Source organism: Polyangiaceae bacterium (genome assembly GCA_020633205.1).
GTDB lineage: Bacteria > Myxococcota_A > Polyangia > Polyangiales > Polyangiaceae > JAHBVY01.
This window is the reverse complement of the sequence record JACKEB010000011.1, coordinates 1085514-1200856: the sequence shown is the minus strand read 5'-3', so window position 1 is coordinate 1200856 and position 115343 is coordinate 1085514. Positions and strand designations below refer to the sequence as shown.

Annotated in this window: 91 protein-coding genes and 1 pseudogene (2 of these 92 cut by a window edge); 64 read left to right on the top strand and 28 right to left on the bottom strand. The window is 64.4% G+C overall.

Annotation, left to right across the window (positions count from 1 at the left end; genetic code table 11):
• The 3 genes from H6718_11765 to H6718_11755 form a co-directional block, all read left to right on the top strand.
• Positions 1–78: the 3' end of an FAD-dependent thymidylate synthase gene (locus H6718_11765; protein ID MCB9586068.1), read on the top strand. It extends 927 nt beyond the left edge of the window; only the last 78 of its 1005 coding nucleotides appear in the window; the start codon falls outside the window, past its left edge; the stop codon is at positions 76–78.
• Positions 79–82: 4 nt separating this feature from the next.
• A complete protein-coding gene (locus tag H6718_11760; protein MCB9586067.1) occupies positions 83–820 on the top strand; it encodes a hypothetical protein in 738 nt (245 codons plus the stop codon).
• Between the two features lie 123 nt (positions 821–943).
• Complete coding sequence (locus tag H6718_11755; protein ID MCB9586066.1) at positions 944–1453, top strand: SDR family oxidoreductase; 510 nt, start codon at positions 944–946, stop codon at positions 1451–1453.
• Here the strand turns inward: H6718_11755 and H6718_11750 are convergent.
• Positions 1450–1941 (bottom strand): hypothetical protein, encoded by a 492-nt coding sequence (locus H6718_11750; GenBank protein MCB9586065.1) that lies wholly within the window; start codon positions 1939–1941, stop codon positions 1450–1452. The genes H6718_11755 and H6718_11750 overlap by 4 nt on opposite strands.
• A 585-nt stretch (positions 1942–2526) precedes the next feature.
• Between H6718_11750 and H6718_11745 the strand changes: the two genes are divergently transcribed.
• Positions 2527–3042, top strand: coding sequence for a hypothetical protein (locus H6718_11745; GenBank protein MCB9586064.1), 516 nt, complete (start codon positions 2527–2529; stop codon positions 3040–3042).
• 12 nt (positions 3043–3054) lie between these two features.
• Here H6718_11745 and H6718_11740 read toward each other — a convergent pair whose 3' ends face one another.
• Both H6718_11740 and H6718_11735 read right to left on the bottom strand, forming a co-directional pair.
• Positions 3055–4686 carry a serine/threonine protein kinase gene (locus H6718_11740; protein ID MCB9586063.1) on the bottom strand — a complete coding sequence of 544 codons (1632 nt, stop codon included), beginning with the start codon at positions 4684–4686 and terminating at the stop codon, positions 3055–3057.
• Between the two features lie 69 nt (positions 4687–4755).
• Entirely contained in the window at positions 4756–6819 is a 2064-nt protein-coding gene (locus H6718_11735; GenBank protein MCB9586062.1) for a hypothetical protein, read from the bottom strand.
• A 302-nt stretch (positions 6820–7121) separates the two neighbouring features.
• Between H6718_11735 and nadA the strand changes: the two genes are divergently transcribed.
• A complete protein-coding gene (gene nadA / locus H6718_11730; protein MCB9586061.1) occupies positions 7122–8075 on the top strand; it encodes a quinolinate synthase NadA in 954 nt (317 codons plus the stop codon).
• 170 nt (positions 8076–8245) lie between these two features.
• On the opposite strand, the gene H6718_11725 is transcribed toward nadA, so the two are convergent.
• The 5 genes from H6718_11725 to H6718_11705 form a co-directional block, all read right to left on the bottom strand.
• Positions 8246–8554 carry a TerB family tellurite resistance protein gene (locus H6718_11725; protein MCB9586060.1) on the bottom strand — a complete coding sequence of 103 codons (309 nt, stop codon included), beginning with the start codon at positions 8552–8554 and terminating at the stop codon, positions 8246–8248.
• 53 nt (positions 8555–8607) lie between these two features.
• Positions 8608–10527, bottom strand: a complete 1920-nt coding sequence (locus H6718_11720; protein ID MCB9586059.1) for a sulfatase-like hydrolase/transferase — start codon at positions 10525–10527, stop codon at positions 8608–8610.
• A 252-nt stretch (positions 10528–10779) separates the two neighbouring features.
• On the bottom strand, positions 10780–11577 hold the full coding sequence (locus tag H6718_11715) for an ABC transporter permease (protein ID MCB9586058.1): 798 nt from the start codon (positions 11575–11577) through the stop codon (positions 10780–10782).
• Between the two features lie 7 nt (positions 11578–11584).
• Positions 11585–12100: a tRNA (adenosine(37)-N6)-threonylcarbamoyltransferase complex ATPase subunit type 1 TsaE gene (gene tsaE / locus H6718_11710; protein ID MCB9586057.1), complete on the bottom strand. Its 516-nt coding sequence runs from the start codon at positions 12098–12100 to the stop codon at positions 11585–11587.
• Between the two features lie 74 nt (positions 12101–12174).
• Positions 12175–13941, bottom strand: coding sequence for a hypothetical protein (locus H6718_11705; GenBank protein ID MCB9586056.1), 1767 nt, complete (start codon positions 13939–13941; stop codon positions 12175–12177).
• A gap of 219 nt (positions 13942–14160) precedes the next feature.
• On the opposite strand from H6718_11705, the gene H6718_11700 reads away from it, so the two are divergent.
• The 4 genes from H6718_11700 to H6718_11685 all read left to right on the top strand — a co-directional run bounded on the left by H6718_11700 (position 14161) and on the right by H6718_11685 (position 18530).
• The gene (locus H6718_11700) at positions 14161–14811 is read left to right on the top strand and encodes a hypothetical protein (protein ID MCB9586055.1); all 651 of its coding nucleotides are present in this window, start codon (positions 14161–14163) and stop codon (positions 14809–14811) included.
• 250 nt (positions 14812–15061) lie between these two features.
• On the top strand, positions 15062–15550 hold the full coding sequence (locus H6718_11695; protein MCB9586054.1) for a hypothetical protein: 489 nt from the start codon (positions 15062–15064) through the stop codon (positions 15548–15550).
• Positions 15551–15559: 9 nt separating this feature from the next.
• Positions 15560–17026, top strand: coding sequence for a protein kinase (locus tag H6718_11690; protein ID MCB9586053.1), 1467 nt, complete (start codon positions 15560–15562; stop codon positions 17024–17026).
• Positions 17027–17204: 178 nt separating this feature from the next.
• A complete protein-coding gene (locus H6718_11685; protein ID MCB9586052.1) occupies positions 17205–18530 on the top strand; it encodes a sigma 54-interacting transcriptional regulator in 1326 nt (441 codons plus the stop codon).
• 1 nt (position 18531) lies between these two features.
• Here H6718_11685 and H6718_11680 read toward each other — a convergent pair whose 3' ends face one another.
• Entirely contained in the window at positions 18532–19251 is a 720-nt protein-coding gene (locus H6718_11680) for a hypothetical protein (GenBank protein MCB9586051.1), read from the bottom strand.
• 404 nt (positions 19252–19655) lie between these two features.
• On the opposite strand from H6718_11680, the gene H6718_11675 reads away from it, so the two are divergent.
• From H6718_11675 to pncA, 4 genes are read left to right on the top strand one after another with little or no spacing between them, the layout of a single operon-like run.
• Entirely contained in the window at positions 19656–21206 is a 1551-nt protein-coding gene (locus tag H6718_11675; protein MCB9586050.1) for a nicotinate phosphoribosyltransferase, read from the top strand.
• 21 nt (positions 21207–21227) lie between these two features.
• Positions 21228–23270, top strand: coding sequence for an NAD(+) synthase (gene nadE / locus H6718_11670; GenBank protein ID MCB9586049.1), 2043 nt, complete (start codon positions 21228–21230; stop codon positions 23268–23270).
• On the top strand, positions 23267–23956 hold the full coding sequence (locus tag H6718_11665; protein MCB9586048.1) for an NUDIX hydrolase: 690 nt from the start codon (positions 23267–23269) through the stop codon (positions 23954–23956). The genes nadE and H6718_11665 overlap by 4 nt, the downstream gene beginning before the upstream one ends.
• 56 nt (positions 23957–24012) lie before the next feature.
• Entirely contained in the window at positions 24013–24642 is a 630-nt protein-coding gene (gene pncA / locus H6718_11660) for a bifunctional nicotinamidase/pyrazinamidase (GenBank protein MCB9586047.1), read from the top strand.
• Between the two features lie 198 nt (positions 24643–24840).
• On the opposite strand, the gene H6718_11655 is transcribed toward pncA, so the two are convergent.
• Positions 24841–25563, bottom strand: a complete 723-nt coding sequence (locus H6718_11655; protein ID MCB9586046.1) for a glutathione peroxidase — start codon at positions 25561–25563, stop codon at positions 24841–24843.
• A gap of 125 nt (positions 25564–25688) precedes the next feature.
• Positions 25689–27176, bottom strand: a complete 1488-nt coding sequence (locus H6718_11650) for a dihydrolipoyl dehydrogenase (GenBank protein MCB9586045.1) — start codon at positions 27174–27176, stop codon at positions 25689–25691.
• A gap of 144 nt (positions 27177–27320) precedes the next feature.
• On the opposite strand from H6718_11650, the gene H6718_11645 reads away from it, so the two are divergent.
• The 8 genes from H6718_11645 to H6718_11610 all read left to right on the top strand — a co-directional run bounded on the left by H6718_11645 (position 27321) and on the right by H6718_11610 (position 38476).
• Positions 27321–28880 (top strand): sigma 54-interacting transcriptional regulator, encoded by a 1560-nt coding sequence (locus H6718_11645; protein ID MCB9586044.1) that lies wholly within the window; start codon positions 27321–27323, stop codon positions 28878–28880.
• A gap of 44 nt (positions 28881–28924) precedes the next feature.
• Positions 28925–29959 (top strand): hypothetical protein, encoded by a 1035-nt coding sequence (locus H6718_11640; protein ID MCB9586043.1) that lies wholly within the window; start codon positions 28925–28927, stop codon positions 29957–29959.
• 121 nt (positions 29960–30080) lie between these two features.
• Positions 30081–31916 (top strand): hypothetical protein, encoded by a 1836-nt coding sequence (locus H6718_11635; GenBank protein ID MCB9586042.1) that lies wholly within the window; start codon positions 30081–30083, stop codon positions 31914–31916.
• Between the two features lie 149 nt (positions 31917–32065).
• Positions 32066–32488 carry a hypothetical protein gene (locus tag H6718_11630; GenBank protein ID MCB9586041.1) on the top strand — a complete coding sequence of 141 codons (423 nt, stop codon included), beginning with the start codon at positions 32066–32068 and terminating at the stop codon, positions 32486–32488.
• A gap of 27 nt (positions 32489–32515) precedes the next feature.
• Positions 32516–34588 (top strand): HEAT repeat domain-containing protein, encoded by a 2073-nt coding sequence (locus H6718_11625; protein MCB9586040.1) that lies wholly within the window; start codon positions 32516–32518, stop codon positions 34586–34588.
• Between the two features lie 76 nt (positions 34589–34664).
• Positions 34665–36338, top strand: a complete 1674-nt coding sequence (locus H6718_11620; protein ID MCB9586039.1) for an O-antigen ligase family protein — start codon at positions 34665–34667, stop codon at positions 36336–36338.
• Positions 36339–36493: 155 nt separating this feature from the next.
• Positions 36494–37519, top strand: a complete 1026-nt coding sequence (locus tag H6718_11615; protein MCB9586038.1) for a DUF3829 domain-containing protein — start codon at positions 36494–36496, stop codon at positions 37517–37519.
• A gap of 60 nt (positions 37520–37579) precedes the next feature.
• A complete protein-coding gene (locus H6718_11610) occupies positions 37580–38476 on the top strand; it encodes a hypothetical protein (GenBank protein MCB9586037.1) in 897 nt (298 codons plus the stop codon).
• 3 nt (positions 38477–38479) lie between these two features.
• Here the strand turns inward: H6718_11610 and H6718_11605 are convergent, their stop codons facing one another.
• Positions 38480–39625 carry a hypothetical protein gene (locus H6718_11605; GenBank protein ID MCB9586036.1) on the bottom strand — a complete coding sequence of 382 codons (1146 nt, stop codon included), beginning with the start codon at positions 39623–39625 and terminating at the stop codon, positions 38480–38482.
• Positions 39626–39649: 24 nt separating this feature from the next.
• Positions 39650–40138, bottom strand: coding sequence for a hypothetical protein (locus H6718_11600; protein ID MCB9586035.1), 489 nt, complete (start codon positions 40136–40138; stop codon positions 39650–39652).
• Between the two features lie 424 nt (positions 40139–40562).
• Here H6718_11600 and tssI (H6718_11595) point away from each other — a divergent pair, with 424 nt between their 5' ends.
• From tssI (H6718_11595) to H6718_11580, 4 genes are read left to right on the top strand one after another with little or no spacing between them, the layout of a single operon-like run.
• Positions 40563–43217, top strand: a complete 2655-nt coding sequence (gene tssI / locus H6718_11595) for a type VI secretion system tip protein VgrG (protein ID MCB9586034.1) — start codon at positions 40563–40565, stop codon at positions 43215–43217.
• Positions 43217–44497 carry a hypothetical protein gene (locus H6718_11590; GenBank protein MCB9586033.1) on the top strand — a complete coding sequence of 427 codons (1281 nt, stop codon included), beginning with the start codon at positions 43217–43219 and terminating at the stop codon, positions 44495–44497. The genes tssI (H6718_11595) and H6718_11590 overlap by 1 nt, the downstream gene beginning before the upstream one ends.
• Positions 44487–46295: a hypothetical protein gene (locus tag H6718_11585; GenBank protein ID MCB9586032.1), complete on the top strand. Its 1809-nt coding sequence runs from the start codon at positions 44487–44489 to the stop codon at positions 46293–46295. Before H6718_11590 ends, H6718_11585 begins: the two co-directional genes overlap by 11 nt.
• Positions 46296–46304: 9 nt before the next feature.
• Positions 46305–47303, top strand: a complete 999-nt coding sequence (locus H6718_11580) for a DUF2169 domain-containing protein (GenBank protein MCB9586031.1) — start codon at positions 46305–46307, stop codon at positions 47301–47303.
• 5 nt (positions 47304–47308) lie between these two features.
• On the opposite strand, the gene H6718_11575 is transcribed toward H6718_11580, so the two are convergent.
• Complete coding sequence (locus tag H6718_11575; protein ID MCB9586030.1) at positions 47309–47887, bottom strand: hypothetical protein; 579 nt, start codon at positions 47885–47887, stop codon at positions 47309–47311.
• Positions 47888–47922: 35 nt separating this feature from the next.
• Between H6718_11575 and tssI (H6718_11570) the strand changes: the two genes are divergently transcribed.
• The 11 genes from tssI (H6718_11570) (at position 47923) to H6718_11520 (ending at position 61409) form a co-directional block, all read left to right on the top strand.
• Positions 47923–50112, top strand: a complete 2190-nt coding sequence (tssI, locus tag H6718_11570; GenBank protein MCB9586029.1) for a type VI secretion system tip protein VgrG — start codon at positions 47923–47925, stop codon at positions 50110–50112.
• Entirely contained in the window at positions 50112–52322 is a 2211-nt protein-coding gene (tssI, locus tag H6718_11565; protein ID MCB9586028.1) for a type VI secretion system tip protein VgrG, read from the top strand. Before tssI (H6718_11570) ends, tssI (H6718_11565) begins: the two co-directional genes overlap by 1 nt.
• Before the next feature lie 110 nt (positions 52323–52432).
• A complete protein-coding gene (locus H6718_11560) occupies positions 52433–52921 on the top strand; it encodes a hypothetical protein (GenBank protein MCB9586027.1) in 489 nt (162 codons plus the stop codon).
• Positions 52921–53229 carry a hypothetical protein gene (locus H6718_11555; GenBank protein ID MCB9586026.1) on the top strand — a complete coding sequence of 103 codons (309 nt, stop codon included), beginning with the start codon at positions 52921–52923 and terminating at the stop codon, positions 53227–53229. Before H6718_11560 ends, H6718_11555 begins: the two co-directional genes overlap by 1 nt.
• Positions 53230–53236: 7 nt before the next feature.
• Complete coding sequence (locus H6718_11550) at positions 53237–56986, top strand: RHS repeat protein (protein ID MCB9586025.1); 3750 nt, start codon at positions 53237–53239, stop codon at positions 56984–56986.
• A complete protein-coding gene (locus tag H6718_11545) occupies positions 56983–57408 on the top strand; it encodes a hypothetical protein (protein ID MCB9586024.1) in 426 nt (141 codons plus the stop codon). The genes H6718_11550 and H6718_11545 overlap by 4 nt, the downstream gene beginning before the upstream one ends.
• A gap of 123 nt (positions 57409–57531) precedes the next feature.
• Positions 57532–58353 carry a hypothetical protein gene (locus tag H6718_11540; protein ID MCB9586023.1) on the top strand — a complete coding sequence of 274 codons (822 nt, stop codon included), beginning with the start codon at positions 57532–57534 and terminating at the stop codon, positions 58351–58353.
• Positions 58354–58392: 39 nt separating this feature from the next.
• On the top strand, positions 58393–58824 hold the full coding sequence (locus H6718_11535) for an immunity 49 family protein (protein MCB9586022.1): 432 nt from the start codon (positions 58393–58395) through the stop codon (positions 58822–58824).
• Positions 58825–58826: 2 nt separating this feature from the next.
• A complete protein-coding gene (locus H6718_11530) occupies positions 58827–59450 on the top strand; it encodes a hypothetical protein (GenBank protein MCB9586021.1) in 624 nt (207 codons plus the stop codon).
• A gap of 163 nt (positions 59451–59613) precedes the next feature.
• A complete protein-coding gene (locus H6718_11525) occupies positions 59614–60519 on the top strand; it encodes a hypothetical protein (GenBank protein ID MCB9586020.1) in 906 nt (301 codons plus the stop codon).
• A 173-nt stretch (positions 60520–60692) separates the two neighbouring features.
• Positions 60693–61409, top strand: a complete 717-nt coding sequence (locus H6718_11520; GenBank protein ID MCB9586019.1) for an immunity 49 family protein — start codon at positions 60693–60695, stop codon at positions 61407–61409.
• A gap of 138 nt (positions 61410–61547) precedes the next feature.
• Here H6718_11520 and H6718_11515 read toward each other — a convergent pair whose 3' ends face one another.
• A complete protein-coding gene (locus H6718_11515; protein MCB9586018.1) occupies positions 61548–61736 on the bottom strand; it encodes a hypothetical protein in 189 nt (62 codons plus the stop codon).
• Here H6718_11515 and H6718_11510 point away from each other — a divergent pair.
• The 5 genes and pseudogenes from H6718_11510 (at position 61725) to H6718_11490 (ending at position 65161) form a co-directional block, all read left to right on the top strand.
• A complete protein-coding gene (locus H6718_11510; protein MCB9586017.1) occupies positions 61725–61940 on the top strand; it encodes a hypothetical protein in 216 nt (71 codons plus the stop codon). The genes H6718_11515 and H6718_11510 overlap by 12 nt on opposite strands.
• 195 nt (positions 61941–62135) lie before the next feature.
• Positions 62136–63173: pseudogene (locus H6718_11505) on the top strand (hypothetical protein).
• A gap of 173 nt (positions 63174–63346) precedes the next feature.
• On the top strand, positions 63347–64063 hold the full coding sequence (locus H6718_11500) for an immunity 49 family protein (GenBank protein MCB9586016.1): 717 nt from the start codon (positions 63347–63349) through the stop codon (positions 64061–64063).
• Positions 64064–64067: 4 nt separating this feature from the next.
• A complete protein-coding gene (locus H6718_11495; protein ID MCB9586015.1) occupies positions 64068–64598 on the top strand; it encodes a hypothetical protein in 531 nt (176 codons plus the stop codon).
• A 107-nt stretch (positions 64599–64705) separates the two neighbouring features.
• Positions 64706–65161 (top strand): hypothetical protein, encoded by a 456-nt coding sequence (locus H6718_11490; protein ID MCB9586014.1) that lies wholly within the window; start codon positions 64706–64708, stop codon positions 65159–65161.
• 50 nt (positions 65162–65211) lie between these two features.
• On the opposite strand, the gene H6718_11485 is transcribed toward H6718_11490, so the two are convergent.
• The gene (locus H6718_11485) at positions 65212–66492 is read right to left on the bottom strand and encodes an ISL3 family transposase (protein ID MCB9586013.1); all 1281 of its coding nucleotides are present in this window, start codon (positions 66490–66492) and stop codon (positions 65212–65214) included.
• 75 nt (positions 66493–66567) lie between these two features.
• Here H6718_11485 and H6718_11480 point away from each other — a divergent pair, with 75 nt between their 5' ends.
• From H6718_11480 to H6718_11455, 6 genes are all read left to right on the top strand, one after another.
• Positions 66568–67464, top strand: a complete 897-nt coding sequence (locus tag H6718_11480; protein ID MCB9586012.1) for a hypothetical protein — start codon at positions 66568–66570, stop codon at positions 67462–67464.
• 11 nt (positions 67465–67475) lie between these two features.
• Complete coding sequence (locus H6718_11475; GenBank protein ID MCB9586011.1) at positions 67476–68228, top strand: hypothetical protein; 753 nt, start codon at positions 67476–67478, stop codon at positions 68226–68228.
• Positions 68212–68877, top strand: coding sequence for a pentapeptide repeat-containing protein (locus H6718_11470; protein MCB9586010.1), 666 nt, complete (start codon positions 68212–68214; stop codon positions 68875–68877). Before H6718_11475 ends, H6718_11470 begins: the two co-directional genes overlap by 17 nt.
• A gap of 292 nt (positions 68878–69169) precedes the next feature.
• Positions 69170–70114: a hypothetical protein gene (locus H6718_11465; GenBank protein MCB9586009.1), complete on the top strand. Its 945-nt coding sequence runs from the start codon at positions 69170–69172 to the stop codon at positions 70112–70114.
• The gene (locus tag H6718_11460; GenBank protein MCB9586008.1) at positions 70111–71004 is read left to right on the top strand and encodes an immunity 49 family protein; all 894 of its coding nucleotides are present in this window, start codon (positions 70111–70113) and stop codon (positions 71002–71004) included. Before H6718_11465 ends, H6718_11460 begins: the two co-directional genes overlap by 4 nt.
• Positions 71005–71006: 2 nt before the next feature.
• Complete coding sequence (locus tag H6718_11455) at positions 71007–71537, top strand: hypothetical protein (GenBank protein MCB9586007.1); 531 nt, start codon at positions 71007–71009, stop codon at positions 71535–71537.
• Positions 71538–71560: 23 nt separating this feature from the next.
• On the opposite strand, the gene H6718_11450 is transcribed toward H6718_11455, so the two are convergent.
• Positions 71561–71953, bottom strand: a complete 393-nt coding sequence (locus H6718_11450) for a hypothetical protein (GenBank protein MCB9586006.1) — start codon at positions 71951–71953, stop codon at positions 71561–71563.
• 60 nt (positions 71954–72013) lie between these two features.
• Here H6718_11450 and H6718_11445 point away from each other — a divergent pair, with 60 nt between their 5' ends.
• The gene (locus tag H6718_11445) at positions 72014–72469 is read left to right on the top strand and encodes a hypothetical protein (GenBank protein MCB9586005.1); all 456 of its coding nucleotides are present in this window, start codon (positions 72014–72016) and stop codon (positions 72467–72469) included.
• A 7-nt stretch (positions 72470–72476) separates the two neighbouring features.
• Here the strand turns inward: H6718_11445 and H6718_11440 are convergent, their stop codons facing one another.
• Together H6718_11440 and H6718_11435 are read right to left on the bottom strand one after the other, a co-directional pair.
• The gene (locus H6718_11440) at positions 72477–73061 is read right to left on the bottom strand and encodes a hypothetical protein (protein ID MCB9586004.1); all 585 of its coding nucleotides are present in this window, start codon (positions 73059–73061) and stop codon (positions 72477–72479) included.
• 73 nt (positions 73062–73134) lie between these two features.
• Entirely contained in the window at positions 73135–74310 is a 1176-nt protein-coding gene (locus tag H6718_11435) for a hypothetical protein (protein MCB9586003.1), read from the bottom strand.
• A 119-nt stretch (positions 74311–74429) separates the two neighbouring features.
• On the opposite strand from H6718_11435, the gene H6718_11430 reads away from it, so the two are divergent.
• Positions 74430–77204 carry a tetratricopeptide repeat protein gene (locus H6718_11430; protein ID MCB9586002.1) on the top strand — a complete coding sequence of 925 codons (2775 nt, stop codon included), beginning with the start codon at positions 74430–74432 and terminating at the stop codon, positions 77202–77204.
• Positions 77205–77206: 2 nt separating this feature from the next.
• Here the strand turns inward: H6718_11430 and H6718_11425 are convergent, their stop codons facing one another.
• The gene (locus tag H6718_11425; GenBank protein ID MCB9586001.1) at positions 77207–77695 is read right to left on the bottom strand and encodes a hypothetical protein; all 489 of its coding nucleotides are present in this window, start codon (positions 77693–77695) and stop codon (positions 77207–77209) included.
• A gap of 507 nt (positions 77696–78202) precedes the next feature.
• On the opposite strand from H6718_11425, the gene H6718_11420 reads away from it, so the two are divergent.
• Positions 78203–80791 (top strand): beta-propeller fold lactonase family protein, encoded by a 2589-nt coding sequence (locus tag H6718_11420; GenBank protein MCB9586000.1) that lies wholly within the window; start codon positions 78203–78205, stop codon positions 80789–80791.
• 208 nt (positions 80792–80999) lie between these two features.
• Here H6718_11420 and H6718_11415 read toward each other — a convergent pair whose 3' ends face one another.
• Complete coding sequence (locus H6718_11415) at positions 81000–82874, bottom strand: hypothetical protein (GenBank protein ID MCB9585999.1); 1875 nt, start codon at positions 82872–82874, stop codon at positions 81000–81002.
• A 166-nt stretch (positions 82875–83040) separates the two neighbouring features.
• Here H6718_11415 and H6718_11410 point away from each other — a divergent pair, with 166 nt between their 5' ends.
• From H6718_11410 to H6718_11360, 11 genes are all read left to right on the top strand, one after another.
• Entirely contained in the window at positions 83041–84588 is a 1548-nt protein-coding gene (locus H6718_11410; GenBank protein ID MCB9585998.1) for an aldehyde dehydrogenase family protein, read from the top strand.
• A 79-nt stretch (positions 84589–84667) separates the two neighbouring features.
• Positions 84668–85726 carry a hypothetical protein gene (locus H6718_11405; protein MCB9585997.1) on the top strand — a complete coding sequence of 353 codons (1059 nt, stop codon included), beginning with the start codon at positions 84668–84670 and terminating at the stop codon, positions 85724–85726.
• A gap of 330 nt (positions 85727–86056) precedes the next feature.
• Positions 86057–87340: a hypothetical protein gene (locus tag H6718_11400; GenBank protein ID MCB9585996.1), complete on the top strand. Its 1284-nt coding sequence runs from the start codon at positions 86057–86059 to the stop codon at positions 87338–87340.
• A gap of 81 nt (positions 87341–87421) precedes the next feature.
• Entirely contained in the window at positions 87422–88807 is a 1386-nt protein-coding gene (locus H6718_11395; protein ID MCB9585995.1) for a hypothetical protein, read from the top strand.
• A 117-nt stretch (positions 88808–88924) separates the two neighbouring features.
• Positions 88925–90043 carry a hypothetical protein gene (locus H6718_11390; protein MCB9585994.1) on the top strand — a complete coding sequence of 373 codons (1119 nt, stop codon included), beginning with the start codon at positions 88925–88927 and terminating at the stop codon, positions 90041–90043.
• 44 nt (positions 90044–90087) lie between these two features.
• Complete coding sequence (locus H6718_11385) at positions 90088–91770, top strand: protein kinase (GenBank protein ID MCB9585993.1); 1683 nt, start codon at positions 90088–90090, stop codon at positions 91768–91770.
• Between the two features lie 384 nt (positions 91771–92154).
• Complete coding sequence (locus H6718_11380; GenBank protein MCB9585992.1) at positions 92155–93774, top strand: hypothetical protein; 1620 nt, start codon at positions 92155–92157, stop codon at positions 93772–93774.
• Positions 93775–93917: 143 nt separating this feature from the next.
• On the top strand, positions 93918–95306 hold the full coding sequence (locus tag H6718_11375; protein MCB9585991.1) for a hypothetical protein: 1389 nt from the start codon (positions 93918–93920) through the stop codon (positions 95304–95306).
• A 510-nt stretch (positions 95307–95816) separates the two neighbouring features.
• Positions 95817–96521, top strand: coding sequence for a TetR/AcrR family transcriptional regulator (locus H6718_11370; protein ID MCB9585990.1), 705 nt, complete (start codon positions 95817–95819; stop codon positions 96519–96521).
• An 82-nt stretch (positions 96522–96603) separates the two neighbouring features.
• A complete protein-coding gene (locus tag H6718_11365) occupies positions 96604–98190 on the top strand; it encodes a serine/threonine protein kinase (protein ID MCB9585989.1) in 1587 nt (528 codons plus the stop codon).
• Positions 98191–98283: 93 nt separating this feature from the next.
• Positions 98284–99612 carry an MFS transporter gene (locus H6718_11360; protein ID MCB9585988.1) on the top strand — a complete coding sequence of 443 codons (1329 nt, stop codon included), beginning with the start codon at positions 98284–98286 and terminating at the stop codon, positions 99610–99612.
• Here the strand turns inward: H6718_11360 and H6718_11355 are convergent.
• From H6718_11355 to H6718_11340, 4 genes are all read right to left on the bottom strand, one after another.
• The gene (locus tag H6718_11355; GenBank protein ID MCB9585987.1) at positions 99580–101004 is read right to left on the bottom strand and encodes a hypothetical protein; all 1425 of its coding nucleotides are present in this window, start codon (positions 101002–101004) and stop codon (positions 99580–99582) included. The genes H6718_11360 and H6718_11355 overlap by 33 nt on opposite strands.
• A gap of 89 nt (positions 101005–101093) precedes the next feature.
• Positions 101094–103106 (bottom strand): oligopeptide transporter, OPT family, encoded by a 2013-nt coding sequence (locus H6718_11350; protein ID MCB9585986.1) that lies wholly within the window; start codon positions 103104–103106, stop codon positions 101094–101096.
• 101 nt (positions 103107–103207) lie between these two features.
• Positions 103208–104602, bottom strand: coding sequence for a ferritin-like domain-containing protein (locus tag H6718_11345; GenBank protein ID MCB9585985.1), 1395 nt, complete (start codon positions 104600–104602; stop codon positions 103208–103210).
• Between the two features lie 189 nt (positions 104603–104791).
• Positions 104792–105406, bottom strand: a complete 615-nt coding sequence (locus tag H6718_11340) for a DUF2378 family protein (protein MCB9585984.1) — start codon at positions 105404–105406, stop codon at positions 104792–104794.
• A 198-nt stretch (positions 105407–105604) separates the two neighbouring features.
• Here H6718_11340 and H6718_11335 point away from each other — a divergent pair, with 198 nt between their 5' ends.
• Entirely contained in the window at positions 105605–108277 is a 2673-nt protein-coding gene (locus tag H6718_11335; protein ID MCB9585983.1) for a protein kinase, read from the top strand.
• A gap of 27 nt (positions 108278–108304) precedes the next feature.
• On the opposite strand, the gene H6718_11330 is transcribed toward H6718_11335, so the two are convergent.
• Positions 108305–109573 carry a VWA domain-containing protein gene (locus tag H6718_11330; protein MCB9585982.1) on the bottom strand — a complete coding sequence of 423 codons (1269 nt, stop codon included), beginning with the start codon at positions 109571–109573 and terminating at the stop codon, positions 108305–108307.
• A 140-nt stretch (positions 109574–109713) separates the two neighbouring features.
• Positions 109714–110343, bottom strand: a complete 630-nt coding sequence (locus tag H6718_11325; GenBank protein MCB9585981.1) for a hypothetical protein — start codon at positions 110341–110343, stop codon at positions 109714–109716.
• A gap of 303 nt (positions 110344–110646) precedes the next feature.
• Here H6718_11325 and H6718_11320 point away from each other — a divergent pair, with 303 nt between their 5' ends.
• Entirely contained in the window at positions 110647–113034 is a 2388-nt protein-coding gene (locus H6718_11320) for an IPT/TIG domain-containing protein (GenBank protein ID MCB9585980.1), read from the top strand.
• 640 nt (positions 113035–113674) lie between these two features.
• Positions 113675–115096, top strand: a complete 1422-nt coding sequence (locus H6718_11315) for a DUF5050 domain-containing protein (GenBank protein ID MCB9585979.1) — start codon at positions 113675–113677, stop codon at positions 115094–115096.
• 75 nt (positions 115097–115171) lie between these two features.
• Here H6718_11315 and H6718_11310 read toward each other — a convergent pair whose 3' ends face one another.
• Positions 115172–115343, bottom strand: partial view of an NAD-dependent epimerase/dehydratase family protein gene (locus H6718_11310; GenBank protein MCB9585978.1) — the final stretch only. 827 nt of this gene lie beyond the right edge of the window; the window shows 172 of its 999 coding nt (coding positions 828–999); its start codon lies beyond the right edge, outside the window — the gene reads right to left on this strand; its stop codon occupies positions 115172–115174.

Here is a 115343-nt window from a genome sequence, read left to right as displayed (position 1 = left end):
GCCAGCGCCCGCAGCGCCGAGACCTTCGCTGAGCGGTTCGCCCAGGCGGTGCCCAGCGTGGACAAGCCTAAACACTGACGCGATGGCGCGCGCTCAGAGCATGCTCAGCGCCCTGAATGCTGCGGCTTCTGCTGCCGTGCTTTCCGCTGCGCTGACAGGCTGTGGCGGCGGCTCGGGCGCGCTCAGCGCCGACGACGTGGACGCAGCCTCGTTGGTGCCGCGGCAGAGCCCCGTTCAAGCCTTTTGCGGCTCGACAGATGAAGCCCAACTTCGCATGGAGCACCCCGAGCTGCCTCCATGTGGAGATAGAGCCTATACGTACCTCAAGGCGGACATCGCTGGCCATCAGCTGCTTGCGCTGGCCCACGAAGCTGACCCTTGCTGCACCGACGTACCAACGCCGGGAATGATGCTCGGCGCTCATGTGTACGTCGACGGCGAGTCGTGGCCAACCACGGATCCGATCGTGATGCCAGCACCAGCGAGCAACGCGGATGAAGCCTCAGCCTGGCTCCACGCCGAGCTGATGCGGCGCCTCGTGGTGCAACCGACCATGGACGCGCCTGTGATTGAAGGCAGCTGGCCCGCAGCGGGGCCCGCGCTCAAACGCCACGCAGTAGGCCTCCACCAAGCAGACGCTGGCTGGCGGCTCCGCGCCTACGGCGTCAGCCACGAGACCGAGCGCGGCATCCATTGCCGCTTCCTCGCGGTATGGGACGCCACCTTGGAAGGCACTCGCGTGGACGCCAAGCGCCTGGTGCAATACGCCGAAGGCACCGCGATGGGTCAGCCCTGCAGCGGTGAACCACTGCCGCGCTGAACGTCAGCTCATTCGACGAAACTTCGCTGCCACGTCCGGATCCGGCCAGCACGGACTGGCTCGCCGTGGTTCAAACACCTCCTGAAGCCGCAACACATCCGCGCGGCAAGCACTGGAGGCAAGATGTACACGCTAAAAGACAAAGTCGCGATCGTCACCGGGGCGAGCTCCGGTATCGGCAAGGCCTTCTACGCGGCCAAGTATCAGCTGCCAGCGATGCTCGCGCGCGGCTCAGGGAGTAGCTGCTCGCTGATCTTCACGTCGACGTTCGTCGGCTACACCGTAGGCATGCCGGGCATGGCGAGTTACGCCGCGAGCAAGGCCGGCCTCATCGGCTTGACTCAGGCGCTGGCGGCGGAGTTCGGCCCCAGTGGCATACGAGTGAACGCGTTGCTTCCTGGAGGAACCGATACACCCATGGGAGCAACGGTCGCCAATACACCGGAAGCGCTCGCGATGGTGCAGTCACTGCATGCGCTGAAACGCATCGCCTCCCCCCAAGGCTCCCTCCCTGTTCGCGCCTCCCGGGCGCGAAGTGCTCAGTCGGCTCTCTATCTGGCTTTGGATGCCGCGTCGTTCACGACCGGCACCGCGCTGTTGCTCGACGGTGGAGTGAGCATCAACCGCAGCTAGGTCCCCGTCGGCCAAGACTCCACCGCGTCGAGCCAGACGTCTTTGGGATCTCGCGGGCTCACGAGCACGCGCACGCGAGAACCGACGGCGAGCGCCACGTTCTCCGGAGGCAACAGCTCGATCACACTCGCCTTGTACTTACCCGTCGCGCCCTCCACTTCGAGGGTGAGGGAGAACAACGGAATATCTCCGACCTCCGCTCCGGTGCGCTGGGCGTCGATGACCGCTGCGCTGCAGACCTCGCCGTTTGCGCGCAGCCACTTGGCGTGGTTCCCCTTGCGCAACCCGCGGCGCACCAGGAGCAGACCCACCACGACGAACGCGATCATACTCACCCACTCGAAGATGCCGGCGTGTTCGGGCTCGTTCCGCTGAACGACGAATGCCACACACACCCCGATGCCGATGACCGCGAAGAGCAGTCCGACCCAAAAGCCCGAGCCTCGAGGATGAGGCTGCTCGGTGCGTATCCAGCGGCGTCGGATCACGCCGAGACGGTATCGCGGTCGCCGAGGCGGAGTCGATGGCAACCGATGCGACACACACACGCTCAAGATTCGGGCTTGGCAACGCGAGGCTAGGCGCCCAAGAAGATCCGCTAAGGCGCGCCGCTCCCTCGCGCTCCCGACTCCGGTTTTTGATGACCCGACGCGTTTGGCCCATCGTTGCGTTGCTGTGGCTGGCTGCCAGCTCGGCTGTAGCCCAGTCCCTCGAGCCGTTGAGCTTCGTACGGGGAGAGGCCTACGCGGAGGCAACTGAGCTCGGGGCGTCGCCGGACGTGAGGTACGGCTCGCGCTCGCTGAGCACGCGCCTGCGCTTTCCGCTGTTGCTCGACGGCAAGAACACGATCTTGCTTCCGGGCTTCGCCTATCAACGCCTCAAGCTCTCTTCCGCTGGCGGCCCCGATGGTGAGCACTCCCTAGCCCTTCAAGCTCCGGTCACTGAGGTCGGCTTGGTGCATAGGGTCGGCGAGCGCTGGTTGACCGGTGGATTTCTCACCGCGGGCCTAGCCAGCGACTTCGCGGGCTCGGTGTCGCGAGACGATTGGTCGATCGTGGGGCCGCGTGCTCGCGATGTACGAGCTGGGAGATGGCGTCAACGTAGGCGCGACGTTGGGCTTCGACCGCAGCACCGGGGACTTCAGTCTGGTGCCCTTGATGCGGGCGGCTTGGACCGTTGATACCAAGTGGCGCGTCGAGGCGCTGCTCCCCAAGGCGGCGGAGGTGTCGCACCGCGCCAACAAGTGGTTCCGCGCGGGAATGAAATCAGAGCTCGACTTCAGTCGCTTTCACCTGGACCAAGCGAGCTACGGGGTAGAAGACCTGTACCTCGAGTACTTCGCGATCAAGGCCGGACCGACGCTCAACGTCTCTCCGGTGAAGTTCCTCCATATCGATCTGCACGCGGGTTACGCCTTCTTGCGGCGGATCAGCGCGACGATTGACGACGGCCAGCCGGGCATAAATCTCTACGTGAACGCGGAACCCGCCGCGCGACAAATTGATTTGGCGCCCGCTCCGTTCCTCGCGGTGCGGCTCTGGATGGGTTTGGATGGCGAACCACAGTCAGCTCAGACCAAGGTCAACTGAGCCTCTCGCCGCTCACCGCGTCCGATTGCGCCGCGCGAGCATGTCGATGTCGATGGTGTGAGTGCTGCTCGAGGGCGCTTCGGCCTCTCCGGGTAGCACCTCATCGGCGTGCTCGTCCCACCAGGTCTGGGCCATCCCGAAGGTCCAGTCGCGGCCGAGCCCTGCCTGATCCAAGCGGCGCAGTAGTACATGCGCGGAGCTCGGACGCTTTGACTGTTCCTTCTCCAGGAGCTGCATCACGACCTCATCCAGTTCCTCGGGGATACCTTTGATGAACTGGCTCGGCGGCTCCGGCTGCGTGTGCAGGTGATGCGCGCAGATCTCCACCGTCGTGTTGCCCTCGAAGACTTGGCGCCCCGTCAGCAAGAAGAACGCTACACAGCCTAGGGAATACAGGTCGCTGCGCGCGTCGACCTTCTCCGGATTGCTGATCGACTCCGGCGCCAGGAAGAGCGGCGTGCCGGCGACGATGTCGCTACGTGTCGCGCTGGGGTCGTCCTTGTCGAGCACCTTCACCAAGCCAAAGTCGACCACCTTTGCCACGTCGGGTCGCCCACCGCGCACACAGAGCAGGATGTTCGCCGGCTTGACGTCACGGTGAATCAAATTGCGGTCGTGGGCCTCTGCAAGCGAACCGGCGACCTGATTGAGCACATGCACGACGCGCGAGGGCGGCATCGGCCCGGTGCGCTTGACGATCGTCTCCAGGTTCGCGCCCTCCAGGAGCTCCATCGCGTAGTAGAGCAACCCGTCTGGCGTCCGCCCGTAGTCGAAGATCGTGATCGTGTTGGGGTGAGTGAGCTCCGCGGTCAGCTGCACCTCACGCTCGAAGCGCTTGAGGTTCGCGGCCCCGGCGCGATCTGGCAGCAAGAGCTTGATGGCGGTGGGTCGCCGCAGCATCGCGTGGCGCGCGCGATAGACAGCGCCCATGCCGCCCTCACCCAGCTTGCGCTCCAAGGTGTACTGTCCAAGTTTCCGCGCGGCTTGCACCTCGTGGCGGAGCCCGTACACGATCTTGGAGGACATCGTACACAGCGCGAGCGTGCCAATCCACCAGGCGCCAATCGCTAATACTTGTCCGATGGCGAACTTCTCGAGGCTTGGAGCAGGACCATAAGCGCCAGCGGCGGCCTGCAGCGCCTTGAGCACCGTCGGGTCCTTGATCGAGCCGTAGTAGACGACAAGCAAGAGCGGCAAGCCTGCCACGCCGCACAAGAGCGCCGTCACGCGCGCGGGGCTAGGCACGAAGATCGAGCGCGCCGCAAAACCCAGGGTCAAGGCCAGCGCCATGATCTGTCCATTCCCCGCGGCAACAGGGATGTAGTAACCCATCACCTCGTAAGCCAGCGCATTGGCGAGCAACGCCGACGCCTCCGCGGTGCGGATCGTCGACACGCTGGGCTTGCCCCGCAGCATGAAGAGACCAAGGAATAGGTAAGACAGCGCGCCGGCGAGGTGCGCGATCATCGACGGGTGGAGGATGAGCCCCATCTTCTGGCTGAGCACCAGAACGGCTCGCAGGAGCCAATAGCCAAAGCCGAGGGCGAAACCGAACCGCGCAAAGACCAAGACGCGCTGCTGCAGGAAGGCGCGGCCTTCCTCGGTCTGGTCCCAGGAGGGATCCGTCAGCGGCGTCGTCGGCATCTCGCTCCGCGTCTAGCGTCGCCGGGACGAGCACGCAATCCGCTGGCGTTCCCAGTCAGTTCGGCGACCTTAGAGCACGTCGAGGATGCGCTGTTTCACCCGTTTCGGCACCGTATTTTCCAGGTACTCAATTGCTGTCCCCCGCAGCACCGGATCGCCGGAATCCAGCCCGCGCAGCGCGAGGGAGAGCGGCTCCGGCTCGTACAAAAGCGCCAGTAACGTAAACGCCTGTAAGAGCCGAGGGGATCGCACCCGGTGCTCTTGCAGTAGGGGGTGAGGGCCCCGCTGCAAGACCGGATGCAAGGAGTCCGGGAGCCAGTCGTCGCGCTCCAGGTCCCGCTCCACCCGGCTCAGAACGAGGGCGCTCGAAGGCTGAAACGGCAGCCCGACCTCCTGCTTCCAGCGCACCAACGTCGCGCCGACCGCGAGCCGTAGGGACGGAGAACCGTCGTCCAGCGCCGCCCACAGGTGCGCCAGTGCCGCGGGGCAATGAGTCTTTGCGAGGAGCTCCACCAGCACGAGTTGGCGTCGCAAGCCCGCGCTGTGTTCAAGCAAGGCATCCCCCAACGCGCCCACGCCGTGGATGCCGAGGCGATCCAAGTAGTCGCGCGCGGCAAACTCCAGCGCAGGCTCGGACAACAGATCAACCACACACGGTGCGAGCCGCCGGTCCAGCGGTGCATGCTTCAAGCGTAGCGTGAGCGCCGGGTCACGCCGCGTACACAACGTGAGCAGCTCGCAAAGCTCAGTCGGCGGGTCATCCGCTGACGCAGGGGGCTCACTCTTGAGCGCTTGCTGGCGCTCGATCTCCGCGAGCAGCCCCTTCCGATTCAGCGAGACGGTCGTCTCGATCACTCGCCGCGTCGTGGCGTCGAGGTGTCGATGCTCTTCCACCTTGAGCAGGTTGCGCTCCAGGTTCCCAACCAGCTCGGCGACGTACGCCTGGTTGACGGAGCGCACCAACCACACGAGCAACACCCCGATGCCGAACGCGATCCAGAGCAAGGCGCGAGAAGGCGCTGTCAGCAACAAGCCGACGCCAACCACCGTCAAGCCACCGAGGGCATCGCCGAGGCGCTGCAACAGCACGTCGATGATCAGCTTGGTGCGGCGTTTGCGCTCCTTGGACAGCGGAGTGAAGAGCAGCTCGTACGCGGAGCGATGAGTGGAGTTGGTGAGGGCCGCTTCGATCCCCTTGCTCAGCGCGGCACTCCACACCTTCAAGGTCACCGACGCCATTCCTGCGCCAGCGGCGATGCCCAAAGGTAGCAACGCCAAGGTGCTGCCGAGGCCCGCTTTCTGCAGCATGCGCGAGCTGACTGACGTCTGTACGACGAACGTCCCGATACTGACCACCGTGTAGAACGCGGCGAAGAACCTCACCAAGTCTTGTTCCGCAGGGAACTGGCCTTGCGCCTCTGCCTTGAGCACGAAGTCGAGCAACGTAGAGGCGATTGCCAAGAGCGCGACCATCAGCGCGACGCGAATCAAGAGCGGCGAGCGCAGGATGTTCGTCTTCTCGAGCACCACAGCGGAGCCGGCCTGAGTCTTGAGCAGCGGACTCAACACCGCGTTCCTGCGCCTACGGGTGAAGCGCCTCACGTAAAAACCGCCAAGCAGGCCGAGCGCCACCAGCACCAGGAGCACTCCTCGTGGCCCAGTCACGGCGGAGACGCGCTCAGCGAGCAGACCCCCGATCACTCCACCCAGCGTGGCGCTAGCGCCAACCCGCGCTACCTCCACCTTGGCCGCGTGCGGGTCGAAGCTCTCGTTGAAGGCTGACCAAAAGCCGCTGACGAGCAGTGCCCCGAGCGCCGACACGGCGAAGTAGACCGCGACGGCGGTCTGGTGGCTCAGGCTCGGCAAGGTGAACCAGGCAGCGCCGAAGACTGCGGCGTCGAGCGCGAACACCCAGGGCACGACTCTGGCGGGTCCGAAGCGGGTGAGCAGCCGCGAAGCCACGAGCACCACCGCAATCGAGAGCGCCGCGCTGAGCATCACCACCTGTGGCAATTTTTCTACAGGGAAATGCGATAGGAACAGCGCGTCACGCAGCGTCTTCGCGGCGATCTGGTGAGCAATGGCTGCCGCGGCGGCGATGCGCGCCGACCAGCTACCCGCAGGGCTATTCACCGCCGGGCTCCCTCAACCATGGGACGCTCTGCTCCACTACCAGCCCTCGATGACTACCACGCGCGCGAGGGAACACGTTAGGACTGCCTAACAACGGGGCTCACCAGGCGAACGCGAGAAAAGCATTCAATGCCGCGAACTTGCACGGCGCCTCCCGAGGCTGGTTCGGGGGAGAGCGCCCTGGTCAAGCTCCCGCATTCCGCCCACTTGGCACTGGTTCCCCCGATATTTGCGGCCCTGCGAGCGACTGAAAACGCAAGTGTACAATCGACACCAAGCCCCCCCAGCATTAGAGTCCGAACATGCCCAGCGCAGCCACTCCGGAGTCCCTCGCCCACCTGGATCTCGACGCGGAGATCGCTCGCTTGAAGAAGGAGCGGAACGCCGTCTTGCTCGCGCACTACTACCAGGACAGCGAGATCCAAGACTTTGCAGATTTCATCGGGGACTCGCTCCAGCTGGCTCAAGCCGCCCGCGACACCGAGGCCGACGTGATCCTGTTCGCCGGTGTGCATTTCATGGCGGAAACAGCCAAGATCCTCAACCCCGAGCGCATTGTGCTGGTGCCCGACATGGCCGCCGGCTGCTCCTTGGCTGACGGCTGCCCGGCGGACCGCTTCCGCGCCTGGAAGGCGAAGTACCCCGGCTCCATCGTGATCAGCTACATCAACTGCTCAGCCGCAGTGAAGGCCGAGAGCGACATCATCTGCACCAGCAGCAACGCAAAGAAGATCGTGGAGTCGATCCCCAAGGATCAACAGATCCTGTTCGCGCCTGACAAGAACCTCGGCCGCTACCTGATCAAGGAGACGGGTCGCGACATGGTGCTCTGGCAGGGCAGCTGCATCGTTCACGAGACCTTCAGCCAGCGCCGCTTGATCGAGCTGAAGACGCAGCACCCGGAAGCGAAGATCATCGCCCACCCGGAGTGCCAGGAGCAGCTGCTCGACATGGCCGACTTCGTTGGCTCCACCGCCGCGCTCTTGCGCTACGTGGAGAACGACAACGCGATGCAGTTCATCGTCGTCACCGAGAGCGGCATCCTGCACCAGATGAAGAAGCGCGCTCCGACCAAGGAGCTGATCGCCGCACCACCCGACGGCAACTGCGCCTGCAACGAGTGCCCCTTCATGCGCCTCAACACCCCAGAGAAGGTGTACCTCGCGCTGCGCGACCTCGAGCCGCGCCTGGAGATGCCCGAAGAGCTACGGCTCGCCGCGAAGAAGCCCATCGACCGCATGTTGGAACTTAGCTGACGCTCAGCCGGGCCGCGCCAACTCGTGGCTGCGGCGCCTTCCTTGAGGCACTTGAATTCCACGCGGCAATTCTATTATTGCAGCGATTCGTGCAGCAACGCGCTCCGCCGGCCTTCCCCGCCTTGACCCGTTGGCGCCCTTGGCGGTTCAAACCTCAATTGCGGGAGATGCTACTCCAGGCCCAAAGCGGCGGCGATGCGCCGCACGGCGCCTAGCTCCAGCGGCGATAGGTTGCCATCAGCCAGGGCGGCGTTGCTCGCGGCGTCGAGCACTGCGTGCTTCTCTTCGTCGCTCATGGCTTTGACGATGGGCTCCGCCTCGTCCCAGCCTTCCAGGGACACCACTTGCTCGCGCTGGGCGTCGTCGAGCCCGAGCTTGTCCATGTAGTGGTTCAGGAACGCACGCTCGTTCTCGGTCATGATGCCGTCGGCAACCAGCACCTTGGAGATCAACAGGCAGCGCGCGATCTTGGAGTCCATAGCGCCGCTGATAGTAACCGCCTCGGTCCGCGAGCCGAAGGCTTTTGCACGGTTCAGTCGCTGTCGGGCGTTTTGCCCGGGAGGCGGCCGAAGGTCTGCATCGCGCGATCCTTTAGATCTCCGCAGGCTTCCACGCCGAGGTTCGTCTTCTCCTTCGGGTCCTGGTCGAGATCGTAACAGTGCCAGCCGGAGTCCCAGGCGCGGGCCTCGAGCTTCATGTTTCGTCTCATGTAACCCCAGTTCTCGAAGGCGCAGCTCCAGACGCCAGCGCAGTTCGTCATCGGCAGCGCCTGGGTGGTGAGCTCCGGGCGCAGCAGGCTGTGTCCGACCAGCTTGCTCTTGTACTTCTCCACGCCGGGCTCGTCCCACAAGCCCATGATGTCGAGGATGGTCGGCGCAATATCTACGTGGAAAAGGTATTCGTCTTGCTTCGACTTGAGGGCCTTGCGCTGATCGTCGTTCAGCGTGCCCTGGGGCGCGTCGATCCACATGGGCACGTGGGTCTCTTCATCGAAGATGCTGAAGGTGTGGCCCATCTGGTTGTGCTCGCGGAAGGCCTCTGCGTGGTCGCTGGTGTAGACGATCACCGTGCGCTTGCCCGCGTCGCTGTCTTTGATCTGCTTGACGATGCGCGACAGGTGCATGTCCTGCTGGTGCACGGAGTTCAGGTACTGATTGTAAAAGTACGGGTTGTCGTCAGGCGCCTTGCTGGTCGTCGCCGGCTGAAAGGGCTGCGGCAGGTTGGGATCCACTAGGTACGGGTAGTGGACGTTGGAGAGCTGAATCACAGCCAAGTACGGCTCTTTCAGCTTGCCGATGTTGGCGTTCACGTAGTCCGCGAGCAGCCCCTCGTGGGCTCCCATGTCGAGATCTGCCGTGGGCTCGAGCTCCGTCGCGCTCACGAACTGATCGACGCCAAGGTTCTTCACCCACAGCCGCGCGTTGCCGAACATCATGTTCTGGCTGGTGTAGAACGCGGTGTTCCAGCCGGCTGCCTTGGCGTAGTCGAAGATCAGCGGCCAGGTGTGGAGCGTCTCCCGGTCCTCTACCGGCTGCAGGCCACTCCAGGTCACCGCCAGGCTGATAGCCGTGCAGGAGGCCATCGAGCGCATCTTGTCGAAGTGGTAGCGCTCCGGCACCAGAGTGTTGGTGTGCCCCGTCTTTTCGCAACCCGGTTCGAAAGCGTTGCAGGTCGCGTCCCAGCGCACGCTCTCCAGCAGGATGAACACCACGTTGCGCGGAGTTTCCGCCTGGCTTTTCAGCGGCGCGACCGGCAGCGAGTTGCGTACCCGGGGTCGCATCTGGTGAGACTGATCCGTCATCCCCAGCTGGGTGCGCAGCAGACCACCAACCGCGTTCAGATACAGCGTATCTGGCGTCGCAGCTTGCAGGTGCCGGTGCTGAACCGGAATGAAAAATGCGCCAATCAACAAGAGCGGCGCGACCACTCCGGCGATGCGCGCCGGGCGCCGCTTGGGTCTCACCACACGCCGTGCGACCCACACCAGCAAGATGGCGAGCACCATCACCGGGAGCTTCGCCTTGAGGTAGTTGCCGATGTCCGCGAACAGCTGGTTGACGACGCTATCCATGAAGTTGGACGCGAACATCGACACGTCCTCGTTCATGTAGGCGTTGTATTGCGAATAGAAGTACGACTGCCCGCCGAAGGCGAAGGTCGTCATCACCACGAACAACACCGCAGCCACGTTGCGACCCTTGCCGCGCCTGCGCGAAGCCGCGTACAGCAGCAGCCCCCACACGATCAGGCTCTCGAACGCGGCGCCGACGTACATCCAGCGATACGTCGAATCCAGCTCGGCCAGTCGCTCCGAGCGCCGCCCCCAGTCGATCATCACCGAGAGCAACATGGGCAGCGCCAAGAGAAGCCACGCCAGCGGCTTTCGCCAACGCGCCAGGCGCTTGGCTCGTGCCTGCGTCGGCACAGCCTCATCGGTCACCATCTCAGCCACTTCAGTTCACCTAAGTACGCGCGAAAGCAGGTGAGGACTTTCCGTTAGTTCACCGCCCCGTCAAGCGGGGCCTACCTGACAACGCCGCTCGGGGCCTAGCAGTTGTCCCCTCCCCCCCAAAATAATCCTGTGATTTCCCATGATTTTCTGGGGGTGAGGCGCATTGTTCAGCGCCCGAGCTGACCGCGAAGGCGCTGAACGGTGAGCACTGCGCGCGCCTCCCCAGCGTCACCTGCGCGCCTCCCAACTGGCTCAGATGTCCGTCATCCAGCTCGTGATGAGGTAGTTCGCGATCAAGATTGCAACGGCGCTTTGCACCACGGCGCGCGTCGTCGCCTCACCCACGCCGCGTGCACCGCCGCTCGCGAAGTAGCCCTGGCGGCAGGCGATCGTGGAGATCAAGAAGCCGAACACCGAACCTTTGACGATGCCCATCCAGAAGTCGGAAGGCACCAAGCGGTTCTCGATGTTCGAGATCCAAATCCCGGGGTCGACGCTCAGTCCCTTCACACTCACTAAGTACGCACCCGCCATGCCGACGCAGGTGTAGAGCACCACCAGGAGCGGCACCATCACCGTTGCCGCGAGTAAACGCGGTGAGAGTAAGTACTGCACGGGACTGATCGCCATCGTGGTGATGGCGTCGATTTGCTCCGTGACGCGCATGTTGCCGAGGGTCGCCGCCATGCCGCTGCCGGCGCGCGCCGTGACCATCAACGCGGCGAACACCGGAGAGATCTCGCGCGTCAAGCTAACCGCGACGATGTACCCGACCGTGCCTTCAGCACCGAACTGACGCAGGCTGTGAGTCGTCTGCAGCGCGAGCACCATGCCGCTGAACACACCCGTCAGCGAGACGATGAAGATCGACTGCACACCGATGAACTCCATCGCCGCAAACAGCTGGCTGAAGCGATACGGTGGGCGAATCAACCAGACCAGCGACTGAAAGGTCAGCAACACCTGAGTGCCGATCGAGTCGAACACCCCGACGACGCCGTCGATCAGGCTGCTCAGCAAGCCTCGGGATTCAGTCTCGGCGTCGGACACGACCCGTTCATATCACTCGCTGAGCGAGTCCACGATGCGCTCGAGATCCGGCGCTCATCAAAGCCTCCTCGAGACGCTCGAGCTGCCTGGCGCTCTGCGCTCCCGTCGCCTCAATCGCCGCCCGCCGCGGCTCCGAGAGGCCCGGAGGCGTCAGCTGCACGATCAAAGCATCCCCGCCCAGCTCCTCGACATACGGACGGCCCCACTCGACGATCAGCGCCGCGCCATCGCGCCGCGCATCCTCTAGGCCCAGCTCAAAGACCTCGTCTGGGTGGCCGAGACGATACAAATCAGCGTGCAATAGGCGCAAACCGAGGTTGTACTCCTGCACCAGCGTGAACGTCGGACTCGTCACTGGGTCGCTCGCGGGCAGCCCGAGTTCGCGACACAAGGACCTCACGAGGAAGGTCTTTCCTGCACCGAGCGGCCCATCCAGGATCACCAGGCTGCCGCGCTCGAGGCTTCGCGCCAGGCGCTGCCCCAAGTGCACGGTCGAGCGCCGTGTGGGTAGGTCGAGGTCCAACTCGTTCATCAGGCGGCCAAGCATGCCGTCGCCAGAGCTGGAAGCACGCAGTTTTTTGTTGAGACCGGTGCAGATCAATGGGCGATCAACGTCAGGTCTCGGGGGACGCGACCCGAACCGTCGAATCCTCTGGCGTCGCTGGTCCAGAGGCGCACCCGCGCCTGGCTGAGCGCGGTCCTCGCCAGCTGGTGACGTTGAGTCACCTCTTCGCGCTCTCGCGTGCTCGACACCGGGAGCTGCTTGAGCGCCGCCTGAGCCAGGTGGGCCGCATCAGCGCCCAACGCGGAGAGCCAGTCGGGTCCACCTCCGCTTTGAGCGCGAAACTCGCGCATCGATTTGGGGCCGGACCACTCACCCGCCGCGTTCTCGCGCAGTGGAAACGAGCCGACCCCTACGGCGACCCGCGGCACGCCTGCGAGGGACTCGGGGAATGCATCCGCCGCAGTGAGCCCGAGCCCGAGCATCGTCTTCTGACCCTTGCCCTTGATCTCGCGGGCCAGGTCGCTGGCGCAGCTTGCAGACCCCTCTACCAGCAACGCACCGACACCATCCCGCTGCCATTTTCCGAAAGGAAATCTTGAAGCGCCTGCTTTGGCGGGCAGCGCGAGGCAAGCCTCGGAGCTCACCGCGTCCGCCTTGAGGCCGCGGCGCTGAAACTCCGAGAGCAAGAGCTGCTTCGCTTTGCCAGGCTCGAGGCCGATGGTGAATACGCCGCTCTCCGCTCCCGGTGCAGGCGTAACCAAGATCACCGGGACGCTGGAGGCGCGCGCGAACTCGAGCGCAGGCTTGCTGCCTTGAGCGTCGATACCCGCGATCAAGATGGAAGCGCCGGCTCCCGCGAGCTCCGCGAGCGCTTGCTGCATGGCCCCGGGATCGCCGTTTTCCTCCGCAGAGACCAGCTGCACCCGCTCCGGGTCACGCCCGGCCTGGGGCAAACCCAGCGCACGGGTCACCCCAGCGGCCAGCGCCGCCGAGCGCCGCTGACGCTCGACGCTCCCAGTGCTCAGCACCAAACCCACGGCGCGCCCTCGCACGCTAGGCGCGCGCCCACCCTGCGCCGCCAAGCGCGCGAGCTCCACACGCTGAGCCGCCTGTTGTTCGCTCATCGGTCGCTCCCCCAACAAGCGGCGGGCGAGCTCACCGTCTCGCTGTTCGATCGCCCAGTTGGAAAGCCGGGTGATGAGTAGCGAGCGCATCCAGTCCCGCTCACTCTCCAGTTCGGGTTGAACATCACCTTCACTGAGCGAGCGGAGCGTCTTCTCGAGTTCCTGGGCGGGGATCTCGTCCATGCGACGCTCGATCAGCGCATGCACCAGCTCACGTTCCTCCAGGGGCGTGTCCGCTGCCCAGCGCAGCATCGCGGCCGTAGCATCCTGCCAGCGCTTGTCCTTCAGGAGCGCGATCACCAGCTGCTCACGGTAGAGCGCGCGCTCGCTTGGCTCGATGAGCTTGCCTTCCAGTGGCTCGAGAAGAGCCAGCGCCGCCTTCGGCTGACCCAAGCGGATCCGGATCGCGGCCTCGACGATATCCCCCAGGTCATGCACGGAGCCGAGGGCACCGGCTCGCGTCGCGCGCGCCAGCTGTCGAGCCCTGTCCAGCTCACCCTTTTCCACATGGATCCAGGCCAGGTAGACCATGGCGCGCCGCACCTGTTCATCCTCGGGGAAACGCTGAATGAAGCGCTCGAGCGGCTGTTGCAGCACCAGTCGGGTGTCAGGGCGGTCGTACCATGCCTCCGCGATTCTGCGAAAGGCGGCTTGGGAGCCTTGAGACTCCGCGAGCACCGCCTCGGGGCGATCCGTGTTCTGCTCACCACCGCCACACGAACTCAGCAGAGCCATGCAGGCGCCCAGGCAGAGCCAGCGCCGCCAGATCCGAGGGCGGCGACGGGAACAGCTTTCGGCGTCGACCAGCATGTACGCTGCTTGCTTACCACGCGCCGCGGCCAAGACCGCGTGCCGCCAACATCGAAGTCACGGCCGGCCAGGAAAAAAGCCGGCGCCCGCTTGAGACTTCAGACCCTCGAAAAACCCGACCTACTCTAGTATGTCGCGAGTTTGGTGGGCACTTCGCAGGCGAGCATTTCGGAGCGAGTCTCTCCTGGTGGGGGAATTCGACGCGCGGCATGGGCCTTGTGCCTGCTCTGGCTGCTCGGCCACGCGTTGAGCCTTGGCTGGGTCCCGGTGGATGGCGGACTGCCCAGGTGGTCGAACCCTGAAGCGCTGTTCGGACCGCGACTCGCCGTGGTCCTCCGGCTGGCCTTCATGGCCTGCATCGGTTCATTGAGCTGGCACTGGGTGCGCACTCGGCGCGCCTTGACTGGGGACGTGGGTCGGCTCTGGCGGGTAGGCGCGGCTCTCACCCTGGCGTTTCTGGTATTCCACGTCGGGCACCTGGTCTCCGTGTTCCACGTCGCGGACCCGGTGGTGGGCCAACGCTTGCCGGAGCTCAACGACCGGTTGGCGGCTTCGTTGTCATCAACGCGGTGGGGGGTGCCTTGGTTCGCGCTGGCCTACCTGATCGGCAGCATTGCCGCCGGGATATTGTCTGGCGTCGAGTTCTGGCTGGCTGCGCTGCGACACACATCCAGCGACTCCTGGCGCGCCAAGCGAACCCGACGCTTTCTCAGCATTTGCGTGGGGATACTCATCGCCGGGTCAAGCCTGCGTGGCCTGCTCTACTTCGCCACCGGCGCGCAGTTCTGGCACTAGTCGCGCCGCTGGCCCCGCAGTCATCCGCGCTCGGATCTCAAAGCGAGGGGCCATCCAAATGATGTCGGGAATGTTGCAAGCCTGACAAACTCGAACCGCTCAGTGATCACGGCCCTGAATCATCAGCCCCCGCAAGATTAAAGTCAGGTGGGCGGAGCAATCTACTCGACACGTCCGCTCGGAGTGTCAATCTGGTAGTCTCCCTCAGGTCGTCGCTCTTCCGCCCCCGTCGAGCGCGCACTTCATCCTCATGAGCTCGTCGCAGAACCGCCTGCTCGCTCGCCGTGCGTCCCGCCGCGCCCGTGGCCCCTATTCGGGCAGCCGTGCGCCACTGACGCCTGTCGCTGATACGGATCCCGCACTCCTGCCGGTGACCCCGGAGCTGCACGCGAGCAAGCAGACACTGCTCCAGGCGCCCTTCGAGGACCGCTACGCGAAGCCGCGCCTACTCGGACGCGGTGGCATGGGCGAAGTCTACCTCTTGAGAGACGGTCGCGTCGGCCGCGACGTCGCTTTCAAGCGGATTCGACGCCAGCACACCGGGCGCACCGACCTGGAGTCTCGCTTCCTCCGGGAAGCGCGGGTGCAGGGCCAGCTGGAGCATCCAAGCGTCGTCCCCGTCTACGACGTCGGCATCACGCCCGAAGGTGAAGCCTACTTCACCATGAAGCGCATCCAGGGTCTCACCCTGGCGACCATCATCAGCGGCTTGAAGAACGGCGATCACGCGATTCGTTAGTACTACAACGTGCGACGGGTGCTCGGCGCCATTAGCCGTGCCTGCCTCGCGCTCGCCTACGCGCACACTCGCGGCGTCATTCACCGAGACCTGAAGCCGGCCAACATCATGCTCGGTGACTATGGCGAGGTGTACCTGCTCGACTGGGGCGTCGCCAAGGTCACCGGAGCCAACGTCGACTCCCTGCTCGCCGATGCGATGCTGCTCGATGATGACCACGAGGACGAAGAGCTCGCCGCAGGGGACACCGGGATTGGTTCGCTACTCGGAACGCCGGGTTACATCGCTCCGGAGCAAGCCCGCGGGATGGCCTCCATCGATTTCCGCGTGGACATATACTCCATGGGAGCAATCTTGTTCGAGGTGTTGGCGCTCGAGCCGCTGCACCGCGGGCGGGAGGCTGAGGACCTACTCCAATCCACGTTCTTGGGTACGGATCTGCGCCCGAGCGTGCGCGCCAAGACCGATGACATCAGCCAAGATCTCGACGAGATCTGTCAACGCGCGTGCGCGCTGAACCCCGCTGAACGCTTCACCTCCGCTCGCGAGATGTCAGAAGCCATCGAGCGCTATCTCCACGGCGCACGCGACGACGAACAGCGCACGCAGATGTCTCAGCGCCACACCATCAATGCCCAGCTGCACCTCGCGCACGCGACCCTGGAGGATGTCCGCACGGAAAAATTGCGGGTAGAGGCCATGCGTGAGCTGGGACGTGCGCTGGCGCTCAATCCGGACAATCAAGCCGCATTCGATACCTTGATGCGCGCCCTGACCGCGGCGCCCGGCCAGTTGCCACCCGAGGCCGAAGCCGAACTGGCTCAGGCGAGCCGCCGGGACCACGCACGCGCAGCGAAGGTGCGAGGGATGGCCTACTTGACCTGGCTGCTCGCGGTGCAAGCAGGCCTGTATCTGGGGGTCAGCAACGTCAACGCGTGGCTCGCACTGAGCGCGGTGTTGGGCGTTCTAGCCATCTACAACTTCTGGATGGCCTCGAGCCGAGTGAGCCATCGGGGTCACGCCATCGCCATGATGGTGCTGGCGTTTTGCGCCGTGGGCATGGTGTCCGGATTGTTCGGCCCCTTCGTGTTGGTCCCGACGCTGGCGGTCGCTACCTCAGCGGCTTTGATCGTCAGCCTACGCGCGGAGAGCAAGCTGCGCTGGCTCATCACCGTGCTCGCCGTCGCGTCCATCCTGGTCCCCACTTTGTTGGATCACTTCGGCGTTCACGGGATCTCCAACGTCTTCGGCCAGAGCTCGACGGTGTTGCCGAGCCTCGGTCCGCTACCGCAACGGGCGAGCTTGATGCTCGTAACGGCGCTGTCGTTGGTCGTGGTGGTGTTCGCCAACGTGCTGGTCGGACGCGCTGTCGACGCCTTGGTCAAAGCAGAACGGCGGGGCTTCGCGCGCGCTTGGCGCCTGCGCCAGCTACTTCCGAAGCGTGCTCGGGATTACACGCGGCGCCACGGTCACTGAGAGCCCTCACCGCTCGATGGTCGACGCGTGGCGCACATTTCATCGAATTTCGGGGGGGAGGTGCGCTGATCGTCCGTCTAGTGACCGCCGCGGCCGGCGCACAAAGGGGCAGCCACGCTGTGGGAACGTGTTGGCCGCATTGCCCACACCCCAAGCGCCAACGTAGAGTCCGGGGAGGGTGCAAGGAAACTCCAAACGCGAAGTCGAGGCGCACACCACGCAGCTCGACACCTGTCGCGACCTCGAGCGCGAGGTGGAGGCCGCACCTGAGCCAACGCTGTCCATCGTCTTCTGTCCCGACAACAAGGCGGCGCGGCGTGAGCTGTCCCTCAGCAGCGAGCAACTCCTGATCGGACGCGAGGCGGGTCGACAAGGACTCAACCTCGCGGATCCACGCATCTCCCGTCTCCACCTGCGCATCCTCAGTGAAGCGCGCGGGTATCGCTTGGTGGATATGAACTCCTCCAACGGGACCTACGTGAACGGCCAGCGAGTCGGCTCGTATTGGCTCCAACCAGGCGACGTCGTGCGCGCTGGAAACAGCATGTTCGTGTTCGGCCTCGACGACCCAATGATGAACGTGCGGCGTCGCGCGGCGCGCGGGGCCGCCTCGGATCTGACGGTGTTGCTCGAAGGAGAGACGGGCACAGGCAAAGAGGTATTAGCCCGCTTCATTCACGAGACGAGCGCGCGGCGTGGCCGCTTCATCGCGGTGAACTGCGCGACGTTGCCTCGAGATCTGATCGCCGCCGAGCTGTTTGGGCACACGCGCGGCGCCTTCTCCGGTGCGGGAGAGGGACGACCGGGCTTGTTCGTCAGCGCAGCTAAGGGCTCGCTGTTCCTCGATGAGATCGGCGAGCTCCCCTTGGATCTGCAGCCTGCGCTCCTTCGAGCTCTGCAGGAGCGCGCCGTGCGCCCGGTGGGCTCCGACTCCGAGGTCGCAGTAGATGCCCGCATCATCGCCGCGACGAACGTCACCCTTGAGCAAGCAGTCAACCAGGGACGTTTCCGCGCAGATTTGTTCGCGCGGCTGGCGGAGCTGCCTCTCAAGCTACCGCCGCTCAGGCAGCGGCGACGCGAAATCTTGGGTCTGGCGCTCACCTTCGCACGCAACGCCGGCCGTGAACTGGAGCTATCACCAGATGCCGCAGAGGGGCTGCTGCTCTGGGATTGGCCGTACAACGTGCGAGAACTCGAGTCGCTGGTGCGGTCCTTCGTGGCCACCGAAGAAGCGGACAAGACTCTAGACGCCGCCTACCTGCACCGGACCCGACCGGCGTTGGTGAATCATCTCGCCGATCGCAAGACCACCGACTCCAACACATCGACCTCAGGCTCTGGCGCCAGCGCCATCCGCCTGGGCGCGACCCGCGAACAACTGCGGGCCGCGCTGTCGGAACACTCAGGAAATGTCTCTCACGTGGCCAAGGCGCTGGGAAAGCCCAGGGCCCAGATCTACCGCTGGCTCAAGAGCTACGGTCTGGACCCTGAGAGCTTTCGCTAGCTCAGCCGACCGCTTCCGATGAGGAGTCGGGCGCAACCTCACCGCCGACGCTCTCGAAGATCCCACTCGGACGGCGCACCATGTTGACCACTGCCGCGCGCGGTCGGAGCTTTGCCTCGACGTTCTCGAGCTGCTGCTTCAAGCGAACGACCACGTCGTACAGGGCCTGAACTTCGACTGATTCGAGCTCCTCAACGCCCTTCGTCTCCGCAAGTTGCCCCGAAGCAACGCGATCCATCTGCCGCACGACCTTCACGAAGCCAGGCAGGCGACGGCGACCACGGCGACGGCCCGGACGCATGCGGCTGCACTCCGCCTCCATGCGACGCACGGACCAGTGCTGTGCCTGAGCCGCCTCGAGCAGGCGACGCTGCTCGTCTTGGGACATCCCCATCACCGCACGGAAATGCGCGGCGCCAAGGTCTGGCCACTGGGTGAGCTCACCGAGGCGCACCGTCAGCTCGTAGAGCCCAACCGCGCGATAGAGCGTCACCGCGCTGAGTTTCAAATCCTTGCGTCCCGTAAGCGTACGGAAACTGACGTTCGCTCCGTCGCGACGCCGCCACTCTGCGATCTCACCACCGTAAAGGCGATCCACCACGAGCTTGCCGAGACGTACGCTGTCTTCGAGAGAAGCGAGATCTTCTAGGCCCCCAATCTCCTGCACGAGTTCGTCGATGGCCTTCAGTTGAGACTGGCGTTTGCTAAGTTGGTCTGACACTGCGTACCTCCGTATTTCCGCGAGCGTGCATCCCATTAAGCAAGGCTGATGCCGGAGGTGTCCGCGATCAGAAACCAATGATTCCAAGGAGTTCTGGGACAGGTGTATCACTGTACTGATACACCTGACCTAGGCCTGAATCACCCTTGAGGGAACACCGATCGCTTTTCCGCAGGCGTTCCTAAGCGAGGAAACAGGGCGCTTCTCGCCCCCGCCGTTGGAGCTTTCGCGGTTGGAGGCGGGCGAACAACCATCTCCGCCGCTGGAGCCTTCTCCCAAGGTTTAAGCACGCGAGTCGCGGCTTCCCTCTTGTCAAGCGCCACTTAGTGTCTAGGATACACTAAGACCTAGGACGTTCTAGGCCGGAGCGCTCCGCGATGGAACTCGCGGTGAAGGGAGCAACCATGTCGGACCAGGTTGGTGAATCGAGCGCAACAGCAGGGGGCGCGACTCAACCCGCTCACGTCATCCCCTCCCCTTCAACTGGCCTGCTGACCGATCTCTATCAGCTCACAATGGCGCAGGGCTACCACCATCACGGGCTGGCTGAGCAAGAGGCCGTGTTCCACCTCTTCTTTCGCTCGCTGCCCTTTCAAGGTGGATACGCCATCTCGGCTGGCCTCGAGTCGGCCCTCGAAGAGCTCACCGCCTTCCGCTTCGATACAGAAGACATCGCCTACCTACGCTCGCTGCAGGCAGCCAGTGGCAGTCCGCTGTTTACGGAGTCCTTCCTCGCGTACCTGCGGGAGCTGCGATTCACCTGCGACGTGGACGCGATGCCCGAAGGGACCGCGTGCTTTCCTCACGAGCCGCTGGTGCGCGTGAGGGGACCATTGGCTCAGGCACAGCTAGTCGAAACGATGTTGCTCAACGCGATCAACTTCCAAACGCTGGTTGCGACCAAGGCCTCGCGCATCGCAAGCGCAGCCGGAGACTCCCAGGTGCTGGAGTTTGGCCTACGGCGGGCACAAGGCCCCGATGGAGGGCTCAGCGCGAGCCGCGCCGCGTACATTGGTGGCTGCGCTGCGACATCGAACGTGCTCGCTGGTAAGCGCTTTGGCATCCCCGTGCGGGGGACCCACGCTCACAGCTGGGTGATGTGCTTCGACACAGAACTCGCAGCTTTCGAGCACTACGCCGCTGCCTTGCCCGACAACTGCATTTTCCTCGTGGATACTTACGACACCCTACAGGGCGTCGAGCATGCCATTCAGGTCGGGCTGCGGCTCAGGGAGAACGGCCACAAGATGCTCGGCATCCGTCTCGACTCGGGCGACTTGACTGCGCTCTCCATCGAAGCGCGCAAGCGCCTGGACGCCGCTGGGCTCACCGACGCCGCCATCGTGGCGAGTGACGACTTGGACGAGTATCGCCTCGCAGAGCTCAAGGCGAAGGGCGCGCAGATCGGGGTCTGGGGAGTCGGCACCCGCCTGGTGACTGCGTTCGACCAACCAGCTCTGGGTGGGGTCTACAAACTCGCAGCGCTCAGGCCTGACCCGCGCTCTGATTGGCAGTTCAAGCTCAAGCTGTCGGAAGTCCCCATCAAGACGTCCATCGCCGGCGTGCTCGACGTCGCCCGCTTCGAGCTGGACGGCCAGGTCTGCCTCGACTTGCTGTACGACGCAGGGCTAAGCGAGGCGCCCAAGAGCTCCCGCGAGCGCGTTTCCCCGTGGAGTGGTACCCGGCTCCACAGCGAACAGAGACTCGACCCGCCCGCCACTGCTACCTGGCGTTCTCTGCTCGAACCGGCGCTACGAGGCGGTCAGCGGGTCAAGGCGCCCGAACCCCTCGCCCAGATCCGCGCCCGCGCGTCGGCGGAGGTCAAGCGCCTTCCACTATCCGCGAGGCAACATTCAAACAACGCAACGCCCGTCGCGGTTGGTATGGAAGCAGAACTCCAGAGGATGAACCAACGCCTGAAGGCCGAGGCATTGAACAACCAGCGTACCCGCTGACCGCCAGAAAGGGATGACGCCATGAGGTTCTTGGAAGTTGGTGCAGCCGCACTCAATCAGACTCCTCTCGACTGGGACGGCAATCTACGCCGCATCGAGAGCGCACTCGGGCAAGCTCGAGAACGCCAAGTCGCTGTGCTCGCGCTGCCAGAGATGTGCATCACGGGCTACGGGTGTGAGGACGCTTTTCACGCGCCCTCGGTGCAGCGCCTGGCGCTCGAAGTGCTGGAGGCAATCCTACCGGCTACCCGCGGCCTGATCGTCGCCGTTGGGCTACCGTTCTGGCACCAGGACGCGGTGTACAACACCGCCTGCCTGGTAGCCGATGGTGAACCACTCGGTCTCGTCTGCAAGCGCGCCCTCGCGGGCGACGGCATCCACTACGAGCCGCGCTGGTTCAAGCCGTGGCCCGCCGGCGCACGTAGCCGCTGCAAAGTACTGGGGAGAGAGCTACCGATCGGTGACGTTCATTTCGACTTCACTCCACTGAATCCTCCCGGCAATGACCCACCAGGTGCCAACTACAGTCAAATCGAGTCGGTGCAGATCGGCTTCGAGATCTGTGAGGACGCTTGGGTGACGCAGCGCCCTGGCCGTGAACTGTCCCTCGCCGGGGTGGACATCGTGCTCAACACCAGCGCGAGCCACTTTGCATTCGGGAAACACCAGACCCGTGAGCGCCTGGTGCTCGAAGGCTCGCGCGCGCTGGGCGTGAACTACGTCTACTCCAACCTGATGGGCAACGAATCGGGCCGCGTGATCTACGATGGCGGCGTGTTGATCGCGTCCTCGGGGCGCCTCGTGGCGCGTGGACCGCGCTTCAGCTTGCAAGAGGTTGCGCTGACTCATGCGCTGGTAGACATCGACCTGAGTCGCGTGCACCGCGCGAAGGTCGCGAGCTACGCTCCCGGCGTCGCAGCCGAAGGACGCGTTCACTGCGAGTTCCGTCCTCCTCTCAGCGCTCCTCGCCCCCAACCTACACCACAGCCAGACTGGGAGCATGACGCAGAGAACCTGAAGTCCGAAGAGTTTAGCCGTGCGGTAACGCTTGGGCTCTTTGACTACATGCGCAAGAGCCGCTCGAAGGGCTTCGTGGTGTCCCTGAGCGGCGGCGCCGATTCGACGGCCGTAGCGGCGCTCTGCAGGATGAGCCTGGACCGAGCTACACAAGAGCTGGGTGCGCCCGAACTCGAGCAGCGGCTAGACTACTGGCCGGAGCTCTTCGATCACGGCGTACCGCGGCCAGAGGCGTGGCTCACCACGGTCTACCAAGCCACGAAGAACAGCTCCGATACCACGCGCGACGCAGCAGCCAGCGTTGCCGCAGCACTCCAGGCGACTCACCACTTCCTCGACATCGAGAGCCTGGCCAGGGGCTATGTGGAGCTGATCGAGGGAGCCATGGATCAGCTGCTCGACTGGCAGCACCACGACATTCCTCTTCAGAATATCCAAGCCCGCGCGCGGGCACCTGGCGTGTGGCTGATCGCGAATCTACGCCGCGCGCTACTGCTCTCCACGAGCAACCGCTCCGAGGCAGCTGTCGGCTATGCCACCATGGACGGCGACACCGCCGGCGGGCTGTCACCCATCGCGGGCATCGACAAGGCGTACCTGCTCGCTTGGCTGCGCTGGCTGGAGACGCGCGGACCAGCGGGCTACGGACCTCAGCCCTGCGTTTCCGTGGTGAACCGGCTGAAGCCCACGGCGGAACTGCGCCCCGAGGCAGCCGCACAGACGGACGAAACCGACCTGATGCCCTACCCCGTGCTGGACTACATCGAGCGCGCTGCGATCCGCGACGCCCGCAGCCCCGCGGATATCTACGGGCTCTTGGCGGTGCACTTCCCACAGTATTCCCGACCAGAGCACCTGATCTGGCTCGAGCGCTTCTTCAGGCTGTGGAGTCAGAACCAGTGGAAGCGCGAACGCTACGCGCCGAGCTTTCATCTCGACGACGAGAACCTCGACCCGAAGACATGGTGCCGTTTCCCGATCCTGAGCGGGAGCTACGCTCGTGAGCTGCGTGAGCTACGTGCTGCAGCGGAAGCAGAGGCGACATGAGCTACACCTACGAATACCCTCGCCCAGCGCTGACCGTCGACTGCGTCGTCTTCGGCCTCGACGAGGACGACCTGAAGGTGCTCTTGGTGCAACGCGCAGGCGAGCCCTTCAGAGGCAGTTGGGCGTTGCCGGGAGGATTCGTCGACATGGAAGAGACGACGGATCAAGCCGCGCTCCGCGAGCTGGAAGAAGAGACCGGCGTTCGCGATGTGTACCTCGAGCAGCTCTATACCTTCAGCGGCGTGGACCGGGACCCACGGGAGCGCGTCGTTAGCGTGGCATACTACGCCCTCGTCAAGTTGAGCGAGCACGCGGTCCGCGCGGCGACGGACGCCAGCGACGCCGCCTGGTTCAGCGTCGAGGAGGCGACGAAGCTAGCGTTCGACCACGACGAGATCGTAGCAACGGCGCGAGAGCGCCTCCGTGGCAAGGTGCGCTACCAGCCCATCGGCTTCGAGCTCTTGCCGGAGAAGTTCACACTGACTCAGCTGCAGCGCCTCTACGAAATCGTACTCGACACGGAGCTCGACAAGCGCAACTTCCGCAAGAAGATCCTGGCAATGGACCTCTTGCGCTCCCTCGATGAAGTCGAAAAAGGCGTCGCCCACCGGGCCGCGCGGCTCTACCGCTTCGACCAGCGACGCTACAAGCAACTGGTGAAGCGCGGCTTCAACTTCGAGCTCTAGACCCTCGCACTACTTTCCCTGCGGCATTATGTGTCGCCAACCAAGAAGGAGCCACCATGCAAGCGCTTCTACTCATCGACCTCCAGAACGACTTCATGCCCACCGGTTCGCTGCCAGTAGCTGCTGGGGACAGCGTGGTGCCCGTCGCTAATCGCATCATCGACGCGCTTCGCGGCAGCGCCATCATCGTCGCTACCCAGGACTGGCACCCAGCGAATCACGGAAGCTTTGCTTCACAGCACGCTGGCAAGTCTCCGGGGGAGCTGGTGAAACTAGGCGGCGTCGATCAAGTGCTCTGGCCTGACCACTGCGTGCAGCTGAGTCACGGCGCGCAACTCCACACTCAGCTCGATAAACGCAGCATTCAGAAGCTCTTCTACAAGGGCACCGACGTCGGCATCGACTCCTACAGCGCGTTCTTCGACAACGGACACCAACGCGCGACGGGCCTCGGCGAATGGCTGCGTCAACGGGGCGTACGCGAAATCGTCACCCTAGGCTTGGCCACAGACTTCTGTGTGAAGTTCAGCGTCCTCGACGCGCTGGAGCTCGAGTTCGGCGTGACCCTGGTCAGCGATGGCTGCCGTGGCGTCAACCTGGAGGCCGGGGACAGCGAGCGCGCCATCACGGAAATGGCAGAGCGCGGCGCTCGAGTGGTCGAGTCGTCCGCGTTGCTCAAAGCGTAGCCTCAAATAAGTCCACCCCCGGACCTCGAAGCCGAATTGCTGCGAGATCCGGGGGCAGTTGCTGGGCACGATCAATCAGGACTTGTGGGCTTTGCCACCGGTCGCATCGCATAGACCAAGCGACGCCACCCACAGGACCTTTCTCCGCGCGGTAGCACCTCAGAGGCAGCACCTCAGAGGCAGCACCGCACGCAGAACCTACTTATGCTGCGCGAGCCAGGTCTCCAGCTCGGCGGCTCCACCGACGTACTCGCCGTCGATGAAGATCTGAGGAGTGGTGGTCTTTCCGCTCACCGCCTTCAGACGCCGCGGGTTCGCCGAGACCTCATCGAACTCGATGCCGCGGCTCTCCAGCATCGACTTTGCCTGATCACAGAAGCTGCAGCCCGGCCGTGAGATCATCAGCACGTCGTGGGGGAGCTCCACCTTCTCGTCGAGGTAGCGCAGCATCGTCTCGGCGTCGGACACCTCGAAGGGGTCGCCATCCCTCTCCGGCTCCACGAACTGCTTCACGATCACGCCATCCTTGACGAGCATCGAGTAGCGCCAAGAGCGCTGCCCAAAGCCTAGGTTGCGCTTGTCCACCAGCAGCCCAAGGCCCTGAGTAAACTCGCCGTTGCCGTCGGGAATGAAACGGACATTGTGCGCCTGCTGGTCTACCTGCCACGCTTGCATGACGAAGCCATCGTTCACTGACATGCAGACGATTTCATCGACGCCCTTGGCCTTGAACACCGGCGCCAGCTCGTTGTAGCGCGGCACGTGGTTGCTGGAACACGTGGGGGTGAAGGCACCCGGCAGGGAAAAGACGACCACGGTCTTTCCTGCGAAGATCTCCTGTGTGGTCACATCTTTCCACGCGGAACCTTCACGGGTACGAAAGGTGACTTCGGGTACTTTCTGTCCTTCGCTGTTCTTCATTTCGGATTGTCTTTCTAGCGCCGATGAGGGCGCCTCTTGAGTTGGCCGGCCGCCGTACCCTTCGGTCGGCGCGCCGGATTGGGGTTGGGCACCAAGTGGTGCGTTTCGGGAATGTTTGGGGGACGTCAGGCGCAGCGGCGACGAAGACCAGCACGGTCTTCGAGTTGCTTGGCTGCGTCTCTCAGTGCGGTGCGGAGCCCCTCTTCGATGACGGGGTGATAGAAGGGCATGCAAAGTAGATCGATGACCGTTTGCTGCTGTTGATGAGCCCAACTGAGCAGGTGGGCGATGTGTTCCGCGCGTGGGCCGATCATCTCGGCCCCCAGGAGGCGGCCGTCTCGCGCGTCGGCGTAGAGCCTCAAGCGCCCCTGGTTCACCAGCATCACTCGGCTTCGACCTTGGTCCTCGAAGCTCACCTCGCCGACGATCACGCGGTTCTCTTCGCGAGCCGCCTCGAGGTCTTTCCATGAGGATCCGATGATCGCGATCTGGGGGTCGCTGAACACCACGCTGAGAGCGCTGCGCCGTTGCGGAGCGAGCTCCGGGCGCACATCGGAGAGCGCTCCGTAGGTACAGTTGGGAAAGCGGGCGGCGTTGGCGCCGGCTATGCGGCCTTCGTCCGAGGCCTCGTGCAGCAAGGGGCGCACGTTGTTCACATCCCCCGCCAGGAAGATGCGGCTCTCCAGTACCTGCAGCGTGCGCGGGTCGAACAACGGCACACCGCGCGCGTCGCGGCTGACACCAGTGCGCTCCAAGCCGAGGCGGTCCAAGTTCGGTCGCCGTCCGGTGGCTGTCAAGACGTAGTCAAAACGCTCGGTGCGACGCTCGCCCGCCCAATCGAAGTCGATTTCGACCTGATCGAGGACTCGCCTCAGCGAGTGCACCTTCGAGTCCGTGTCGAGGGGGAACTCCTGAGAAAAGATCCGCGTCGCTTCCTCGCGGATTTTTGGATCGGTCACGGGCCCTATCAGCCCGCCTACGCCGAACATGCGCACCCTGACCCCGAGGCGACTCAAAGCTTGCCCGAGTTCCAAGCCGATCACGCCCGGTCCGAACACGGCGACCGACTTGGGCAGATCTTCCCACTCGAACACATCATCGTTCACGACCAGTCGATCGCCCAGGCCCTCGAACATGGGCAGCACCACCGGCGTCGAACCAGTTGCGATGACCACCGCTCGCGCCTCCACTCGAGCATGCAGCCGCGACTCCGAGTCGCTCACCTGCAGGGTGCGCTGGTTCTCGAAGCGTGCAAAGCCACGCAAGCGGTCCGCTTCCGGAATCGCCAGGGAGTCACGCACCACGAAGCTCACGAAGCGATCGCGCTCCCGGCGCACGCGCTCCATCACCCTTCGGCCATCCACCTCGACTCGCCCCACGGAAACACCGAAGGCCTCTGCGCGGCCGGCATGGTGCGCGGCCTCTGCTGCGGCAATCAGTAGCTTGCTCGGCATGCACCCGACACGCGCGCAGGTCGTCCCGTACGGACCTCCCTCGATCAGCACCACCTTGGCGCCTTCGGCCTTCGCCGCGCGGTAGGCAGCGAGTCCAGCGGTCCCTGCTCCAATCACCGCGACATCAACGCTCAGGTTCGTTTGGCTCACGAGTCGCATCTATAGCGAACGGCGTGCCAACCCATGCACCGCGTTATCCCCTAATTTCAGCGAGATACACACGAAACAACCGATATTTCGTTGCACGCCAACAACTATATATCGTTGTCACAACGAATTGTCGGTGCTACGAAAGCTGTTCACATGGTCGCTCCAGTCGAAGATCTCCGTCAGCTTGCCGCACTCGCGGTTCGCCCCGAGGCCTTTCAGGACCTGCTCGAGGGGGTGCTCGGATCGCTAGCGAGTGTCATCCCGTACGACCTCGCCGTCATGTACGCTCTGCAAGGCGACGAGCTCGTCGTACGGGCCGCCGACGGGCCGCTTGCCACCGCTGAGGTGCGACATCACTCGCTCACCCTGAAGCGTTTCCCCACGATACGTCGAGCGCTAAATACGCGCAGGGCGATCGCCCTCACGGAAGACCACCACGCTGGCGACGAAGGCGACCCCTACGACGGGGTGTTGGACTTGCCCCATGGTCACAGCTGCATGGTGATCCCGCTCTACTCCCGGGAGAAGAGCCTTGGCTTGATCACCTTGGACCGCCGCGAGTGCGTGCCCTACTCGAAAGAGAGCGCAGCGCTTGCGGACGTCTACGGGCAACTGGTGAGCCTGGCCATGATGTTCGCGGAGCAGGCCAGTCTGCTTGCCCGCTACCGCGCTCAGCTCGAGCAGCAAAATCGCTTGTTGGTCGAGGAAGCGGGCGGAGCCAGCGTGGCGTGTCGACGCATCGAGACCTCGCGCTCCGGCGCGATGCGGCACCTGTCCACTCTGGCCCAACAGGTTGCAGCGTCGGACCTCCCCGTCTTAATCCGCGGAGAAACGGGGAGCGGCAAGGAGGTGCTCGCAAACGCAGTCCACGGTTGGAGCCCCCGCGTCGACAGCCCGTTCGTAAAAGTGAACTGCGCAGCGATCCCCGAAAACCTGGTGGAGAGTGAGCTGTTCGGCCACGTAAAGGGCGCGTTCTCCGGGGCGGTCAAGGAGCGCCCTGGGCGCTTCGTGACCGCGAACGGCGGCACACTGCTGCTGGACGAAATCGGGGATATGCCCCTGGCGGCGCAAGCCAAGCTGCTGCGCGTGCTCCAGGAGGGCAGCTTCGAACCTCTCGGCTCCGACCGGACGGTTCGGGTCGACGTGCGAGTGATCGCTGCGAGCCACGTTGACCTGGAGCGCGCGATACGTGACGGACGCTTCCGCGAGGATTTATACTACCGCCTCGCGGCCTTTCCCCTGGACATCCCTCCCCTGCGCGAGCGCCGGGAGGATGTGGTGATTCTGGCGGAGGACATCCTCGAGCAGCTGAAGGGCCGACAAGGTCGAGGTCCCTGGCAGCTCAGCCGAGCCGCGAAGCAAGAGCTCGAGTCTCGACCCTGGCCAGGTAATGTGCGGGAGCTCGCCAATGCCCTCGAGCGCGCCACAATCGTTCAACCGATGGGTGTGCTCGAACCAGTCCACCTTGGCCCTGCGCTCGGCGCGAGCGCGAAAGCACTCCTGCCCGCGAATTCTGCAGTCACCCAGGGAGCTGCCGCGAAGCCTGCGCGAGTCATGACTTTCGAAGAGAACGAACGCGCCCATTTGGAGCGTGCGCTCAGCGTGACCCAGGGCAAGATCTACGGACCGGACGGAGCCGCCAAGCTGCTCGGTCTGAAGCCGACCACGCTCCAGAGCAAACTCAAGAAGCACGGGATCCAGAAGGGAGCGTAGCAGGGTCTTGAAAAACACCCTGCCAATCAACAAGGCGGCTCGTGATGAGTGAAGAGGCGACCAAAGGTCAACCGAGCATCTGGTGGTTCGCATTCGGCTACTTCGCTTGTTATGTGCCGTACAGCGCGCTGACCAAGGCCATTAGCTCCGGACTACTGCCCGGGATGACACAGGGCGTACCCGGCTTCGAGCTGTTGCCGATCACGACGCTGGCTTCGATGTTCGGCATGCTCACGTTCCTCTGGTTGAGCGGCTGGTGGCGCAGCGCTTCCCGGCGGAAATTATTCGGACTATCGCTGCCGCTCCCGGGCACCTGGACCTTCCTTAGCGGTCTGTGCACTGCAGCCATCATCGGGACCACGACGTTGGCGTATACGTTCGAGGGCGCGAGCATCGTCTTCATGATGCTCTTGATGCGCGGTGGGGTGCTGGTCATCGCGCCGATTGTCGACACCTTGAGTAAGCGCCACGTGCGTTGGTTCTCATGGATTGCCCTCGGCCTCAGCCTGGCGGCGCTGCTCACAGCGTTGCTTGGCGAGGGGCAGCTCGGCCTCACGTTGGTCGCTGCCGTCGACGTGCTGATCTACTTGGCGTCCTACTTCGTGCGGCTTCGCTTCATGAGCCGTCTCGCAAAGAGCTCCGACGCAAGCGCTACCAAGCGTTACTTTGTCGAAGAGCAGATGACCGCGGCGCCGGCCATCGTGGTGATTCTCGCAACGCTGGCGCTACTTGCCAGCTTTTTTCCTCATGCAATCCAGCTCCAGCAAATTCGTGCCGGATTCACCAGCTTCTTCGAGCGTGGGTTGCTTGGCTACGCGCTGGTGATCGGCTTCTTGAGTCAGGGCACAGGGATCTTTGGTGGGTTGATCTTGCTGGATGGGCGGGAAAATAGCTTCTGTGTGCCGGTGAACCGCGCTTCTTCTGTGCTCGCCGGGCTCCTGGCTTCGGTCGGACTCTACTTGTGGCTCGGGGAGCGGTTTCCGTCACCTCAAGAGCTGTTCGGTGCGCTGCTCGTGATTAGCGCCATTCTGTTCCTCAGCATCCCGCCGTTGCTGGAGAAGCGCCGCAAGGCCACCTGAGGGCGGTACGGCAGCTTGAAATTCCTCGGCGCTGGCGTTTGATTCCGCGCGGCATGAACGCGAGCTTTCGTCACACTTCTCCGAGGTTAACCCGAGGGCGCCTTCCCGTTAGACTGGAGGCATGAAGACTCGGCTGCGTGGCCTTTCGCTGGGGTTTGGAGTGCTGTGTTCCGTGGTGGCGGTGACTGGCTGCGGCAGCGATGACTCGGGAGGCGGAGGAGCGACTGGGGGCACCGGTGGTTCGGCTGCGAGCGGTGGCTCGGGCGGTTCTGCTGCGAGCGGCGGCTCTGCTAGCGGAGGGTCTGGGGCCAGCGGTGGTTCTGCTGCAGGAGGGTCTGGGGCCAGTGGTGGCTCAGGGGCGAACGGCGGTTCCGCGGGGCAAGGTGGTTCCAGCGGCAGCGGCGGAGCTGGCGGCAATGCCGGCTCGAGCGGGAGCGGGGGGTCCGGGGGCGCCTCACCCCCCGATCCAACTTGTGATGAGCCCCGGCCGACTGATACGGCGAACGCCAACCGCGTCGTGGGGACCGGCACCCCTGCGAGCTGCACCGAGGCAGCCCTGCGCACCGAGATTGCTGCTGGCGGCATCATCGAGTTTGACTGCGGCAGCGCTCCTCACACCATCACGCTCACGCAGACGCTGCAGGTAACGAGCAACGTGGTGCTGAACGGGGGTAACACCATCACGCTGAGCGGCGGCGGCAACGTGCGCATCATGAGCCTCGACACCGGAAACTTCGAGGCTACATCACCCACGCTGGAGGTGCAGAACCTGACCTTCCGCGACGGGCGTTCGAGCGGCACCGCGATTCCTCTCGGAACCGATACGGACGGCGGCGGCGGCGCTATCTATCACCTGGGCGGCAACGTCCACGTGTTCAACTGCCAGTTCTACGACAACCAGTGCCCGGTGGACGGCCCGGATGTGGCGGGCGGCGCCATCTACGGCATCGGCGCTGGGGAGACGCTGGTCGTCGGCTCGGTATTTCAAGGCAATCGCTGCAGCAACGGCGGCGCCATCGGCGGCCTCGGCACTTCAATCGAAGTCTTGAACAGCAGGATTCAGGACAACGTCGCCACCGGGCAAGGCGCCAACTCCGTCGAGAATGGCCAGCAAGTGGGGCGCGGCGGCAACGGCGGTGGGATCTGCATGGACGGTCGAGGTCGCACGCTGCATGTGTGCGGCACCGTCATCAAAGGCAACGAAGGTGGGGCGTTCGGAGGTGCGGTGTTCCGCACCAGCTACCAATCGGAGCGGAGCGACTTCGAGTTCGTCACTGTTGATGGCAACTCCATCCGCGATATCCCCAATGAGCCGAACGGCGCGGGCGGGCTCTACCTCCAGGGGACGTTCGTCACCATCGACTCGTCGACCATCAGCCGCAACGTCGCGAACTACGCCGTCGGCGTCTGGGTAAACGAGCACGGCGCGCAGGCACCCGGCCGCCTGACAATGACCAACAGCACCGTCTTCGGCAACCGAGTCTACGAGCGCAGCGACTTCACCATGATGGGCCTTGCCGCAGGGATCAATATTGGCAGCGGCGCCGATGGAACGCTGACCAACTGCACCATCGTGGGCAACATCGCACAGTTTGCGTCGGGCATTGGGCGCGCTTCGCCGCTCACCATCCTCAACACGGTGATCCACAACGAAGCCCGCAACCAGTACACGCCCCTCAACTGTACGGGGTCGAGCTACGCCTCACCCCCGGGCTCGGGCAGCCACAATATTCAGTGGCCAAACGGACCGAAGGACGACATGGACTGCGTCAGTGGGATAACTCGAGCTGACCCGATGATTGGCATGCTCGGTGACAACGGAGGCCCCACGGAAACGGCACTGCCTCAAGCTGGGAGCCCGCTGCTCACCAAGTCAGGAACCGGCTGCCCAACGGTAGACCAGCGGGGTGAGCCGCGGAGCGAGCCGTGCACATTGGGCGCCGTGGAAATGCCTTGACCTAGGCTCTGAGAAATCGCGCAGCGTGCGAATCGACACTGAGGAATTCGGAGCATACCGGGAATGCCTCGCGTGAAAGCGGCGTAGTACGCCGAGCGCGGCTTTTGTCGCGCCGGTTGGCATTGCAAAACTCTGCGAAAGCGTCCGGCTTGAAGTCGATCAATTCCCGTGCGAAGACCCCGCGCGTGACGGTTCAGCAATCCGCGCGAATTACGGCGTTGCTCCAAAGGCTCGCGACAACCGCCGCGCTCCTGGGAGCGTGTGCTGCGATTCAGGCGTGCGGCGGCGCGGCGCTGCACAGCGCACCACCAAGCCATGATGAGCCCGTACCCGCGAGCGAACAGCGCGCCGAGCTGAAGCTCGAGCTCGAGCTCGAGCAACGCGCGGGATGTGAAGAGGACTTCGACCTCGCGCTCTACCAGGACCCTGGCGTCGAGCTGATCGAGTGGAAGGAACCGTTTGGCGTGTGCAAAGCGCGCCAGGTAACGATTCGTTATCTGCCGAAGCGCACCAGTAGGGACGCCCTGCTCGGTCGTATCAAAGAGCTCGCGCAGGAAGTGAAGCAGCGCTAGTCGGGCGCTCACCAGAAGAAATTCCGTATGGCAAACGACTCCAATCGCAAGTGGACCACCCAGCGCCGCGCCGTGTTCGCCGCGGGCGCGCTGTCTCTAGCCTTGCTGCCGAGCCTGCTGCTGGGCGTCGACGCGGGCGCCCAGGAGGGCACGCAGCGGCTCTCCCCTCGAGAGCGCGTGCTAGCGCAGATGGCGAAGGACCCCGCAGCGCTGATCAACGTGAGCTACGGGGAGATGCCCTCGAGCCCAGACGTGTTGAACCTAGGGAGGCGGGGCACGGCAGCTCTGGCGCGCTGCCTGCAGGACAACGCCAACACCGACGTCCGCAGCGAGTGTGCACGCTTGCTGCGAGCGCTGGGCGATCGCTCCGCACTGCCCAATCTCCGCGCGGCACTGGCCGACTGGGAACCGAGCGTCCGCTACGAGGTGATTCAAGCCCTCGAGTCGATGCCTGATGAGGAGTCGTTCGAGCCGCTCTACAAGCTCTATCAGCGCGACGATGAGTCTCCCAGCAATCGCATGGCGATCGTCGACGCCCTCGGCGCCCTAGGAAGTCAGCGTGCGGTTCGCGTGTTGCGCTCGGAACTGCGCAAAGCGCCCAAGAAGGACGAGACGGATAACCGCGGGCGCGTCTACTCCGCGCTGTGGCGTAGTCGTCACCTGATGGCGCGGCAGACCCTGATCGGCGACGTCGCGTACGTGCTCGGCTTGAAGGACAACGACTGGCTCGTGCTTCAGGGCACGGAGTCCGCGGCGGAGCTCCAGGCCAAGCAGCTGGTGAACAAGCTGACGCCGCTGATGGGCCACCGCAACGAAGAGGTGCGCAACAAGGCCGTCTATGCCCTAGGTAAGATCGGCGACCCCACGGCGACCCGCGCGTTGATTGGGCACCTCCCCAAGGTGCGCGAAGCGCGCATGTTGAACAACATCGCCTTCGCCCTCGAGCGCCTCGACCCGAAGGCGTTTTTCCCTGCCATTGAGAAGCTCGCGGCTCACAAGCAAGCGGTGATTCGCCTGAACGCCGCGTTCGTGCTCGGCGATGTGAAGCGCCCCGAAGGCCTGCCGATGCTCCAGAAGTCCCTCGGCGACCCCAGCGACTTCGTGCGCACGAGCGCCATCGTGGCGCTGGGCAAGCTGGCAGAGCCGAAGGCGATCCCAAGTCTCGAGAAGTTCACCGACGACGCCAACCCGACTATCCGCGAGGAAGCGATCTACGCCGTCAACAAGCTGTCCGGGGATAAGAAGCAGGACCTGATCTACAAGCAGCTCTACGCCTCGAAGGACGCCGAGCGCCGCCCCCAGATGCGTGAACGCGCCGCGGTGACCTTGGGCAAGCTCGGCGACACCCGAGTGCGGAACTACCTGCTCGGTTGCTTCGAACGCTACCAGTGCGATCTGCGAGACATTCGCGAGTTCGCGAGTCAGGACAAGGACCCGCGCACCGCTGGGCGCCTGCTCCTTAGCTGGGCGCGCGGCAGGAGCGTGCTGACTGGCTTGCTCGGCGACTTGAAGCCCGCTGGCGGTGTCGCCGTCGCCAACTCCGCCTTCGACGAGGCCATGGCGCATCGCGCCTATGGCAACGCTCAGCGGAGCACACTCTTGATCGCCGACTTGGGCGACAAGAGCAGCAAACAACGCCTGGACACGGTGAAGGGCCACAAGCAGACGTGGATCCGCTTGTACACCGGTGTCGCGCGGCTGCGCCTGGGGGAGAGCGTAGCGGTGTCCGAGCTGATGCGGGACTACGACAACCTACCGGTGGACTGGCTGGACAGCGCGCTCAACCTGTTTGCCACCATCAAGGAAGATTCCGCCCGGAAAGCGCTCCAGCCCGAACTCGAGAAGCGCTCCAAGGCGCCGGATCTCGAGCCTGCGATGGCCGCCGCTGCCATCTTGCTGAGCTGGGACCCGGAGCAGGGCTTCTTCCGCATGCTGGACGGCCTGTCTTCCAAGAGCACCGAGGAGCGGGAGCTCGCCTACTTCTACCTCGCCACCGACGACTCGAAGAAGCTCACCTTCGTCATGCGGCGCGCGCTGAGCCGCGAACAGCGGCCTTTCACCCGTGACCAGCTCCGGGTCATCCTCGACAACCGCGGCTGAACCTGATTCAGGCGCAGGTAGCTCTGGTCGTTCCATACGGAACTGGCTCTGGCTCCCGCTCGGCGTTTGCCTGCTGGTGTGGGACCCTGCCGCCACGGCGCTCGCGCCCAAGGCCCTAGCGGTCTGCGTGCTCGCGCTCTGTGGCGCGGCTTGGTGCGCCTTCCGCGGGGCGCCCCTCGTGCTCCCCTCGCCACTCGGCGCTGCAGGCCTTTGGGTAGCCTGGAGTTGTTTCTCGCTGCTCTGGGGCAGCCCCGGCGCGCTCGTCGGGCTGAGCTTCAACATCGCAGCGCTTGTGCTCGCGCTGGTCGCGCGCGCGACCTGGTCCAACAAGGAGCTGCGTCAGCAGCTGCGGAAGCTGGCAGTTTTCTTGGGGGTGAGCACCGCCGCATGGGCTCTCTACCAATACGCGGGCGGCGCTCGGGGTAGCTACATCCACGGTGGCCTCGGTAACCCCAACTGGCTCGGGCTGAGCTTGGCCCTGACACTGCTGCTCAGTATTCCACAACGCAGCGCGCTTCACAGCCTGCGCGGTCGCTTGGCGGTAGCGCTGAGCCTCACTCCGCAGCTGGCCGCGTTGTACCTCGCCCAGAGCCGCGTTGCCTGGGTCGCCCTGGTAGTCGCGCTGGTTGTTGGACTGCTGCGTGTGTCGCTGCAGCGTCTCGACCCAACCCGTATCCGCGCGGCGAAGCTCGGGCGCCTTGCGCCTCATCTGGCCTGGCTCTGCGCCATGACCGCGCCCCTTGGAGCCTGGGGCGCCGCGCCCAGCGCCTCGGGTAGCTGGCAAGCGGCCCTCGCTGGCCGCCGCTTCATCTGGCGCTCGGCGCTCGAGGCGATGGCGCAGAACCCGCTGAAAGCGCTCACCGGCTTCGGCAGCGGTCGCTTCTCCGAAGCGTTCCTTGAAGGCCAGGGCGCATTGCTGGGTGAACTGAGCGAGCGTTCCGCGGCGCGTGCCTTCCAAGCGCTGCAGAGCGCTCACTCCGACTGGCTGCAGACGTTCCTCGAACACGGGCTCATTGGCTGGGCGCTGATGGTCGCTTGGTTGTGGCTGTCGCTACGCGCAGTCGGCACGGGCAAGATTTGGATCCATGGGGAAATGTTCCTCGCAGCGCTGGCGGTGTGTGCCATCGCGGACGCTCCGCTCTTGCAGCCGGGGATCCTGGTGCTTGCACTGCTCGTCACGGCGGCGATTGGGACGGACGCCTTCGGTCGCATCCCGCGGCTCCGGCGCCTGCCGATTTGGTGGCTCGCGCTGGGGCTCTTGGCGGTGGGGACACGCCTCACGGCAGGCCACTGGCTGGGCGAGCGCGCGGCAACGGCGGCGAAGGCAGTACCCGAGGAGCGCCTCTCCGCGCTTGCCCGTGCCGTGAAGCTCGACCCCTACTCCGCCGACACGCATTTCGATTTCGCCGTTGCGTTGCTCGCCTCAGACCAACCCGAGCGTTCCCTCGAACACGCGGAACGGAGCCTGCAGCTGAGTCGCTCCTTGGGCGCGGAGTTGATTCGCGCCAAAGCGCTGAGCCGCCTGGGGAGGTTGAAGCAGGCGCACGTTGCGCTCCTCTCCGCGCGCACAATCAGCCCCGGTTCCTTTCGAGTCAACCTAGGCCTGGCGGCCATCGAGCTGGAACAGGGGGAACCAGGAACCGCGGAAACATCTTTGAACCGCGCGGCCGCGGTGTTGCCTGGGGACTCACGCATTGCGCCCCTGAGAGAGCGCATCAAGCAGGCCAAGCGAGACCAAGAACTCCGCTGATCGCTTTTCTAGCAACTGGTCAGCTCAGCTACCGATACGGCCGCCATACGCGGAGTTCCGCGCGGCTGGGTCGCCCTGTGGTCGTCCCTTACATGTCGTTGTTTGCGCAGCCGCAAACGCTGGCCATAGGGCCGTTGCTCCAAGGAGAGTACTCCATGAAAGGTTTCACAATTCTCACCTTCGTCGCCCCGACGGTGCTCGGCCTGGGCATTGCCGCCGCCGTGGCGATCCCCCAGCTGCGCGACAGCCTGCTGCACAAGGCGAGCGGTCCCGCCCCCGAGGTCGCGGAGCAAGCCGCCGACCCCGACAAGCAGAAGAACGACGCCTTGGACCACCTGCTCAAGTGCAGCAACTTCGTCGACAACGCGCTCAACACCTCGGAGCAGCGCTACCACTCGTGGGTCAAAGACAAGAAGAAGGGGCCTACGGGTCGTGAGCACACCATCGTCGGCATGGCCACGTGGGACGACAGCGTGCTGAAGATGTGCAACCAGCAGTTCGACGCCAACAAGAACCTCCAGCAGTTCGGAGACTTGGCGAAGCTCAGCGAGGACTACCGGGTGGCGATCAACGACCTGATACCCAAGGTCGATGAAGCCGCCAAGTACTACAACAAGGAAATGTACAAGGCCGACAAGTTCGAGAAGGGCAAGAAGATGCACCCCGATCTCGAGAAGGCCTTTCAGGTGTTCGTGAAAGCATCGGACGCACTATCACCTGAGATCGAGAAGTACGTCACCGAGCGCTCCGTGAAGAACCTCGCAGCAATCGAAAAGGACGAGGGCCATTCACTGCACTACTGGCACCGCAAGTCGATGCTCGAGGCCAAGTCCGTGCAGCGCCTCGTGAACGCTGAGAAGGTCGACTACGACAAGCTCGAAGCCGCTCTCAAGAGCTACGGCGCCAGCGTCGACGAGCTGGAAAAGGCGCAAAAAACCGCCAAGGAAGTCCCCCTCATGTGGGCGGGTTACAAGAACCACCCGCGCGCCTACTACGACGCGGTGGCGTTCTTCGTGAAGCGCCACAAGAACAACATCAAGTTCACCCGCGACGAGCAGATGCGCCTCAACCATGGCATCGGCGATGATGTCCCGGGCTCCTCGGACAACGTGGTCAAGGAGTACAACGGGATGATCGACGGCTCCAACGCGGTCAACTACGACGGCAGCACTCCCACCTGAGGAGCCCAAGGATCTGCAAGAGCGGCGTGTCTTCCCACGATGGGGTACTACACTTTCGGAGTGTCGTTTCGTGGGGAGTCCGGCTTCCGTCGCATCCAGTGGCGAGGACGCATGCGCCACATGTATCCTCGTGGATGCGCGTTTTCCATCGGCGCCCTCGCGCTCATGTGGTGCGTGGGTTGCTCGACCAGCAGCCTGGAGCAACCCGCCCCACGCCATGAGTCAGCCTCCGCCGTCGCCCAGGTCCCGACGGTGGAGGTCCCAGCCACCCCAAGTGCCTCCCCACCAGTCAACAGCGCGCCTCGGCAGGCCACGCTCCCGCCGGACGCACAAATCGCCTGGCAAGCCAATCAAGTCATGCGAGCGCTGGGCCACATCGCCGAGACTCTGCAAGACAGCGAATACACCCATGGTTTCCGTGTGGATTCAAAGCAAGGCGTGTATCACTTCGACTGTTCGGGCCTGGTGCATTACATCCTAGGGAAAGTCAGCCCCGTGGCCCGCAGCGCGAGCTTTCAAGGGGTTCGCGGAAGGCCCCTGGCACGCGACTACTACCGCACGATCTCCAGGAGCCCAGTCGATGCTCCTCGCGCAGGTTGGCAAAAGATCGAACGGGTCGCCGACGTTGAGCCTGGTGACTTGATCGCTTGGATCAAGCCGAAGGTGCTCACGAAGTCGACCAACACCGGGCACGTCGCGTTCGTTGTGCTGCCCCCTGTCACGGTGCCGGACTCCCCAGGTGCCTACTTGTTGCGGGTCGCCGATGCGAGCAGCTTGCACCACGACGACGACACTCGCGTTGGTCGCGATGGTTTCGGAATGGGCACGATCTTGCTCCTCACCGACGAGCAGGGCCGCCCGGTGGAGTACGGCTGGGTCGGCTTGAAGTGGCGCACGTTCGAAACACGCATCGCCATCGGCCGTATTTCGCGCCCCGGCGACGAGGACGATGGCTGAGGGCTAGTCCTGGAGCAACCCTTTACGCTTGAGCGCGGTCAGCTGAGCCTCCGTAACAACGCGCCTCACCCCCTGCTCGCCATCCCCCGACGTAATATCCACGGGGAATATAATACACTCGGGCGTCGACTGCAGCAGACTCCCTAGTCCTTCTGCGTTGAGTTCGCGACAGACGACGTCGACGAGGTCCCTTGCTTGTTGATAGAGCCCCTGCTGCCAGATCAGTTGATTCGCGTCACTTGCGGCACGGTGGAGCGCCTCGTCTTCGAACTCGAGCTCCTGGGTGTCGTAGTGCTCCCACTCCACGGGACTCCAAACGTACTCACGCTTCGCCGGCTCGGACGCGAACGCAGTCTGCTCTTCGAGTGTGAGCAACCCCACCCGCGGGGGCAAGAGGTGCTCGAAGGCCTCCATGTCGAGCCACATGGCAATCGCAGCGATGGGGGTACCAACGTCGCATGCGCCAAGTAGATCTCGCGCGGCGACTTGCAAGGCGCCCTTGACACGCTCGAGCACGACTTCGGGCGCCTCGTGAATCCTGCGAAACATTTCCGCGCGGCTTCCGTTTGGGTATACCCACTCGACGAGTTCGAGTTCCCCCGATGCGTCATGGGTAAACTCCAAGAGGCGTTCATAGCCTGGTTGCGAGGCTCGCGCGCGCACTGGCAGCTCACCCGCCCACTCGAAGTATTCCACACGCTCCGCGCCAATGCGGTAGCGTGTCTGGACTTCCACCAGCTGGTGTCCCTGGTAGCGATAGCGCGCCACGTTCACTACCGACTTGCCAGCGTCACTGTCGAAGCAAAGCGCGTCCACTTCATCCGCATGGTAAACGAAGTACACTTCGCTCGCCGGCCGCTCCTCACCTCTACCCGGCAGCCACTGACGCTTCGGTAGCTCGTTGTAGGTACGCACCACCACGAGCCGTCCCTCGGCGTCGAAGCCGTGTTCGACCAGGCCGCGGGCATCCACGACCGGCATCTCCACCAGTTTGCCCCGTCCGAAGCAATTCGATTCGCCGTAGTATGGCTCGAGCCAGTACCGCGGTGAGTCGGCCCACTCGCGCCGCACAATGGAGGCCTCTGTGGTGTCCCGCACCTCCTCGTAGCGTCCACCTGCGGTGTCGAACAGCTTTTTCAGGGTCGGCATGCGCGCCAGCAGGGCGTCGCACAGTCAGCGGGCGATGCCAATCGGATCTGCGGGAGTCTGATAAACCTGCAGTCCCAGTCGCAACTTGGGCACACCTGGCGAAACCTCTGCCGCGCGTATCCGCAGCTCGGGCGCGAGGCATGGCAGGGCTCCAACCCAGTACGCCCCTAGGTTGGCGAGATCGATCTCCGTGAGCCCCAGCTCCCGAGCGAGACGGCTCGGGTTCGAACTCTCACCAAAACACTTGAGAAACGCAAACCATGCCAGGGGATCTCGGTCCAGCGGGGCGAGGCGGCGCTTGAAGTGTGTCAGCGCCCGCTGGCTCGCCGCGACATATTCCTCAAGGAAATCATCGTCGAGAGCGGCACCCTCGAGTCGAGCTTCGAGGGGCGCCTTGAGCTCTTGCCACTGGCCTGCCGAGATGCACTCGGCCGCCAGTACATCCGCCTGGGGCAGCCCCAGCAACTCCAGCGCAGTCACGACCCGGGCGTATTGATCCAACGACAACGTCACGGGCGGATAGTACGACCGTCACGTCACCTGACTAGAGCCCGTGCTCGCTTTTTGGGGGTGAGGGGCGACGTTTTCCCGCCACACCTGCCCGTTGCCGCGCGGTCTAGCTAGCATTGCGTCGCGAAGTGCAACAGTCCGCGCGGTCGCGGGGAACTTCGGAGGAACCGGCATACGGAAAGGTAGCCCTCCTCGGTTCGGCTCGACCACGACCGCGGGGCCGACATCGCGCACTGCATCTAGCCGGTGTCCATCGACCCACCGGCGGTCGATTTGCCGACTCCCGATCAGTCACCAATGCTCAGAATCAGTGAATAGCTGATTGATTCTGAACACTTGCAGCCGTTCACTTTTCACGCAACTGGGACGGTGAGCGGCCGACACCTCTCCAGCGCTTGGGACCCCGCGGGCGCTCTTCGGCTTGGCTATGGATACTGCTGTCACCCTCACGCTGAACGCTGGCGACTTCGAACTGCGCTGCACCGCGGTTCGCGGAACCGAAGCGGTGGGACATGCCGCGCGCCTCGAGTTGGAGTTCAGCGGCGACCGGTTCCTGGACATTCGCGCGCTGCTTGGCACCTGGGGCTCACTGAACTTCGCCACGGACCACGCGACGCGGAGCGTGGTTGGTCTGCTCACGCGGGTGAGCCACGTCGCGAGCACCGCGCGCGAGGGGGACGAAAGCCGGCGCTATCGCTATCGTGCATTGCTCGAGTCCGGCACCGCTCGGCTCAGACTCACTCGCCGTAGCCGCACCTTCCAGAACCTGAGCCTGCCGGACATCGCGCGGCAGGTGCTGTTGAGCGCGGGCTGGGATGGCGCTCTGGTGCAGCTCGACCTGAACGAGGCACATCCGATTCAGCGCTACGTCGTGCAATACGACGAAACCGACGAGGCCTTCTTCCGCCGCATTTGCGAGCGCGCCGGTGTCTACTTCTACTTCCTACCAACGGAGGGGGAAGAGCTTCGCGAAGTATGTATCCTCACGGATACATCCACCACCCTGGAGCCCGTCGACGCCCCGCTACAGGTCATCGAAGATTCGGGCGAGGCCCACGCCGGAAACTACGCTCGCAAGCTGCGCTTCGAGAGCACGCTACTTCCGGGACGCGTGACCCTCAGGGACTATGACCCGGAGCGCCCAGGCCTGGATTTGCGCGCGACGAACCTGACGACCTCCGAGCTGCCACGAGGTGCCGAGGAGCGCGAGCTAGAGCATTACCAGACGCGCATCCCGTTCAGCGATCTCGTGGTGGGCGAAGCTGAGGCGCGTCGGCTACTTGAGTCACTGCAAGCAGGCGCCGAAATGCTGAGCCTCGAGACGAACGCCGTCGGGCTGTACGCCGGTGCTTGCTGCGAGGTGCTGCCCTGTGAGGAAGACGGCGTGGTCTCTGCAGAGGGGCGCTACGTGATCCTTCGCGTGGAGCACGACTGGGAGAGTGGCCACGCCTACGACGTGCGGCTCCACTGCCAGCCACTGAGCCAGCCGCTACGTCTACCTCGGGAGACACCCGAGCCACGACTGGCGGGCGTGCACTCGGCATGGGTCACGGTACCAGAGGGCGAGGAGATCCACGTCGACGCGCTCGGGCGAGCCAATGCGCGTTTCCGGTGGGATCTCGAAGGAGCAACCGACCACGAGAGCAGTCTGCCCATCCGCGTCATGCAGCAGAACATGGTGGATTCCATGGCGCTCCCCCGCGGCGGGTGGGAGGCGCTGGTAGCCTTCGACCAGGGCAACCCGGAGCGGCCACTGATCCTGGGCAAGTTGTTCAACACGGCGCAGCCACCCACCTTGAGCCTGCCGGAGAACAAGACATCGAGCGCCATCCGCAGCTTTGCCTCTCCCGGCAGTGCCAAGATGAACTCCATCCACACCAACGACAAAGCTGGTGCGCAGACCTTCATCATCAACGCCGGCGACGGGAAGTTCACTACCGTCGGCGGAAACCTCAAGACGAACACGGGGGCGGTGGAGGACCGAACGATCGGCGCTCATCAGGCGACATCCGTCGGGGGGACAGAGAACCTGAGTGTTGGCCAGAAGTATCGCGTTTCCTCGGGGAGCCAAACGGGCACGGTCGGTGGCGCGCAGAACATCGGCGTGACCGGTAAGCTGAGCCACGAGGTCGCCTCGGAGACGGTCTTGATCGGAGGCGCACTCCTCGAACAGATCGGCAGCCCGGCAGCCATCGCGACTTCCCTCGGCAGCACGGCGCTCGGCGCGATGGCGGGGAGCAACTTCCTTAGCGCCCGTCTCGGCAAGGTCGGAGCCATGGCTGCCCAGTTCGTCGCCCCCATGGCGACGGCTGCCTACGAAGGCTACAAGTCCGGAGGCGTCTCGGGTGCCCTGAAGGGAGCGGCGACTGCGGGAGTCAACACCGGCGCCGGGATGATCGCCGGCATGGTTCCCGGAGGAGACGCGGCACTCTCGGCCGGTATGGAGTTCGCTGGCAACAAGCTGCTCGAGAAGGGCATGGACTGGAGCGAGAAGCAGATCAAAGGCGAAGGCTCCGGTGGCAGCAACAAGAAGGCGGAGGGCCCGAGCGCGGAAGGTGGTGGCGCCGGCGCAGCCCAGAGCGACGCGAGCGGCGCCGAGGGCGGTGGCTCGGGTAACAAGGAGATCAAGATCGCCGGCGCCGCCGTGGAATGCGTTGGAGCCGCGAATATCGTCACGACGCCGGCGTCCGTCGAGTGGGAGACCTACGGCGTGGCTCAGCTTCTGGTGGGCGGTGCGCACCTCACCAAGGCGCGCTCGAACGTGTCCCTCGAGGTGGGGGGCGCATCGATCGAAGCTTCCGCGAGCCATGTGGTCAAAGCAGGTGCAACCGTCGCGCGCGAAGTCAAAGCCGCGCTGAACAGCACGAGCGCCGCACTCACCATGCAATCCAGCGCGGGCGTCGGCTTCAAAGCGCCCGCCATCGTGTTCAAGAGCGCAGGCGCGCTGTCGTGCTCAGGGGGCAAGGTGAGCTTCGTCGTCGGCGGAACGACGGTGAGTTTCGATGGCGGTGCGGTGCTCGTCGAAGGCGGCGCAGTCACCTTCGCGAAGAAGACCAAACAGAGCGGGTCAACGGATCACTGATGTCCAACGCAGCCACAAGCATCGTCTCACTCAACATCAGCGGTCTCGGGCTGGTGACGGCGTCGGGCTCGAACCTACTCGAGTCGCTGTTCTTCTCCGATGCCAGCGTCGAACCGGGCGTGCCAACCCCGTTCTTCAAACCCGCCGAGATCGAGGGCGATGATCCAGAACCGATTCAGATCAACCGCTGCCCTTGGCTCGAGGCAGAACTGCCGCTCAGCGAGCGCTGCCTGCGCATGGCCGAACGCGCAGCCCGCGAGGCGCTGGAGCCGTTGCTCGCGAATCAAACCGGAGACGAGCCGGTGTGCCCCGAACTCTGGCTGATTCTGCCTTGCCCTCGTGACGACTTCAGCGAGCTGACTGCAGCCAGCATCAGCCAAGAACTGTGGAAGCGCCTCTCGCCTTCCAACGTGCGGACCCTGTTCGGCGAGGCCGCCACGATGGACGCACTCAAGGAAATCCACACGACAATGAAAGGCGGAGCAGCGGCCGCGTTGTTGCTCGCCGTGGATAGCTTCTTCAGCGTGGAGTCCGCAGAGCGCGAGGTCACCCAACCGGTGACCCCGTGGGAACCGCTGCCTCCACTGAAGGCGGAGGCGGCCGCCGCGGTGCTGTTCACTGCGAAATCGCCAAGTGCCGCCGCGGACTCGCTGAGCCGCAGTCGTCTCGGGAGCTCACGCCTCGGCACCAAAGCGCCTGAGAGCAACCTGCGTCAGAGCTACTTCACGTCGCAGGGTCTCGCCTCTGGCGGCACGCTCTCGGAGCCGCCCACTTCGATGCGTAGCTCACGCCTGTCGGGCACCGCGCTCGGCGCGCTCAGCTCCTCCCACATCGCTCGCCTCGTGGCGACTGGCTCAGCCAAGGCCCCGGCGAACGAGCACAACGACGTCCTGCAGGACGGCCTCGTCATGACGTACTTGCTCGAGACGCTGAGCGCAGCGATACGCCCAGACTGGCTGATTGGGCCAACCCGCAGCTCGCTGTTTCGCTCTCGAGAGTGGGAGATGGCGCTCTGTCGCTGTCGCGCCAAGGTCGCGGACGAGTTCGACTCCCTCGACGTGGAGACCGTCTTCGGCCGCGTCGGAGCCGCGGCCGTGGTGGTGTCGATCGTGTACAGCGTGGCCGCCACCCGCCTCGGACTCAAGGAGCCAAAGGACGGAAACCTGCTCACCTCGTGCGTGTGGAACGTCTCGCCCGACGGGAACCGCGGGCTGCTCGCCCTGATGACTCAGATCCAAACGGAAACGCAACACACCAGCGGAGCGACGCGTGCTCGCTGATCCGACCGCGGCATCCTGGGAGCGAGCGACAGCGAACCTCGAGGCGCTGCATGACGCGCTGAGCATGGTCGCGACCGCGCCCCACAACGCGACCGGTATCGTGCAGGAGCTGCAGCAGTGCCTGGTTACCCTGGCTCGCGCGAACGCGCCGACGCGGGAGCTCGCGCACAGTGCGGCCCGGGCACAGCAGCTGGTCATGACGCTGGTCGTGGCCGGCTTGCTCGCCCCCTCGCACACCGCCGCGCTTCGGGAGGCCTACAACGCCTGTGTCGGCGCGGTGTACGCCACCGACTGGTGCGAAGTGGGCAATGTCATTGGCAACCAGAGCTGGCTGGCGAGTGGCTTTCGCGCCTCACGCCGGCGCCCGCGCATCCAGCAGCTGCTGCCTCCCCCTGCGGATGACGATGGCGCGTTCGTCAGAGCTGAAGCCCGTACGAGCCGTCTCGTGCAGGTCGACTTCAGCGTCGCCCGAACGCTGGAGCACCACGAAGTCGCGGAGCGCGCTGTCCACAGCTGCCTCGATGACATCAGCATGCTTTCGCGCCACCGCCTCGATCGACGCATGGATGAATCAGGCAATGAGGAGCAGCGCATCCTGCGGCTCGGTGACGCCTTCACGGTCGCTGGCGCGGACGCCCCTTCCCATCTTCGGGCCTGGTGGTGGGACGACACAGCGAGTTCCGATCCGTACCGAGGCTTCGCCGTGGGCTACGCTTTGTCCGTGTGCTCTGGCGCAGGCATCTTTCGTATCCTCGGGGCATTGATTCAAGACCTACCGGCAGACGCCCACGCGGAAGTGGAGGCGGTCGCTGATGCGCTCGAGCTCGTCTCGCGACCAGAGCACCAGGCTCTCATCCAGCATTGGCAACGCGCGCCTTCACCGGTCCTGCGCGCTGTCGCAATCGAGCTTGGCGGGAGACGCCTTGGAAAGCCACCAGAGCTCGAGCCGTTGGCGCTCTGCCAGTGGCTCGTGGACCCCAATCCGTGCGTCGTCGTGTCCGCGCTGCGGGGTTTGGCCAGAGCCCAGCACATCCCACCGGAGCTGGCGCCGGCGGTGGAGCAGCTGCTGCTGGGCGGCGTGAGCGGCCGCGTCAGCTTCGAGGCTGCGCGTTGCCTGGCGCTCTGCGGTTCAGCCGCGCCCTACCTCGTCTTGCGCAGCGACGGGCGATTGCTCGACGCCATCGGCGAGCGCGCTCTGGAACTGCTGTTGTGGTTTGGCGATCTGAACGACGCCGGACTGTTCTCGCACATTCTGCAGAGCCGACCCCCGACCGCGTACACCCTGGAGTGCGCGGCGCTGTTCGGAATCCCCGAGTCGTACGCCTACTTGCTGCACGCCCTCGAGCAGGAGGACCTGGAGGACGACGCCGCAAACGCACTTCAAGTGCTGCTCGGCCCCATCCATGAAGACCTGGCGAAGATTCCATCCGCATGGAAACGTCACTTGCGACAGCTCAACTTGCAGAGCGGTGTGCGCTATCGCTGGGGGCGACCGTGGCAGCCCAGTTGCTTGACCAGTGAAGTGCAGCGGGCGGAGCTCTCTCGGCGCGGCCTCGGCATGCGCCTGGACGAGCTCTGCGTGCGCCTCGGTGGCATCGCCGTGCCCAGCTTGAGCGATTGGGATGATGTGCTCAAGCCGGCCCTCGGCGACTTGCTCAGCGGCCTCGGCAACGTGGGGTCCAAGCTGCGCCCCGGTGACTACTACTGTCACACGCGACAGCGCCATGGGACGCCGAGCAGCGCATCGCCAACTGGCCTCACCCCCAAACCCGCTGGCGTTAGCTCCGCGAGGATCTGAGAGCTAGAGATGATCTACAACAACACTCGCTTTCAGGTTGCAGAGATGTGGCACCAGTGGAGCGAGCCCGAGGGCGGCTCCGAGGCTCTCACCCTGGTGGTCAAGGCGACCTACGACATCCAGCAGGATGGCCGTTGCACGCCCGCGGACGAACAGATTGCGATGCGCTACACAGAGGAGCTCACGGGTGAGCGTGACGACGCGCCCAGTGCGCGTCTCCCCGCGGATGTGATTCCAGAGAAGCAAGGCAGCGACGTGATCATCGCGGGCCACGCCTACTTCGCGCCAGGCGAGACCCAAGTCACCACCAATGTGCAGGTGGGTGAAGTGTCCGCGCCTTTGCTCGTCCATGGTCCGCGGCACTACGAGAGCGTGCTCGGCAGCGTGCGCATCGGTAACGCCGTCACCACGGATCGCGTCGCGCTGATCTACGAGAAAGCCTACGGCGGGATGTCGGAAGATCTGCAGCGAGTCGAAGAGCGCAACCCCGCTGGCGTTGGGGTGACGTCCAACCCAAAGTCCCTCGACGGCACGCTCGCGCCTCAAATCGAGCATCCAAGCAAGCCATTTCAAAGCGCGAAGGATGCTCATACTCCCATGGGCTATGCCCCGGTCATGGCGTACTGGGAGCCTCGGAAGAGCTCCTTTGGCACCCTCGACGAGGTGTACTTCAAGCAGCGCATGCCGCTGACTCCGAAGGACTTCAGCCTGCGCTACAACAATCAGGCGCACCCAAGCTTGATGCTGAGTCGAAGACTGAGCGCGCGAGACTCGGTGGCGTTGCTCGGGCTCACGCCGGAGCGCCTGTTGCGTTTTCAGCTGCCGGACCTGGCCCTTGCGATCCGCGGCTACCGCGACCAGGGCAAGCCGGAGCTACGGCGGCCCGAGATCGACACCTTGGTGATTTCACCCGACGAGCGTCGCATCGAAGTCGTGGCGAGGGAGCGCTTTCGCTTGCTTCGCACGAATCCGCTGCGAGACCTGCAGATTGATCCGGAGGCAGCGTGAAGAGCTCAGTCTTCGTCTTCTCCGCTAGGCAGTGGAGCAAACACGGGCACCACCGCAGCGGCTTCCGGTTCTTCGGGCGGCGCGACTTGCAGCTGACGCAGCGGGCCGATTGGATCGCCCACCGGTGGATACCCCATCGTTTCCACATGAATATTCGGCAGCGCGGCTGGCGCGCCCAACGCCTGACTGCGCTGGGCGGGCTCCAGCGCCGGGAGCTGCCTCGCCCACAAGGCGTTGAGGTTCATCAGATCGACTTCGAGCAGCCCGAGCTGACGCAGCACCAAGGGGGGATCACTCGACTCTCCGTAAGCCTTCAGGAAAGCGAACCAAGCATGAGCGTCACTGTCCAGCGGCGGCAATGCCCTGGAGAAGTGGCCCAGCGCCGACTCGCTCGCCGCGCTGTACTCGTCCTGGAAGGGATCGTCGACGTCAGCCTCCATCAACCGCTGTTCGATGGGCGCCTTGAGCGCCTCCCACTCGTCAGCGGTGATCTGCTCTGCAGCGAACACACTATCCGGCGGCAACCGCACCAGGGTCAAAGCGAGATTCACCCGCGCGTACTGGTCCAGTGTGAGCCGTGCCACGGCAGCATCTTGTTACAAATTCCGGAGAGTGACCAGTGAGCGACCACGCATCGATTCAAGTCGACCTGGTGGTCGAGGGAGTGGACGCAACTTTTCAAGTCCTGCGCCTCGGAGGCCGAGAGGCGATGAATGAGCTCTCGACGCTGGAAGTGGAGTTCACGACCACGGAGGACGTGCTGGGCCTGGATCCCCGCGGACTCGATCAGTTGTTTGGTAAGGCGGCGACGGTCGCCCTCGTGGACCGTCGTGAGTCACACACCCGCACCCTGCCGTTGATGATCCTGGCGGTCGAGTTGGTGGAAGAAACCATCAACGGTGAGCTACGCATCGAACTCAGTCTGGTCCCCCGGATCCAGCTACTGGCGGAGCGCACCGGCCACGCGATCTGGGTTGACAAGAGCACCCAGCAGATTGTCGAGAGCTTGCTCGAGAATCAGGGGTTGGGGGGAGGCGAGCTAGATGTGCGCCTCAGCCAAGCTTACGAGCCTCGTCCCCAGTGCGTGCAGTATGCCGAGACGGAGTGGGACCACGCACTGCGTCTGCTCGCGGACGAGGGAATTTCCGCATGGTTTGATACGGAGCAAGAGGCACCCATTTGGGTCTTGGCGGACACTCTCGAGGCCTGCGTGGACATCGAAGGCGATGCCGTGTTGCCGTTCGAGGATGGAGCGGCGCACACCCAGCTTCGGCAGTTCACTGAGTTCGAACTGGAAGCCAACTGGTGCACCGGAAATGTCCACTTGCGAGACGACGACGTGCGCCAGCCCGAGGTCCCTATCGAAGGCAAGCTCGAGGACGGCGAGGGTCTCTACTTCGCCTACCCCGCCAGGCTCGTCAACGGAGACCAAGCAGCGCAGCGGGCGCGGGCGCGCCTGGATCAGCTGAGGCGCTTCGAGCTCGTTGCCAGGGGCTCCTCGGACTGCGTCAGGTTGCAGCCGGGGCGCATCTTCGAGCTGTACTCGGAGCAAACGGAGCTAAATCAGCGCTACTTGATCGTTTCCGTGGAGCATCGCTTCGTCGAGTCCACGCCTGGCAAGGAGCAAGCGGCGGGCTACACGAACCGGGTCTTGATGGTGCCCGCAGGGCGCTTCTTCCGACCAGCCATTCCGGAGTGGCCAACGCTACCGGGGCTTGAGCCGGCGACGGTAACGGGGCCAGCCGGGGAAGAAATCCATGTCGACGACCTGGGCGCGGTCAAGTTGAAGTTCCCCTGGGACCGTAGCGACACCATGGATGACACCACCTCGACCTGGGCGCGGACCATGCAACAGAACCTTGGCGGCAGCATGCTGCTTCCGCGCATGAATTGGGAAGTGCTGGTCGCGTACGCCCATGGCAACCCGGACCAGCCACGGGTCCTGGGTCGGCTTTACAACGCGGAGGCTGCGCTGCCCTACTCGCCAAAGGGTCAAAGCGCCTCGACTTCGTTCCAGACGGCGAGCTCTCCCGGCGGTGGCGCCGTGAATGAACTAAAAATGGGCGACTCCGCGGGGAAAGAGTCGATGAGCATCAACGCCGCGAAGGACCAGAGCGTGGTCGTCGGTGGCGACGCCCTCACGACGGTTGCGGGAAACGAGGATCACACGGTGGCGTCTTCATCGACCCTCACGTCAAAAACGCACTCGCACTCGGTCGGCGGCGCCCACAACATCGATGTAGGCACGGACTACACCATCCAGGTCGGCGCACGCTCGGAGACCATTGGTGGTGTCGAGATCAACAAGGTCACCGGCTCTCGCATCGTCAAGGCAGGCGGGGCGTACCAAGAAGTGGTTGGGGCGCTCCAGGCGACTCAGTGCATCAACGCAAACCTCGAGTGTGCCGCGCTGGCGAACCTCGTCGGCGGGGCCATGATTCACGCCGCAGGTGCCGGCGCCAACGAAACGGTGCTTGGAGCTCGCTCACACGTGGTCGGCGCCGTACGCGGGATCAACTGCGTGAACTACGAGGAGAAGGTCCTCGGCGTCAAAGCCATCACGTCCGGCGCTAGTCTCCTACAAGCAGGCGCGGGCAACGCCACGCAGGCGCCGGTGATCAACCTGAGCATGACCGCGCTGACCGCGAGCGCCGCGGCGGACGTCGTGTTTGACGGCGCGACGATCAGTATCGAAGCAGCCAGCCTCACGGCACCTGGAGGCTCCATCTCCGGCGGCACCCTGAAGGTGGTCGGTTCCGAGGTCAAAGGCTCGATCACCCGCAAGGGAGTCAGTGAGTTGGACGCGTGATGGACTATGAACTCAGTCTGGACGGCTGCCCAACCCTCGGCGTCGAAGTCGAAGTCACGGAACGCCTCCACAGCCCGTGGGTCGCGCTCGTGCGAGTCGCTCCGCTGGCCGCCAGCACCGCCGCTGAGCTGCCACCCGAGCAGCTGGTCCGCGAGTGGCTAGGCCGCCGAGGCACGCTCGGGCTGCGCCCTGAAATTGCCCAAGATTGCGAACTGCCTGCGCCGGTCAAGCAGGGCATCGTGCGCGCCGTACACCTGACCCGAGCGGCCCTCGAACTGGAGTTCGTGGCACCGCTGGCGTTGCTCGGGCTCGGTCAGGATCAGCGGATCTTCCTCGAACTCGACGCGCTCGAGATCGCCAGTCAAATCTTTCAGGAAGCGACGATCCGCGTTGAGAATCGCTGTGGGAGGGCACTCGCCAAGCGTCGACAATGCGTGCAGCACTGGGAGTCCAGGCTGACGTTCGTTTCACGCATCCTCGCGGAAGAGGGCATCGTCTACCACTGCGCTGCGGACGGCTCGAACGCCGTGGTGCTGCTCGATTCGCCTGACGCCTTCGACGGCGACCCTGCACCCCTGCTGGTGCGCCGCGAAGCCGGGCTCACGACGAGCAGCCGCGCTGTCAACGACGCCCGGTTGCGCTACCGACGCCGCACGGAGAGCGTGCTCCTGAACGAGTGGAACTACGAAGCGCCGTCGGCGGACCTCGCGTCTCCCGCTGGAGACAAATCAGCGCTTGAGTACTACCAGTTTCACGCCGACTACAAGGACACTGAGCAGGGCAAACAGCTCGCCCAGCTGACACTTGAATCCCTGCGGCAAGACACCCGGGTCCTGCAGGGGAGCACGCCCTGCAGGGAGCTCGTGCCAGGCAGGAGCGTCGAGGTGGAAGCCGATGAGAGCGGACTGCGCGGGCGCTGGCTCGTCACTTCCGTGAGCTACGTCAGTCAAATCACGAGCGACGCATCCCCTGCTACCGGCGGCGAGCAGCGCTTCGTGTGCGAGTTTCAAGCCGTCCCTGGCGAAGCGGGCTTCCGCCCCAAGCAGCAGACCGTACCCAGCGAGTTCATCACCAGTTCACTGGTGGCGGGAGCGGATGGAGACGAGATCCATCCCGACGACCAGCTCCGAGTGAAGCTGCGTCAGCACGCAGATCGTCGCGGCGCGGACGGGGACCGGGATGCGGCATCTCCTCCCAAGGACACGGACTCCACCTGGTGCCGCGTGGTTCAACCCAACATGAGCGGCAGCATGCTGATCCCCCGCGTTGGTTGGGAAGTGATCTGTGGTCACTGGGGTAAAGGCTCCGACGAGCCGCTGGTACTTGGCCGCATGGTGAACGCGTTGTTCCCTCCCCCAAACCCCCTGCCTGCGCAAAAGACCTTCACCGCGTTTGGAACTCGCAGCACACCCGCGGGCGGCGGAAAAGGCAATCGCGTGGCCTTCGACGACACGAAGGGCAAAGAGGGCATGCACTTCAATGCCGGCAGCGACCTGACGGACAAGACGGCCAACGACAAGACCACCACCGTCACTGCCAGCGAGAGCCACAACGTGAGTGGGAGCCGCAACGTTGCGACCGCGCAGGTGTACACGAAGAGCACCTTGGGCGCCGAAACCTATTCCGTGGGGACACGCAACGTGAAGGTGGCCTCCAACAAGACCATCAACGCAGGCGCAGAGACGATCGTCATCGGCGGCGCGCGCATCTTCTGCGTGGGCGGTGAGCAGGGCATCGAAGCTGCCACGCTCGTGCGCTGTGTCGCAGGACTCAAGACGGAGCTGCCGGTCGGCGGTGAAGCGCGCAAGGTCAAAGGCTCGAACGTCACCGTGATTGGCGGCGCGCTACTCCAGGCAGCATCGACCTCGGGCGTCAGTGTCGCTGGTGTGAACAACGAGGCGGTCGCGGGGCCCAAGGTCGTGAGCTGCACCAACTACGCGCTGAACGTCACCGGCGTGCTGACGGAGAGCTATGGCGCACGCTTGATTCGCGGCGCCGGGGTGGATCACATCGGCAAGGGGGCGATCAACATCAACAACAGCGGCGCCGCGACGCTGAGCGGCGCCAACGTCGTGTTTCAGGCCAGCGGGAAGATCACGATCAAGGCCGGGGGCTGCACCATTTCCATCACCCCTGGGAGCGTGGAGGTCGACGGAAACTTCGAGTCCTCTGGCGAAGCGAGCAACTCCGCCAGCCAAAAATACGGTTAAATCCCGAACACTTACAGCTCTCCCGCAGCACCCTGGTTGGACCGGGACACGCGAAACGCGCTTTCTGAGAAAAGCGCGCAACCAGCTCGAGCGCTGGCCGATGAGGATGCATGGCCAAGCCCCGAGCCCTGCGCGCCGTCCCCTCGCTCAAGACCACCCGGAAACGGGGAGCTGCGACCCAGCTGACCCCGGGCGCGCTCTACGGGGGCTTCGTCGAGCTGGCTGCGGCCTCGACCTACTCCGTCCGCTTGCTAGACGGCGAGCTGGTTCAAGCAGAGCTGGCACCGGGCGTCGAGGCGAGCTTGATCCAGGACGTACTCCAGCGCCGCGCAATGGTGCTGGTGAGCCCCACGCAGGACAGCTTGCTCATCCTGGGCGCGCTGCAGACGCGCATGACCCCCGGCGTGAACGCCGAAGGCGACCTCGAGGTGCGCGCGCGCCGGGTGAATGTCCAGGCGGACGAGGAAGTTCGGTTGCGCAGCGGTCAGAGCGAGCTCCAGCTCGAACAACGAGGGCGCATGCGCCTGAACGGCGAACGCCTCTACATGCGCGTCCACGCCAACGTGCGGGTGTACTCCGCCAAGGTGGAGCTTCCCTGATGGGCACCACCTATTCCAAGCGGAAAGCCCTCACGACGAAGGTCTCCATCCCCTTCATCGCGCCCCCGACGCCCAGCAACATTCCCCCGATGCCGCCTCCAAAGCCTGACGGAGTGCCGGCGCCCTTTCCCCACACGGCCAAGCCTAGCTCCGCCAGCAAGCCCTCCACCAAGCTAATCGTTGGTAAAGGTAAGCAGATCGTTCCTGGCAACAAGTTCGATGTAGATCCTCCCGGCAACAACCCATCGAACCCTTGCCCCGTTCACGATCTGGTGACCGGCAAGATCAACAAGAAGTTCGACATCTGAGCGCGTCATGGGAACGACAGCAAGCGGCGATGACGTCGAGGGCTCGACGACGTCAGGCAACAACGAGGGTGTGGTCAAGGCGCCTCACACGTCGGCCGACATGGCGCCGGGGCAGTCTTCCTCGAAGACGAAGGGCGGAACTGCCAACGCCAGCACGGACTCAACGAACGCCCAAGCACCCCACGGCGCGAGCGTGGATGGCCCCCGGGGGACGGACTCAGCGAATAGCTCGCCAACAGCGGCCGGGAATCACGCACCAAAGAAGGGGTTGGCCGACCCGGTAGACGCCTGGACGGGGCACGTCTTCGAAACCGTCCAAGACCTGTGCATCGCCGCTCCCCAGCAGATCCCCACGAAAACGCTCTCCCCTGACCTCCCTGGGCAGAGCGGCAACGGCGCCTGGCCTTTCGGGTTCACGCGCCACTACGACTCCGGCGCCGCGAACGAGTCACTGCCGTTCGGCCCCGGTTGGAGCCACGGCTTCGATCAGTTCATCTTCGAGACTGCAGGCCGTTTGTCCTGTCGCCGTCCCGATGGGCGCTACCTGGACCTGGGAGACGCGCTCATCCGATCGCCAGATCGACCGCAGAGACTGCGGGGTGCCAACCTGGAGGCGACCCGCCAGGGTGACTACATCTACCTGCGAGAGCTGCGGGGTAGCCGGACGTACACCTTCACGCGTTTCCCCAACCAAAAGCTTGCGAACTGCTGGTGGTTGACAGCGATCACCGATGCCCGAGGGAACGGCATCGATCTCTACTACGACCGCACAGGGTCGGTCCCGTCGCTGAGCCGCGTCATGGATCGCAGAGGTTGGAGCTTCCTCCTCGAGTACGACCAGACGGGACGGATCAGCGCGGTGTGCCTGCTGAAGTCTGCAGCGGGAGGCGAAGCCATCGAGGTCGCCAAGACTCGTTACGAGTACCACGAGGCGGGCGAGCTCGCCCGAGTCGTCGACGCCGACTCAATCCGCACGGAATACATCTACGACGGCTTTCACAGGCTGAGCAAGGCGCGCTTCCCGCTCGGGCTCGAGGTCAACTGGCAATACGACGCAAGCGGCTTCTGCAAAAAAACCAGCGGTTCTGGCGGTTACTACCACCGAGAGCTGACCCGCACCTCCCTCGACTGCACGGTTGCGACCGGCAATAGCAGCGCTGAGGAGTTCCACTTCGGGCCGCAAGGCCAGCTCCTCATCGAACGCGCTCTTGACGACCGCCTGCGGACCGAGCGGGAGTACGACGAGGACCTGTTCGTCACCAAGCAGGCCAACGCAGCGGGTGAGACTTGGGAGTACGAGTACGACAGCCTCGGCAACAAGACCCGTGAGGTAGATCCCGCGGGAAACGTCACGCAGTGGAGCTACTGGCCCGGCTACGCAAGCATCAAGTCGGACGCTGGTCAATTCACGGAAGCCTGGTACGACGACTTCGGCGACCTGATCCGCACACGAGATCGTGGGGGGGAGGAGCGCTATTTCGCGCGCGATCAACAAGGACGGATCACAGCCGTTTACGCGGGCAGCGCTGACCCAAACGATCGCGGCGTACTACTGGAGAAGCGCTTCTACGACGAGCAAGGGCTACTCCTGTATCGAGAAGACGCTCGTGGGCTACGCACGAGCTACCAGTACGACGCGCTCGGCTACGTGGCCCAGCGCACGGACACGTTCGGCGACGGACGAGCGAGCCGCACGTGGACCTATCAGCACGACGTCTACGGCCGCCTGCTCGTCCAGACATTTCCCGACGGTAGCGCCGAGCGCTTCGAGCACACCGCTCACGGCTTGGTGACACGGTCTGTCGACGCCGCCGGTCGGACGACTCACAGCACCTACAGCACCACAGGCAAGCTCCTGAGCCGCCGGCGACCTGACGGAGCGGAGTGGCACTACCGATACGACCTCGAAGACCGCCTGGCGAGCATCACGAACCCACGCGGAGAGGAGCATAGCTATCGATACAATCTCTCGGGGCAGCTCACTGGGGAAGACACCTTCGACGGTCGCAAGCTGAGCTACAGCTACGACCTCGCCGGGCGGGTGCAACGCATCGAGCGCAGCGACGGTACGTATCGCGAGTTCACGTACGATCCGCTAGGCAACGTCCTGGAGGAGACGACCAGCAGCGGCAAGCTGACCTTCGAGCGGGACTCCCATGGTCGCGTGATGAAGGCGACCGCTGAGGACGCCCAGGCCACCATCGAGACTCACTTCGAACGCGACACGTTGGGACGCGTGATCTGCGAGCGCATCGGCCCTACTGATGAGTTCGAACTCCGCTGGGCCTACGACTCCCGCGGGAGAGTAAAGAGCCGCACCGCCCTCGGCGAGCGCACAGAATACGAGTACGACGTGGCGGGCGACCTGTGCGCAGTGGTGCACCATCCGAAGGGTGGTGTCGCGGTTCGCACCCACGTGCAGCGCAACATCGATGGCCTCGAAGCACGTCGCCTCGCGGAAACACTTCAGACGCTCCCTGAAGGCAACCATCAGATAATCCAGGCGCCCTTCGCCATCGACAGTCAGTACGACGTGCAAGGGCACCTCGCCGCGCGCCGGGTGGTCGTGCCGGACGGCTTGGCTCTGGCGCCGAACCGCGCCGCCCGCTACCAACTCCCCCCCTCGCCCAACCCCCAGTGGAAGAACGCCAGCGAGCGCCGTTTCAGCTACGACAACTGCGGCCGCCTGAGCCGCTCCGACGATGCGATCTGGGGCGGTCAGCGTTTCCGCTACGACGCCGCCGACCGTCTCGATACCGCCGAGCGCGAGCGCTTGGTGGAGCACTACGACTACGACGCCGCGGGGAGCGTCGACGCGAGCCTGCGCACCTTTGACGGGCAACCCTTGTGGGGCCACTTGCCGGCGCCTGCAGCTCATGACGCCACGCAGGCCCAGCTCCCGCTGGCAGCTGACCCAGCGCTGCCTCCTGACTGGTTCAAGGCGCTCGGCTCGCCCGCCATTGCCTACACGGATCGCGGCAACAAGCTGATTCGCCACGGCTACTACGACTACGAGAACGACGCGCTGGGCCGACTCGTTGCCCGACGGAATCGCCAGAGCGGCGAGACCACGGAGTTCGAGTGGGACGTCTGGGACCAGCTGCGTGAAGTACGCCGCCCCGACGGCTACCGCGTCCGCTTCGACTACGACGCCTGGGGCCGCCGCGTGCGCAAGCGCGTGCTGCCGCCGCCGCCGAAGCCCGAGCAGCTCATTCCGGTGCTGGCCAAGCTATTCAGCGGAGAAGAGCTCGACCCCAGCGAAGCGCCGGAGCAGCGCCCGGAATACGAGGTAGCCTACCTGTGGGACGAAGACGAGCTGTGCGGCGAGAAGCACGGCAGCGGCTGGCAACGTGTCCACGTGCACGTCGCGGGGCACGCAGTCGTCGGGCGAGAACACGAGCCGAGCTACGTCCCGTTCATCCAGAGCCAGGACGGGCAAGTCTACCAGGTCATCGTCGACCACCTGGGGACGCCCAAGGAGCTGTTGCGAACCGACGGCAGCATCGTCTGGAGCGCCGCCCACAGCGCCTGGGGCGAAACCCTTGAAGTTTGGCGAGCGAACGTCGAAGCTACGACGCCCCTGGAGTCCCCGTTCAGGCTCCAAGGACAATACTGGGATCATGAGACTGGTCTCAGTTGTACGAGGTACCGCTACTTTGACAATTCGTTAGGAAGATGGCTCTCTCCGGATCCTCTCGGAACTGCTGGAGGGTACAACCTGCTAGGGTTCAATGGGCGCGCCGACGCTGGTCAGTGACCCAGCTGGGGTTGAAGGCGGAGGGTAAGAAGGCACACTCGGGGGATCCGAGTGTTGAGAGCCCGGGGAAGCGGAAGGAATGCGAGGCGGGGAGGCAGGATCCGCCGAACACCTATCGCGACAAGAACGACAGGCTGAGGATCGCCTCGGGAGAAGGAAAAGGGCAGTTCGCAAAGGATCCGCACGCCGGCGGCGCGGACAAGCCAACCCACCACGCGAAGGAGGGCCCCTACGGTCCCGCGGAGGGCAAGAAGATCAAGCTGCCCGACGATGCCGACGTCAAGCTGAAGGACGGCTCAACCAAGAAGGCGAAGCAAGCAGCCGAGGACCGGAAGAAGCACCTGGACGAAGCGCAGAAGTCCCGGGACAAGGAGGCCAAATCCAAGAAGAAGGCTGAAGAGGCACGCGAAGGGCGACGATGAGGCCGCCGCCAAGCACGACGCCGACGCGGCGAAACACGAGAGCAAGGCCAAGAAGAACGAGCAAGCTGCTCGGGAGCACTCGAAGCGCTCGGCGACGCCGCGACCGACCACGCCGTCAAGGAGATGTTCCCGCCTCCCAAGGAGGTGACTCCAGTCAAGAAGGGGCAGGGCGCGAACACCTTCGACAACGTCTACAAGGTCAATCCGCCGCCACCGGACTACGTCATCGCCGAGAGCAAGGGCGGCGCCGGCACCAACAGCTCCTCGCGGAAAGGCGACAACCCAGGCGAGCGCTACGAGCAGGGAACGCCGGAGTACAGGAATCAGCTGTTGGAGAAACAAGGCGAGGACGTGAACGCGCCCCAGGAACAACGAGACATGGCCCTAGACGTTCGAAATGGCGAGGCGGACGCCGACTACATCAAGGTGACCCAGCCGTTCGACAAGAACGGCGACCTCAAGAGACCAAGGTCAGCGAGTATGACGACCAGTCGTACGACGCCGACGGCAACCCCATCCAAGACCATGACCAAACTCAAACTGAAACGCCACCCGCTCCACGACTTCTATGCTGAAGGCGAAGTAGCGAGAGACCGAGAGCGCTGGATGGCAAACTGGCGAGGCCGCGCGGTTGTTCAGGCGCACAAGGACCCTCGCAGGCCCGGAGACATGGCGCCGCTTCAGCGAAGGAGCGCCAACAAGATGCTCCTGATCGACGACGTCCAGTCGTTCTGGGGATTCCTGAGCGCCTCGGTCGACTACGCCGTTGCAGGCTTCAGGCTCTGGTACGCGCCCGGAGAAGTGGAGGTCGAGCTCTGCGGACAGACATTGCGTCTCCCTGGGGCAATACCCGGCCTCGGAGCAACCCCGCGACTGGTGGCACGCCGTGGCCTGCGCGAAGATCCTCAGGCGCGCAGAAGCCGTGCAATCGCTCCTTGCGTATGACCACGCGAAGTTCAAGCGGATTCCCGGCCAGCGTGATGGATATCAGCTCTCCCTGGCCGCGGCGCTCCGGGACTTCTGGCTCGACTCGCCGGACTTCGACGCTCACGCCACCGAGACCGACGAGCAGAGCGCGCCAGGGTCGCCACCATTTCGGGCCCACGACTGGCGAAGCTCGATCTGAGCAAGCTGGATGTCGCGCGCGCGATCCGCGCGGCTGATGAGGCCGCCTTCAACCAGGCTGCGCTCGACGCCCTCAAGGCGTTCAAGGCGCTCTGGGGCACCGGGAAGAACAAGTCACACCCGGACAGCTATCACGACTGGCTCGGAACCGCGCTTGCGATCGACGGCGAGTCCCGCGGACTCACCTACGCGGTCGAGTCGGACTATACGCCGCGTTGGCTGATCGACGGACCACCTGCCGGCCTGCTCGAGCATTTCAAGACGCTCTACGAAGTGACGGGAGAGAGCTAACCATGTCACGCGGGATCATGATCTACAGCGTCGATGAAGCGGCGCTGAAGGCCGCCCTGGGGAGCAACGACCCGGAGCTCCTCGACCGCCTCGAGAAGGTTTGCTCGGACAGCACCTGGCCGCAAGCCATGCAGCTCGTCAAGGCAGGCGCTTGCCGCGGGGATGCAGAACAGCAGATCTTCGCCTTCGAGGCGCTCTGTCAGCACTTTGGCGTGGAGCTCGACAACGGCGCCGTCTCACCCATCCGTCAGGCGACGATCCAGGACGCCGACCAGGCGCTACTCGCCCACCCTGCGCGCTCTCGCTGGACCAGCTGGTGTACGGCCACGGAGTCTTCCCGTTCACCCCTGGCCAGCGACTTTCTAATTCGGGCACTGGTCGGAGGACCAAGTGAGAACCGCCGCACCATTGCTGAGGACCAGCCACCCGAGCACGACGATGCGGACCTGGAGTCCATCCTGCTCCAGCGTCTCCGATTGGATCACCATCGCGCACGCCCGCAACAACGCCCTCTTCGGCTTCATCTACTAACCCCTCCGCCCGCGCGCGTAAGGCAGCGAGACGCGGCCGGCGCCGGGGAGGGGCGGACGCGCAAGATTTCAGGACATCACGTCCTAGCTCTTTGAAACCTCAAGCTGTTTCCCTCGGCACTAGCGGCCGGGGGAGGCAACCCTGCCGCTCGGAACTGCTGGAGGGTACAACCTACTAGGGTTCAATGGGTCACCGACGCTTGTCAGTGACCCACTGGGGTTGAAGGCGGAGGGACACCACGCGGATGGTGGCAATCCAGTGTCGAAAGCCCTGGGGGGGGACGCGAAAGAGCAGGCGGGGAGGCAGGATCCGCCGAACACCTATCGCGACAAGGATGGACGCCTGCGCCACGCGGATGGCCCAAAGAAGGGCAAGTTCGCCAAAGACCCGAACGCCGGCGGTAGCGACAAGCCGACACACTACGCAAAGGAAGGACCCTATGAGCCAGCGGGCGGCAAGCAAATCAAGCTGCCCGATGACCATGAAGTGAAGATGAAGGGCGGCGGCACCAAGAAGGCCAAGAAGGCTGCTGAAGATCGCAAGAAGCACCTCGACGAAGCGCAGAAGTCACGAGACAAAGAGGCCGAATCCAAGAGGAAGGCAGAAGAGGCGCGCGAGAAGGGAGATGAGAGCGCCGCAGCGAAGCACGACGCGGACGCCGCAAAACACGAGAAGAAGGCGAAGGAAGACGAGCAAGCCGCGCGAGAACACTCGGAAGCCCTTGGCGACGCGGCAACCGAACACGCGGTCAAAGAGATGTTCCCACCGCCGACGGAGGTGACGGAAGTCAAGAAAGGCTCGGGTGCCAACACCTTCGACAGCGTCTACAAGATCGATCCGCCGCCACCAGACTACGTCATCGCCGAGAGCAAGGGCGGCGCTGGCACCAACAGTTCCTCACGGAAAGGTGACAACCCTGGAGAACGCTACGAACAGGGCACACCAGAGTACAAGAATCAGCTGTTGGACAAGCAGGGGAACGACACGAGCGCCCTCCCAGAGCAGCGAGACATGGCCGCCGACGTACGAGAAGGCAAGGCTGACGCCGACTACATCAAGGTCACTCAACCCTTCGACAAGAACGGCGACCTCAAGGAAACCAAGGTCTCCCAATACGAAGACCAATCCTACGACGCGGACGGGAATCCGCACCCGAAACCATGAGCAAACTGAACCTAAAACGACACCCTCTCGACGACTTCTACGCGGAAGGCGAACTCGCAAGAGCCAGGGAGCGAACGTGTTCGAACACTCGAGGTCACACAGCCGTCCAAGCGCGCAAGGACTCCCGTAGACCTGGTGACCTCGCGCGCCTTACGCGGACAAGTGCCAACAAGATGCTCCTCATCGACGACGTCAACTCCTTCTGGGAGTTCCTGAACGCGTCCGTCGACTACGCGGTCGCCGGGTTCAAGCTTTGGTACGCTCCGGGCGACGTCGAGGTGGAGCTCTGCGGCCAGCAGCTACGTCTCCCCGGGGCAACGCCAGGGCTTGGCGCGACTCCGAGGGACTGGTATCACGCCGTGGCCTGCGCAAAGATCCTCCGACGGAAGGAGGCCGTGGACTCGCTCCTGACATACGACCACAGCAAGTTTGCGCGCATCCCCGGCCAACGAGATGCCTACCAGGTCCCCTTCGCCGCCGCGCTGCGAGACTTCTGGCTGGACTCGCAGGAGTTCGAGGCCCATGCGACTAAGACGGAGGAACTCGGAGCTCCGGGGGTGGCGACCATTTCCGGACCACGCTTGGCAAAGCTCGATGTCAGCAAGCTCGACGTCATGCGTGCGATCCGCGCGGGGGACGCTTCGACATTCAACGACGCGGCGCTTCAATCGCTGAAGGCGTTCAAGGCCTTCTGGGGCACCGGCAAGAACAAGTCGGACCCGGACAGCTATCACGACTGGTTGGGCACGGCGCTGGCGATCGACGGTGAGGCGCGTGCCATGACCTACGAGGTCGAGTCGGACTACACGCCGCGCTGGCTCATCGATGGCCCCCCTGCCGGATTACTCGATCACTTCAAGACGCTCTACGAAGCTCCACCCACGGCCTGAGCATGTCCCGCGGAATCATGATTTACAGCGTCGACGACGACGCCCTGAAACGTGCCTTGGGCAGCAACGACCCGGACCTGCTCGACGCGCTCGAGAAGATCTGCGGTGACGACACCTGGCCCCAGGTGATGCAGCTCATCAAGTCAGGTGCTTGCCGCGGGATGCGGAGCAGCAGATCTTCGCGTTCAAGGCGCTCTGCAAGTACTTCGGGGTCGAGCTGGACAATGGCGCCGGTCGCCCATCCGCCAGTCCACCATCCAGGACGCGGACCAGGCGCTGCTGGGGCACCCGTGCGGGCTCTCCTTTGATCAGCTTGTGTACGGCCACGGCGTCTTCCCGTTCAGCTTGGCCAGTGACTTCCCCCAATTTGGGCACTGGTCTGCGGCAAGCGTTCGGGCAGCCGCGCCAGTCCTCGAGCAGGATCCCCCAGAGCACGCCGACGAGACCTTGGAGGCTATTCTCCTCGCCGTCTCCGACTGGATCACCATCGCGAACGCACGGAATAACGCCCTCTTCGGGTTCATCTACTAACCCCCTCCGCCCGCGCGCGCGAGCGGTAGCGAGACGCGGCCGGCGCCGGGAGGGGGCGGACGCGCAAGCTTCTCAGGACGCTTTGTCCTAGGTCTTTGAAAGCTCAAGTCGTTTCCTCCCGGCACTAGCGGCCGGGGGGAGGCAACCCTACATGAGACTGGTCTCAGTTGTACGAGGTACCGGTACTTTGACAATTCGTTAGGGAGATGGCTCTCTCCTGATCCGCTCGGAACCGCGGGTGGCTACGACCTGCTAGGCTTTAACGGGGCACCAACACTGGTCAGTGACCCACTGGGGTTGAAGACCAAGGGCAAGAAGACACGCCAGAAGCCCCCAGCCAAGGCCTCGCCGAAGCCGCGGCAGACTCCGAAGAAAAAGGGGAAGGGCAAGGGCGATCCGCCCGGAACCCACCGCGACGGAGACGGAAAGCTCCGAAACAGTAAGGGACAGTACGCGAGCGATCCCAACACTCCCGACAAGCCCACGCACTACGCGAAGGAGAAGTCGTACAAGCGGGCGGAAGGGAAGAAGATGGAACTCCCGGCCAACAAGAAAATACAGACCAAGGACGGGAAGAAGACGGCTAAGCAGGTCGCAAGCGAGCGCCACGCGGAACTACAAAGCGCAAAGAAGGCCAAGAAGGCCGAGGAACGGGCGAAGCAGAAGGCCGCCGAGGCCAAGAAGAAGGGTGACAAGGCTGCTGCGAAGAAGCACGAGGCCGAGGCCGCGAAGCAAAAACAGAAGGCGAAGGAACACGAGCAGAAAGCCCGAGAACACTCCGAAGCCCTAGGCGACGCTGCAACGGATCACGCCGTCGGCCAAATGTTCAAACCGCGAAAGGCCGAACCGGTCGCGAAAGATCGAGGGCCGAACACCTTCGACAACACCTACGAAATCAAGCCTAGTCCGCCACCGCCGAAATACGTCATTGCGGAGAGCAAGGGTGGTGAAGGCAAAAACAAGTCTTCTCGCAAGGGTGACAATCCGGGTGAGCGCTACGAGCAGGGCACACCAGAGTACAAGAATCAACTGTTGGACAAGCAAGCGACGGATCCGAAGGCATCGGATGCGCAACGCGCTATGGCGACCGATATTCAGGATGGCGCTCCAGCAGACTACGTCAAAGTAACTCAGCCATTCGATGCGGATGGCAACCCCAAACCAATCAAGGTTACGGAGTACGAGAATCAGTCGTACGACGCTGACGGCAACAAGCATCCAAAGCGAAAATGACCGGACACAAGGTAACAAGGCACAAGCTGGACAACTTCTTCGCGAAAGGAGAACTCGAGCGGAATCGACAACAAACGGCCGATACAACACGTTGGCGCGCGGCACAGCTTGCTGTTGAGGATTCGGGCAAGCCAGGACACCTCGCGTCAATTGCGCGCACCCGTGCCAACACCATGCTCCTGATCGCCGACGTGAACTCCTTCTGGGAGATACTCAACGCGGCGGTCGACTACGCAGTTGCTGGCTTCAGACTTTGGTATACCAAGGGCAACGTCGAGGTCGAGTTGTGTGGGCGCACGCTTCATATCCCCGGGGCAACGCCCGGCCTAGGCGCAACCCCACGCGATTGGTGGCTAGCGGTTTGCTGCGCCAAGATCCTACGGCGCCCCGAGGCCGTGGCATCGCTGCTCGAATACGATCACAAGAACTTCAAACGCATCCCCGGGCAGCGGGATGACTACCAGCTGGCTCTCGCTGCGGCTGCGCTGGCCTTTTGGACCGAAGGCAAGGACTTCGAGAAACGGGCAACGAAGACCGAAGCGCTGAGTAGCCCGGAAAAAGCGACGATCTCGGGCCCACGCCTAGCCAAGGCGGATACATCAATCGTCGCTGTCATGCGAAGCATCCGTTCGGGTGAGCAAGCGGCGTACACGGAGTCTGCGGTCGCGAGTTTGAAGGCGTTCAAGGCATTCTGGGGAGCTGGCAAGAACAAGTCGGCACCAGACAGCTACCATGACTGGTTCAACATCGCGCTAGCCATCGAGGCAGAGCTCCAGGGTCTGAAGTTCGAGGTCGAGTCCGACTACACGCCACGCTGGATTATTGATGGCCCTCCCGTGGGGCTCCTCGACCACTTCAAGACCCTCTACCACTCACCGCCTAAGGCCTAGAAGCATGGGACGGGGAATCATGGTGTACAGCGTCGATCAGGCAGCCCTCGAGAAGGCGCTTGGGAGCAACACTCCAGACCTCTTGGAGCAACTCGAAGCCAAGTGCGATGACGACATCTGGCCGCAGGTCATGCAACTCCTCAAGTCGGGCACGTGTCGTGGACGCGCCGATCAGCAGATCTTCGCCTTCGAAGCGCTCTGTCAGCACTTTGGCGTCGAGCTAGACAACTCAGCCGTGTCGCCAATTCTGCTCGATACCATTTCGGAGGTCGACCGCGCGTTGCTCGCGCATCCTTGTCAGCTCTCGTTTGAAGACCTCGTGTACGGGCAGGGAGTGTTCGAGTTCTATGAAGCGAGTGACTTCCCCCAGTTTGGGCACTGGTCGACCGAACGATTGAGGGCAGCCGCTCCGCTTCTGGAGCGACAGCCCCCTAAGCACAGCAACCCCGACCTAGAGGATATCCTCCTAGCGGTCTCCGACTGGGTCACGGTCGCAAACGCGAGAAGCAACGCCCTCTTCGGTTTCATCTACTAACCCCCTCCGCCCGCGCGCGCGAGCGGTAGCGAGACGCGGCCGGCGCCGGGAGGGGGCGGACGCGCAAGATCTCAGGACGTAACGTCCTAGCTCTTTGAAAGCTCAAGCTGTTTCCTCCCGGCACTCGCGGCCGGGGGGAGGCAACCCTACATGAGACTGGTCTCAGTTGTACGAGGTACCGCTACTTTGACAATTCGTTAGGAAGATGGCTCTCTCCGGATCCTCTCGGAACTGCTGGAGGGTACAACCTACTAGGGTTCAATGGGTCACCGACGCTTGTCAGTGACCCACTGGGGTTGAAGGCGGAGGGTAAGAAGGCACACTCGGGGGATCCGAGTGTTGAGAGCCCGGGAGCACGCAGCGGCAGCCACACCAAGAGAGCCCGTGAAGACTTCCCGGACCTGCACCCGCAGAAGAAGAAGGACGATTCCGCTCCCAAGACGGGGGACAACAAGCTCAACTCCGATCATCTTACCCCAGAGCAGAAAAAAAGGCTCTTATGCCGAATCCGGGCAGACTCATCGAGTTTCCGCGCGGCGCCTGACACGGTCCTCGCAGCTTGAGATCGCGTGACCGTCTCAAGAGCCGAGGATCATGCCAGGCGCCGGTTGGTTCATGCCGCAGCGCTGGTTGGTGCCGCCAGCCCCAAAGCGAGGAAGCGATCCGCTCCTTGAGCGGTGCGGACAGGGTTTGCGGTGATGAACTGCAGCTTGCGGAATAGGTATTGGTGGTCGCGGTAGCCTCGGCCGCGGCGGACGAGCGTCTCCCAATTGTTGTTGAGCGCCTCGAGGCGACCGGTGGGCGGCCGATGCTCTGCCAGCGCGACGATGCCATCGTAGTGGCCGCGTAAGGAGTCGTGGAGCTTTCGCATCGGAACGTTCGATTTCTTTTCTGTGCGGTAAAGTATGTGCTGAAGCGCTTTCCGCATGGTTGCGCCATCCGGGGCTTTGAGTGCCTCACGCAGTTCCTCGAGCACCTGGTAGGCGCGCATCAGTTTGTTGTTCAGGGCGAACAGCTTGTTGAGCTTGATTTGGTCTTCCTCGCCAAGTCGCTCCCACGGTCTCAGTACCAGCCAGCGTGTGCCCCGACCGATGGCGCGCAGCTCCGGTCCCGCACGGAAGAAAATCTGCCGCCTCAGCTCGGTAACAGCTTCGCCGGCGCGCTTCATGATGTGGAAAGGGTCGTGAACGATCGCCGCGTGAGCCAGTTGCTCGTCGCTGCGAATCGCCGCATGAAACGGCTTGTGCATGTCGCAGGCGAACAGCTTGATCTTGGACTTCTTTTCCGCCGTCAGTGTGTCGAGGAAACGTTTGACGTCCGCCTCGCTGCGACCGTAACCAATCCAGACAGGCTCCCCGGAGCGGAGGTTGCTCGCGATGGTGACGAACTTGTGCCCGCTCTTGTGGCGTCGTCCCAGCCACTTCTCATCGAGCCCCACCTCCTCGAGCGGGCTTTCGGGTCTGGTGGAGTGCCACCGCTCGAAGGCAGCGACCTCGGACCGGCGCACGGTCCGCCATGAGAGTCTGTACTTGACCGCGACATGCGTCAGCGGCATCGACAGCGCATCCAACGCCAGGTGGTGCTGTAAGCGCCGAGTTTGCCGTTGCTTCGGGTCGGCCCAGGCAAGTAGTTCCGTGGGGCAGCTGCCACATGCCTTGCACTTGACTCGCTCCGGCGCATACTCCAGAACCACGCGGTGCCCGATGGCCGGCAGCTCCTCCCAGCGGCGCACCTTCCCACGCTCGTGGAGCTTCGAACAGATCGCCAGGCAGTGGCTGCACCGAGCGGCCCAGCGGCGCTCAAGCTCGATCACAAGCACCGCGTCGGCCGGGACGTGGTTTCGAAGCGGGACGATGGCCCTCCCGTCCGCGCTTTCCCAGCGCCAGCTCCTCACCTTCCATCCTCGGTACCCAAGAATCTGCGTGATAAGATCTCGCTGCCGACCCATCGCTGGTCACCTCCCATTCCGTTGCAAGCACGCAGCGGCAGCCACACCAAGAGAGCCCGTGAAGACTTCCCGGACCTGCACCCGCAGAAGAAGAAGGACGATTCCGCTCCCAAGACGGGGGACAACAAGCTCAACTCCGATCATCTTACCCCAGAGCAGAAAAAGCACTTCGACGCGCGCAAAGATGAGGCAAAGAAGAAGCTCGAGGCAGCGAAGACCGACGATGAGCGACGTCAGGCTTATGAAGAGCTCCTACAAGCCCGGTACGAGACGAACGCTTGCTCTCGCGAGAACCGCGGCATGGATCCTGAGGACCCTGCCGCGTGGCGCAAGCAGCACGACCAAGTCGAGGAGAACGGTGAACGTGGACGCGAGCTCGAAAACAAGGTGCTCGACGAACTCGGACTAGAGAACAACAACAACAAGAGTCCTCCTAAGGAGTACCCGACCGAGAATGATGGTGAGAAGACTCGCCCAGACGCCACATCAGACAAGCCAACCGCTTTCGAGGACGGACGCGAGAACGGCGCGGTAGTGGACGTCAAGTCTCAATCGAATAAACCTACAGAAGACGGGAAACCACGTACGCAAAACAACTCGGCACAGCTCCGAGGGCAGCAGGCAGGCGCAGAACAAGATGGGAAAACACCCGTGGTCGTGATGGCGTCCGACGACCCCAATAACTGCCGACCGAGCGGCCCGCTTGCCGGGGAGTCGAAAGTCTTACATCGAGACAAAGACGGCAACTATCGAGAATGGCAACAGGACCCAAACAACCCAGCCGACAAGGGACAATGGGGCGAACCCATGCCAGCAAAAGACGCAGTTCCTCTGGTGGGTGGAGACCCGGCGAAAGCCGAAGCCCACAGGAAGAAGCAAGAAGAAGAGAAGCGGCAGCAGCAAAGTGGAGCCGCCTGAGCAGGTAAGAGATGGCCGACAAACTATTCGCACGACTATTCACCATGTCTCGGGTGTACGAACCCACGCTACTCGACGGCTGGCTCGGCCGACTGGAAGCCGATCCGACCATCGCTCCGACCCACGCGCAGATCGGGATCCGTCGGACCCCCTATGACCCCGTAGACGTGCGAACAAGAGTGCAGCAATACAAGCCAGTTGAGCTCACCAGAACCAAAGCCCCGAAATACACGATTCATTGTAAACAAGACGCCTGGACGCTGAGCAAGCTCTACTTGGACCTCGACGGGCCTCTTCGCGAGCCACACTTCGAAGCCTGGTGGTCGGCACTGAACGACATCGCGTCACTCTTCCAAGTGGACTACGGTTTTATCCACGTCGACTGGCGAACGAGAGATACCAAGGAAACCCCAGAGTTCTCGCAGGGCCTGGGGATGGACATCTCGGATCTTCGTGGCTACGGTCCCGGCACCATCTTTGCCCGAACCTGGTACTCACCGTTCTTGGTCGACCTAATTGGGCCGCAGGCAATCTCCAGATTAGGGCACGTCAGTAAGACTGACACCGGAGTAACAATCGTTGACTTGGTCGAAGGCCCACCATGGAAAGCAACCTTCGAAGACCTCGACGCGGCGCGCGCCAAAGCTTGCCGGGTACTCGCGGAGGTCGGTCTTCGAGGCGACTTCTCCAAGTACCCCCGCCCAAAGCCCCCTGCCTGGCAACTAGATCCGAGCTGGAATCTCAAGCATGACAAAACTACCTAATGCATGGATCGCTGTTCGTGGCACCGATACGGTCACTGAAAGCGGTGGCGGCGCGGGCCAGGACTTTACGGCCGAAGATCTGAGCGACGTTCGTTTGCGCGACCTTCAGCTCGAGAGCTGCAAATTCGACCAAGCAGTATTCGACGATTTCCGCGCGATTGAGGTCAACTTTTTTCAATCATCCTTTCGCTGTGCGGATCTAACCAATGCCCGCCTCTTCCAGTGCAACCTGTCGAGTTGCGACTGCGATAGCGCGATCTTCGTCGGCTCAATGCTCGGCTCCAGCATCGTCCGTGAAGCGGTGTTGGCCGGGTGCGACTTCACTCACGCTGACGTGTCCAGCGTGGACTTCTTCAAGTGCGATCTGACGGCCGCCACTTTCGACGGTGCAACCGGTGAAGGGACGTACTTCTGGCAGGCGGACATTACCGATTCCACTTTCGAGAAGGCGAACCTGGCGCGTAGCAATTTCAAAGGCGCGAACCTAACTCGTGTCATCTTCGTCAACGCGGACGTCTCCCATTGTGCGTTCGATGGCGCCACACTGGTCGATGCGGACTTCCGCGGAGCAAAGCTCGATGGCGCTACCTTTGCAGGCGCCGACATCACTGGGGCTAAGTTCGATTCAAACGTCAGCATCACGCCGTAGGCGAGGCTGCATCCAGCCCCACTAGCGAACACGCAGAATAGCGCGCTGTTCGCGTTCATCTACTAACCCCCCTCCGCCCGCGCGCGCGAGCGGTAGCGAGACGCGGCCGGCGCCGGGAGGGGGCGGACGCGCAAGCTTCTCAGGACGCTTTGTCCTAGCTCTTTGAACGCTCAAGGCGTTTCCTCCCGGCACTAGCGGCCGGGGGGAGGCAACCCTACCGCTCGGAACCGCTGGAGGGTACAACCTACTGGGGTTCAATGGGTCGCCGACGCTTGTCAGCGATCCGTTGGGGTTGAAGGCGGAGGGGCACCATGCGGACTGCAACAATCCGTGTGCCACGTCCCCGGGGAAGCGGAAGGAATGCGAGGCGGGGAGGCAGGATCCGCCGAACACCTATCGCGACAAGGATGGACGCCTGCGCCACGCGGATGGCCCAAAGAAGGGCAAGTTCGCCAAAGACCCGAACGCGGGCGGTAGCGACAAGCCAACACACTACGCAAAGGAAGGACCCTATGGTCCAGCAGAGGGCAAGCAGATCAAGCTGCCCGATGACGCCGAGGTCAACCTGAAGGACGGAAGCAAGAAGTCCGCGAAGGACGCCGCCAAGGACCGCAAGGATCACCTGAACGAGGCGCAGAAGTCACGAGACAAAGAGGAGAAGTCCAAAAAGAAGGCGGAGGAGGCGCGCAAGCAGGGTGACGACGATGCCGCCGCCAAGCACGATGCCGACGCGGCCAAGCATGAGAAGAAGGCGAAGGAACACGAACAAGCCGCACGCGACCATTCGGAAGCGCTCGGGGATGCCGCGACCGACCACGCGGTCAAACAGATGTTCGAACCTGACAAGACGGTAGAGCCGGTCAAGAAGGGTTCTGGAGCCAACACCTTCGACAACGTCTACAAGGTTAATCCACCGCCACCAGACTACGTCATCGCCGAGAGCAAGGGCGGCGCCGGCACCAATAGCTCCTCAAGGAAAGGCGACAAGCCTGGTGAACGCTACGAACAGGGCACGCCTGAGTACAAGGACCAGTTACTAGGCAAGCAGGCCAAGGACGCGAATGCGCCCCAAGATCAACGAGACATGGCGAAGGACGTTCGAAGCGGCGAGGCCGACGCCGACTACATCAAGGTAACTCAACCCTTCGACAAGAACGGCGACCTGAAAGAAACCAAGGTCTCCAAGTACGACGACCAATCCTACGACGCGGACGGCAATCCGCACCCAAAGCCATGAGCAAACTCAACCTAAAGCGTCACCCACTTCACGACTTTTATGGCGACGGCGAAGTAGCCCGCGACCGAGAGCGCTGGGTCAAGAATTCAAGATGGCGCGCCGCGGTTCAGGCGCGAAAAGACTCCCGAAGACCCGGTGACCTGGCTCCTCTCCAGCTCACGACCGCCAACACGATGCTCCTCATCGACGACGTCAACTCTTTCTGGGAGTTCCTGAACGCTTCTGTCGACTATGCCGTGGCTGGCTTCAAGCTTTGGTATGCACCGGGCGACGTCGAAGTCGAGCTTTGCGGCCAGCAGCTGCGTCTCCCCGGGGCAACGCCTGGGCTTGGCGCGACGCCCCGAGACTGGTGGCATGCAGTCGCATGCGCCAAGATCCTGCGGCGAAGTGAGGCCGTCCAGTCTTTGCTTGGGTACGACCAAGGGCAGTTCCTGCGCATCCCGGGCCAGCGGGATGCGTACCAGCTGGAGCTCGCCGCCGCGCTGCGAGACTTCTGGCTCGACTCGCAGGAGTTCGAGGCCCATGCGGCTAAGACGGAGGAACTCGGAGCTCCGGGTGTGGCCACCATTTCCGGACCACGCTTGGCAAAGCTCGATGTCAGCAAGCTCGACGTCATGCGTGCCATCCGCGCGGGGGACGCTTCGACATTCAACGACGCGGCGCTTCAATCGCTGAAGGCGTTCAAGGCCTTCTGGGGCACCGGCAAGAACAAGTCGGACCCGGACAGCTATCACGACTGGTTGGGCACGGCGCTGGCGATCGACGGTGAGGCGCGTGCCATGACCTACGAGGTCGAGTCGGACTACACGCCGCGGTGGCTCATCGATGGCCCCCCTGCCGGATTACTCGATCACTTCAAGACGCTCTACGAAGCTCCACCCACGGCCTGAGCATGTCCCGCGGAATCATGATTTACAGCGTCGACCACGACGCCCTGAAACGTGCCTTGGGCAGCAACGACCCGGACCTGCTCGACGCGCTCGAGAAGATCTGTGGTGACGACACCTGGCCCCAGGTGATGCAGCTCATCAAGTCAGGAGCTTGCCGCGGGGATGCGGAGCAGCAGATCTTCGCGTTCGAAGCGCTCTGCAAGTACTTCGGGGTCGAGCTGGACAATGGCGCCGTCTCGCCCATCCGCCAGTCCACCATCCAGGACGCGGACCAGGCGCTGCTGGGGCACCCGTGCGGGCTCTCCTTTGATCAGCTTGTGTACGGCCACGGCGTCTTCCCGTTCAGCTTGGCCAGTGACTTCCCCCAATTTGGGCACTGGTCTGCGGCAAGCGTTCGGGCAGCCGCGCCAGTCCTCGAGCAGGATCCCCCAGAGCACGCCGACGAGACCCTGGACGCTATTCTCCTCGCCGTCTCCGACTGGATCACCATCGCGAACGCACGGAATAACGCCCTCTTCGGGTTCATCTACTAACCCCCTCCAGCCCCCACGGCGCCCTACTTCACACACACGCCAGAGCACGAATAGCCCGCCTGGGACTCGCAGCGGCAGGTCTCACCGGCATCGCAACCACTGGCCGTAATGTTTCCGCCCGGCAACGGTCCGTTGTCGTCTTTAACCGAGCAGCGCTTGCCGCTGCCGGAACCGACTTCACCGACGCCGGTCAGCTGCCCCTCAGGCTCAGGCTCTGGCTCTGGATCTGAACTTGGTGGCGGCGTCTCGGTTGGGCTGCTGGTTGGAGGCGCCTCAACCACTTCGGGTTGGGTTGCCGCCGGGTCCCCGCTGGGCTCGCTGGGCGGTGGCGTGCTTTGAGCACATGCGCTGAGCAGCAATGCTGACAGCGCGAACCAGTTGGATCGCCCACTGGGTGTGTCCCCTACTCTCCCCATGTTCCCTCCTTTGCGGCTCTGCCCCTGGCCAAGAACTCGCAATCGCGCTAGGAGCCCCCGGTGCCTCGTTGCTACTTCCTCGGCATTTGTAGCGGTTCATCCCTCGACCAGGGGTCGAATAATGTATCGCTGTTCAATTTGATCGAGCAGCTGAACGTGCCACCAGCGTCGGGGCCTGGCGCGGTCAAGCCACCGGCAAACGGAATGATCCCGGTGGAGCTCCACGCTTACTGGGTGTTGCAGCCTGAGGAGATCGGGCTCAGCTTCCAGACGCGCTTCGTGCTGCAGTCACTGGACAGCGGGCTCGAAATCCCTACGGATATTACCCAGCACGTCTCACAGACACCGCGCTTTCGCACGCGGTCGCTGGGGTTGCCTCACCCACCGGTGGTGGGCAGCTACGCGCTCAAGGTGGACTGGCGTAGCGACGACAGCGAAGGCTGGATCCGCGACTTGCTGACCTGGCCGCTCAACGTGGCGGAGGTCCAACCGCGCCCCGCCGTCACGATGCACTAACCCCGCACTAACCGTAGCGGTACTGATACACGCACTGGGCGTCGCCTCGGGACACACAGCTGACTCGCTTGTACTCGACCAGCGCTGGCTCTTTGAAGCGGCTCGAGAGCTCGACCATCGAACCGAAGGGGTTGTAGCAGCGCAGAGCGCTGTGTCCCTTCCAGTCGCGGATCATCAGGGTGAGCAGCTTCGTCGACTCGTCATACCCCGCGGTAACACGCCCGCTGTCGTACAACGTGGACCAATACTCCGGCACGTAGCGCGCGAGCCGCTGAGGGCTCCCAAACAAGCCAACCAGAGTGCGCCCGAGCCGCCCCGCGCTCTCGTAGGCGCTGTTTCGACCGAGCTGGAGCGCGTACTCCTCGGCGCCCATGCCCAGCTGCGCCGCCACCAGCCGGATCACATCGTCAGTCGTGTCCTGAGCGTACCAATCGGTCGCGAGGAAGCGCCGAGTCAGCGTGTGCCGAACCTCGGGGGACGCTTTTTCTAGCACCGCGGCCATGCCAGCCGCGCCCAAGTCGCTCTTCATCGACTTGCGCCCAGCCATCATCAAGCGCCCCTTGATGCGTTCTCCTCGTTCCCCCTCGCCCACGCTGCTCCGCGGGTATTGTAGCAATCAGAGGAGCGGGAACTCCATGGACTACACGCGTACCGTCGGTCTCGGATCAGTCGATGACGCGCGCGGAACAACGGGGGGCCTGACTCAGGGCTTGATACGCATCCGTACTTCCACCCTCGCAGAGTTGAATCCACGCGGAGATAGTCGGATTCGCCAGTTGGCGGCTGCCGCTGAAGTTCAGGTAGTCCTTACCGTCTTGATGAATCAAGAGCAGCCCGCCCGCAGGCACCTCGACGCTGTAGCCACTCGCTGACTCTTGCAAGCTAGGAGCCGCTTGCAGGCTCGCCACGTCGACGTCGACAGTTTGGCTCACCCCCAAATCCAGCGGCAAACCACGCTCTACGGCGAACGAAGAGCCTTGAGTGTCTTGCGCCAAGGAGACGCCCCAGAGCGTCGCTTCGTCGCCGCCGGTGAAGGACGACGCGATGGGTACGGCGTAGCTCCCGAGGTTGCCCTCGAACGTGGGAAACACCAGGACCTGCTTGTTGACCGTCAGTCCGGGCACGCCCACGGGCTCCGAACTCACGCTGCCGGTACCAGCACCAGGTTTCACCGCAACTTGCCCTAGCTGATCCGTGGGGATCATGGTGAGCGCTTGATCGCTCAGCAGGTCATCCCCGGCGTTGAATGTCATGACCCCAAAGCCGGTCCCGGTGAGGGTATCGTCGCTCATGTCATCGGGAGTGCCAGTGTCATCGCCCTCGACAATCACCGCAAAAACGCTCGTCACATCTGCATGTACGTTGAGCTCGAAGGCGCAGGCGGTGGGAGTGTTACGCGCGACGCAGGTAGCGTCACTGATGCCCAATGCCACCCGCTCATGGATCCGCGCGGCATCATTCAGCTCGGCACCACGGATCTGCGCCAGGCGATACTTACCGGCACCGAGCGCCGGCAGCGCGTCCCACCCAACGATGCTCCCGCGCACCGTGCGTTGACGCACCTTGCTTGGCGTGAGCGGCAAAGTCAGTGAGTCACCGCTCACTCCACTCACCTCGAGCGGCAGATAGCCCGTCGCGGTGATACTCAGCTCACTGTCTTTCGACACTTGCGCGACACCTTCTGCGTCGCTGAGTGCCGTCCCTTCACCGTTGCTGACCGACGCCTCCGCAACTGGTTGACCAGTCTCTCGGTCGAGCAGGGTGACTTGAATTTTGGGGGGAGGTGCGTCGTCATCGCTCCCGCAAGCGACTGCGAAAGCGCAGAAAAGCAGGGGAAACATCCAGCGCGCCGACGTGGGCCGGGCAGCGCGCTCGCGACGAGTGCCGAGAAAAAACCGCGTCATTTGGGGTTTGGAGTCGTCGATCATTGGGGCCTCGAAGGATACAGTCTGCGACGTCGATGGTCGCAGCAGATTCGGAACTGCCCCCACAAAGCCAGCTGCCGCTGGACGGCTCGAGCTTCGTGGGGCGTCATCATGAGCTGGCTGAGCTGCAGCAGCGCTTTGCTGCGGGCGAACGCCTGGTGACGTTGGTCGGGGCGCCGGGAATTGGCAAGACGCGGCTCGCCTTGCGGTATGCCGAGCAAATCGACCAAGCGCTGTTCGTCGATCTCTCGAGTGCGGAAACGCTTGCAGACGTGTGCGGGAGCCTGGGTTCGCGCCTCGGGATCTTGTTCAGCGATGACACCGACTTGGTGGAGCACCTCGGTCGTGCATTCTCCGCGCGGGGGCCGAGTCTCTGTGTACTGGACAACTTCGAGCAGCTGCTGAATCAGGCCGCTGGTGCGCTGGAGCGTTGGCTCGCCGCGGCGCCCGAGCTCCAGCTGCTCGTTACCTCGCGGGAACGGCTCAAGGTCCCTGGTGAGTCCTTGCTGGACCTCTCCCCCCTGCCCTTGCCGGAGGAAGACGCCGACGTGGAGCAGGTCGCTGATGCTCAGGCGGTCCAGCTCTTGTTGGACCGCGCTCCGCGCTTGCGCCTGACCAGCAGCAACTCCCAGACGCTGGTGAAGCTCGTGCGTGAACTCGACGGGTTGCCGTTGGCGATTGAGCTCGCTGCAGCGAGGCTCGGCGTGATGGACCCCGTGCAGCTCCTCGCGCGCCTCGGGCAACGTCTGGACTTGTTGAGCCGGAGCGACCCGAGCACCGGTCCAAGTTCTGATTCCTCGAGGAGACGTGCCACGCTGCGCGCGGCCCTCGACTGGTCCTGGGAGGCGCTCACGGAGGCCGAGCAGCGCGCCTTGAGCGCCGCATCGGTGTTCCGCGGCGGCTTCAGCCTCGAGGCGTTCGAAGGCATCGCTGGCGCGGATCTCGGCGCAAGCACTCACCCCCTCGATGTGCTGCAAAGCCTCTGCGAGAAGTCGCTGATCCGCACGATCACCGCGGCGGACCGTCAGCTGTCCACTCGCTTCATGCTGTTCGAGAGTGTGCGCGCGTACGCCGCCGACCAGCTGAAGGACGGCGGCGCCACGACACGACGCCACGCTCAGTACTTCACCGCTGCTTGTGGCGAGCGTCTGAAAGAGCTCGAGGGCAACAGCGAACGCCCAGGCACCAAAGCGGAGGACTTTGTTGCGCTCGAGTGGTTGGCCGCTGAGCTCAACAACATCCTGCTCGCCGGCGAGACGTTGATCACCAGCACGTCGAGCGCGGACATCCAGCAACGCTTGTACCTGGCGCTCGGCGCCGGCGCGGTGCTCTCCCGGCGCGGACCACCAGCGCGCTACCTGTCGCTGATCGAGGCAGCGATCCACCACGCGTCCTACATTGCGGCCCCGCCGGCGCTCGTCGCGCGCGCTGAGCTGGAGCGCGCGCGCATGCTGCAGCGTCTTGGACGCATGGCGGAGGCACGGGACGGCCTGCAGAGCGCGCTGGATCGCCTCGCGGAAACGCAAGATGCCCAGCTCCTCGCAGACTTGAAGACAGAGCTCGGCGTACTCGAGCAAGCCTCCGGCAATCTGGACGCTGCTGAGCAGGCATTCCGCAGCGCCCTCGAGCTGCTGGAGCCGGCGCAACGGGGCGCGCGCGCGAGAGCGCTCGCCGGCTTGGGTTTGCTGCGTCACAGCCAGGGCCGCCTCGATGAAGCCTTCGCGGGTTACGACGCCGCGCTGGTGCTCGCGAAGGGCGCGGGCGCGCACGCACTGGAAGCGAGCCTGTGTCGCGACTTGGGCACCCTGCGCATGCAGCAGCGGCGCTTCGAAGAGGCACGAGAGTACTTCAAGCGCGCCCTTGATTTGCATCGCACCCACGATGCCGAGAGCCTGAGCGACGGCACGCTGGTCGGCATCATCGAGGGCAACCTGGGCATTCTCGAGCAGGAGCTGGGCCAGTTCGAAGCGGCCGCGAAGCATTTTCGTCGTGGGCTGCGCGCTGTCCGCCGCGCAGGCTCTTTGTTGCTCGAGGGTCACCTCCTCGGCTACTTCGGCGCTTTGCGCCACGAACGCGCGCGGCAGCTCGGAGACACTGAAGAGATCGACAGTGCGCGCGAGCACTACAAGAGCAGCCTCTTGATTCTGCGCGGAATTGGCGACCGCCGCCAGGAGGGCGTGTTCAGCGCGGCGCTCGGCGCCCTGGAGGCGGAGCAAGGGCGGTTGGCCGCGGCGCGTGAAGCGTTTTCCAGCGCCACGGAGGTGCTCGAGCCGCTTGGAGATGCGGGCCTCGTGCTGGCGCTCGAGCTGCACCGCGCCCATTTGGACTTGGCCCTGGCTCGTGACGCGAAGCCGAAGGAGCAAGCCGCACTGCGCGCCTCCGCCGACTCCCGCTTGGCCGCGGCCCTTGCGCCGCAGCACACCACACTGCTCAGCCAATCCGACGACGCGCGGTTTGCCCTCCGATTGCTGCAGCTGAGCTTGAGCCATGACGCGGTGGTCTTTCGGGGGGAGAGTGGGCTCCTGGATCTACCGGGCAGCGAACAAATGGACCTCTCGGCGCGTCAGCCCTTGCGGCGCATCGTGGCCGCGCTGATCGAGCAACGGCTGACGGGGCCAGGCGTCTCCCTGAGCCAAGACCAGCTCATCGAAGCTGGCTGGCCCGGGGAGCGAATGACACCATTCGCCGCGCAAAACCGCCTAAAAGTGGCGCTTTCCACGCTGCGCAAGCTCGGCTTGCGCGAGCTCTTGCTGCGTGACGAGCAGGGCTACCTGCTTGATCCGGGCGTTCCCGCACGGATCGAAGCCTAGCGCTAGCAGGTGACGGTGACGCTGTGGTTGTGAGCCGCGGCGTCGGTGGATGTGAGGGTCACGCTGCTTCCCCCTGCGAGGGTGGCGAAGTCTGCTGCCGTAACCGTCACGCTGTGGCTGTGCAGTGCCGCGCCGGTGATGTCGTAGGTCTTGTCCACGCCGGCATCGATGTCTTCCTGGGTCACGACCAGTTCGTGACCATGGTTGCCCACGATGGCCGCCTCACAGCTCGCCCCGCCGCCGCCTCCGGTGCCTGCAGTATTATTCCCTGCGGAACCTCCAGTCGCCTGGCCACCAGAGCCGCCGTTGCCTGAGCCACCGTTGCCTGAGCCGCCGTTGCCTGAGCCACCGTTGCCCGAGCCGCCAGTGCCGCCACTGCCACCTTCACCGTCCCCACCGTCATCACTACCACAGCCAACCAAGCTCGTACCGAGCGTTGCCGTGCCAGCAATCAACGCCATCCTCAAGAACTGTCCGCGGGTCATATTCATGTTGAGCCTCCAAGTCGTCGGTTCCTCCGACCAAGTCGACGCTCAGCTTGGGTCTCCGCGAACGGACCCGCGAGTTAAGCACGGTAAATCTTGAGCCCTCACGATGCTGCAGGCCGCCGCACCCCGTCGGGGTGTGGTGCGGCGGCCTTCCGCCGCAGCGAGGTCTGTTGCTCAAGACTTCCGTGCTTATGACTTTTCTCGAGGGGGCTTACCCAAGCCCCCTCCCCCGCAGGCGGGGCCCCCACCCCAAGGGCACGTTTTGTAAAGCAACGCGAACGCGTCACCGGACGCACGTCGGACCCCAGGGTCCGTTGGACTCCGGTCATTTTGCGTCGGGCTGAATCGCCGCCCGAGAGGGTGCGGCGGACTGCAGCCGGGTCGAGGCTCAAACGTTTAACCCGGGTTAACTCGCCGAAAACGCGTCGCGGATGCACTTGTAAGGCGGGTTCGAGGCCCGTGTTGCGTGCGCAGCTCGGTTCCTTCGGCCCCACAGAACCTGGAGGACTCATGAGACGTTTGGCTTCAACGACCCTGATTGGCGCGTGCGCCGTCGGCCTGCTGCTCGCGGCGTGCGGCAGCGACGATGGTGGCGGCGGGAATGGCGGCAACGGCGCCGCAGGAGGCGCGGGCGGTAGCACCGCAGGCAACGCTGGCGAAGGTGGCAGCGCAGGCAACACGACGGCTGGCAACGGCGGCGCAGGCGCTGTCGGCGGCTCGGCTGGAACCGGAGCGGTTGGCGGAGCCGCGGGTAACGCGGGCGCCGGCGGCACTGGCGGTGCTGCCAATGTACTGCCCCGCGCTTCGCGCTCGAGCACCGTCGCCCTGACCAGTGACGATGCCACGGTGGTGATGGCGAACCAAGACTGCGGCGGCATCAGTATCTTCGATACGTCGAACAACACGTTGCGCGCGAGCGTGCCTACCGGCGGTGAACCCTCGAGCGTGGTGATCCACCCCAATGACACGAGTGTGTTCGTCGCAAACCGCGCGGATGCAACGGTGGTGCGCGTAGATGGCATCGATGGGTCAAGCCCCAGCGCCGGCACGCCAGTCGCTGTCGGTTCGGAGCCCACGGGCCTGGCCCTCTCACCGACGGGCAAGCTCCTGTTCGTGGCTGAGCACGCCGAAGGCAGCATCGCAGTCATCGATACCTCGACCATGCAGGTCGTCGATCGCATCACCGGCGTTGATACGCCCTACGCGCTCGCTGTGACCAACGACCTCGACAACGACGACAGCGACGAGCTGCTCGTGGTGCCGGAGTTCTTCGGCGAGTCAATCGGCGTGGAAGGCACCGACGAGAGCCGTCAAGGCCGCGTGCGCTTCTTCAACGTGAGCGACCTCACCGCTTCCGGGCAAGACGTCGTTTTCCAGCCGGTCGACAGCGGTTTCGAACCAAAGAGCACCCCCGGTGCTGGCACCGCGATGACATCACCGAACCAACTTGGTTCGGTGAACATCCAAGGCGACAAGCTCTACATCACCAGTATCTCGGTGTCTCCCAATGGGCCGCCGACGTCCAACGGCAACGTCCAGCCCGTCATATACTCTGCGAACATCAGCGACCGCACCGTCGACACGAACCACACGGTGAACCTCGCCCGTGCGGTGAAGACGGACGCTGGCAGCGACCCCATCTTCTTCCTCGCGGATATCGTGGATGTCGACTTCATCGCCCCGGACGTCGCTTACGTGGCGTCTCGCGGCGCTGACGTGATTCAGCGCGTTGGCTTTGGCCCGTCGGTCACCGTGGGTCACCCGAACGGCGTGCGCCAGATGGATGTCCTGCAGGCACCGCCGACCGGCCCCGGCGGCTGCAAGAACCCGACGGGTATCGTCGCGGGGCACGCCAGCCCGAAGGCGTGGGTCAACTGCTGGGTGAGCCGCTCGCTCGGTGTGATGGACTTCACGACGCAGACCCTCGCGGCAACGGTCAAGTCGTGCGACCTGCCAACGAACCCCAACGAGCAGAAGGTCGAGGAGGGCAAGCGCTTCTTCTTCACCGGTCGCGCTCGCTGGTCCGATAGCGCCTGGTCGAGCTGCTCTTCTTGTCACCCCGGTGGCTTGAGCGACAATGTGGTCTGGCGCTTCGCGGCGGGACCGCGCAAGTCGGTGTCCCTGGCAGGCTCCTACTCCCATGGCCCCGGCGCAAACCAGAAGCAACGCATCTTCAACCACACCGCAGTGTTCGATGAGATGCACGACTTCAACGCGAACACCGTCGGTGTTCAGGGCGGCGCTGGCGCCATTCAGGAGCCGGACACCGGTGCGGGCGCAACCGACTGTTCGGGTGCGCTCAAGCCAACCGCGCTGGGTGACGGCGTGAAGGGCGTCAACGGCAAGCCGGCCAAGGAGTTCCAGGACGCCGCGGAGAACTGCGGAACCAAGGATTTCGACGCGATCGAAGCCTGGGCCAAGCAGATCCGTCCGCCTTCTGGACGCAAGCTGCTGGACTCCGCGGCGGTGGCACGAGGCGCCGTACTGTTTGGCGAGTTCATCGAAGGCACCAACAGCAACGGCGGCTGCGTTAGCTGCCACGGCGGCCCCGGTTGGACCGTTTCCCGGAGGTTCTACACACCTTCGACAGCGACCAACACCGCCCTCGGCACCTCGGTCTTCACTGCGCCGCCTGCATGGCCCGCCACCTGGACGGATCACAGCGGTGACTTCCAGCTCAGCACCCAGAACGCAGCATCGGACAGCGTTGCGGGAGCACAGGGACCGAACCACGTCGCTTGCGTCATTCGTAAGGTCGGCACGTTCGGGGTTCCGGGCAACGTCACGGCAACGGATGAGGTCGAAGTACGCGCCAACGGGACGCGCGCCCAGGGCCGCGGCGGCTACAACATCCCATCGCTCTACGGCCTGAGCGTTGGGGCACCGTTCTTCCACCACGGCGGCGCCAAGGACCTGGAAGAGATGTTCACTGGCACCACCTGGGAGGCGCATTACCGCGCGGTCAACGCGGCCTTCCTCACGGGCACCAACGCAGCACAGGATCGGGAAGACCTGATCCAGTTCTTGCTGAGCATCGACAGCAGCACCACGGAGCAGCCGATTCCGTTCGGCTTCGACGGCTGCCCGACGGCGTTCTGAGTCAGTTTGGTGGGGGTCTTTGCTCCAAGTCTACTCCGGGAGCAGAGACCCTCACCCCCAAACCCATCAAGCCCGCTTGCTTATTCGCGTTCCCTCTGGTGAGGCGAATCCCTCTTTCGCTGACCCAGTCAACAAGCGCGAATCGAGAGCCTGAATCCGATTCCTCCCGGATTCAGGCTTTCTTCTTCTTGTTCAATGAAAGCCCAACTCAAGGGCAGGGACAGCCGCTTTGATTGACGCAGTTCGAGAGCTGTACGACGCGGTTCAGCGAGGGGCCGAACAGTCCCCCGTTGGCGTCAATCACGGGACGACAGGTGTTCGCCTGGTAACACTGGAAGCCAGAGCAACCCGTTGCATTGACGCAATCGATGATCTCAGTGCAGCCTGCATCCTGAATGCAGGCGTCGAGCTGCGTGAAGCAGGAAACGCAGCTGCAGACGTCGCACTCATTGGTCGCCAGATCGATGCAGGCTTCGATGCCGCCGGTGCCGCCGCTCCCGCCAGTGGCTCCGCTACCGGCTGCGCCGCCAGTGCCGCCGAAGCCACCGGTGCCGCCGACCGCGCCAGTACCACCGAAGCCACCTGCACCGCCGACGCTGCTGGTGCCACCCGTTCCACCGTTGCAGCTACCACAGCCCAAGCTGTCTACCTCACTCACGCAGATCGAGTCCCAGCGCTGCTGACAGCAGAAAGGATCTTGGGAGCACACGCACTGGGCAACCCCGATGTCATCACAAAGCGGAGTCGGGTTGTTCGTACAGCAGCTCCCCACGGAACCGCCACTGCCGCCCGTAGCGCCCACACCGGCAACGCCGCCCACGCTGCCACCAAAGCCGCCGGTTGCACCAAAGCCGCCGGTTGCACCAACGCCGCCGGTCGCGCCAAAGCCGCCGGTCGCGCCAAAGCCGCCCTGCCCGCCAGCACCACCGACACTCGAGGTACCACCCGTGCCGGCGGAGCCGCCCACGCCGCCGTTACATGTTCCGCATCCAAACTGCTCGACCTCGCTCACGCAGATCGAGTCCCAGGTCTGATTGCAGCAGAAGGCGTCCTGCTGACACACGCACGCGGCAATCCCAGAGGGAGTGCAACCCGGGGTCGAGCCGACTGAACAGCAGTCGTTTTGCGGACCACCACCAAAGCCGCCCTGTCCCCCAAAGCCACCTTGGCCACCGAAGCCGCCAGCGCCTCCGGTTCCACTGCTGCAGGCTTGAGGCGGCGGTCCGCCCCAGCTCGACGTCTCCACGCAGCCAAGCTCAGCGAGGCTCAAGTCGTTTCCGCACAACCCGTTCGGGCGGCAACAACCGGGAAGCGGACCAGCAGGCGTATCGAGCTGAGGACAAGTGGGATCGAAGAAGCCGGCTTGGTTCTTCGGGATGCAGCCGATCGGGATCCCCGGAACGCCCGCGATGGGTCCGGTGTCCACGCCACACGTCGCACCGCTGATTCCGGTGCAGCACGCGCTGAGCTCGATCGCGCCGAGCACGTTCACCGGCGAACAAACCTGACCACCGCAGACGACGTTGCTACCGCCGCTGCCGCCAACCGCTCCGCTGCCGCCAACCGCTCCGCTGCCACCCACAGCGCCGTTACCGCCGAACCCACCTTGCCCGCCAAAGCCACCCTGGCCTGCTGCCCCACCGACCCCGTCGCACACCTTCGCGCAAAAGTCGGGAGTCGAGCCGCTGCACAGGCAGACCGACCAGCAGTCGGGGCACGTGCCGCAGTCCGGTGGTGCACAGCTGCCGCCACCAAAGCCGCCTTCAGCACCGTTGCCTCCAAAGCCACCTTCGGCGCCAGAGCCCGCCGCGCCATTTCCACCGAAGCCACCTTCGGCCCCGGCCCCCGCCGCACCGTTGCCGCCAAAACCGCCAGCAGCGCTGTTTCCGCCGAAGCCACCTTCGGCGCCCACGCCGGCGACACCACCAACCGCGCCTGTGCCTGCGCTACCGGACGACCCCGAGCTGCCATCGTCGTCGAACCCCAGCGGTGTCCTGGATCCGCAACCGTTGATCCAGAACAGGGTCACCAACCCAAGCAGCGCGGTTTGGGGAGAACGTAAGCGGAAGCTGAGAGGGGGCATGCCGTCAAACATACCAGCGTAACGAGGTTTGGCCGCTTTTCACGCGCTAGCGCTTCACTCGCGTTCCACGCGACCGACTGTAGACACCCAAGACCACTGAACGCGTGTCACAGCTCCGCCACCCGAAGGCTGCTCTGCGCGTGGCGGATGCGTGATAGAAGGCGCCATGGCTAACCCCCATCCTGGTTCTGTTTGTCCTGCCGACGGTCGTGAGTTGCCTCCGGTGGAGGCGTCCAGTCGCGACGACGTGCATCGGGCGATCATTTCCGCCCGTAAAGCTCAGGTTGAGTGGGGTCAGCTGAGCGTCGGACAGCGCGCTGAGCTCTTGAAGCAGGTAGGACAGCGCATTCTCGACAACCAGGAGGCCGGTTGTCAGGTGCTGAGCGACGAGACCGGACGCGGCAAGACGGAGTGCCGCATGACGGAGATCGCCAGCACGGCCGACTACATCAAGGGGGCTATCCGCGCGGCAAAGGTTGCGCTGGAGCCCGAACGCATCAAGCTCTCGTCGCTCGACTTCCCCGGGAAGCGCGTCGTGGTCGAACCTCTTCCGCGCGGAGTCATTGGCATCATCGCCCCGTGGAACTACCCGATCTCGAACTTCTACAAGTCACTCTGGCCAGCGCTGCTCGCCGGCAACGGTGTGGTGATGAAGCCGTCGGAGCACTCGCCCCGGTCCGGCGCGTGGCTGCATGAGCAGGTCTCCGCGGTGCTCCCCGAAGGCTTGGTTGGCCTCGTCCAAGGGCGAGGCGACGTCGGTCAGGGCCTGATCGATGAAGGCGTGGACAGCATCGTATTCACCGGCTCCGTGCCCACCGGGCGCAAGGTCGCACTCGCCGCCGCAGAGCGGCTGATTCCCGCGAGTCTCGAGCTGGGCGGAAAGGACGCGGCCATCGTGCTCAGCGACTGCGATCTCGAGCGCACCGCCGTAGGGATCGCCCAGTGGTCGATGCACAACGCAGGACAAAACTGCGCGGGCATCGAGCGCGTTTACGTGGAGAGCAGCATCGCCGACGAGTTCGTCAAGCGACTCGGCAACATCGCCAGCAAGCTGCGCGTTGCACCTGGAGACGGCCCGACGGATCTCGGCCCGCTGCAGAACGCGGCGCAGCTAGCCATCGTCGAGCGCCACGTCGCGGACGCCGTCGCCAAGGGTGCAACCGTCGTCGCGGGCGGTGAAGCCACGGGGAACGGCTACGGCTACCGACCCACAGTGCTCGACCACTGCACGCCAGACATGCTCGTCGTCGCGGAGGAGACCTTCGGTCCCGTTGTCGCTGTGATCCGCGTGGACGATGCCGCCGACGCCGTCAAGCAGGCAAACGCCAGTAAATATGGTCTAAACGGCTCGATCTGGACGCGTGACATCGCGCGCGGAGAGGCCCTGGCCAGGCGCCTCGAGGTCGGCGTCGCCTTGGTGAACAACCACTCCTTCACGGGCATCCTCCCGGAAACACCCTGGACCGGTGTCAAGGAAACCGGCACCGGCATCGCCGCCAGTCGCCACGCGTATCACTCGTTCGTGCGCCCGCGCACCGTGCTGGTCGACAGCTCGAGCAAACCCGATCCCTTCTGGTTCCCTGCGAACGACGACTTGGAAGCGATGAGCCAAGCGCTCGTGCTACGAAACCAAGGCAGCTTCGGCGCGCTGTTCAAGCTCGCTGGCCTGCTCGGCAAGCGCATCAAAGCGATCCGCGGCCTGGCCCAGGGCTAGTCGCCGGAAAGCCGCGCGGATCCGCGGCTCTTGCGAAGGCGCTTGAGTACGCCGGAGAGTGAGTGATACTGGGAGCAGCGTGCGCGGCTCCCCTCAACCTTTTCGTCGCTTTGCGAGCACTGCGGTTCTGACCACCGCCGCGTTGCTGTGCATCGCGTCGGGTGCCACGGCGCAGTCGCAATCCGACATCCAAGCCGCTCGCGCCCACTTCAAGACCGCACGTCAGCTTGAAGACCAGAAGAACTGGGAGGGCGCATCCAGCGAGCTGCGAGCGGCCTTGGCAATCAAGGAGACACCTGGGTTGCGCTATCACCTCGCGTATTGCCAGGAGCAAGTCGGGCGGTTCTCCGCGGCGCTCCGCAACTATAAACGCGCCAAGCAGCTGCTCGCCGAAGGTCAGCAGGCGGCGGACGTCTCCCCGCTGTTGGCTCCCGCGATCCAGCGTGTTGAGGCCTGGGTCGCGGAGCTGACCTTCGTGATGGTTGGCGACAGCCGCCCCAAAGTGTTTCTCGACGGAAACGCGGTCGATATCGCAAAACCCGTTGCCGTGGATCCCGGGCTGCACCAAATCCGCGTGCTGCATGGCGACCAAGAACAGGCGCTGGAAGTTTCTGTCAAAGCGGGCGAAAAGAGGCGGATTGAGCTGGGTCCCACCGAGAAGTCCGAGCCCGAACCTGTTGCCGCTCCTGAGCCGCCGAGGGACGTCGCTCCAGCGCCTGCAGCCCCGGCTCCGTCCTCGCAGACATCGCTCAAGGTGCCGGTGCTCATCGGCGAAGGCGTGGTCGCGCTCGCGGGCCTAGGGCTCGGCATTGGCTTCACGCTTCAGGCGAACAAGGCGGGGGACGAGGCCGATCAGGCGTTGGCCGACATCAATCAGAAGGACCCTCAGCGTCAGTGCAGCAGCGACTCCGCGGCCGTGCAGTCCGCCTGCTCTCAGCTGGCAGACTTCAAGCAGCAAGAGCTCGACGCGCGAGACATCGCGACCGCCGGCTTCATCACTGCGGGCGTGGGCGCGGCGGCACTTATTGCCACCTGGATATTCTGGCCCAGCTCCAGCCAACGCGACCAAGCTGCCGTGCACGTGTGGGCGCAGGCCTTGCCCCACCAAACGTCACTCGGTGTCTTCGGTCGCTTCTGAGTCCCCTGAGCATTCGTCAGCTCACCTGAACACTTCTTTTTTTGGGGGTGAGGTGCACCTGGGTTCCCCGTGGATGCTCCACGGCGCTGTTCCTGCTTGCGCGTTGGGATGCCGGATCGTAGGCAGCGCCGCCGAACGACCCCGAGTCTCCGACTCTGGGCCGTTTCCCTCATCCATCAGCCGTTCGTCCGAGCGCCGCGTGCGACCGTGCGCACTTTCCACGCAACTGAGTGCGCCGCCCACCGACATCCCGGCCAGCGCAGCAACGCACGGGCTCTTTGAGAGTCTGCGCTGCCCGCAAGACCTCTACAAAACCCCAAGGAAATCATCATGACCCGTAAGACCCTTTGCAGCTTGGCCGCCCTGCTCTTCCTGTTGCCCGTCGCGTGCGGTGGCGGCGAATTCGAAACTCCGAAAGGAACCGGCGGCGCGGCCGGTGAAGGCAACGGAGGCACGGGCGCTACGTCCGGCGGCACGGCCGGGGCAACGGGCGGCACCGGCGCAACGGCCACGGGCGGCAGCGCTGGCACAGCCGGAATGAGCGCCGGCGGCGCGGGTGGCATCGCGGGAGCCGGCGGAACCGGCGGCGTCGACTGCACCGACCTAGAGGACGGCACGCCGTGCGAAGGCGAAGGCGACAACACGCTGTGCGTGAGCGGGCAATGCGTTCAGAGCGAGTGCGGTGACGGCTACCCCGACGAGAACAACGACGAGACCTGCGACGACGGCAAGAACGGCGATGACACCGATGGCTGCACCGACGAGTGCAAGGCCACCTGCACCGTGGACGCCGACTGCGACGACGGCGACGCCTGCAACGGCAAAGAGACCTGCAGCGCGGACAACAAGTGCGAGCTCGGCCAGGCCGTGAACTGCGATGACGGCAACCCCTGCACCGCCGACAGCTGCGTGATGGCCAATGGTAGCTGCGCCCACGAGTCCCTGGACGACGGCGCTGCTTGCGGCACCGGCAAGATCTGCCTCTCCACCTCGTGCAAGACCAGCGTGTGCGGCGATCGTTACGTCGACAGCGCCAAGGGCGAAGAGTGCGACGACGGCAAGGACGGTGACAACACCGACGGTTGCAAGGACGACTGCAAGTTCACGTGCAAGACCAACACGGACTGCAACGACGACAACGCGTGCACCAACGACGTCTGCAACACGACGACGCACACGTGTACGAACACCACGATCACGTGCAACGATAGCGACGCCTGCACCGCGGACAGCTGCGCTCCTGCAACGGGCTGTGTCTACACCTTCATCGACGAAGACAAAGACGGTTACTCGCCGAACCAGTGCAAAGCCGGCGGCCCCTACGCCAACAAGGGAGGCGATTGCCGGGACACCGGCACCAACGCCGCCGTGGTGAACCCGGGAGTGACCGGCTACTTCACCGTCGACCACGGTGTTCCGGGCGTGACGTCTTACGACTACAACTGCAGCGGGTCGTCCGAGGCGCAATACACCAAGGTCTTCGCAGGCGGGAGTTGCACTACTCCGGTGAACCAGGGGTGGCTCAACACCACCTTGCCGCCCGCTTGCGGCCAATCAGGCACCTACCGGATCTGCGGCCTCGGCGACTCGACCCGCGTCCAGGCCTGCCACTGAAAAAACGACGCAACTGACTCAGACAGCGCCCGATACCTCCCCAGCTCCGCTCAAACCCCGCGGAGCTGGGAGTTTTTCAAAATGCGTCGAGTGCTTGGAATCAGCCTGTTGAGTGGAATCGTGGCCATCGCCTGTGCCCCCCGTGAGCGAAGTGAGGGCGATGCCCCCAGCACCGGCGGAGTCGGCAATACGTCGGGCGCCGGCGCGCTTGGAGGCGACGGCGGCGTCGGCGGGATCGCTGGCACGGCCGGCGGTGAAGGCGGCATGGGCGGAACGCTGGCGGGCGCTGGCGGCATCGCCGGTGAAGGCGGAATCGCCGGTGAAGGCGGAGTCGCTGGAGAAGGCGGCATCGCCGGTGAAGGCGGAGTCGCCGGTGAAGGCGGCGTTGGTGGCATCGCTGGCGCAGGGGGCTCGCAGCCCATCCTGGACTGCACCGGCATCGACGACGGCACGGAGTGCGAAGCGACGGGCCTCACCAACACCATCTGCCTCAGCGACCAATGCGTGGAGAGTGTCTGCGGCGACGGCTACACCGATACCGCGCGGAACGAGTTCTGCGACGACGGCAAGAACGGCAACGACACCGACGGCTGCACCGACCAGTGCGAAGCCACTTGCACCAAAGACGCGGACTGCGACGACGGCAATCAGTGCAACGGCAAGGAGACCTGCAGCGCTGCGCGCATCTGTGAAGCAGGTACCAGCGTCAGCTGCGACGACGGCAACCCTTGCACCGACGACGCGTGCATTCCTGCCAGCGGCGCATGCAGTCATCAGGGCCGCGACGATGGTCTGAGCTGCGGCTCCGGGAAAATCTGCCTCGCGGAGTCTTGCAAGACGAGCGTCTGCGGCGACCGCTACGTGGACAGCGCGAAGGGTGAGGAGTGCGACGACGGCAAGGACGGCGACAACGCGGACGGCTGCAAGGACGACTGCAAGTTCACCTGCAAGACCAACACGGACTGCAACGACCAGAACGCCTGCACGACAGACACTTGCAACCCGACGACTCACACCTGCACGAATGCAACCATCACGTGCGCCAATGACGGCGACGCGTGCTCCTCGGACGCTTGCGACGTGGTTGCCGGCTGCAACTACCCCCTGATTGACGCGGACGGGGACGGCTTCAGCGCCGCGACTTGTAAGGTGGGAGGGAAGTACGCAACCAAAGGAGGTGACTGCGACGACACGGACGCGCGAGCGTTCCCTGGTCAAACGCAGTACTTCAGCACCGCAAGGGCGAAGGGTGGCTTTGACTTCAACTGCGACGGGTCTGAGAGCCAGCGCTACACCCAGACGCGCGCCAATGGCTGTGGATTCTTCGACGTTTGGAACACGTATTCTTCGGCTCCGGCCTGCGGTGTGAGCGAGTACTACGGAAAGACGGAGAGCTTCGTGAACGCGCAGGGCAACCTTGATTGCAAATACACAGGAACCGGCAATCGCGCTCAGCAGTGTCGGTAAGTTCCATGATGTGATGCTACACCGGCCCCGACCGCCCAGCCGGTTTCCGCAGACTTCACTCCGCCGAATCGCCCGGTTGCGGCTACACTGCCGCTCGGCCTTCCACATCGAAACACCATGCCTCGCCTACTCGTCCGCGCCACGAGCGCTATCACCGCCTTCACCCTCCTCACCGCACAGCTGCCCGCATTTGCTCAGTCCAAGCCCGATCAAATCGATAGCGGCTTGAGTCCCGAGCGCGGCAGCGAGGAGGCAGTGGAACAAGCGCGCAAGCTCGTGGAAGAGGGCGACGCGCTGATGAAGAAGTCCAAGTTCGCGGATGGCACCGCCAAGTTCCGCGCGGCATGGGGTCTGCACGCGACGTACTTCACGGCGTGCAAGGCGGGCCGCGGCGAGGCGCAGCTCGAGCACTATCCGGAAGCCGCGGTGTTCCTGGCCTACTGCCTCAAGCACTTCACACTCTCGGATGACCCGAAGCAAAAGTCGGCAGAAAAGAAGTACCGCGGGCTTCAAACCGACGTACTGAAGAAAGTCGGGCGCGTGGAAGTGGACCTCGCCCCCAAACACGCGGTGTTGAGCGTCGACGGCACCCCCCTCGACGAAGAGCTCTTCGAGGGCGAGCTATTCGTTTCCCCAGGGGAACACAATGTCGAGGCGAGCGCCTCTGGGTTCGTCAGCGCAAGCCAGAAAGTCAACGTAGGCGCGGGTGAGAGCGTCCAGACCACGCTCAAGCTGCAAGTCGAAAAGGCGGACGCAACGCCCGTCGCAGCTCCAACATCGTCCGCGCCTCCGTCAGCCCCGCCTGAAGCAGCACCGGAGCAGCCGAGTGACGGCGGTGGTTCGATGATGACGCGCAACATCGTGGTCATCGCAGGCGGTGTGCTCGCCCTGGGCGCGCTCACCGGCAGCTTCATTTTCCGTGGGGAAGCCAATGCGAAGGGCGAGGACGCAGACGCACTGCGCAAAGGGCTGCCCAGCAACGCTTGCCAAGGCGGCGGCAGCAGCCCGGTGTGCGCGGAGCTGGACGGCTTGCAGTCCGACCGCGAGTCCGCTGCCAGCACGAGCAACGTCCTGCTTGGGGTTGGCGTTGGCTTGGCGGTGGCGAGCGTCGCCGCGTTCTTCCTGTGGCCGAAACCTGAGCGCCACTCCGCCTCCTCCGCGCGAGCTGGGGTGCAGGGTGTCGACTTGTTCGTCCAGCAGAACGGAGCGGCGCTCGGCTTCCGCGGAGCGTTTTAGCCCGTGTGGCTGGATCTGTAGATTCTGCTCGGTATGCTGGCGCCGTGGAGTCGCCCACCACGCTGCGTCCGGGGGACTGGATTGAAGACCGCTACCAGCTCCTGAGGTTGCTCGGGAGCGGCGGCTTCGGTCAGGTCTTCGAAGCACGGCACCGCTACCTGGCGCGGCCCACCGCGATCAAGGCGATGCACGTGCACCACGTGGGGCGCGCCGAGCTGCGGCAGCGCATGCAGGTGGAGGCGCTGGTGCTGAGCCGCCTGGATCACCCCAACGTGATTCGCGTGCACGACGCTGGCGTACTCGAGAGCGGCGTTGTCTGGCTCGCGATGGATTTGCTCGAGGGACAAACCTTGCGCGAGCTCCTGACTCAGGTGGGGCACTTGGAGGTACCGACCGCCCTCGACTACGCGCTGCAGATCGCCGAAGGCATCGAGGCCGCTCACCAGCTCAACGTGATCCACAGGGATCTAAAGCCGGAGAACGTGTTCGTCACCAAGAAGGGCGAGCTCAAGGTGCTCGACCTCGGCATGGCGAAGCTCCTCGGCTACAACCTGAAGACCACCGAGGTTCACGAGCTAGCTGGCACGGTGCCCTACATGTCCCCGGAGCACCTGTCGGGCAAGCAGGTGGATCCGCGCTCCGATGTGTACGGCTTGGGGTTGGTGCTCTTCGAGATCATTTCCGGGAGGCATCCGTTCATCGCGCCTGGAGAGGAGCCAAATCACGTCACGATCGGGCACCGGCAGCTGAATTCGCCTCCGCCGTCGTTACTCGAGCTGGTGCCTGGCCTGCCCCCATACGTCTGGGACATCGTGGAGAAGGCGCTGAGCAAGTCTCGCGCTGGGCGCCAGCAGACCATGCAAGAGCTGGCCAGCGAGCTACGCAGCGCGCGTCAGCGACTGGAAGGAATTGCAGAGCGCAAGCAGAGCCCCGGCCGAGCGCGCATCAAGATCGAGCTTCCAGACACTGGCCTCGCCGTGCCAGGCACTGAGCCGCGTGATGACGGCGCGACCATCCCGCAAAGCGTTGCCCCGTGGCAAAGCGAAACGGCTTCCCCGAGGATGAACACCATGGGGGCACCCACTCCGCTCACCAACGCCCTCGTCGGGCACGCGCCGTCTCAACTGGCCATCCCGCTGCCGAGCGTTCAGCCGACGGAGGTCGCGCCGATCAAGTTCACGCAGCCCCTGCTCGACGCTCCTCCCCCACCAAATCCCCAAGGAAATATTCATCAGCTAGCAACGGGACCAGCTCACGGCATCGGCCACACGGTTCCGCTGATGGACGTGGGTTTGGGGGTGAGGGACGAGGCTGCGGCACCACGCAGCAACGATCCCACGCGCCGGGACCTCCCCAAACCGCGCGATTTGACCCCCGCGCTTCCGCCTCAGGTTCAAGCCGCGCTGGAGCGCCAGGCGAGAGCGCAGGTCACCTTGAAGACGCTGGAGAGCCCTCAGCACGCCGGACCGATGAACAACGGCGCAGCTCAAAGCAGCAGCGTCCCCGGCTACACCCAGCCCACGCTGGAATCACCCACCTACGGCTCCCCCGCGAAGTCCCAGAAGGTCGACGTCGAGGTCCGCGATTTGCCACCGCCAGCGTCCGAAGCATCTTCCTCGAGTCGACGCGGCTTCCGCCTCTCGCCAGCGGTGCTCGGCCTGGTGTTCTTGAGCCTGGCCTGCCTGTTGGTGTTCATCGGCATGCTGATGTCCAAGCTCGGTCAGTGAAGGCGTTTGAACTCGTGTAGCCAACCGAGCGGTCAATGGTTCAGCACCAATATATAAACGGCCTGGCGACCGATTGAACCGCCCGGAACCAGGACCGAGACCAACGACGTGGAAAAAGCGCGCAACTGCCGGGAACTCCTGCCGACAAGCAGTCACCGCGTGTCGCTCCTTCTCCGATCGCCGCCGTGGCGCTTGGAGTCACCCTCTCCAACTCGCCACGAACTCGTACTGCGGGACCAACGCGAATCAGCTTCGGGGTGATTCCTTTCGCGATGCGTGCCAGGGTTGGCGAGCGGTTCCGCTGAACCGTTGGGGACGCGCCGGGAAGGCTCCCGGACTGAAACCGCTCGGACTGTGAGCGGCGCCTTGAATGAGGAACTTGATATGAACTTGAAGCGCACTTCGTTGGGCCTGGCAGTTTTGTTCGTTAGCGCGGGCGTAGGAGCCGGATGCACCGATTCCGGCGGCTCGTGTGAAGACACGCTCACCTGTGGCAGCGGTGGCAGTGGCACTGCGGGCAGCGCTGGCGCAGCCGGTGCTGCGGGCAACTCCATGGGGGGCAGCGCGGGCAACGCAGGCGCCGCGGGCAGCGGAGCAAGCGGTGGTGCCGCCGGCAGCGGAGCCACCGGCGGCACGGCAGGCACGGCGGGCGCGGGAGGCACCGGCCCCATCTGCGACCCGAACTCAGCGCCGGGGGACGACGCCTGTGTCATCGACGACCAGTACGCCATCTTCGTCTCGCCAAGCGGCGACGACTCCACCGGCGACGGCAGCCAGGCTGCACCCTTTGCCAGCATCGCCAAGGGCATCACCGAAGCCAATACCGCAGGGAAACATTTGTTCGTGTGCGCCGACGGTGGGAGCTACGACGAGCAAGTCTCCCTCGACAGCACCAGCGCCGGCCTCCAAGCCTGGGGCTCCTTCAAGTGCAGCGACTGGAGCTACGACAACTCCCTCAAGGCAACCGTCGCTCCCAGCGCTGAGGGCTACGCCCTGACCGCAGCCAGCATCACCACCGACACCCGCCTCGAAGGCTTCGAGTTCGACGCCCAGAGCGCGACTACCGCCGGAGGCAACTCCATTGCGGCCTTCGTGAAGGACAGCACCGCGCTCACCTTGGTGAACGTGAAACTGGTGGCTGGTGATGGGATGAAGGGCGCCGATGGGGCGACGCCGAGCAGCGCGTTTCCGGCGCAGAGCAACCTCGGAGGATTCAGCGGAGAGGCGCTAGACACCATGGCCGTCCCGCCACTTCAAGGGCGCGGCGGCGCCGAGAAAATCTATTCCGCGTGCCCGAATGGTGGGACCACCAAGGGTGGGAGAGGTGGCAACGCTAGCGGAGTCGGAGAAGCCGGTGGCCCCGCTCCGCTTGGGGGCGCCGCTGGGCAAGCCGGTGGGACCTGTTCAACGGGAATTGGAGAGGAAGGAAAGAAGCCAGCGGAGGCTGCAGCTGGGAGCGGCGCGTCGACGACTGGCGCTGTTGTCGGTGACATCTGGACGCCATCGAATGGATCCAATGGCTCACCCGGGGAACCTGGCGGAGGCGGCGGTGGGGGCCGCGGCGGAGCGCTTGGCGGCGGCGGTGGCGGTGGTGCCGGCGGCTGCGGCGGCGCGGGTGGCACTGCCGGCAAGGGCGGCGGTGCCAGCATCGCGCTCCTGAGCATCGACTCCCCGATATCCTTGACCAACATCGAACTTGTCTCCGGTTCCGCAGGGAATGGGGGCGGCGGCGCTGCTGGCGAAAACGGCATGAACCTAGGCGGCGACCCGGGAGCCGGCGTGGGCGGAGCCTGCACCGGCGGGCAAGGCGGCGCAGGCGGTAAGGGCGGTGCGGGCGGCGGTGGTGCTGGTGGCATCGCCGTCGGCTTGGTGTTCAGCGGCACGCAGCCAACTCTCAGCGGCGAGTCCTACACCGCAGGCACGGCTGGTGCTGCCGGCCCAGGCGGCGCGAGCGGCAACGCCGGCGTGGCAGGTGTGGCGCAGGACACGCTGTCGCTCAACTGAGCACGGCTGCGCGCATCTTTTCGATTGGGGGTGAGGTGCTCTCTCACCCCCACAAAATCCTGTATTCCACTCAACTAGCCCGCTGACGCTCCGACATCGCGCGTGACCCTCCCGAAGTCTCGGGAGGGCAGCGGAGGAGCGGAATGAGTTGGAGGCGAAGCGGCGCGGTGGCGCTGAGTGGGACGTGGAGCGCCGTCGTCGCCCTCTCGTGGGCTGGCTGCAGCAGTGGACGCAACACGACCCCCGTCGACGGTGTATTCGAAGCCGGAGTCGGGGGTGAGAGCGGCGGAAGCACCGCAGGAACGTCTGGTTCCGCAGGGCAAAGCAACGGTGGCAGCGCTGGCGCTGCCGGCAGCTCGACGGGTGGCTCGACCGCTGGTGCCGGCGCGGCCGGCGGTGGCAGCGGTGGGGCAGGCTCTGGCGGTGGTGCAGGCCTTCCGGCGTGGCTCGACCACGCGGGCTGGAGCCTGTACCCCAAGAGCGCTCCGTGCGAGACCTACACCGTCGGCGAGGACAACTCGCGGGCAGCCCGCGCGTGGACGAGCTGCGGCGCTGGCTGTCAGCAGAGCAGCATCGTGGAGTTTCCCGATCAGATCGGGCAGGCCTGGGCGGCGGGCCTGCGGCGTCACTCCGACGGCCGAGTGTTGCTCTCCTACAGCACCGTGGGTGTGAAGCCAGCGGTCGCCGTGCTCGAGGAACTCGATGGGAGAACCCTCGCGGCGATGCAGGACGCCACCACCTGCCCGGTGCAGAGCATGGGCCCGGGCGGAGTCGGACTGTTTCGCCACTACGACGTCCAAGGTGCGACGGGTGGCTCTCGTTATGTCTATTTCGATGGTGCATTCCATTGGGGTGAGCCGCCCCTGCCAGCAGCGGAGCCGTTCGCAACAGACTCCGAGTGGGGCGCAATCCTCGGTTTCTCAGACTTCGGCGTCGCCACACCCGCAACCGACGCCAACCTGAAAATTATCCCCACGGAATCTTCATTCAAGTGGAAAGCCACCGCCTCGGGGAATCGAGCGTTCTGGCTGAACGCAGGGGCGTCCCACGACTCGGTCATGAGTTGGGCGAGCGCTGGCGGTGTAGTCGAGCTGGAGGCGATTCAGGGCTACGCTCCCATCTGGCTGACCTCGAGCATCGATCGCGTGGCTTGGCTCGGCGCGACGGGCCCCAAGGCGGTCGAAGGGCTCTTCGAAACGGCGTCCGTCTACTTCGAGACGCCGGACGGAGCAGGGCAAGCGGACAGCATCCCAGTGCCCATGGCTGGCGTCGGTCATGGCTTCGCGACCGACGGGAACTGGATCGCGATCTCTGGCTGCAACGGCAACGACTGTTCGACCTTCATCATCAACACCCAAGCCCGCACGGTGTGGCGGATGCCCAACCCGGCTGATCGTGGTGTGACTGTCATGGGTCTGGCGAACGGCGAGCTGTTCATTGCCGACGGTGCACCAACCACCGGGAGCAGATACTTCGACCGCATCTTGCGTTACGACCTCGACGCGATCGGGAGCTTCGCGGCACCCCTGTAGGGAGGAGTCGGATCCCAGCGGGGTGAGTGCTCCCTCTCCCCCAAACCCCAACTCCAACTCGGAGCCATTCGGTAGTTTCCACGAGGCAACAACGAAGCTGGCAAGAGGCATCGAGTGTCAGTCGTCGCGCGCAGAGGACTCGAGTGCAGCGTGTGGCGCGTGGCCACGCAAATGTCGGGGGCAATTCGCGCCCCGGAGGCGCGAACAATCGCAATGCAGCGCGCACACCGCGCCACACGGGACTACCTCCGCGCTTCGTTCCACGAATGGCACGCCAGGGAATCACGTGGAAAAGCCCGCGGAAAAAGCTGCTAACGCTCCCGTTACTTGAGCTGTCCATGTAATCTCTCCTGCTCCAGTGCGTGTGCGCCGAGCCCGGAAGCCCACACGACCGAGCCAGCAAACCCATGACCTCGCATCCCTGCGCTTTTCGATCTCAGGCCAAAATCTCGGTCGATCGTTCGCATGGGTTCTTGCATTGAAACCGACGGAACGGTATCCCGAGGGGTTGTGACCAAGCCCGAAACCGCTCAAAGCTCGGATGCCCCGAGCAGCTCCAAACTCTCCGATAGTTCGCCCGCCGACTCGGTCTCCGAGACGACGCGGGGAGGGCCCAGCACGGAGCGCTCCCATCGGCGGCGGCGCATCGGACCCCGCAGGGAAGCGGCCAAGGCCGACACCCGTGCCGCCCTGATCGACGCGGCGATGGCTTCGTTCGCCGAAGAGGGATTGGACAACCCGAGCTTGGACGCCATCTGTGAGCGCGCCGGCTACACCCGTGGCGCGTTCTACGTACACTTCCAGGACCGTGAAGACCTGATCCGCGCGGTAAGCGAACGCTACCTCGGCGCCCTGGTGCAGAGCGTGACGGAGTACGACGAGTCGCCCGAGGCGCTGCTCAACCTGATTTCGCGCCTGATGAGCACGACGGAGACGCCCAGTCAGGTGCCAGCGCATCAGTTCCTGCATGCGTGTGGGCGCTCTGACACCTTGCGCGAACTCTACCTGAACACCCTTCGGGTCGTGTCGGAGCACGTGTGCGATGCCACGCAGCTGTCACAAGCCCGAGCCGCAGTGCGTGGCGACATCGACCCGAAGCAGCTCACCTGGCTCTTGATCGCGCTTGCGACCGGTCTGCAGGCGCTTAATGAAACCGGTGCACCGGTCGACGCGAAGGGCTCAGCCCAGCTGCTCGCTCAGCTCCTGCGCCGCTAGCTGAGCCAAACCGAGCACAGCGCTGAGCCAAACTGCGCCGTCAACGAATCGCACGCCGGCCCAGGCTGAACGCATGCGTCGGATGGTCGCGTCACCGCCAGGGGTGGCCCACGCGGAAGCGGGATCCGCTCGGCAGCGCAGCTCGCATCTCACATACCCATCGGACAAACAACGGCAGGCTTGGTGCGACGTGAGAGCTGGCAGCCGGCAGCCAGGCCTGTCAGGATACGGACGCGTGACTGAACCGGTCGAAGGAGAAATCCTAGCAGGCAAATACCGCATCGAGCGCGTGCTCGGTCGCGGTGGCATGGGCGTGGTCGTCCAGGCACATCACACCGTGCTCGGTGAGCGGGTGGCTATCAAGTTCCTGCTAGCAGACCAGGTAGCTTCGAACGACGCCATGGTGCGTTTCCTTCGGGAAGCGAAAGCCGCAGCGAAGATCAAGAGTCAACACATCGCCCGCGTGTCCGACGTGGGTACGCTGGATGACGGCGCGCCGTACATGGTGATGGAGTATCTGGAGGGGCGCGACCTCAGCCAGGTGCTCGAGGTGGAGCGCGTCGTGCGCACGGAGGACGCGGTCGACTTCGTGATCCAGGCGTGTGACGCCATTGCAGAAGCGCACAGCGCGGGCATCATCCACCGCGACATCAAGCCTGCGAACCTATTCCTGACGCGGCACCACGACGGTTCACCGCTGATCAAGGTGCTCGACTTCGGCATCTCGAAATTCAACTCCGCGGACGAGCCCGACGGCATCACGCGCACTGCGGCGATCATGGGCAGCGCGCTGTACATGTCTCCGGAGCAGCTGCAGCGAACGAAGAACGTCGACCTACGCACCGACATCTACGCCCTCGGGATCACGCTCTACGAGCTGCTCAGCAACCGTCAGCCGTTCACCGCAGAGACGCTGCCTGAGCTCGCCGTCGCCATCGTGATGGGTGACCCAACACCCCTGGCCCAGCTACGCCCTGATCTGGACCCCGGGTTGATCGCGGTGATTGAGAAGGCGTTTGCCCGCGACCTGAACCAGCGCTTTCAAAACGTCGGGGACTTTGTGCTCGCGCTGCAGCCCTATGCGCCGACGCGCAGCGCGAACTTGATCGATCGCATCGCGCGCAGCGCGGGCGGCGCAATCAGCTCGGATCAACTGTTCCGCAGCTCTTACAATTCGCTACCAGGCATTCCACCGAATCCGGTCGGTGGCTCGACGGATCTGTCGTCGGTGCAGAACACCCAGTCGACAGCTGGTAGCGCGAAGTGGCCCTATGCCGTCGCGTTACTGGGTGTGCTGGCGCTCGGCGGCACGGCGGCAGGCGTCTTTGCCATGCAGAAGAACAGCGCCGAGGCCTCACCCGCCGCCGCTCTGAGCGCGCCACCAGACCCCACGGAAACGGCTGCTGCCGCAGCAACCGAGACGTCCGCTCCGGAGCCCAGCGCAGCGCCAGCGCCCGAGCCGAGCGCGCAGGAGGTGGCCAGCGCGGCTCCCGAGGCAACGGAGAAGCCGGCTAGCAGGGTCGTAGCTCGCGGTGGCAAGCCAAAGGCTCCGACTACGAAACCTGCGGCGACGCAGCCAGCAACCACCGTGGTCAAGCCCCCGCCGCCGCCCCCCACAAGCGTCAAGCCGCCTCCAGCGAAGACGGTGGATCCGACGGACTACCGTTAGCCGCCGCCACCGCGCCAAGTCCCCGAGCAGCAATCTGCTAACGGGTGAGCACTCGGGCTGAAGTTCAGGAGTTGGAGCGTTATCCCCCAGAGCATGGGTTCTGGGACATCATGGCTTGGGTTACTGCGGACACGCCGCGCCTTCCGACGACTGTGGCTCGCGGACGTGGTCTCGCTACTGGGAGACTGGCTCACCTATGTCGCGGTCAGCGTGCTCGCCTTGGAGCGAGGCGAGGGCTTGGTCGCCGTCTCCCTGGTGTTGGTCGCCCACGCATTGCCCAGCACCCTGCTTGCGCCGTTTGCGGGCTGGTTCATCGACCGCCTCGATCGACGCAAGGTGCTCGTCGCCACGAACCTGACCCGCGGCGCCTTGGCTCTTGGCATGGCGTACGCGGCGGCAACAGGCAGCCTGCTGGGCGTTCAGCTCTTGCTGCTCGTGCGCATCGCCCTCGCGGCGTTCAGCGAACCGGCGGTGACGGCGTCGCTACCTCGCGTCCTGGCCGACTCTGAAGGCGCGCCCCAGAGCGACCCCAATGGATCGAGCGAAGCGCGCTCTCCACGTCTCCTCGCGGATCTTGGCGCGGCGAATCGCTTGATCGGGGCCACCTGGAGCGTGTTGTTCGCCTTGGGTGTAGCAGCGGGTGGTGTGGCGGCGGCCTTCTTGGGGCCAACCTGGGCGATCTTGCTGGACGCCGGGACGTTCTTCATCGCCGCCTGGATCTCCGCGGGCTTGCCGAGCCTGAAGAACGACGCGCAAGCGAGCCCGCGAAGCTCCCTTGGGCGCGAGCTATTCGCCGCGATCGCTCACGTCAAAGGCGATCGACGTATCCTCGAGGCAGCGCTCGCCAAGACACCAGCGGCGATCGCGAACGGCGGAGGCTGGGTGCTCTTGAATGAACGGGCGGAGAGCCTCGGGGCGGCTAGCTGGTTTGGAGCCACGGCGCTCCTGCTTGGCGCGCTGCAGTGCGTGCGGGCGTTTGGTACAGGGGTGGGCCCAGTGCTCTGGGCACGCTGGTCACCAGATGATCGCTCTGCCTGGTGGTGGAACGCGACGACCTGGAGCGCATTCATCGGAGTGGGCGCCCTGGCGCTGGCACCAAACGGCTCTTGGCTCGCGGTTGCGGTTTTCGTCTGGGGCTTGGGGGTAGGCGCCAACTGGGTGGCTGCCACGACGCGCCTCCAGCGTCTGGCGCCAGACCATCTGCTCGGGCGCCTCGCCGCGCTCGACTTGTTTGGACACACCCTGGGTCAGTGCGCAGGCGCGCTCCTCGGCGCTGTCGTCGCACAACACTTCGTCCGGCCCAGTGCCTCGGCGTTGACTGGCGTCGCCCTAGGCATTTCCGCCTGGCTAATTCTTAAGCTGCTCGGGCAGCTGACGAACCGCGAGCCATCACCAGAAGGTGCCGCTCAAACCGTTCGTTGACAAGCGCAAGCTGGTGAAGCCCCGAGGCGCGTTGCCGGCCACCCCGGTCGCTCCGCGGCGAGCTTCCTCTCCGGGGCGCTTGACCGTCACTTCGGCTTCATGACTCCACAGGTACCAGTAGGTCGAAGCGCCGGCCATCGACAGGTAGAAGAGCGAGATCCCCAGGTTGCCGCCAGCGCTGCCGAACAGCGGGCAGTCTCCGAAGTCAGAACAGTCTCGACCGCTGATGGTTTGCTCCAGGCCGAAACCGAGGAAGACGGCGCCGAGGGCCGCCGTGGGCAGGCCCACGAAGTAGAACGTGAGGTTCGCCCAGAACGGGCTGCCCCGTTCGGGACGATAGCTAGCTTCGATGCTACTTCCGGGAGGATACGCAAAGGCCGCTGGCATGGGCACCGTCGCCACATCCACGTTGCCCATGCGCTCACGCTGGAGGTAGTAGCCGCTGCTCTGCCCGACCCAGCGCTGACACGGCAGCTGACAAAGCTCAGTCCCGCCGGCATCACGCAGCGTCCATCTCTCGCCTTCTTCTGGCGGCGCGAAGGTCACCTGGATGCCGCCGGCCTGCTTGGCCACCTGCTCCTGGAGCGCGCTCGCATCCACCTTGCCGCCTGCGTCGGCGCGGCGCAGCGGCTCCAAGAACAGCTGAATCGGGGCGCCACACTGGGGATCCGGCGTCTCTGCCGTAGCTGCTGAGCAGGCGCCTTGCACGCCGCTCTCGCGCATGATGGACTCAGTTTGCTGCGTGGAAATTCCAGCGCCGAGTCCCAGCGCACCAGCGCCGCCCTGGGCCCGAGCAGCGCCCCCGGACAGCAGTTTGAAGGCCCCGACACTCACCGCGCTCACGACGTGGGTCGCGTCGGCGCATGCGTCGCTCGCCGCCTGTTCGGCCTGAAGCCCCTCGAGCTGCAGCTGTCCGGCGACCGTCGTGCGCACCGCCAGACGCCCGCTGCGCTCGAGCTCGCCCTCCAGGCTCACGGCGCCCAACGGCAGCTTGGCGTACAGGTCGTCCGCGTTGGTGATCTCGATGGTATCCGTCGCGAGGGTGGTGCGCCGCCAGGCGTAGTGTCCCGGCAGACGACAGGCATCGATGATGCGCATCTCACAGCCTGAAAACTGCACAGCGACGGTGCGCGATCCCATCAAGCTCTCCAGGTGCGCCTTCTCCGATGCGGGCCACTCCGTCACCAGCGGATTGCTCGAGCTCGCGGCGATCTTGCAACGCCCGAGAGGCGTGGGATCCGCCGGCGCCAAATTTCCACTTGGATTTTTGGGGGGAGGTGAGCTGCCCAGCAACCCGCCACAACCCGTGGTTCCAATGACCAACAGAAGCCCCGAGGCAACAGCCTGCTTCCAGATCGGCCGCTCACGCCACGCCAAAGAAAGGTCCCCCACTTTCTCAGAAGGCTAACACGTCACTCCAGGCGTTTGCGCTGCGCGAAGACTACTAGCAGTCCGCGCGAGGGAATTAAGAGGCACCTGCGCTAGTCGATGTCGACGGTCTTTGGGCGCCCGGCGGCTACTACACCTAAGCCTGCGAGCACCAGCAGCAGCAACAACACTCCAGGCCAGGAGCCGTCGTGGGCTCCGAACACCGCGAGCACGTCACTCTTACCTGTAACTACAATCGGCACAGCCATCCCGATCCCCACCAGCGCCTCGCCGGTGATCAGGCCAGCGCCGAAGAGCAGCCCATGGCGGCTTGCCGTCTCTGCCTGGGCTTCGAGCCCAGGACGCTCCGCTTCGGCGGCGTTCGCCAGGCGTTGCTTGTGCGCCCGCTCCGCGAAGTGCGCGACCAAGCCACCTGCAAGGATTGGCACGGAGAGCTCGAAGGGCAGATAGATCCCGACGGCGACCGCGAGCACCGGCGTACGGAACTCGCTGCCCTTCGCCTCCAGCACCAAGTCGAGAATGATCACGGCGACGCCAAGCGCGGCGCCGATCGCGACCATGCCCCAGGGGAGGCCACCGTGGAACACGCCCTTGGCTACGCTCGCCATCAAGTTCGCCTGAGGAGCGCCGAGGGGCTTTGGGTGGGCTTCCGTCGGCACACCGATGCCATAAGCGGTCAACAACAGGTTCAGCACCGGCGCTACGACCACCGCGGCCGCGAGCACACCGAGGATCTGCAGATACTGCTGTTTCCTCGGGGTAGCACCGAGGATCTGACCAGCCTTGAGGTCTTGCATGTTGTCGCCGGCGATGGCCGCTGAGCAACAGACGACGCTGCCGATCAAGATCGCTGCCGCGGGCCCGATCTTGCTTTCGGAGCCCAGTAGCCCGAGGAGCAACAGCGATGACGTCAGGATGGTAGCAATCGTGACGCCCGAGATCGGGTTGTTCGAAGAGCCCACCAGGCCAGCCATGTAGCCTGCGACCGCAGAGAACAGGAAGCCCGCGATCAACATCACGACGCTCATCACCGCACTCACCCAGATCACGTGAGTGATGTGATAGAAGATGGCGCACAGCGGGATGATGCTCAGCAGCACCGCGACACCAACCCACTGCATGGGCATGTCGTCCTCGGTGCGCAACGTCACTCCGCCACCCTTCTTCGACTCACGGTAAGCAGCGATGCCCGAGCGAATGCCGGCAATCAGGCTGGTGCGCAGCTTGATCAGCGCCCACAAGCCACCCACCACCATGGCGCCGACGCCGATGTAGCGTGTCTTGGTGCTCCACAGCATGCCCGCGACATCCGCTGCGCTGCCTTCAGCCGCGGGCTGCATCGCGGAAAGGATCGGGATCGCCACCCACCAGTTGAGCGCGCCACCGACAAACACCAAGATGGCAACGTTGAGACCGACGATGTACCCCACGGCAACGAGCGCTGGGGACAAGTTCGAGCCGAAGTAAGCTACGGTCTTCTTCGCACCGACGAAGCCGGCGAGCTCCAACGAGCCATGCCACAGCTTGAGGCCGGCTTCACCCAGCTTGAACAACGCGCCCACCAAGCCGGCGATGCCGACGTAGATGACCCCGCCGCCCCCCTTTTCGCCGACCTTCAGCACCTCGGCCGTGGCGACGCCCTCCGGGAACTTGAGCGGCTCGCCGCTACCGTCGCCCGCGATCAGCGCGCGCCGAAGCGGGATCGTGAAGAGCACGCCGAGGATGCCGCCAAAGCCGGCGAGCAGCGTCGTTTCCCAGTAGTCAAAGTCTGCCCACGTCCCGAGCAAGATGAGGGCGGGGATGGTGAAGATGACACCGGCAGCGACGCTCTCCCCTGCGCTCGCGGCGGTTTGCACGATGTTGTTCTCGAGGATGTTGCCCTTGAGCCCCTTGAGCACAGCCATCGAAATCACTGCCGCAGGGATACTGGCAGAGACAGTCAGGCCGGCGAACAATCCGAGGTAGGCGTTCGCAGCGCTGAGCACCGCGCTCAACACCACACCCAAGATCACGGCTTTGATGCTGATCTCGGGCAGCGTCACACTGGCCGGGATATACGGCTTGACCTCGTGGCTCGCGGCCTTCGAATCGCTGGCTTCTTTCATCACGGCTCCGCCCGAACCGGCCTTCACCTGGGGGTCGGTCCGAGCGGCACCATATCGATACACTCAGCGCCACGGGCGCATTTTTTAGGCCACGTACGGGCTCAGACAGCTGCGCTGGGTTGTTCCAGCGTACGCGGCTGGCTGAGCAACGCCTTCAGGCACGGAGCCACGACATCGGTGAGTGCTTGGGTCCTCAGCTCAGCACGCTCCGCGTAGGACAAGCGGCCGTGGCGACGCAAGGCAGCGGATTCCGCGACTTCCGCAGCGAGCTGCACGCTGGAGGGAACGCTGGGCACCGCCGCGAGCTCCGCTTCAAATGCGGCGCGAAGCGCGACAGCGACTTCCCTCCCCCCCTGCTGCACCGCCCAAGTGACGATGCGCCACGCGAGCTCTGCGTGCTGAGTCTCGTCTTCGACGATGGTCGCCAGCGCCGCGCGGGGCGCCTCGGCCCCAGCGACGCGCAGCTGCTCCTGAGCGAGCAGCGCGGCGACGGTTTCGCCCACACAGCCTTCACGGAAGGTGTTTACCGCGAGCTGCACCAGGCTGGAGGTGCCAAGTGCATCGCTTACTTGCAACGCATCAGGCCCCAGGTGTTCGCCGCTGTAGGTGCTCGCCAACGCGAAGCAATCACGCGCGTGCTGGATCTCATCGAGCGATGCCTGCTGAGACGCAGCGATCAACTCCGGCGGCGCTCCAATGCCCATCAGCTCGAGCGTGAGCCTCGCGAACGACGCGACCGAGGCGTGCTCTAGCTTTGCGTCCTCGAGCCACGCGGCGCTGAGCAGGCGTCGTGCGGCAGGTGTGAGTTCGTCGACGTCAGAAGCGAGGCTCGAGCACCAGTCCTTGCGAGACACCACCTTGGCCGTGCGCACCTCGTCATCGACCAAGAAGGGGCGCCCCACTGCACAGCCGATTTCCGCGTTGTAACAGCAGTCGCCGCCGTCCGCGATGGGATCACCATAGAACCAGACATCCCAGCCCTGAGACGCGCAAGGCTCCACCATCGTGCCATCGACGTTGCCGGTTGGTGGACACATCCCCGGCTCGGGCGCTGGACCACCCGGCACCTGCGGCACCGAATCCTTGGGGAAACACTGGAGCCAGGGTGGTGTGCCACAGTCGCAGGAGAAGCTGCCGCCGGCTCCGCCGCTCCCACCTGCACCGAAGCCGCCCGCACCACCTTGAGCCCCGCCCCCGGCGCTGCCGCCTTGGCCGCCGGAGCCCGCGGAGCCGCCTTGGGCTCCGCTGCCACCTTGAGCTCCGCTGCCACCCTGAGCTCCGCTGCCGCCCTGGGCTCCGCTGCCGCCTTGGGCGCCGCTGCCGCCTTGAGCGCCGCTGCCGCCTTGAGCGCCGCTGCCGCCTTGAGCGCCGCTGCCGCCTTGCCCTGCAGTCCCGCCTTCATTGCCGCCACCAGCGGTAGCACCGCCGCACGCGACGAGAGAAGAGGTGGCGAACAGCGCCAGCAGGCGCAAACGCAGTCGAGAAGTACGCATCATGGGTGGGCCTCCGAACGGATCAAGTGTGCCAAGTGTGCCAAGTCAGACGCCCGAGTCGCCCCGCTGCGTCGCCGTTTTGGGTGTGGAAACCTCAAAGCCAGCGGCTTCTCAGCTGTGCCTCCACGACGGCACGTCATGCATTACAAGCTTCGTGCCGAGCAGGCGCTGGCCTCTCCGCGATGGAGGTCCTCAGCGATGACACTCGATCACGAAGCGCACTTGATCGTCCTGTTCGCTGTCGAAGGACACGTCGACTTCGGGCTCTGCCTCGAAGTACTGAACGATCGCTTCGACCTGACCGAGCTGCGCACCCCAGATCCCGGGCGCCGGGCCAAACTTGAGTTCGACGGAGTTCCGATCGAGTTGCTGCGCGTGAAACGTCCACTCTCCGGGCGCGACCTTCACGTACACCTCGGGTAGCTTGAGCAACGCAGCGATCGGATCCCGAATCGTGCTGAGCACGACTCGCCCAAGGGTCGACGCCGCGAACACGCCAAAATCATTGCGCGACAGGCGGCGAAACGCCTCGAAGGCTCCAACGCCGGGAAACTCCCGGCGCCCCAGGTGATACATGAGTCGCGTCATGTCGCGCTGGGGATAGTCCTTGAACGGGAGATAGCGCCCCATGCGCGGGGGGTGGTCCAGCTCCTTCGAGATCAACTCCCACGCCGGCCCGAGCTGCTTCACCAACGGGTTCAGAAACATGCCCTTCACCCGGTAGGCGTCCCCGGTTCGCGTCACGGCCCACTCGAGATCCACATCCATGCGGAGCGGCACGAGTGGCGTGAGACGAAAACTGGGCACACTCCAGTGTCGGCCGGAGCCGGCTCAAGGTGCAACATCCGTGATGCGAGGTGACTCAGCCTGGCCCGAACCCGGTGATATGCTGCCTCGTGGATAGATCCGCAGGGCTATTTCCTGGCTCTGGCGAGCAGTGTTTCTCCTGCGTCCGCCCCACTCGAAGCAAACGGCGAGCAGCCGACGCGAGCATCCCCAACCGTCATGACCACCGAAAAGCGCCCCAGCGAGCATCCAACTCTTGCGGTTCCGAACCCGCAAGACGAGGCACAAGCGGAGCAGCCTGCGCCGGAGCTCACGGCGGTGAGCGCGCCCCCGACGCCCGATATTCCCAGGCAGCCCCCCGCTCCCTCGGTTCGCCCTCAGCGCCGCACCGTCCTCGCCAACCGCTATGAACTCAAGGGCCTGCTCGGCTCCGGCGGTATGGGAACCGTGTACCTCGCGAGCGACCTAGACCTGGAAGAGGACGTCGCCCTCAAGTTGCTCAAGCGCGACGCTCTGGACACGCCCGGCGCCCTCGAGCGTTTCCGCAGAGAAGTAAAACTCGCTCGCCGCGTCACGCATCCCAACGTCTCACGCACCTACGACATCGCCTCCCATGAAGATGACTTCTTCATCACCATGGAGTACGTCGCAGGCCAAACGCTCGCCTCCCGCAGCGCGAGAGTGCGCTTCACGCCGCTCCAAGTTGCTTCGGTGGCGATCGAGGTCTGCAAGGGGCTGGACGCGGCTCATCAGGCGGGGGTCATACATCGCGACCTGAAACCGCAGAACATCATGCTCGAGCGCCCACGGAGTCCAAAGCGCGCCCGAGTGGTGATCATGGACTTCGGCATCGCACAGGCCGCACGCGTTTCCCCCGGGCAATCGACAACGATGGGGCAGCTGGTAGGCACGCCAGCTTATATGGCGCCAGAGCAGCTGAGCGGCCTCGCGGTGGATCCGCGGGCAGATCTATACGCCCTCGGTGTCATCCTCTTCGAGCTACTCACGGGGCAGCTTCCGTGGACCGGCGACACGCCGATTTCGACCGCGTTGGCGCGCCTACGCACCGACGCCCCAGACCCACGGACGATCGACTCCAATATCCCCGCGGAACTTGCTGAGTTGACGAATCGGCTACTCGAGAGAGACGCCGACGCTCGGCCCGGCTCGGCGCCGGAGCTCCTGGCGGCGCTCCAGGCGTGGCAGCACTCAGAGCAAACGGGCGCCGGCGTCGCGCCGACTCTAGTCTTTTCCCAAGCTGGCCCCATCCCGGATGAGGCGCCGCTGAGCCTCAGCCCCCCGAGTACTACGCTCGCGTCGGAAGCGGGCAAGCCGCGCCCCAACACGCTGAAGTCGGCCGACCTGCGTCAGAACCCAGCGTTGTCGAGCGCGAGGGCGAGCATGCTCCACACGCCGTTCCCATCGATGCTCACCCCCGCGAGCGGCGCGATCATCACTCGGGAGCGCACGTCCAGCGACAGTCTTGGACTCAGCACACCCGGCGAGACGCGCAGCGTGGCAGTGGTTCCCTTCGACACCCGCGGTAATGCAGAGCTGGATTACCTCGCGGAAGGGCTCGCGGAGGAAATCATCGATCTGCTGTCCATGACGCGTGGGCTGCGTGTCCGCCCCTTGGGCAGCATCACCGGGCTCAAACGCAGCAAACCCGAGCTGGACTCGCGCGGCCTCGGCGCAGAGCTCGGAGTCGAAGTGGTGGTCGAAGGCAGCATCAGTCAAATCGGAACTCAGTACGTGTTGCGCGCGCGAGTCGTTGGCGTGATGGATGGCTTTCAGCTCTGGGCGAACCGCCACAAGGCAGACGCGAGCGAGCTGCTGGACGTGAGCGAAGGGGTCGCCCGTGCTGTCGCTGAGGCCCTCACCACGCCGAGCAGCGGCATCGCACCGCGCCGCGCCCCGACGGATCCCCGCGCTCTCGACCTGTATTTCCGTGGGCGCCACGAATACAAGAAGCTCGACCCAAGCAGCGTGCTGAAAGCAGTCGAGCTGTTCGAACAGGCCGTAGAGCTCGCCCCGGAGGACCCTGCAATCCTCAGTGGGCGCGCCTTGGCTCACGCGCGGCATTGGTTTTTTGGGGGAGTGGGAACGGCGGATCTAGCGCGCCAGGCAGCGGAGCTCGCCGTATCGCGAGCACCTGAGCGCGCCGAGCCACACCTCGCCCTGGCCACGGTCGCGCTGCATGAAGGAGACGCGGTCGGCGTCGTCAGGCACGCAAGGCAGGCGCTCCGCCTGGCTCCCGCCCTGGCAGACGCTCACGCGCTCCTCGGTCGTTTACTCGCGGAAACGGGACCGGCAGATGTGGCGCGGGCTCACCTGAAATCGGCAGAAGAACTGGACCCGTCAGTGGATGAGTGGCGCTGGATCCACGCCCGGCTCGAAGCGCTGGTTGGCAACTGGGACGTGTGCCAGTCGCTGCTCCACGACGTCCCCGCTGCGCCGAGCATCGGAGGCTGGCTCCACGTCGCGAGGACGAGCATCTGGCACGATTCCAAGCAGGTAGCCGAGAGCGCCACGACTCATCCGAGCTTGCGCGGCCCGGAGTACGCGATCGTGCGGCGCTTGTTCCAGTTCCTGCTGGATGGTCGGGCGAACTTGGACGTCGACAGCATCTTCAACCCCGCGCTTGGGAGTTCACATTCGTCCTCCCGCGGCGCAGCCTTCCGCCATCAGATCCGCTGCGAACTATTGGCGATTCAAGGCGACACCCAGCAGGCGATGATCGATCTGGAGCAGTCCGTCGCTGCGGGGCTGATCGATCTGCTTTGGCTAGAAAACTGTCCGTTGCTTGCAGGGCTCCGCAGCCGCCCAGAGTTCGAACCGTTGCGCCGAGAAGTCGCTGGGCGCGCCGATGCCGTCATCGATGCGCTGAAGTGACACCGCGAAACGCATCACCGGCGCTCGTCAGTCACATCCGCAAGGAAATGATGCACGAACGGTGCCGCCAGTCTGCTTGAGTTCTTCGCAAGCAGAGCCGATCAGGCTCACACGGTCTGGCGCCTGGAGTACCCAGTCGGTCCCCCAAACGAGCTGCCTACCGTCGAGCGTCACCTCGGCCAGGCTCGGATTGAGCACGCCCTGGTCGAGATCGAAGCCGCAGCTCTGCAGAGTGGAAACGTGGTCGTCAAAGGCGGCCCGCAACGCCCCGCTGTCTCCCGCCTGGTAGAGCTTGCCCGGCTGACCCACTCCAGCGCCTTCAGCGTAGCCCACACCTGCGTTGGCTAGGTCTTGAAGGTGCCCTCGCTGAAGTTGCGAACCAACACCGACGACGTAGGTGGGGATCCCCGCGCTGAACAACGCAGTGACTTGGGCCACCACGGCAGCAGCCACCTGGCGCTGGGCGGCAGCGCTACCGTCCGTATCGACCTTCTGATCCAGGCATGAGTCCGGCATGCCGTCAGTAGCCAGGATGACCGCGCTCGGCGCTGACTTTTCGGCGGCTTTGCCGCCCAGGGAGCTGTCGGAGCTTGGGCCGGGTGCTCCAGCTGAGGGCCGCAGCAGCTGCGCTACCTGCGTCAGCGCCTCGGCCGTCGGTGTCTGTCCGTCGAGGATTGGCGGGTGGTCTTCAAAAGCCAGCATAAAATCCTCATGGAAAACTTGGCTTAGCACGTCGCAGCTCGCCGTCTCAACGCCGCGGTAGGTGTAGAAGACCAGTCCAAATTCGACGCCTGTGAACTGACCAATGACGCCGTCCTGCGGATCCGCCAGCGTGCGCGTCAGCGCCTCCCAGCGCGTGAGGCCACCGGAGAATGGATAGGTCATGCTCCCCGAGCGGTCGACCAACAGGAGCACCCGGGGAGCGCGGGCCGTCAGCTCCCCGGTCGCGCAAAGCACATCGGGGTCACATCCGGGACCGGCGTCGGCACTCGCTTCAGCTGCCGCGTCAGCCTCGGGCGCCGCGTCTTCCTGAACAGCTGCGTCCAACTGAACGGCTGCGTCCACCTGAACCGCAGCGTCAGCGTCCGCTGGACCACCGTCCAGCGCCGGCTCTCGCAGGCGTACGCCATCACCGATCGACGGACGCCCGGGAGGCGTCATGTCCAGCGCTGGCGCAGAGCCATCACAAGCCGAGCCACAGGCAGTTCCTCCGGGATCCACATCGACTTGCTCGGCGGCAGAGCAAGCAAGGCAAATCCCAAGGCAGCAACAGCTGACTAGGCAGGCAGAAACCACTGGGCGAGACCGTAGCGATGGTGACATGCGGCCTCCGACTGCACGCGCTATGCCGCGCCGTGCAGCGCTCGTAATGGGAGGAATCACGCCGCTTGGCCCGCTCACGCACGCTGGCCGCCAGCGTCGCTTGGCGGCGCCGTTCAGCTGCCGGAGGTCTCTTCCTTGTCGTGCGTTTCCATCTGCGCGAGCTGTGCGTACAGCCGGCTCTTGCGCCAGCGCATGAGCATCCAGAACGCAGCAAGCACACCAAGGAACGCTGCAGCAACGATGAAGCTCGCCCGCGCGGCGCGAACGTCCCGTCCGCCCGCGTGAGCCTTGGGCGGTTCTTTTGGATCGTTGACGATTGGCCCGCTCGCAGGCACCTCAGGCCGTGGCGCGGCGGCCGGCTCCCCGGGAGCGTCGCCACTAGGAGCTGACGCGGAGGTTCCGGCAGGCGGCGGAGCGGCGCTGGCTTCAGCCTCCGCTGAGTTCCCGCCTTCTGCGGACGTGGACGGAGCCGCGGCCGCCTCCCCTGAATCCTCGCGGATTCTTGCCTCCGGTGCAGCAACAGGCTTCGGTGCAGCAACGGCCTTCGGTGCAGCGACAGGCTTCGGTGCAGTAACAGGGCTCGGCGCGACCGGGCGAGGCTTGCGCGGCGCGATATCCGCTGCTGCGGAGGGCGCAAGCAACGCGCAGCCAAGTAGCGCCATGAGCCCTAACCCCCAAACGAACGGACCCTTACAGCGACCAACGACGCGCTCAGGATCGATCACGCGCTGAGAATCGATCACGCGTTGAATTTGCCGCCCGGAACTCGCGCTTCCCACCCTTGGATTCTCACATGTGCAGGCGCGGGTGACGCGCATGAAAGGCTGGCTCAGGAGCTCGACGTCGAACAACACCGCATGGAAGTGTGTCGCGTGGCCATGCGACCGGTTTCTAGCCTCCAGACCTAAATGACCGTAAAGGCAGGCCCGACGCCAGCGAGCGAATCCCATCTGAGAATAGCTCGTACACCCACATTGTAGGCGAGCGGCCCGATGAGCGACATTGGGTTGCCCTCCGCGCCGATCCACTGAAGGCTAGCCGGTACTTTGGCCAAGTACGCGCAGCGCTTCAGTTCCCTTTTGGTGCTCACCTGTGTCGCGCTGCCCGCAGCGTGCGGCAGCGAAGCCGATCCCGTCCCGGACGAGTCGACATCCGCCACCCAGCAAGCCTTCAGCAACTGTGTGAAGAGCCTGGAGGGCGAGGGCGACTACAACGTGGGCTGGGTCGGTCTCCAAACCGACGGCACCCTTTGGCGGGGATTTCCTGCGCAGAAATATGAGGGGCTCGATCAAATCGAGAGCATCGGCAGCATCGATGGCGAGGCGCTGACCTGGTGCGTGGTGCGAAGCGACCACACGGCCTGGTGTTGGGGAGCCAACGGCTCGGGGCAGGTCGGCAACGGCAACACGATCCAACAAGCGGACCCGGTTCAGATCACGGCGCTCGGCAACCAGGTGAAGGAAGTCGTGACCAGCAACGACTTCAGCTGCGCGCTCAAGCTCGACAACACGGTGTGGTGCTGGGGTGACAACTCCGCGGCACAGTTGGGCACTGCCACGCCGAGCCAGTCGCTCACTCCAGTGCAGATTGGAGCGCTCGGCAACACCGTCGAGCAGATTTCCGCAGGGTTTTTACATGCCTGCGCAAAAAAGAGCGACGACACGCTGTGGTGCTGGGGCAACAACAGCTTCGGTGAAATCGGGCGAGGCGACTTCAACAACCCCCAAGTCGGCCCGATTCAGGTGATGAGCAATGTGGACAAGGTGTCCGCAGGAGGCTTCTTCACCTGCGCCATCGACAACGCAAAGAAGCTCTATTGCTGGGGTGACAACGCTGATGGCCACGTCGGCGTCGGGAACACGACCAACCAACCTTCACCCCTCGAAGTAACAACCATCGGCACCGTCAACGAGGTGGACGCGTCCGTCCGTTCCGCCTGCGCCATCAAGGCCGACACCACCGTGTGGTGTTGGGGCTGGCAAGATCACGGCCGCCTGGGCGACGGCGTCGACGCGGACGCGCCCGTCACTACACCTCAACCTGTCAGCGGGAGCCTTGGCACCACTGGCGGTGCCGTCTCGATCCACGCGAAGGAAGGTAGCGCGTGTGTGGTGACCTCGACCAACGAGTTGATGTGCTGGGGCAGCGGCAATTTTCTCGACGGACAGGGCCCGAGCAATGTGCCCATTGCGATCGACTTCTGCGGCTTGCCGCGCCTGAATTCCATCACGCCCAGCGTTGGTTCGACCTTGGGTGGTACTCAGGTGAGCTTCTTCGGAGAGAACTTCACGGCGAACACCCGGGTGTTCTTCAGCGATACCGAGGCAACCGCGGTGTCTTTCGTCAACTCCGGAGAAGTGCGGGCGACGGCACCTGCCTACTTCGAGTCCACGGTGGACGTACGCATCGAGAACCCCGGCTCGAAGCGCGGCGTCTTGAAGCAGGCGTTCTCCTTCCAGCCGCCCCCAGAGGTGTATCAAGCGCTACCCACTTCCGGTCCGCTCGCCGGTGGCACCCTGGTCACACTGCAGGGAAGCAGCCTGAAGACTGGCCTCGGCGTGAGCTTCGGCGGAACTCCCGCAAGTAACGTAACGCTCGTTTCCGCGACGGAAGCGACTGCGGTGGCACCGGCGCACGCCGCAGGTTTCGTGAACATCTTGGTCACGAACAGCGATGGTCAGACGGATCAGCTCGACAACGGCTTTCAATACAAGGCTGCGCCAGCGACCACGAGCGTAGCGCCCAACTCGGGAGCGGCCGGGATTCAGGTGATCCTCACGGGAACAGACTACGAGTGGAACACCATCGTACGCGTGGACGGGACTGAGGTGACCGGGACCTTCGTCGACCCGACGACGATCGGCATCAACATGCCTGCCCATGCGGACGGCCCCGTGCCAATCGAGGTGGAGAACGCGGACGGTCAGAAGTCGACCCTAAGCAACGCGTTCACCTACGACGCCACTGGCTCAGGAGGCACCGGCGGCACTTCGTCGACGGGCGGCGCCGCCGCAGGTGGCAACGCTGGCACCGCTGGCAGCAGCACCGGGGGCACTGGCAACGCGGGAGCAGGCGGCAGCGGCAACAGCGGCGCAGGCGGCAACGCTGGCGACGGCGGCTCCAATAGCAGCGGTGGAAGCGGCAACTCCAGCAGCACAGGTGGCAGCGTCAGCGCTGGTGGCAGCGTCAGCGCTGGTGGCAGCGTCAGCGCTGGTGGCAGCGTCAGCGCTGGTGGCAGCGTCAGCACAGGCGGTTCCGCGGGGACAAGCAACGGCGCGAACACCGACGACTCCAGCGTGAAGTGTTACTGCAGCACCCCTGGCGCGGGCAGCGCGTCATCCAGCGCACTCGGCACTTGGGTGCTGGGCTTCGTCGTCGCTGGAGCCGGCCTCGCGCGGAGACGTAAGACTCGCGCGGCGGCCCGTTTGAGCTGAGGGATCTGAATCGGGTGCGCGGCCTGATCTGAGAAAAGATCGCCGTGAGCGATAATCGAGCGCACATGCGCCCACGATGTCGGCACCCACAAAAAGTCCCTCAAACAGTCGGCTGAATCTCAGCTGACTCACGCTCTCGTCGCCTCCCGACGAGCAACGACGTCCTCGACCCCGTACGGCCTTCCGGCCCATAAGGTCAGCGTTTCTGACCTCCCATTCGCCTGCTTGGATGGGGGTGAGGAACACCAGCGCAGACCGCCGAGCTGCCCCGCCCGGCCCTCCACTAGAGCGGTGTCCCCGCACTATAGCGCTGGCCCTGGTTCACCGACGCGCGTGTCGGGAGAGGTGTATCTCTCACGCGCGCTCAACCCCTACGTTTTGGTCAGCTCAGCAGACCAACTCAACCCTCGTCTGGGGTACAAGGACCGACCTCGCGCCCGATAATCCGCGAGGAAATTTTATACGAAAGCTCTGCTCGCGAGCCGTTTTCGATTCCCGTGGCGCGATGCGCACAGCGTTTGGTTACACGCGGAAAGAAGCGCACGCGTGCGACGCGTGCACGCAGCGTGTCTCTTAAAATCGGTTTCCGTGACGGAAATCTCACTTGCGACAAGTTTGACTTGGAGTATCCATCGGCCCCATGTTCCGCACCCGTCCCTACATCGCACTCTTTTCAATCGCACTCCTTCCAGCGCTTGCCGCATGCGGCTCGAGCGACCCTGAGCAGACCACCGGGGGTAGCACCGCCGGAAAGACCACCGTCGGCGCCCAAGGCGGCGTCATCAAGCTCGACAACGGCTTTGAGATCACGGTGCCCGAAGGCGCGCTGACCCAGGACGTGAATATCACCGTCACTGAGCTCAGCGAGACACCCGCGCACTCAGGCTTCGAGAGTCACGGCCCTTCTTTCCTGCTCGGGCCGGAAGGCCAGACGTTCGCGAAACCGCTCACGATCAAGCTCCCCTACGACAGTGTCACGCTTCCCCAAGGAATGAAGCTCGACATGCGCGCCTTCACCGCGCCGAAGGACAGCGACGCCTTCACCCAGCTCACGGTGAGCGAGCTTGGTGAGTCAGTGCTCACGACGTCAACCACGCACTTCTCGGTGTTCACCGCGGGCATGCTGACCCCGGCCACCGTATCTGGCGGAGAGAAATTCCCGCTCGCGATCGCCGCTGACGCCGAGTACATCTACTGGACCAACAGCGGGAACAACGACAACCAGCGCGAAGACGGCAACGAAGGTTTCGTGATGCGCGCGCCGAAGGCCGGCGGCGCCGCCGCGCCGATCACCGCCGCAATGCCAGACCCCCGCGCCATTGCGCTCGACGACACCCACATCTACTGGGTGAACGGCGGCGACAGCGATGGCGGCGCCGACAACTTGGGGATCCCCGGCTCGATCATGCGCGCCAACAAAGACGGCAGCGACGCGACCGAGCTGAGCTCAGCGAACTTCCCCGTCAGCATCCTGCTGAACGACGGGTACCTCTACTGGGGTGACGCGTACAGCAACGAGATCCGTCGTCTGCCCATCGCTGGCGGCAACTCGGAGCTCGTAACCGACGCAGCGTACCGCCCTGAGTTCCTGACGGCCGACGCCACGGACGTGTACTGGACCGGCGGCAGCGAAGGCACCGTCTCCAAGGCGCCAAAGGCCGGAGGTGCCGCTACCGAGTTGGCTTCCGGACAGACCGACGCAAAGGGCATCGTGCTCGTGGGCGACAACGTCTACTGGGCCGACGCTGGCAGCAACGTTGGCGCGGGTGGAGCGGCGGATCTCGCCGGCGCCATTCGCATGGTGCCGAAGGCGGGTGGCAGCGTGACGGACGTGTACAGCTCCGCGATGCCCACCGACCTCAAGGTGGTCGGGGACGACTTGGTCTTCACGGACCAGGTGCTTGGCATGGTCGTTCGTTTGCCCCTGGCGGGCGGAGAAGCCACGGTGCTCAGCATGGATCAGTCGCTGCCGTGGCGCCTGTTCTTCGACGGCACGGATCTCGTGTGGTCCAACGCCGGCAAGTACGAGTTCGACGGCAGCATCCAGCACTTCTCGCTGTGAGCCGCCGCTAGCCGGCAGAAGCGGGCTAGCGACTCCAAGGGCCGCTTCCTCGAGGAATCGGCCCTCTTGCTTTCTTCAATGCTGCGCGCTGGCCCGCAGCTCAGCCAGACCCTCGGCGAGTGTGACCACCGGCACGTAGCCTAGCTCACGCTTCGCCTTGTCCGTGCTCAGGGTCACCTCCACCGCCAGGGTGGCGTACTCCTGACGCGAGATGGGCAGCTTCAGGCGGGTCATCTTGAGCTTGGAC

Bases quoted from the DNA above. Each gene is read 5' to 3' on its own strand.
- H6718_11725 (MCB9586060.1), bottom strand. From the start codon at position 8,554: ATGGACTCCAAGATCGCGCGCTGCCTGTTGATCTCCAAGGTGCTGGTT.
- tssI (MCB9586028.1), top strand. From the start codon at position 50,112: ATGGACTATGAACTCAGTCTGGACGGCTGCCCAACCCTCGGCGTCGAA.
- H6718_11655 (MCB9586046.1), bottom strand. From the start codon at position 25,563: ATGAAGAACAGCGAAGGACAGAAAGTACCCGAAGTCACCTTTCGTACC.
- H6718_11390 (MCB9585994.1), top strand. From the start codon at position 88,925: ATGCCTCGCCTACTCGTCCGCGCCACGAGCGCTATCACCGCCTTCACC.
- H6718_11425 (MCB9586001.1), bottom strand. From the start codon at position 77,695: ATGAATATGACCCGCGGACAGTTCTTGAGGATGGCGTTGATTGCTGGC.
- H6718_11470 (MCB9586010.1), top strand. From the start codon at position 68,212: ATGACAAAACTACCTAATGCATGGATCGCTGTTCGTGGCACCGATACG.
- H6718_11640 (MCB9586043.1), top strand. From the start codon at position 28,925: ATGAGTGAAGAGGCGACCAAAGGTCAACCGAGCATCTGGTGGTTCGCA.
- H6718_11450 (MCB9586006.1), bottom strand. From the start codon at position 71,953: ATGGGGAGAGTAGGGGACACACCCAGTGGGCGATCCAACTGGTTCGCG.
- H6718_11550 (MCB9586025.1), top strand. From the start codon at position 53,237: ATGGGAACGACAGCAAGCGGCGATGACGTCGAGGGCTCGACGACGTCA.
- H6718_11420 (MCB9586000.1), top strand. From the start codon at position 78,203: ATGAGACGTTTGGCTTCAACGACCCTGATTGGCGCGTGCGCCGTCGGC.
- H6718_11560 (MCB9586027.1), top strand. From the start codon at position 52,433: ATGGCCAAGCCCCGAGCCCTGCGCGCCGTCCCCTCGCTCAAGACCACC.
- tssI (MCB9586034.1), top strand. From the start codon at position 40,563: ATGGATACTGCTGTCACCCTCACGCTGAACGCTGGCGACTTCGAACTG.
- H6718_11665 (MCB9586048.1), top strand. From the start codon at position 23,267: ATGAGCTACACCTACGAATACCCTCGCCCAGCGCTGACCGTCGACTGC.
- H6718_11495 (MCB9586015.1), top strand. From the start codon at position 64,068: ATGGGACGGGGAATCATGGTGTACAGCGTCGATCAGGCAGCCCTCGAG.
- H6718_11580 (MCB9586031.1), top strand. From the start codon at position 46,305: ATGATCTACAACAACACTCGCTTTCAGGTTGCAGAGATGTGGCACCAG.
- H6718_11740 (MCB9586063.1), bottom strand. From the start codon at position 4,686: ATGCCGACGACGCCGCTGACGGATCCCTCCTGGGACCAGACCGAGGAA.
- H6718_11615 (MCB9586038.1), top strand. From the start codon at position 36,494: ATGAAAGGTTTCACAATTCTCACCTTCGTCGCCCCGACGGTGCTCGGC.
- H6718_11400 (MCB9585996.1), top strand. From the start codon at position 86,057: ATGACCCGTAAGACCCTTTGCAGCTTGGCCGCCCTGCTCTTCCTGTTG.
- H6718_11755 (MCB9586066.1), top strand. From the start codon at position 944: ATGTACACGCTAAAAGACAAAGTCGCGATCGTCACCGGGGCGAGCTCC.
- H6718_11625 (MCB9586040.1), top strand. From the start codon at position 32,516: ATGGCAAACGACTCCAATCGCAAGTGGACCACCCAGCGCCGCGCCGTG.
- H6718_11745 (MCB9586064.1), top strand. From the start codon at position 2,527: ATGTACGAGCTGGGAGATGGCGTCAACGTAGGCGCGACGTTGGGCTTC.
- H6718_11460 (MCB9586008.1), top strand. From the start codon at position 70,111: ATGAGCAAACTCAACCTAAAGCGTCACCCACTTCACGACTTTTATGGC.
- H6718_11705 (MCB9586056.1), bottom strand. From the start codon at position 13,941: ATGGCTCTGCTGAGTTCGTGTGGCGGTGGTGAGCAGAACACGGATCGC.
- H6718_11500 (MCB9586016.1), top strand. From the start codon at position 63,347: ATGCTCCTGATCGCCGACGTGAACTCCTTCTGGGAGATACTCAACGCG.
- H6718_11375 (MCB9585991.1), top strand. From the start codon at position 93,918: ATGAGTTGGAGGCGAAGCGGCGCGGTGGCGCTGAGTGGGACGTGGAGC.
- H6718_11410 (MCB9585998.1), top strand. From the start codon at position 83,041: ATGGCTAACCCCCATCCTGGTTCTGTTTGTCCTGCCGACGGTCGTGAG.
- H6718_11455 (MCB9586007.1), top strand. From the start codon at position 71,007: ATGTCCCGCGGAATCATGATTTACAGCGTCGACCACGACGCCCTGAAA.
- nadE (MCB9586049.1), top strand. From the start codon at position 21,228: ATGAGGTTCTTGGAAGTTGGTGCAGCCGCACTCAATCAGACTCCTCTC.
- H6718_11345 (MCB9585985.1), bottom strand. From the start codon at position 104,602: ATGATGCGTACTTCTCGACTGCGTTTGCGCCTGCTGGCGCTGTTCGCC.
- H6718_11520 (MCB9586019.1), top strand. From the start codon at position 60,693: ATGCTCCTCATCGACGACGTCAACTCCTTCTGGGAGTTCCTGAACGCG.
- H6718_11645 (MCB9586044.1), top strand. From the start codon at position 27,321: ATGGTCGCTCCAGTCGAAGATCTCCGTCAGCTTGCCGCACTCGCGGTT.
- H6718_11555 (MCB9586026.1), top strand. From the start codon at position 52,921: ATGGGCACCACCTATTCCAAGCGGAAAGCCCTCACGACGAAGGTCTCC.
- H6718_11590 (MCB9586033.1), top strand. From the start codon at position 43,217: ATGTCCAACGCAGCCACAAGCATCGTCTCACTCAACATCAGCGGTCTC.
- H6718_11435 (MCB9586003.1), bottom strand. From the start codon at position 74,310: ATGTTTCCCCTGCTTTTCTGCGCTTTCGCAGTCGCTTGCGGGAGCGAT.
- H6718_11365 (MCB9585989.1), top strand. From the start codon at position 96,604: ATGGTCGCGTCACCGCCAGGGGTGGCCCACGCGGAAGCGGGATCCGCT.
- H6718_11335 (MCB9585983.1), top strand. From the start codon at position 105,605: ATGACCACCGAAAAGCGCCCCAGCGAGCATCCAACTCTTGCGGTTCCG.
- H6718_11675 (MCB9586050.1), top strand. From the start codon at position 19,656: ATGTCGGACCAGGTTGGTGAATCGAGCGCAACAGCAGGGGGCGCGACT.
- H6718_11430 (MCB9586002.1), top strand. From the start codon at position 74,430: ATGGTCGCAGCAGATTCGGAACTGCCCCCACAAAGCCAGCTGCCGCTG.
- H6718_11760 (MCB9586067.1), top strand. From the start codon at position 83: ATGGCGCGCGCTCAGAGCATGCTCAGCGCCCTGAATGCTGCGGCTTCT.
- H6718_11415 (MCB9585999.1), bottom strand. From the start codon at position 82,874: ATGCCCCCTCTCAGCTTCCGCTTACGTTCTCCCCAAACCGCGCTGCTT.
- H6718_11605 (MCB9586036.1), bottom strand. From the start codon at position 39,625: ATGCCGACCCTGAAAAAGCTGTTCGACACCGCAGGTGGACGCTACGAG.
- H6718_11315 (MCB9585979.1), top strand. From the start codon at position 113,675: ATGTTCCGCACCCGTCCCTACATCGCACTCTTTTCAATCGCACTCCTT.
- H6718_11650 (MCB9586045.1), bottom strand. From the start codon at position 27,176: ATGCGACTCGTGAGCCAAACGAACCTGAGCGTTGATGTCGCGGTGATT.
- H6718_11350 (MCB9585986.1), bottom strand. From the start codon at position 103,106: ATGAAAGAAGCCAGCGATTCGAAGGCCGCGAGCCACGAGGTCAAGCCG.
- H6718_11540 (MCB9586023.1), top strand. From the start codon at position 57,532: ATGTTCCCGCCTCCCAAGGAGGTGACTCCAGTCAAGAAGGGGCAGGGC.
- pncA (MCB9586047.1), top strand. From the start codon at position 24,013: ATGCAAGCGCTTCTACTCATCGACCTCCAGAACGACTTCATGCCCACC.
- nadA (MCB9586061.1), top strand. From the start codon at position 7,122: ATGCCCAGCGCAGCCACTCCGGAGTCCCTCGCCCACCTGGATCTCGAC.
- H6718_11395 (MCB9585995.1), top strand. From the start codon at position 87,422: ATGCGTCGAGTGCTTGGAATCAGCCTGTTGAGTGGAATCGTGGCCATC.
- H6718_11380 (MCB9585992.1), top strand. From the start codon at position 92,155: ATGAACTTGAAGCGCACTTCGTTGGGCCTGGCAGTTTTGTTCGTTAGC.
- H6718_11530 (MCB9586021.1), top strand. From the start codon at position 58,827: ATGTCACGCGGGATCATGATCTACAGCGTCGATGAAGCGGCGCTGAAG.
- H6718_11635 (MCB9586042.1), top strand. From the start codon at position 30,081: ATGAAGACTCGGCTGCGTGGCCTTTCGCTGGGGTTTGGAGTGCTGTGT.
- H6718_11475 (MCB9586011.1), top strand. From the start codon at position 67,476: ATGGCCGACAAACTATTCGCACGACTATTCACCATGTCTCGGGTGTAC.
- H6718_11360 (MCB9585988.1), top strand. From the start codon at position 98,284: ATGGGTTCTGGGACATCATGGCTTGGGTTACTGCGGACACGCCGCGCC.
- H6718_11695 (MCB9586054.1), top strand. From the start codon at position 15,062: ATGAGCTCGTCGCAGAACCGCCTGCTCGCTCGCCGTGCGTCCCGCCGC.